At 39.7% G+C, this 93,434-nt stretch carries 88 protein-coding genes and 5 tRNA genes (1 of these 93 cut by a window edge); 29 read left to right on the top strand and 64 right to left on the bottom strand.

Annotation, left to right across the window (positions count from 1 at the left end):
- Positions 1-486 precede the first annotated feature (486 nt).
- The 5 genes from rplS to ffh form a co-directional block, all read right to left on the bottom strand.
- Complete coding sequence (rplS, locus tag ACHB7C_RS13305) at positions 487-840, bottom strand: 50S ribosomal protein L19 (RefSeq protein ID WP_042848679.1); 354 nt, start codon at positions 838-840, stop codon at positions 487-489.
- 41 nt (positions 841-881) lie between these two features.
- The gene (gene trmD, locus ACHB7C_RS13300) at positions 882-1,646 is read right to left on the bottom strand and encodes a tRNA (guanosine(37)-N1)-methyltransferase TrmD (protein ID WP_042848680.1); all 765 of its coding nucleotides are present in this window, start codon (positions 1,644-1,646) and stop codon (positions 882-884) included.
- 38 nt (positions 1,647-1,684) lie between these two features.
- On the bottom strand, positions 1,685-2,230 hold the full coding sequence (gene rimM, locus ACHB7C_RS13295) for a ribosome maturation factor RimM (RefSeq protein WP_042848681.1): 546 nt from the start codon (positions 2,228-2,230) through the stop codon (positions 1,685-1,687).
- Between the two features lie 18 nt (positions 2,231-2,248).
- Positions 2,249-2,497 carry a 30S ribosomal protein S16 gene (rpsP, locus tag ACHB7C_RS13290; protein ID WP_042848682.1) on the bottom strand — a complete coding sequence of 83 codons (249 nt, stop codon included), beginning with the start codon at positions 2,495-2,497 and terminating at the stop codon, positions 2,249-2,251.
- A 136-nt stretch (positions 2,498-2,633) separates the two neighbouring features.
- Positions 2,634-3,995, bottom strand: coding sequence for a signal recognition particle protein (gene ffh / locus ACHB7C_RS13285; RefSeq protein WP_042848683.1), 1,362 nt, complete (start codon positions 3,993-3,995; stop codon positions 2,634-2,636).
- A gap of 388 nt (positions 3,996-4,383) precedes the next feature.
- On the opposite strand from ffh, the gene ACHB7C_RS13280 reads away from it, so the two are divergent.
- Together ACHB7C_RS13280 and ACHB7C_RS13275 are read left to right on the top strand one after the other, a co-directional pair.
- Positions 4,384-5,175 (top strand): inner membrane protein YpjD, encoded by a 792-nt coding sequence (locus tag ACHB7C_RS13280; protein ID WP_042848684.1) that lies wholly within the window; start codon positions 4,384-4,386, stop codon positions 5,173-5,175.
- A 39-nt stretch (positions 5,176-5,214) separates the two neighbouring features.
- On the top strand, positions 5,215-6,501 hold the full coding sequence (locus ACHB7C_RS13275) for a CNNM domain-containing protein (RefSeq protein ID WP_042848685.1): 1,287 nt from the start codon (positions 5,215-5,217) through the stop codon (positions 6,499-6,501).
- An 88-nt stretch (positions 6,502-6,589) separates the two neighbouring features.
- Here the strand turns inward: ACHB7C_RS13275 and luxS are convergent, their stop codons facing one another.
- The 18 genes from luxS to gpt all read right to left on the bottom strand — a co-directional run bounded on the left by luxS (position 6,590) and on the right by gpt (position 24,034).
- Entirely contained in the window at positions 6,590-7,105 is a 516-nt protein-coding gene (gene luxS, locus ACHB7C_RS13270; RefSeq protein WP_042848686.1) for an S-ribosylhomocysteine lyase, read from the bottom strand.
- 154 nt (positions 7,106-7,259) lie between these two features.
- Complete coding sequence (gshA, locus tag ACHB7C_RS13265) at positions 7,260-8,819, bottom strand: glutamate--cysteine ligase (protein ID WP_042848687.1); 1,560 nt, start codon at positions 8,817-8,819, stop codon at positions 7,260-7,262.
- Positions 8,820-9,002: 183 nt separating this feature from the next.
- Positions 9,003-9,079: transfer RNA gene (locus ACHB7C_RS13260), tRNA-Arg, on the bottom strand.
- A gap of 93 nt (positions 9,080-9,172) precedes the next feature.
- A tRNA-Arg gene (locus tag ACHB7C_RS13255) sits at positions 9,173-9,249 on the bottom strand.
- A gap of 139 nt (positions 9,250-9,388) precedes the next feature.
- Positions 9,389-9,465: transfer RNA gene (locus tag ACHB7C_RS13250), tRNA-Arg, on the bottom strand.
- Positions 9,466-9,475: 10 nt separating this feature from the next.
- Positions 9,476-9,568 (bottom strand) — tRNA-Ser (locus ACHB7C_RS13245).
- A gap of 436 nt (positions 9,569-10,004) precedes the next feature.
- Positions 10,005-10,190 carry a carbon storage regulator CsrA gene (gene csrA, locus ACHB7C_RS13240; RefSeq protein WP_004264815.1) on the bottom strand — a complete coding sequence of 62 codons (186 nt, stop codon included), beginning with the start codon at positions 10,188-10,190 and terminating at the stop codon, positions 10,005-10,007.
- 228 nt (positions 10,191-10,418) lie between these two features.
- The gene (gene alaS, locus ACHB7C_RS13235) at positions 10,419-13,046 is read right to left on the bottom strand and encodes an alanine--tRNA ligase (RefSeq protein ID WP_042848688.1); all 2,628 of its coding nucleotides are present in this window, start codon (positions 13,044-13,046) and stop codon (positions 10,419-10,421) included.
- Between the two features lie 325 nt (positions 13,047-13,371).
- Positions 13,372-14,439 (bottom strand): recombinase RecA, encoded by a 1,068-nt coding sequence (recA, locus tag ACHB7C_RS13230; protein ID WP_048608224.1) that lies wholly within the window; start codon positions 14,437-14,439, stop codon positions 13,372-13,374.
- 92 nt (positions 14,440-14,531) lie between these two features.
- Positions 14,532-15,047 (bottom strand): nicotinamide-nucleotide amidase, encoded by a 516-nt coding sequence (gene pncC, locus ACHB7C_RS13225; protein ID WP_048608226.1) that lies wholly within the window; start codon positions 15,045-15,047, stop codon positions 14,532-14,534.
- Positions 15,048-15,061: 14 nt separating this feature from the next.
- Positions 15,062-16,264 carry a lysophospholipid transporter LplT gene (gene lplT, locus ACHB7C_RS13220; RefSeq protein ID WP_042848691.1) on the bottom strand — a complete coding sequence of 401 codons (1,203 nt, stop codon included), beginning with the start codon at positions 16,262-16,264 and terminating at the stop codon, positions 15,062-15,064.
- Between the two features lies 1 nt (position 16,265).
- Positions 16,266-18,413 (bottom strand): bifunctional acyl-ACP--phospholipid O-acyltransferase/long-chain-fatty-acid--ACP ligase, encoded by a 2,148-nt coding sequence (aas, locus tag ACHB7C_RS13215; RefSeq protein WP_042848693.1) that lies wholly within the window; start codon positions 18,411-18,413, stop codon positions 16,266-16,268.
- Between the two features lie 137 nt (positions 18,414-18,550).
- Complete coding sequence (gene aroL / locus ACHB7C_RS13210; protein WP_042848746.1) at positions 18,551-19,048, bottom strand: shikimate kinase AroL; 498 nt, start codon at positions 19,046-19,048, stop codon at positions 18,551-18,553.
- 128 nt (positions 19,049-19,176) lie between these two features.
- Positions 19,177-20,430, bottom strand: coding sequence for a glutamate-5-semialdehyde dehydrogenase (gene proA / locus ACHB7C_RS13205; protein ID WP_042848694.1), 1,254 nt, complete (start codon positions 20,428-20,430; stop codon positions 19,177-19,179).
- A 2-nt stretch (positions 20,431-20,432) separates the two neighbouring features.
- Positions 20,433-21,536 (bottom strand): glutamate 5-kinase, encoded by a 1,104-nt coding sequence (gene proB, locus ACHB7C_RS13200; RefSeq protein WP_042848747.1) that lies wholly within the window; start codon positions 21,534-21,536, stop codon positions 20,433-20,435.
- Positions 21,537-21,653: 117 nt separating this feature from the next.
- Positions 21,654-22,055 (bottom strand): sigma factor-binding protein Crl, encoded by a 402-nt coding sequence (crl, locus tag ACHB7C_RS13195; protein WP_042848695.1) that lies wholly within the window; start codon positions 22,053-22,055, stop codon positions 21,654-21,656.
- A gap of 71 nt (positions 22,056-22,126) precedes the next feature.
- Positions 22,127-23,377, bottom strand: coding sequence for an esterase FrsA (frsA, locus tag ACHB7C_RS13190; RefSeq protein ID WP_071547818.1), 1,251 nt, complete (start codon positions 23,375-23,377; stop codon positions 22,127-22,129).
- 192 nt (positions 23,378-23,569) lie between these two features.
- Positions 23,570-24,034, bottom strand: a complete 465-nt coding sequence (gene gpt / locus ACHB7C_RS13185) for a xanthine phosphoribosyltransferase (RefSeq protein WP_042848748.1) — start codon at positions 24,032-24,034, stop codon at positions 23,570-23,572.
- Positions 24,035-24,473: 439 nt separating this feature from the next.
- Here gpt and pepD point away from each other — a divergent pair, with 439 nt between their 5' ends.
- A complete protein-coding gene (gene pepD, locus ACHB7C_RS13180; protein WP_042848697.1) occupies positions 24,474-25,934 on the top strand; it encodes a beta-Ala-His dipeptidase in 1,461 nt (486 codons plus the stop codon).
- A 50-nt stretch (positions 25,935-25,984) separates the two neighbouring features.
- Here the strand turns inward: pepD and dinB are convergent, their stop codons facing one another.
- Positions 25,985-27,040 carry a DNA polymerase IV gene (gene dinB, locus ACHB7C_RS13175; RefSeq protein ID WP_264403533.1) on the bottom strand — a complete coding sequence of 352 codons (1,056 nt, stop codon included), beginning with the start codon at positions 27,038-27,040 and terminating at the stop codon, positions 25,985-25,987.
- A gap of 290 nt (positions 27,041-27,330) precedes the next feature.
- Here dinB and ACHB7C_RS13170 point away from each other — a divergent pair, with 290 nt between their 5' ends.
- The gene (locus ACHB7C_RS13170) at positions 27,331-28,227 is read left to right on the top strand and encodes a glycerophosphodiester phosphodiesterase family protein (protein WP_272579426.1); all 897 of its coding nucleotides are present in this window, start codon (positions 27,331-27,333) and stop codon (positions 28,225-28,227) included.
- A 316-nt stretch (positions 28,228-28,543) separates the two neighbouring features.
- Entirely contained in the window at positions 28,544-28,918 is a 375-nt protein-coding gene (locus tag ACHB7C_RS13165) for a hypothetical protein (RefSeq protein ID WP_166687060.1), read from the top strand.
- Positions 28,919-29,145: 227 nt separating this feature from the next.
- Here the strand turns inward: ACHB7C_RS13165 and nqrM are convergent, their stop codons facing one another.
- From nqrM to ACHB7C_RS13125, 8 genes are all read right to left on the bottom strand, one after another.
- On the bottom strand, positions 29,146-29,373 hold the full coding sequence (gene nqrM, locus ACHB7C_RS13160) for a (Na+)-NQR maturation NqrM (RefSeq protein ID WP_042848701.1): 228 nt from the start codon (positions 29,371-29,373) through the stop codon (positions 29,146-29,148).
- 18 nt (positions 29,374-29,391) lie between these two features.
- Positions 29,392-30,423: an FAD:protein FMN transferase gene (locus tag ACHB7C_RS13155; RefSeq protein WP_166685468.1), complete on the bottom strand. Its 1,032-nt coding sequence runs from the start codon at positions 30,421-30,423 to the stop codon at positions 29,392-29,394.
- A 234-nt stretch (positions 30,424-30,657) separates the two neighbouring features.
- Entirely contained in the window at positions 30,658-31,884 is a 1,227-nt protein-coding gene (gene nqrF, locus ACHB7C_RS13150) for an NADH:ubiquinone reductase (Na(+)-transporting) subunit F (protein ID WP_042848703.1), read from the bottom strand.
- Between the two features lie 15 nt (positions 31,885-31,899).
- Positions 31,900-32,496: an NADH:ubiquinone reductase (Na(+)-transporting) subunit E gene (gene nqrE, locus ACHB7C_RS13145; protein ID WP_042848704.1), complete on the bottom strand. Its 597-nt coding sequence runs from the start codon at positions 32,494-32,496 to the stop codon at positions 31,900-31,902.
- Positions 32,497-32,500: 4 nt separating this feature from the next.
- A complete protein-coding gene (locus ACHB7C_RS13140) occupies positions 32,501-33,130 on the bottom strand; it encodes an NADH:ubiquinone reductase (Na(+)-transporting) subunit D (protein WP_042848705.1) in 630 nt (209 codons plus the stop codon).
- Positions 33,123-33,917, bottom strand: coding sequence for a Na(+)-translocating NADH-quinone reductase subunit C (locus ACHB7C_RS13135; protein ID WP_048608237.1), 795 nt, complete (start codon positions 33,915-33,917; stop codon positions 33,123-33,125). The genes ACHB7C_RS13140 and ACHB7C_RS13135 overlap by 8 nt, the downstream gene beginning before the upstream one ends.
- The gene (locus tag ACHB7C_RS13130; protein ID WP_042848707.1) at positions 33,910-35,148 is read right to left on the bottom strand and encodes an NADH:ubiquinone reductase (Na(+)-transporting) subunit B; all 1,239 of its coding nucleotides are present in this window, start codon (positions 35,146-35,148) and stop codon (positions 33,910-33,912) included. The genes ACHB7C_RS13135 and ACHB7C_RS13130 overlap by 8 nt, the downstream gene beginning before the upstream one ends.
- A 4-nt stretch (positions 35,149-35,152) precedes the next feature.
- Positions 35,153-36,496: a Na(+)-translocating NADH-quinone reductase subunit A gene (locus tag ACHB7C_RS13125; protein WP_042848708.1), complete on the bottom strand. Its 1,344-nt coding sequence runs from the start codon at positions 36,494-36,496 to the stop codon at positions 35,153-35,155.
- 414 nt (positions 36,497-36,910) lie between these two features.
- Between ACHB7C_RS13125 and ACHB7C_RS13120 the strand changes: the two genes are divergently transcribed.
- Positions 36,911-37,648 (top strand): murein L,D-transpeptidase family protein, encoded by a 738-nt coding sequence (locus tag ACHB7C_RS13120; protein ID WP_042848709.1) that lies wholly within the window; start codon positions 36,911-36,913, stop codon positions 37,646-37,648.
- Here the strand turns inward: ACHB7C_RS13120 and ACHB7C_RS13115 are convergent.
- Both ACHB7C_RS13115 and lpcA read right to left on the bottom strand, forming a co-directional pair.
- The gene (locus tag ACHB7C_RS13115; RefSeq protein ID WP_042848710.1) at positions 37,619-38,386 is read right to left on the bottom strand and encodes a class II glutamine amidotransferase; all 768 of its coding nucleotides are present in this window, start codon (positions 38,384-38,386) and stop codon (positions 37,619-37,621) included. The genes ACHB7C_RS13120 and ACHB7C_RS13115 overlap by 30 nt on opposite strands.
- A 27-nt stretch (positions 38,387-38,413) precedes the next feature.
- Positions 38,414-38,992: a D-sedoheptulose 7-phosphate isomerase gene (lpcA, locus tag ACHB7C_RS13110; RefSeq protein WP_042848711.1), complete on the bottom strand. Its 579-nt coding sequence runs from the start codon at positions 38,990-38,992 to the stop codon at positions 38,414-38,416.
- A 387-nt stretch (positions 38,993-39,379) separates the two neighbouring features.
- Here lpcA and fadE point away from each other — a divergent pair, with 387 nt between their 5' ends.
- Positions 39,380-41,845 carry an acyl-CoA dehydrogenase FadE gene (gene fadE / locus ACHB7C_RS13105; protein ID WP_395347541.1) on the top strand — a complete coding sequence of 822 codons (2,466 nt, stop codon included), beginning with the start codon at positions 39,380-39,382 and terminating at the stop codon, positions 41,843-41,845.
- A gap of 111 nt (positions 41,846-41,956) precedes the next feature.
- Here the strand turns inward: fadE and lysA are convergent, their stop codons facing one another.
- The gene (gene lysA / locus ACHB7C_RS13100; protein ID WP_395347540.1) at positions 41,957-43,222 is read right to left on the bottom strand and encodes a diaminopimelate decarboxylase; all 1,266 of its coding nucleotides are present in this window, start codon (positions 43,220-43,222) and stop codon (positions 41,957-41,959) included.
- A gap of 141 nt (positions 43,223-43,363) precedes the next feature.
- Between lysA and ACHB7C_RS13095 the strand changes: the two genes are divergently transcribed.
- Positions 43,364-44,302: a LysR family transcriptional regulator gene (locus ACHB7C_RS13095; protein WP_166687059.1), complete on the top strand. Its 939-nt coding sequence runs from the start codon at positions 43,364-43,366 to the stop codon at positions 44,300-44,302.
- On the opposite strand, the gene ACHB7C_RS13090 is transcribed toward ACHB7C_RS13095, so the two are convergent.
- Positions 44,273-45,193, bottom strand: a complete 921-nt coding sequence (locus tag ACHB7C_RS13090; RefSeq protein WP_166685465.1) for a LysR family transcriptional regulator — start codon at positions 45,191-45,193, stop codon at positions 44,273-44,275. The genes ACHB7C_RS13095 and ACHB7C_RS13090 overlap by 30 nt on opposite strands.
- 136 nt (positions 45,194-45,329) lie before the next feature.
- On the opposite strand from ACHB7C_RS13090, the gene ACHB7C_RS13085 reads away from it, so the two are divergent.
- On the top strand, positions 45,330-46,202 hold the full coding sequence (locus tag ACHB7C_RS13085) for an MBL fold metallo-hydrolase (protein ID WP_042848716.1): 873 nt from the start codon (positions 45,330-45,332) through the stop codon (positions 46,200-46,202).
- A 163-nt stretch (positions 46,203-46,365) separates the two neighbouring features.
- The gene (locus ACHB7C_RS13080; protein WP_042848717.1) at positions 46,366-47,010 is read left to right on the top strand and encodes a DsbA family protein; all 645 of its coding nucleotides are present in this window, start codon (positions 46,366-46,368) and stop codon (positions 47,008-47,010) included.
- Between the two features lie 19 nt (positions 47,011-47,029).
- On the opposite strand, the gene ACHB7C_RS13075 is transcribed toward ACHB7C_RS13080, so the two are convergent.
- Positions 47,030-47,848: an A24 family peptidase gene (locus ACHB7C_RS13075; protein ID WP_226619186.1), complete on the bottom strand. Its 819-nt coding sequence runs from the start codon at positions 47,846-47,848 to the stop codon at positions 47,030-47,032.
- Between the two features lie 274 nt (positions 47,849-48,122).
- On the opposite strand from ACHB7C_RS13075, the gene rsmE reads away from it, so the two are divergent.
- The 4 genes from rsmE to ruvX all read left to right on the top strand — a co-directional run bounded on the left by rsmE (position 48,123) and on the right by ruvX (position 50,873).
- A complete protein-coding gene (gene rsmE, locus ACHB7C_RS13070; protein WP_042848719.1) occupies positions 48,123-48,854 on the top strand; it encodes a 16S rRNA (uracil(1498)-N(3))-methyltransferase in 732 nt (243 codons plus the stop codon).
- Positions 48,855-48,863: 9 nt separating this feature from the next.
- Positions 48,864-49,811, top strand: coding sequence for a glutathione synthase (gene gshB / locus ACHB7C_RS13065; protein WP_166685463.1), 948 nt, complete (start codon positions 48,864-48,866; stop codon positions 49,809-49,811).
- Positions 49,812-49,893: 82 nt separating this feature from the next.
- Positions 49,894-50,457 (top strand): YqgE/AlgH family protein, encoded by a 564-nt coding sequence (locus tag ACHB7C_RS13060; RefSeq protein WP_042848721.1) that lies wholly within the window; start codon positions 49,894-49,896, stop codon positions 50,455-50,457.
- Positions 50,457-50,873 (top strand): Holliday junction resolvase RuvX, encoded by a 417-nt coding sequence (gene ruvX / locus ACHB7C_RS13055; RefSeq protein ID WP_042848722.1) that lies wholly within the window; start codon positions 50,457-50,459, stop codon positions 50,871-50,873. The genes ACHB7C_RS13060 and ruvX overlap by 1 nt, the downstream gene beginning before the upstream one ends.
- A 68-nt stretch (positions 50,874-50,941) precedes the next feature.
- Here the strand turns inward: ruvX and ACHB7C_RS13050 are convergent, their stop codons facing one another.
- From ACHB7C_RS13050 to ACHB7C_RS13040, 3 genes are all read right to left on the bottom strand, one after another.
- Entirely contained in the window at positions 50,942-52,819 is a 1,878-nt protein-coding gene (locus ACHB7C_RS13050; protein ID WP_395347535.1) for a metallophosphoesterase, read from the bottom strand.
- Positions 52,820-53,008: 189 nt separating this feature from the next.
- Positions 53,009-54,217, bottom strand: coding sequence for an adenosylhomocysteinase (locus ACHB7C_RS13045; protein ID WP_395347532.1), 1,209 nt, complete (start codon positions 54,215-54,217; stop codon positions 53,009-53,011).
- Between the two features lie 27 nt (positions 54,218-54,244).
- A complete protein-coding gene (locus tag ACHB7C_RS13040; RefSeq protein WP_071547811.1) occupies positions 54,245-55,489 on the bottom strand; it encodes an MFS transporter in 1,245 nt (414 codons plus the stop codon).
- 351 nt (positions 55,490-55,840) lie between these two features.
- Here ACHB7C_RS13040 and ACHB7C_RS13035 point away from each other — a divergent pair, with 351 nt between their 5' ends.
- From ACHB7C_RS13035 to hemW, 6 genes are all read left to right on the top strand, one after another.
- Positions 55,841-56,830, top strand: a complete 990-nt coding sequence (locus tag ACHB7C_RS13035) for a LacI family DNA-binding transcriptional regulator (RefSeq protein ID WP_395347528.1) — start codon at positions 55,841-55,843, stop codon at positions 56,828-56,830.
- Positions 56,831-57,135: 305 nt separating this feature from the next.
- On the top strand, positions 57,136-57,828 hold the full coding sequence (locus ACHB7C_RS13030; RefSeq protein WP_048608256.1) for a YggS family pyridoxal phosphate-dependent enzyme: 693 nt from the start codon (positions 57,136-57,138) through the stop codon (positions 57,826-57,828).
- Positions 57,829-57,842: 14 nt separating this feature from the next.
- Positions 57,843-58,664 carry a pyrroline-5-carboxylate reductase gene (gene proC, locus ACHB7C_RS13025; RefSeq protein WP_042848729.1) on the top strand — a complete coding sequence of 274 codons (822 nt, stop codon included), beginning with the start codon at positions 57,843-57,845 and terminating at the stop codon, positions 58,662-58,664.
- Between the two features lie 19 nt (positions 58,665-58,683).
- Positions 58,684-59,268, top strand: a complete 585-nt coding sequence (locus tag ACHB7C_RS13020; RefSeq protein WP_042848730.1) for a YggT family protein — start codon at positions 58,684-58,686, stop codon at positions 59,266-59,268.
- A gap of 16 nt (positions 59,269-59,284) precedes the next feature.
- Positions 59,285-59,878, top strand: coding sequence for an RdgB/HAM1 family non-canonical purine NTP pyrophosphatase (rdgB, locus tag ACHB7C_RS13015; protein WP_042848750.1), 594 nt, complete (start codon positions 59,285-59,287; stop codon positions 59,876-59,878).
- Positions 59,871-61,010: a radical SAM family heme chaperone HemW gene (hemW, locus tag ACHB7C_RS13010; protein WP_395347523.1), complete on the top strand. Its 1,140-nt coding sequence runs from the start codon at positions 59,871-59,873 to the stop codon at positions 61,008-61,010. Before rdgB ends, hemW begins: the two co-directional genes overlap by 8 nt.
- A gap of 170 nt (positions 61,011-61,180) precedes the next feature.
- On the opposite strand, the gene ACHB7C_RS13005 is transcribed toward hemW, so the two are convergent.
- From ACHB7C_RS13005 to trmB, 5 genes are all read right to left on the bottom strand, one after another.
- Positions 61,181-62,131: a siderophore ABC transporter substrate-binding protein gene (locus ACHB7C_RS13005; RefSeq protein WP_042848732.1), complete on the bottom strand. Its 951-nt coding sequence runs from the start codon at positions 62,129-62,131 to the stop codon at positions 61,181-61,183.
- 201 nt (positions 62,132-62,332) lie between these two features.
- Positions 62,333-63,064: a DUF2884 family protein gene (locus tag ACHB7C_RS13000; protein WP_042848733.1), complete on the bottom strand. Its 732-nt coding sequence runs from the start codon at positions 63,062-63,064 to the stop codon at positions 62,333-62,335.
- A gap of 53 nt (positions 63,065-63,117) precedes the next feature.
- On the bottom strand, positions 63,118-64,044 hold the full coding sequence (glsB, locus tag ACHB7C_RS12995; RefSeq protein ID WP_210855880.1) for a glutaminase B: 927 nt from the start codon (positions 64,042-64,044) through the stop codon (positions 63,118-63,120).
- 109 nt (positions 64,045-64,153) lie between these two features.
- Positions 64,154-64,483 (bottom strand): YggL family protein, encoded by a 330-nt coding sequence (locus ACHB7C_RS12990; protein ID WP_042848735.1) that lies wholly within the window; start codon positions 64,481-64,483, stop codon positions 64,154-64,156.
- Positions 64,483-65,202: a tRNA (guanosine(46)-N7)-methyltransferase TrmB gene (gene trmB, locus ACHB7C_RS12985; RefSeq protein WP_042848736.1), complete on the bottom strand. Its 720-nt coding sequence runs from the start codon at positions 65,200-65,202 to the stop codon at positions 64,483-64,485. Before trmB ends, ACHB7C_RS12990 begins: the two co-directional genes overlap by 1 nt.
- Before the next feature lie 289 nt (positions 65,203-65,491).
- Between trmB and mutY the strand changes: the two genes are divergently transcribed.
- From mutY to ACHB7C_RS12960, 5 genes are all read left to right on the top strand, one after another.
- Positions 65,492-66,544 carry an A/G-specific adenine glycosylase gene (gene mutY, locus ACHB7C_RS12980; RefSeq protein ID WP_048608261.1) on the top strand — a complete coding sequence of 351 codons (1,053 nt, stop codon included), beginning with the start codon at positions 65,492-65,494 and terminating at the stop codon, positions 66,542-66,544.
- 11 nt (positions 66,545-66,555) lie between these two features.
- Positions 66,556-66,825 carry an oxidative damage protection protein gene (locus ACHB7C_RS12975; RefSeq protein WP_042848738.1) on the top strand — a complete coding sequence of 90 codons (270 nt, stop codon included), beginning with the start codon at positions 66,556-66,558 and terminating at the stop codon, positions 66,823-66,825.
- Positions 66,826-66,879: 54 nt separating this feature from the next.
- On the top strand, positions 66,880-67,953 hold the full coding sequence (gene mltC / locus ACHB7C_RS12970; protein ID WP_166685458.1) for a membrane-bound lytic murein transglycosylase MltC: 1,074 nt from the start codon (positions 66,880-66,882) through the stop codon (positions 67,951-67,953).
- A gap of 187 nt (positions 67,954-68,140) precedes the next feature.
- Positions 68,141-68,216: transfer RNA gene (locus ACHB7C_RS12965), tRNA-Phe, on the top strand.
- A gap of 502 nt (positions 68,217-68,718) precedes the next feature.
- Complete coding sequence (locus tag ACHB7C_RS12960) at positions 68,719-69,729, top strand: FUSC family protein (protein ID WP_042848760.1); 1,011 nt, start codon at positions 68,719-68,721, stop codon at positions 69,727-69,729.
- A gap of 408 nt (positions 69,730-70,137) precedes the next feature.
- Here the strand turns inward: ACHB7C_RS12960 and ACHB7C_RS12955 are convergent, their stop codons facing one another.
- The 19 genes from ACHB7C_RS12955 to hypT all read right to left on the bottom strand — a co-directional run bounded on the left by ACHB7C_RS12955 (position 70,138) and on the right by hypT (position 88,495).
- On the bottom strand, positions 70,138-70,515 hold the full coding sequence (locus ACHB7C_RS12955; RefSeq protein WP_042848762.1) for a CrcB family protein: 378 nt from the start codon (positions 70,513-70,515) through the stop codon (positions 70,138-70,140).
- Between the two features lie 12 nt (positions 70,516-70,527).
- The gene (gene crcB / locus ACHB7C_RS12950; protein WP_042848763.1) at positions 70,528-70,908 is read right to left on the bottom strand and encodes a fluoride efflux transporter CrcB; all 381 of its coding nucleotides are present in this window, start codon (positions 70,906-70,908) and stop codon (positions 70,528-70,530) included.
- Between the two features lie 150 nt (positions 70,909-71,058).
- Positions 71,059-71,658, bottom strand: a complete 600-nt coding sequence (locus ACHB7C_RS12945) for an ATP-binding cassette domain-containing protein (RefSeq protein ID WP_071547770.1) — start codon at positions 71,656-71,658, stop codon at positions 71,059-71,061.
- Positions 71,659-71,677: 19 nt separating this feature from the next.
- Positions 71,678-72,913 (bottom strand): SLC13 family permease, encoded by a 1,236-nt coding sequence (locus ACHB7C_RS12940; RefSeq protein WP_042848765.1) that lies wholly within the window; start codon positions 72,911-72,913, stop codon positions 71,678-71,680.
- A gap of 101 nt (positions 72,914-73,014) precedes the next feature.
- A complete protein-coding gene (locus ACHB7C_RS12935; RefSeq protein WP_042848766.1) occupies positions 73,015-74,190 on the bottom strand; it encodes an ion channel in 1,176 nt (391 codons plus the stop codon).
- A 30-nt stretch (positions 74,191-74,220) separates the two neighbouring features.
- A complete protein-coding gene (gene yut / locus ACHB7C_RS12930) occupies positions 74,221-75,210 on the bottom strand; it encodes an urea transporter (RefSeq protein ID WP_042848767.1) in 990 nt (329 codons plus the stop codon).
- A 141-nt stretch (positions 75,211-75,351) separates the two neighbouring features.
- Positions 75,352-76,317, bottom strand: a complete 966-nt coding sequence (locus ACHB7C_RS12925; protein ID WP_042848768.1) for an urease accessory protein UreD — start codon at positions 76,315-76,317, stop codon at positions 75,352-75,354.
- Positions 76,318-76,319: 2 nt separating this feature from the next.
- Positions 76,320-76,952 carry an urease accessory protein UreG gene (ureG, locus tag ACHB7C_RS12920; protein WP_042848769.1) on the bottom strand — a complete coding sequence of 211 codons (633 nt, stop codon included), beginning with the start codon at positions 76,950-76,952 and terminating at the stop codon, positions 76,320-76,322.
- A 29-nt stretch (positions 76,953-76,981) separates the two neighbouring features.
- Positions 76,982-77,668: an urease accessory protein UreF gene (locus ACHB7C_RS12915; RefSeq protein WP_042848770.1), complete on the bottom strand. Its 687-nt coding sequence runs from the start codon at positions 77,666-77,668 to the stop codon at positions 76,982-76,984.
- 29 nt (positions 77,669-77,697) lie between these two features.
- Complete coding sequence (gene ureE / locus ACHB7C_RS12910; protein WP_042848771.1) at positions 77,698-78,354, bottom strand: urease accessory protein UreE; 657 nt, start codon at positions 78,352-78,354, stop codon at positions 77,698-77,700.
- 63 nt (positions 78,355-78,417) lie between these two features.
- Positions 78,418-80,136 (bottom strand): urease subunit alpha, encoded by a 1,719-nt coding sequence (locus ACHB7C_RS12905; protein ID WP_042848772.1) that lies wholly within the window; start codon positions 80,134-80,136, stop codon positions 78,418-78,420.
- Positions 80,137-80,198: 62 nt separating this feature from the next.
- Positions 80,199-80,624 carry an urease subunit beta gene (locus ACHB7C_RS12900; RefSeq protein WP_042848773.1) on the bottom strand — a complete coding sequence of 142 codons (426 nt, stop codon included), beginning with the start codon at positions 80,622-80,624 and terminating at the stop codon, positions 80,199-80,201.
- A 19-nt stretch (positions 80,625-80,643) separates the two neighbouring features.
- Positions 80,644-80,946: an urease subunit gamma gene (locus tag ACHB7C_RS12895; RefSeq protein ID WP_042848774.1), complete on the bottom strand. Its 303-nt coding sequence runs from the start codon at positions 80,944-80,946 to the stop codon at positions 80,644-80,646.
- 221 nt (positions 80,947-81,167) lie between these two features.
- Positions 81,168-81,947, bottom strand: coding sequence for an ATP-binding cassette domain-containing protein (locus ACHB7C_RS12890; protein WP_042848775.1), 780 nt, complete (start codon positions 81,945-81,947; stop codon positions 81,168-81,170).
- Positions 81,947-82,753, bottom strand: coding sequence for an ABC transporter permease (locus ACHB7C_RS12885; protein WP_042848776.1), 807 nt, complete (start codon positions 82,751-82,753; stop codon positions 81,947-81,949). Before ACHB7C_RS12885 ends, ACHB7C_RS12890 begins: the two co-directional genes overlap by 1 nt.
- On the bottom strand, positions 82,750-83,733 hold the full coding sequence (locus tag ACHB7C_RS12880) for an ABC transporter permease (protein WP_370661901.1): 984 nt from the start codon (positions 83,731-83,733) through the stop codon (positions 82,750-82,752). Before ACHB7C_RS12880 ends, ACHB7C_RS12885 begins: the two co-directional genes overlap by 4 nt.
- Positions 83,718-85,307, bottom strand: coding sequence for an ABC transporter substrate-binding protein (locus tag ACHB7C_RS12875; protein ID WP_071547765.1), 1,590 nt, complete (start codon positions 85,305-85,307; stop codon positions 83,718-83,720). The genes ACHB7C_RS12880 and ACHB7C_RS12875 overlap by 16 nt, the downstream gene beginning before the upstream one ends.
- 103 nt (positions 85,308-85,410) lie before the next feature.
- Positions 85,411-86,655, bottom strand: coding sequence for an ammonium transporter (locus tag ACHB7C_RS12870; protein ID WP_042848779.1), 1,245 nt, complete (start codon positions 86,653-86,655; stop codon positions 85,411-85,413).
- A 931-nt stretch (positions 86,656-87,586) separates the two neighbouring features.
- Positions 87,587-88,495: a hypochlorite stress DNA-binding transcriptional regulator HypT gene (gene hypT / locus ACHB7C_RS12865; protein WP_042848780.1), complete on the bottom strand. Its 909-nt coding sequence runs from the start codon at positions 88,493-88,495 to the stop codon at positions 87,587-87,589.
- A gap of 460 nt (positions 88,496-88,955) precedes the next feature.
- On the opposite strand from hypT, the gene ACHB7C_RS12860 reads away from it, so the two are divergent.
- The 4 genes from ACHB7C_RS12860 to ACHB7C_RS12845 all read left to right on the top strand — a co-directional run.
- On the top strand, positions 88,956-89,684 hold the full coding sequence (locus tag ACHB7C_RS12860) for an aspartate/glutamate racemase family protein (RefSeq protein ID WP_166685456.1): 729 nt from the start codon (positions 88,956-88,958) through the stop codon (positions 89,682-89,684).
- 80 nt (positions 89,685-89,764) lie between these two features.
- Positions 89,765-91,066 (top strand): anaerobic C4-dicarboxylate transporter, encoded by a 1,302-nt coding sequence (locus ACHB7C_RS12855; protein WP_042848782.1) that lies wholly within the window; start codon positions 89,765-89,767, stop codon positions 91,064-91,066.
- Positions 91,067-91,799: 733 nt separating this feature from the next.
- On the top strand, positions 91,800-92,873 hold the full coding sequence (locus tag ACHB7C_RS12850) for a zinc-binding dehydrogenase (RefSeq protein WP_042848783.1): 1,074 nt from the start codon (positions 91,800-91,802) through the stop codon (positions 92,871-92,873).
- 149 nt (positions 92,874-93,022) lie between these two features.
- Positions 93,023-93,434: the 5' end (the start) of an ABC transporter substrate-binding protein gene (locus ACHB7C_RS12845; protein WP_370661211.1), read on the top strand. 449 nt of this gene lie beyond the right edge of the window; the window shows 412 of its 861 coding nt (coding positions 1-412); the start codon lies at positions 93,023-93,025; its stop codon lies beyond the right edge, outside the window.

Below are 93,434 nucleotides of genomic sequence, written 5' to 3'. Positions count from 1 at the left end.
ACAGCTAGGACTTAAGATAAACTCTCTCAGCTATATTCTAAATAGTTCGAGGTGTAGCAAGGCGGCAAAGGAATGAGGCGCTAGGAGCATACACAAGTATGTGACTAGTGCGAATGAGTGCTGCCAATACAACTACAACTTGAGATAAACTCTCTCAGCTATATTCTAAATAGTTCGAGGTGTAGCAAGGCAGCAAAGGAATGAGACGCTAGGAGCATACACAAGTATGTGACTAGTGCGAATGAGTGCTGCCAACACAGCTAGGACTTAAGATAAACTCTCTCAGCTATATTCTAAATAGTTCGAGGTGTAGCAAGGCGGCAAAGGAATGAGGCGCTAGGAGCATACACAAGTATGTGACTAGTGCGAATGAGTGCTGCCAACACAGCTACGACTTGAAATATGACGAATATAGTGACAAATATAAAAAGGCCCGCATCTGCGGGCCTCTCTCATAACATAACTTTCGGATGTAGCGAAAGCGTATTACTTGGCGTTCAGACGCTCTTTGATACGAGCTGCCTTACCAGAACGCTCACGCAGGTAGTACAGTTTAGATCTGCGAACAGCACCACGACGTTTAACAGCAATGCTATCTACGACTGGAGAGTGAGTTTGGAATACACGCTCAACACCTTCGCCGTTAGAAATTTTACGAACAGTGAATGCAGAGTGCAGACCGCGGTTACGAATAGCGATAACCACGCCCTCGAATGCCTGCAGACGTTTTTTAGAGCCTTCAACGACCCATACCTTAACTTCCACGGTGTCACCCTGACGGAACGAAGGTACGTCCTGCTTCATTTGCTCGTCTTCAAGTTGTTTAATAATATTGCTCATAATAACTCTCTTACCCTAGGTAAACTGATATGTTTAGACAATTAATTGTCTGGATTCATTTGTTGCTCGGACTGATATTCATTTTGGAATTCAGTCAGCAACATCCTCTGCTCGTCAGTCAGAGCTAGGCTTTCCAGAAGCTCAGGTCTTCTAAGCCAGGTACGACCAAGTGATTGTTTCATGCGCCAACTATCTATTTTGGCATGATTCCCTGAAAGCAGTACCTCAGGAACTTGCATGCCATCTAACACTTCAGGGCGGGTATAATGTGGACAATCTAACAAGCCATCAGCAAAAGAATCTTCTTGTGCAGAAGCTTGATGACCAAGTACCCCCGGAATAAACCGCGAGACTGAGTCTATCAACACCATAGCAGGGAGTTCCCCACCACTGAGAACGTAATCACCAATTGACCATTCTTCGTCAACTTCGGTTTGAATAATACGCTCATCAATACCTTCATAGCGACCACAAACAAGAATTAGCTTCTCATTGGTTGCTAGTTCGCAAACGCCGTCTTGACTTAATTTGCGCCCTTGAGGTGAAAGATAAATAACCTTTGCACCAACACCGGCCTCAGTTCTTGCTGTGTTGATTGCATCCTTTAAAGGTTGAACCATCATCAGCATACCTGGACCACCTCCATAGGGGCGATCATCGACTGTTTTATGCCTATCATGGGTAAAATCCCTAGGATTCCAGCACTCAACAGTCAGCAGGCCATTTTTCACTGCCCGACCAGTTACCCCGTACTCGGTTATTGCGCGGAACATTTCGGGAAACAGGCTAATTACACCAATCCACATAATTTCGTCCCACTTATCAAAACCGTTCAACCGGAGATTTAAAAACCAGGATCCCAATCCACTTCAATAAGTTTGGCATCGAGATCGACTTTCTTGATAACCTGCCCATCAAGAAACGGAACTAACCGCTCCTTGATGCCAAATGCATCTTTTAAATTCGCCTTAATAACTAGTACATCATTTGAACCAGTTTCCATCATGTCAGTAACAATACCAAGGCCATACCCTTGTAACGTAACAACTTGGCAACCCATAAGGTCTTTCCAGTAGTATTCGTTTTCTAACTCAGGAAGTTGGGTTGAATTCACCGCAATTTCAAAGTTAGTCAAGAGTGCTGCTGCGTCTCGGTCATCGACCCCACCCAGCTTAACAATGATATCCTTGTTATGATGTTTCCAATCTTCAATTTCAATGTGTTGCCATTGACCTGAACGTTGGATAAACCAAGGCTGATAATCAAAAATACTTTCAGCATGTTCGGTGGACGAAAAAACTTTGAGCCAACCGCGAATACCGTATGCTGCACCTAATTTGCCCAATACAATTGGGTTTTCAGGTGGCAGTAACTTAGTTTGCTTGCTCATTGTTACCACCGTGACAGATTAAGCTACTTTCTTAGCTTGTTTGACCAGTTGTGCAACACGGTCAGAAATAGTTGCGCCTAAGCCAACCCAATGCTCAACACGGTCCAGATCTAAACGCAGTTCTTCTGCTTGACCTGCTGCGATCGGGTTGAAGAAACCGATACGCTCAATGAAACGACCGTCACGCGCATTGCGGCTATCGGTTACAACGATTTGGTAGAACGGACGTTTTTTAGCGCCGCCACGAGATAAACGAATTGTTACCATAACATCCTCATTAGTTAACAAAACAACCAGACTCCATCGAGGGATAGAGTCCGGCTGTCATATAAAAAGCCCGAAAAGTTTACTCACTTTGACGCAAAAATCAATCAAAAGTACGTTTTGTTTGAGGCTTTATTGTTTAACGCCCCGGAAAACCCGGAGGCATCATACCCTTCATACCGCGCATCATCTTGGCTAAGCCGCCTTTTTTCATTTTCTTCATCATGCGCTGCATATCATCAAATTGTTTTAAGAGGCGGTTCACCTCTTGTACTGTTGTACCAGAACCTGCTGCGATACGACGTTTACGTGAACCTTTAATAATTTCCGGTTTCTCACGCTCTTTACGCGTCATAGAATTAATCATCGCTTCCATTCGAACAGTGATTTTATCATCCATTTGCGATTTGACGGCATCAGGTAATTGGGACATCCCCGGCATTTTACTCATCATACTCGCCATGCCGCCCATATTACGCATTTGCTTTAATTGGCTCAGGAAGTCATTTAAATCAAAGCTATCACCCGTTTTTAGCTTTTTCGCTAATTTTTCAGCTTCATCACGGTCAACTTTATGTTCGATCTCTTCAATCAGAGAAATCACATCCCCCATACCAAGGATACGGGAAGCGACACGCTCAGGGTGAAAAGGCTCTAAGGCATCAGTTTTTTCACCAACCCCTAAGAATTTAATTGGCTTGCCTGTGATAGCACGGATTGACAGTGCCGCACCGCCTCGAGCATCCCCATCAACTTTGGTTAATACAACCCCTGTCAGTGGTAATGCTTCATTAAACGCTTTTGCAGTATTTGCCGCATCTTGACCTGTCATTGCATCAACGACAAATAAGGTTTCAACGGGTTTGATAATGCGGTGAACTTCTTGGATTTCCTCCATCATCGCTTCATCAACGTGTAAACGACCGGCGGTATCCACTAACAACACATCATAGAATTGTAACTGTGCATGTTTTAATGCTTTTTGTACGATGGCTGCGGGTTTTTCCTGTGCATCGGAAGGGAAAAAATCAACCCCAACAGATTGAGCTAATGTTTCTAGCTGTTTGATCGCCGCAGGGCGATAAACGTCAGCTGAGACCACCAGTACCTTTTTCTTTTGTTTTTCTTTTAAATGCTTACCAAGCTTGGCAACACTGGTCGTTTTACCCGCACCTTGCAAGCCGGCCATTAAGACTACCGCAGGCGGTTGCGCAGATAAATTAAGCTGATGGTTTTCATCCCCCATCGACCTAGTCAGTTCATTTTGAACAATTTTAATAAATTCTTGGCCAGGTGTTAGGCTTTTATTAACATCTTGACCAACAGCACTTTCTTTGACTTTTTGAATAAATTCACGGACAACTGGCAAAGCAACGTCTGCTTCCAGTAAGGCCATGCGAACTTCGCGTAATGTGTCTTTAATATTGTCATCAGTAAGGCGTCCCCGCCCACTGATATTGCGCAACGTGCGCGATAGTCTGTCAGTTAAATTATCAAACATATGTCTTAGCTCAATTCTGTTGATGGGCCGATGCTCAGCCTGATCTGGTTGCTAATACAGCTAATTTCAAGTGTATTGGTTATAACGACTTGAATTATAAGTATCAATCCTTTCATAATCATGAAAGAAAAACCAACGCTAAAATAATTCGGGCAAAATAATTATGCTATTGTAACATGCCCATTGTTTTTTCGCTGCCCCCTGTTTGAAACTGATGATACAGGTTATTATGGTTCTAATTTATGGTGATAAATCAAATCAGTTGGCGCATGAAGTGCTATCAACAACGAATATGCTGTGATTAGCCCGTCCAATGGTTGGAGCCTACACCCGTACAAGTTATACTATGTAATAACTTTCCACTAACCAAGAACAACGACACTATACTATGCCCGTATTTGCAGTCATAGCAGTTTGTACATACATGGTCAGTCTGCTACTGATCGTCCCCGGTCAAGTGCGTAAGCAGCCATTCTATCGTCGCCTAGCGATTTTGCTTGCTGTTATTGCGTTAGTGACTCATGCAATAACACTGAAATTACTTATTTTCAGTGAGGCCGAGGGGCAAAATCTCACACTGTTGAATCTAGGTTCTGCGGTTAGCTTGCTTATGTGTGTGATTATGACCGTTGTGGCTTATTGGGGAAAAGCCTGGTACTTAACTCCGATTGTATATAGTTTTGCTATCATTAATTTAATGTTATCCACCATCATGCCCGGTGAGTTTATTACTCATCTAGAAGCGAGCGTCCCTCTATTCGTTCATATCGGCTTAGCTTTATTGAGCTATGCAACGTTGCTCATTGCAGCGTTATATGCTCTCCAAGTGGCGTTGATTGACCACCAATTAAAAAATAAAACCTTAAAATTTAGCCCAGATATGCCACCCATGATGGTTGTAGAACGCAAGATGTTTCATATCACTCAGGTTGGTGTGATTTTGCTTACATTAACCTTATGCACAGGCTTTATTTATATGGATAATATTTTTGGTAAAGAAAATATCCATAAATCAGTATTATCTGTTATTGCTTGGTTTGTTTATATTACTTTGCTTTGGGGGCATTTCCATGGTGGATGGCGGGGTAAACGCGTGTTGTTTTTCCACGTTGGGGGCTCCATTATCTTAACAATGGCTTTTTTTGGTAACCGCCTTATACAGGAATTTATAATATTTTGACAACTAAACCACCATTAGCCTCATATAAGGAACCTTGTTTTGGATGATGTGTCTACCAGTACGCTAATCATCATATTGATTGTTTTAATTTTTATGTCGGCCTATTTCTCTGCTTCCGAAACAGCGATGATGACATTAAACCGCTATCGTTTAAAACATTTAGCAAAACATGGCAATAGCTCTGCGATCCGCGTCGAAAAATTACTCAAGCACCCCGATAAACTCTTAAGTTTAGTGCTTATTGGCAATAATTTGATCAATATTGTCGCCTCTGCATTAGCGACGATTATCGGCATGCGTTTATACGGCAATGCCGGTGTAGCAATGGCGACGGGGATTCTAACATTTGTGATCCTTATATTTGCCGAGGTTATGCCTAAAACACTCGCTGCGCTGTATCCAGAAAAAATTGCGTTTCCTAGCAGCTACCTTTTAAAGCCACTACAAGTCATTATGATGCCGATTGTGTTGGCATTTAATACCATTTCAGCCTTGTTGTTACGTTGTATAGGTATACGGTCGCTAACTGCCCGTACGGATGCCGTCAACAAGGAAGAATTGCGGACCATTGTTAACGAATCAAAGCATAAAATTAGCCGTCGCAACCAAGACATGCTGATTTCAATATTGGATTTAGACAAAGTCACCGTTGGCGATATTATGTTGCCAAGAAATGAAATTGTGGGCATTGACGTAAATGATGACTGGAAATCAATTATTCGACAGCTAACGCATTCACCTCATGGACGTATAGTGCTTTATCGTGATTCCCTTGATGATTCCATTGGTATTTTGCGTGTTCGAGAAGCCTATCGTTTGATGATGGAGAAACGCGAGTTCAACAAGCAAAATCTGATTAAAGCAGCTGATAATATCTATTTCATCCCGAATAGTACGCCACTTAATATTCAACTTGTTAATTTTCAGCATAACAAAGAAAAGCTGGGCATCATTGTTGACGAATATGGTGAAATTCAAGGTCTTATTACTGTCGAAGATATCTTAGAAGAAATTGTAGGGGACTTTACAACATCTATGTCTCCATCACTAGCTGAAGAGGTTTTGCCACAAAGCGACGGTAGCGTACTTGTAGACGGTTCTGCCAATATCCGTGAGCTAAATAAGGCATTCGATTGGAATCTCCCTATTGATGGCCCTAGGACGGTTAATGGCATGGTATTAGAGGTGATAGGTGATATCCCTCAACCTGAAGAGCAAATCGTGGTAGGCCATTACCTTATCGAGGTATTAGTCATGAGCGAAAATATTGTTAAGCAAGTCAGGATAACCCCTCTGGCATTTAGCTCCCAAATCCCAGACCTTTAATTTAAACTGCCACTCTTAGCTCACAACCTAAAAAGAGCCAGATATTGGCTCTTTTGTTTTATATATAGATCAACTAAAAAATAGATAACTAGACGTGCAGTTGCTCTAGTTTGTCTGCTGGTAACGCTAATTCATCATTTTTATTGATACCAATCTCGGAAGCGAGAACATTACGTGCAATTTGTTGCGCTTCTTCTAATGAATGCATTTTATATGTACCACACTGATATACATTCAATTCAGGAATTTTGTTTTGATCTTCAACCTTCAAAACATCTTCCATTGCCGCTTTCCACGCATTAGCAACACGCTGCTCCTCTGGTTGGCCGATTAAGCTCATATAAAAACCTGTACGGCAGCCCATTGGAGAGATATCAATAATTTCTACACCATCACTGTTGAGATGATCACGCATAAAGCCTGCAAATAAGTGCTCTAAAGTATGCGTTCCTTTCTCTGTCATGGCTTCTTCATTTGGCACGGTAAAACGTAAATCAAACACTGTGATAGTATCATCATTCGGTGTTTTCATGGTTTTTGCCACACGTACAGCAGGCGCTGACATGCGAGTATGATCGACAGTAAAGCTATCTAATAATGGCATTTTGTGACCTCCTCAAAAATATAAAAATTATTTCTAAAAATAAATGAAACTATTTTGAAAATGCAGAGTCTGAAATATTGAAAGACGCGCAATTTGTTATCATCCCTAATTCTCTAAGAGATTTTTATTTGGCCACCTAGTGTGGCCATTTCTTTTAGCGTCCTGCATGGATGCGCAGATAGTCTTCAAAGCTTTCAGTTTCACTTTGCTCCATCTTTGCTTGCTTCTCAATTGAAGCTAACCGTGCTTGTTCAAATTGCTCTTCAGTAATCACTTCATAAGGTTCATTAACTAACTGTTCAAAATACTTCTCAGCTAATTCTAGCCCATAACCACCAATGCCTTTTTCCAACATCTCATCCATAACGAGCGCTGAGTATGTCAGTGTTGGATCTTCAAACATGGCAACAAACTGGTGGCAAGCTTCTTGATACCTTTCATCACAGCAAGTATCAAGCACTTCAGCAACCCGAATTAAATCATTAAATAATTGCTGACCAACCTCAACTAATGGTTTGACTTCACTACCACAACCAAAACCAATCACTTGTCCAGGTTTACGCCCTTCAAGGATCACCCTGTTCCAATTTTGGCGACAGCAATCAAGCTCTTGAGCATTCATTTCAGGTGCATCTGCAAGCACACACCATATTAAGAATAGATCAACAAACCGAGCTTGTGTTTCATTTACCCCAATTGCACTGAACGGGTTGATATCCAGTGAACGAACTTCAATATACTCAATACCACCACGCATTAGAGCATCTGAAGGTGATTCATTACCTTTAGGTACACGTTTCGGCCGTATAGGGGCATACAGCTCATTCTCTATCTGTAATACATTCGTATTTAACTGAACATATTCGCCATCTTTTTTTACTCCTAGCTTTTCAAACTCAGCCGAAGGTTTATGAATGGCTTTTTTCAAGTTTTCTATATATTCATCCAGTTTATTGAACGTAATATTTAGATCACTTTGCGACTTATTTGTATAGCCTAGGTCACTCATGCGCAGTGATGTCGCATAAGGTAAGTAATAAGTGCCACAATCTGTTTTATCAAATGATAACGCTGTGTCTCTATCCTTTAAGAAAGAGCCACAAATGGCTGGAGATGCGCCGAATAGATACGGAATAACCCAACCGAAGCGGTAATAATTTCTGATCAGACGTAAATAGCCCTCTGAAATTTTTTCCTTACCGCTTTCTTCATCTTTTACACCAGCCCAAGCCTGCCAAAATTCAATTGGCAAAGAAAAGTTATAATGCACCCCTGCTATCGTTTGCATTAGCGCACCATAACGATTTTTTAAGCCCTCTCGATACAGGGTTTTAAAACGCCCGACATTAGAAGAACCATATTGAGCAAGAGTGATTCTATCTTCACTTTCAATAAAGCACGGCATACTGAGCGGCCACATTCTTTCATTTTTAAGTTGGCGCGCAGTATAACGATGTAAGTCCCGAAGAAAGGCCAAATTATGGCTGATGCTTTTATCTACAGGAGTAATAAATTCGAGTAAGGACTCCGCAAAATCTGTCGTGATCCATTTATGTGTTAAAGCTTTTCCCAGCCCTTCTGGATGCAATGTTTCAGCTATCGCACCTGTTGGGGACACACGCAATGTTTCGCGCTCAATACCACGTTGAATTCCATTTAGTGCTTCTGGGTGCGCCTCTAACCATGAGAGCGCTTTTGATACGTCCGGGATCAAATCGACCTCCCGCCTGTGATGTTAATTTATTTTATTGAGGCAATTACTTTAGCTTAAATCACATAAATTGTCGCTGTCTAGATGTGTGGTTTATCGAGGATTACATACAAAGATATTAGGTGAATGGCATTTTTTCTAATTTTAGGCAAAAAAAAACTCCTCAAAGTGAGGAGTTTTTAATGATGGTGCATCCGGGAGGATTCGAACCTCCGACCGCTCGGTTCGTAGCCGAGTACTCTATCCAGCTGAGCTACGGATGCAAAATTCTTTCGATTATAAATCGATGTTCCAATAACTTTTTATGAATTAGATTAAAATGTATTATTGATATGCTAAATTTAGCAACTAAGAGATGGTGCATCCGGGAGGATTCGAACCTCCGACCGCTCGGTTCGTAGCCGAGTACTCTATCCAGCTGAGCTACGGATGCATGTTTAGTGCAAGACTGATTTTTATCTCAAAATTTTTATCAACTACTAAAAACTAACTTCTAAGTTACTGCATGTTTTGGTTTTCAATATTCTAGAACCAAAACAAAACCCCATCAGATACTCTTATAGGGTTAAAGATGGTGCATCCGGGAGGATTCGAACCTCCGACCGCTCGGTTCGTAGCCGAGTACTCTATCCAGCTGAGCTACGGATGCATATCTAAAATGGCGGTGAGGGAGGGATTCGAACCCTCGATGCAGCTTTTGACCGCATACTCCCTTAGCAGGGGAGCGCCTTCAGCCTCTCGGCCACCTCACCATATTTTAGTTACACACGATTTGTTTTTTCAAACATCTCGTTGCTGTGTGGCGCACATATTACTTTCCTAGACTTAGAAGTCAAACAATTTTTCCAAACTTTTTGCATTCCGTAGTCTGTTTGCACATTTCACAAGCAAGATGATTAGTTTAGCACCGAAAAAGATCTTTTTCAGCCCTTATCTCACTAAGTTTATAAACAAAAAGCAGGAAAAAAAATGATGATAGCACTCAACAAAAAGTATATTTTTTAGCCAAGTGAAAAATAGACATGCAATAAAAAAATGAATCGAGCACGATGAAAATTAATGCTCAGCAAAATACAGTCGCTAAACACCAAAAAAACTGCATATTAGATTAACAAAAGGGAATAATAGAATAGGAAAGACAAGCGTCCATTCTTGCTGTGTGGTCAATCATTGGACGCTTCTTTTTTATTATTGATTATCTGGTTGAGTTTTTTCAGCCTGGATCCGTTGATAAATTTCTTCACGGTGAACAGAAACTTCTTTTGGGGCGTTAACACCAATACGAACTTGGTTGCCTTTGACACCCAATACAGTAACTGTTACCTCATCGCCTATCATGAGTGTTTCACCAACTCGACGAGTCAGAATAAGCATTCTTTGCTCCTTGAAATATTAAAAGAGTCGGGTCTTTAGGTATCCCCCGCTATTGTCCATCACACACCGTGAAAACGTAAAGCAATGATATTCACCTAAAGCATTGATGCCATCAATGCAAGCATTCTAATTATTTACAAGCAAAATATAACACTACAAGCGATACATTAACAATGCCGCAACAGCTTAAAGTTGCCTCATATTTTAATGAGGCAACTTTGTCGACGCTTATAGCCGTGATTCAACCCATTCTTCGACACTTGCCATCGCAGCAGGTAATGCATTCACGTCAGTACCCCCTGCCTGTGCCATGTCTGGTCGCCCACCACCTTTACCGCCAACCTGCCCTGCAATAAAGGAAATCAAGTCACCTGCTTTAACTTTAGCAGTTAAATCATTAGTCACCCCAACGATCATACTGACTTTATCACCACTTGTTGTTGAAAGCACGATAATCGCAGATTTCAGCTGGTTCTTGAGATCATCTACCATAGTTCTCAGTAGCTTAGGATCAGTATTGCTCAATTGAGTCACTAACAACTTGATGCCTTTCACATCTTTCGCTTTACTACCTATTGAAGCACTTTCTTGCGATGCTTGCTGATCTTTTAGTTGCAAAATTTCTTTCTCGAGCTGACGAGATTTGTCTAATGCAGCTTTAACTTTTTCCACAAGACTATTGGAGTCACCTTTTAATAGGTGAGCAATTGCTGAAAGTTGCTCGGATTGATTGTGAATATTTTCAATCGCCATCGCCCCCGTTGTTGCTTCGATACGACGAACGCCAGCAGCAGTGCCTGATTCGCTAAGAATACGGAATAAACCAATATCCCCAGTTCGACTAGCATGTGTACCACCGCATAATTCAATAGAAAAATCACCCATACTCAAAACGCGTACACGTTCTTCATATTTTTCACCGAATAATGCCATAGCGCCTTTCGCTTTAGCTCCCTCTAAATCCATCAACTCAGTTTCAATTTCTGAGTTTTTTCGGATTTGAGCATTCACAATATCTTCTACCTGACGTAGCTCTTCCTGTGTCATCGCTTCAAAATGGGAGAAATCAAAACGGAGATATTTATCGTTAACCAATGAGCCTTTTTGTGACACATGCTCACCCAATACCTGACGTAATGCAGCATGAAGTAAATGTGTCGCTGAGTGATTTAAGCGGATAGCATCACGCCTCGCGCTATTAATCAAAGCAGTAATACGATGGTTAACAACTAATGTACCTGACTCTACTTTACCTATGTGACCAATCGCTTGGCCGTATTTTTGAGTGTCTGTTACATTAAAGCTTGCACTGTCACTATTTAAATAACCAGTGTCACCCACTTGCCCACCGGACTCTGCATAGAATGCAGTTTTATCTAGGATAACCAACCCTTCTTCACCCTCTTTAAGGGTATCAACAGGTTGACCATCTTTATACAAAGCCGTGATTGTTGCTTGTTGCTCATCGTATTGATAACCAGAGAATTCGCTACGCTTATCAACTTTGATTAATGAGTTATAATCTGCGCCAAAACCGCTCGATTCTCTAGCACGACGACGTTGGTCTTCCATCGCATGCTCAAAACCTTGCTCATCGACTTTAATATTGCGTTCACGGCAAACGTCCGCCGTTAAATCGATAGGGAAGCCATAGGTATCATATAAACGGAATGCAGCCTCACCATCAAGCGTATCGCCTTTTAGGGAAGCAAGTTCTTCGTCTAATAATTGCAAGCCGCGTTCTAAAGTACGAGCAAATTGTTCTTCTTCAGTTTTAAGAACTTTTTCTACCATTGCTTGCTGACGTGCAAGCTCATCCGCAGCAGAGCCCATCACGTTAATTAGTGGAGCAACTAATTTGTAGAAGAAGGTATCCTTTGCACCAAGCATGTAACCGTGACGCACTGCTCGGCGAATAATACGCCGTAAAACATAGCCACGCCCTTCATTTGATGGAATGACACCATCACTAACAAGGAATGCACAAGAACGAATGTGGTCAGCAATAACACGCAATGATTTATTTTCCAAATCAGTTGCCCCTGTTGCTTTCGCAGCAGCAGCAATGAGTTCGCGGAAAATATCAATCTCATAGTTAGAATTTACGTGTTGAAGTACCGCAGAAATGCGTTCTAAACCCATCCCTGTGTCGACTGAAGGTTTTGGCAGTGGCTCCATAGTACCGTCTGATTGACGGTTAAATTGCATGAAGACAAGGTTCCAGATTTCAATATAACGGTCACCATCTTCTTCAGGGCTCCCCGGAGGACCACCCCAAATATGCTCACCATGGTCATAGAAAATCTCTGTACATGGACCACAAGGGCCTGTATCACCCATTTGCCAGAAGTTATCTGACGCATATGGTGCACCTTTATTGTCACCAATACGAATAATACGCTCAGCTGGAACACCAATTTCTTTGTTCCAGATATCATACGCTTCATCATCTGTCGCGTAGACAGTTACCCACAGCCTTTCTTTTGGTAAATTAAACCACTCTTCGCTAGTTAATAGTTCCCAAGCAAAGCGGATAGCATCATGCTTAAAGTAATCACCGAAGCTGAAGTTACCTAGCATTTCAAAAAATGTATGGTGGCGAGCGGTATAACCCACATTTTCTAAGTCGTTATGTTTACCACCTGCTCGAACGCAACGTTGCGCAGTTGTCGCTCGGGAATATGCTCTCTTATCCAGGCCAAGAAATACATCTTTGAACTGGTTCATCCCTGCGTTTGTGAACAGTAGTGTAGGGTCATTATTTGGCACTAGCGAACTGCTGGTGACCACTTGATGACCTTTCGTATGAAAAAAGTCGAGAAACGCTTGACGGATCTCAGCGGTGCTTTTACTCATATTTATCCCGATATCAAGCTGGAAACAGAATTACGAATTGTTGAGATGGTATGTAACATCACCTCTAATCAACTCTCCGATTAAAAAGTGACTGATAAGATAAAGTCTCTTTATGCAGAAGTAAAATATAGATACATCCATTAGCAGCTTTCATTGTAAAGCGTCTAGATATTTTCTGAAAGCATGTTTATACCCCGCGCTGGGGTATTTTTCCACAGAAAAACTGTTCGATAAACTATTAATGTAATAGGCCAAAATAAAAATGGCGCCCCCTTATGAAAGGTGCGCCACTAATTTAGATGATAATCAAATAGTTACACTTGAATTAAATTTCTTCTGGTGTTTCTTCTTCATCAGAACCACTGACGAAATCTTCCGCAGCGCTACTAAATTCACCAGTATGATTTAATAACATTTCGCGTAGTTTCGTATCAATTTCCTGTGCTATTTCAGGATGCTCTTTTAAATAAGTTGTTGAGTTAGCTTTACCTTGACCGATTTTGTCCCCGTTATAGCTATACCAAGCACCCGCTTTTTCAATTAATTTATGTTTTACACCTAAGTCAATAAGCTCACCGAAGGTGTTAATCCCTTCACCATAAAGAATTTGGAATTCAGCTTGTTTAAATGGTGCTGCGACTTTATTTTTCACAACTTTAACACGGGTTTCGCTACCTACAATTTCTTCACCGTTTTTCACCGCACCGATACGGCGAATATCTAAACGGACAGATGCGTAGAATTTCAATGCGTTACCACCTGTAGTGGTTTCCGGATTACCAAACATAACACCAATCTTCATACGAATTTGGTTGATAAAGATCAGTAAGGTATTTGACGTTTTTAAATTCCCCGCCAATTTACGCATTGCTTGGCTCATCATACGGGCTGCTAGACCCATATGAGAATCACCAATCTCGCCTTCAATTTCAGCTTTAGGTGTTAACGCAGCAACAGAGTCAACGATAATGACATCAACCGCCCCTGAGCGTGTTAATGCATCACAAATTTCAAGAGCTTGTTCACCTGTATCGGGTTGTGAACATAATAAGTTATCAATATCTACGCCTAATTTTTTCGCATAGATAGGGTCTAAGGCGTGCTCTGCATCGATAAATGCGCAAGTTTTACCACTGCGTTGTGCCGCAGCAATAACCTGTAAAGTTAATGTTGTTTTACCCGAAGCTTCAGGACCGTAGATTTCAACAATACGACCTAATGGCAAGCCACCAGCGCCTAATGCAACATCAAGGGATAAGGAGCCTGTTGAAATCGTTTCAACATCCATAGAGCGGTCTTCACCAAGACGCATAATGGAGCCTTTACCAAATTGTTTTTCAATTTGGCCTAATGCTGCTGCAAGTGCTTTTTGTTTGTTTTCATCAATAGCCATGATTACTCCCTAAGTGCAATGGCTTGACCACTGCGAATAAAACGATTGAATTGGGTTTGTTAAAATTAATTATACTGTATAATCATACAGTATCAAGAAAATTTTTCATTTAACAACTTTAAAAGTGTTTCTAGGACATAACCCGTTGATTGTAAACGAACTTGGTTTCTATCCCCTTGGAATACACAGTGCTGTGTTGTTACGGTTATGGTTTTATCAGCCTGTTTTTTAGCAAAACCAAACCAGACTGTCCCAACAGGCTTTTCTATACTACCGCCGTCGGGGCCGGCAATTCCACTGATTGAAACAGCAAAATCGGCCCTCGCTTCCCGCAATGCCCCTAAAGCCATTTCTGCGACAACTTGTTGGCTTACTGCGCCATATTGTTGTAAAGACTCCTCTTTAACACCAATCATTTGGTGTTTGGCTTCATTGCTATAAGTGACGAAGCCACGCTGGAAGTAAGCTGAGCTCCCTGCGATATCGGTCAATACCTTAGCAACCCAGCCACCAGTACAAGATTCAGCAGCGGTGACTGTTTTACCTTGTTCTGTTAATTTCTGACCAATTTGAATACTCAATATTTCGAGTTGCTTCTCATCTATCATGATGCTACCTACCTTTACTTCATTTTTTTACGAGCGCGATCCCAAACCCACAAACCCGCAATAGCTATCGCAAATACAGCACCAAAACCAATCCCTGCATTCACTACTGACAAACCAGCTTTAATTGCCAAAGAGTACAAGCCTAACATAATTAGCATTGCACTGTTTTCGCCTAAGTTTTGCACAGCAATGGCATTCCCTGCTCCAACAGTCTCTTTCCCCTTTTCTTGAAGTAATGCATTAAGTGGAACCACAAATAAGCCACCAAATACCCCAAGTATTATCAGAATAAAATATGCTGGAATAATATTAGTTTGCAATGAGAGTAAAACCACCATGATACCGATGATAACCCCAGCAGGAATACAACGATAAACCGTTTTTAAGGTAATAAATTTAGCAGCAAGCCCCGCTCCAACGACAATCCCTATAGCAACCATCGCATTGAGGATTGTTGGGGTTGTGTTGTCTTGTAAGCCTAAAGCGACAGGTACCCATGCCACTAATAAAAAACGTAAGGTGACACCCGCCCCCCAAAATAAACTGGTCCCCACAAGTGAGAAGCGACTTTCTTGGTTAGACCATAGAATACGGCAAGCACCGAAAAAATCAGTCACTAATAGTTTAATATTCCAGCCTTTGCCTGGCCGTGCAGCCACTAGCGGTGGGATAAAGAAATTGGCAATAACAGCTAATGCATACAATACAGCACAAGTTCCGAGCGCTAATATAAGGTTAATATCGGAAAGCACCCCACCGACCACTGAGCCCACTAGAATAGCCGCGATTGTCGATGCTTCCATAACTCCATTTGCTTTAACAAGGTTATCTCCCCCTGTTAATTCCCCTAAAATACCGTATTTAGCAGGGGAATAAGATGCAGCGCCTACCCCCACTAGACCATAGCAAAGGAAAGGGTTTAACCCCAAACAAATACCAAGAGCCCCAATAAATTTAAAAATGTTAGAAAACAACATTACGCGCCCTTTTGAGAACCTATCGGCGATTTGCCCTACAAAAGGTGCCAGTACAATATAAGTAAATACAAACACCATTTGCAGAATAGGATGGCTCCACTCAGGGTAAAACTCTGCTTTAAGCTGTGCAAGTATTGCAAATAATAATGCATTATCAGCAAATGCAGAGAGGAATTGAGACGCCAATACGGCTTTCATTCCTCGGCTCATTAATGGCGCATTTTGCATGCTTTCTTGCATATTATTCATCCTTTAACGCCATCTGTTTTAGTGTAACAAAGTCCGTTTTACCACTTCCCAAAACTGGCAGTTCTTTTACTAAACGAATGTCACGCGGGACAGCTAATTCAGTTAAGCCTTTGCTTTTCGCTGCCGCAGACAATGCGCTGCGGTCTAATTCTTTATCTGTCGTGAATAAAACAAGCGCCTCACCCTTACTACTATCAGGCTTAGTGACAACGCCATGATTCTCATTTGGTGAAATACCCGCGACCATTTGTTCAATACTTTCAAGAGAAACCATTTCCCCTGCAAGTTTTGCAAAACGCTTAACACGACCTTTAATAGTACAGAAGTTTTGATTGTCTAAAGTAACGATATCACCCGTGTCATACCAGCCATCTTCTAATTCACCTTGCTCATTTTCCGCTTTAGGCGTTTCTAAGACACCAGGGGCTTCAACACGTAAATACCCCTTCATGATATTTGGCCCTTTTAGCTGTAATTTCCCCCCCTGTTCAATACCTGGGATAGGGATAATCCTCGCCTCCATTTCGGGTAAAATTTGACCTACTGAACCTTCTTTAGCGGCCATTGGTACGTTAATTGAAACGATAGGAGCACATTCAGTCACCCCATACCCTTCAAGGATACGAATACCAAATTTATCAAACCAGATTTTTTTAGTTTTATCAGAGAGCTTTTCAGCGCCAGCAACGACATAGCGCAAACGTGCAAAATCATACTGATGCGCAAAACGCGCATAATTACCTAAAAATGTCGAAGTCCCAAAAAGCACTGTACAATTTTTGTCATAGACCAATTCCGGAATGACTCGATAGTGCAAAGGGCTTGGATAAAGAAACACTCGGCTTCCTGAAAATAGAGGAATGAACAAACCAACAGTTAGACCAAATGCATGGAATAATGGTAATGATGACATAAAACGGTCACGAGGAGTGAAGTCAGCAATGGTCTTAATTTGCTCAACATTCGCCATTAAGCTCCCGTGGCTATGAACCACCCCTTTCGGTGTTCCCTCTGACCCTGAAGTGAATAGCACGATCGCTTCATCTGTCGTTTTGCGCGGGATAACGGCTTTACGTGGATTAAATAAATGCTTAACAATCCAAAGTTTATCTTGCCATGTCACTGTATCTTTTAAATCTTCAAGGTAAATCCAGTTAGCTTCAGTAACTTGCTCGGGAATATGCGTTAAATGACCTTTTTCTAAAAATTGGCGAGAGGTAAATACGACAGTGGCTGCAGATGCTTTTAATGCATTACTGATCCCATGGCTTCCCGCAGTATAATTCAGCATCGCAGGGACTCGTCCCCTCATTAGGGCCCCAAAAATAGCTGCAGCCGTAACTGTTGTATTTGGCAATAATAAGCCTACACGCTCATTTTCATGGGTATAACGTTCTATAATACGCCCGACTCCCAGAGCTTTTTTCAATAAGCTTTGGTAGGAGTCTTCTTTAAAAGCGATATCTTCAATACAGGGCGTATATCGACCAAACTTATGAACACTTTGAATAAACTCTTCGACCAATGTGACTTGGGGCAAACAAGCCATACGCGCAGATTTCATAATTTGGTACAAATGCTCTCCAGCTAAGGCTCGGCGCTCAACAGCTCGAGGGGCTTGAGGCATAGGAATGCTTTGTGCAGGCAAAATATGTAATGTGATTTTTGGGAACCATTTTAATGGAATAATGCCTTTTAACCGACCAAAGTGACTGCGCTCCGCACCTTCAATACGAATAGGAACAACTTTTGCCTCCGACTTTGCAGCAACAAATGCAGCCCCTTCATAGATTTTCATTAAAGAACCATGCACAGTAATACGCCCTTCTGGAAAAATGACGATTGGGCGCCCTTTTTCCACCTCTTTAACAAGGTGACGTATCCCTAAAGGGTTAGCAGGGTCAAGAGGAACAATATCCGCATAAGGTTTAAGACGCTTCACCATTTTTGGTGTCGCAAATGATGAATACACAGCAAATACAGGTTTTACAGGTAAAAAAAGTGCAATCAAAACACCATCAAGGAAAGAAACATGATTGGGTGTAATCAAGCATTTATCTTGATTAAATTCTTTTGCATCACCGGTAACTTGGACGCGAAATAAAAATTTAAGTATTGCCTTGATGATGTTTGCCAACATAATGAATCCCTATATTATGATTATGTTTTATATGCAAATAAGTGAAGTATTTCCGTTATCATACCTATCTTACTTAGCTCTGCTCTTTCTACTAAGCGGTATATTCCGAAAACGTACTTTACTGATACCTAATTAGTTTAAGTCAAATCATTAAGTTGCGCGATAATATCATCAATGGATTGTGTGGCATCAATAACATGGTGTGCCGTCGCACGGTAGATAGGTTCTCTTTGCTGCATAACTTCTTCAATTTCTTCAACTAATGATTTGCCTGTTAAGCTTGGCCGCTGGTCAGCTTGTGGCTCTGCGGCTAGGCGTTTAGCTAAAACGTCAGGCTTAGCATTTAAATAAATCACTGTCCCGTTATCACGCATGATCTTCTGGTTTTCCTCAGCAAGAACCAGCCCGCCCCCTGTTGAAACAATCGTTTTATCTTGAAGAATTGATTTTAACGTTTCCGTTTCTAATTGACGAAAATATTCCCATCCGTACTGTTCAACAATTTCTGCTATCGTTTTACCTGCTCTTTCGAGTATCAATTTATCTGTATCAACAAACTGGTAGCCTTTAGATTCGGCCAATTTTTTACCAATTGTCGTTTTACCCGAACCTCTTGGACCGATAATGTAAAACATTAATTTCCACCCCATCATCATGAATACTAAGCAAAACTGGTTATGTATCTGCTTATGAAAGTTGCCTAATGCGGCAAATAATAAAAAATAAAGCCACACAAGTGTGGCCTATTAATCTATTTTAGTCTTTATGGGCGATTTAAAAAATCGCCATAACCAACCCATTTATAGGTTGTTAAGGCATCTAGCCCCATAGGGCCTCGAGAATGTAATTTCTGAGTGCTAACCGCAACCTCTGCCCCTAAACCAAATTGCCCACCATCTGTGAAGCGAGTACTCGCATTCACATAAACAGCCGCCGAATCGACACACTGTACAAAATAATCTGCTTGGCGGATAGACTCGGTCAAAATAGCATCAGAATGCGCAGTACCATATTGGCGAATATGGTTAATAGCGGCGTCAATGTCATCAACAATCTCTACGTTGAGGTCTAAGGATAACCATTCATCAACCAAATTTTCAGGTTTTACATCAACAACTGTTGCTGGGCCTTGTTCCAATAATGGCATTGCTTTTTCACTAGCGTGCAGTGTGACTTGCTGTTCAGCCATTTTCTCACTTAAAAATGGTAAGAAATTACCCGCAATATCTTTATGAACTAGCAAAGTTTCCAGTGAGTTACAAGCACTTGGGCGCTGTACTTTTGCATTGATGATTACGTTAATCGCTTTATTAAAATCAACTGACTCATCGACAAAGGTGTGGCAAACACCTATACCGCCGGTGATCACAGGGATCGTTGATTGCTCACGACATAATTTATGTAACCCCGCACCACCACGAGGGATCAGCATATCAATATAACGATCTAATTTTAATAATTGAGAAACTAATTCACGATCAGGGTTATTGATAGCTTGTACAGATTCTTCTGGCAACCCACTATTTTTGAGTGCTTTTTGGATAACACTCACCACTGCAAGGTTCGTATTATGGGTTTCTTTACCACCACGTAGAATGACTGCGTTACCGGTTTTTAAACATAACGAAGCCACATCGACAGTGACGTTTGGACGCGCTTCGTAAATCACCCCGACAACACCTAGAGGTACGCGTCGGCGCTGTAAGTTTAAACCGCTATCAAGCTGGCTACCATCAATGATTTGCCCAACAGGGTCAGCAAGCTGACAAACCTTTCTGACATCATCAGCAATGCTTTTCAAGCGTTCTGGAGTCAGCAATAGACGGTCTTGTAAGGCTTCTGCCATACCACTGGCTTTTGCTTGTTCCATATCCTGCTGGTTAGCAGATAATATCACTGCGCTTTCTTTTTCTAGTAATTCAGCAATTTGCAATAGTGCCGAGTTTTTTTGTTTGGTGCTTAGCTGAGCTAATTGCCATGACGCTGCTCGTGCAGCCTTACCCATTGTTTCTAACATAATTAACTCACTATCATATCGTCACGATGAACAGCGACTGAGCCGTGTTCATAGCCAAGTATTCTGCCAATTTCTTGTGAATGATGACCTGCTATCATCCTTAGTGCATCACTATTATAGTGACTAACACCGTGTGCAAGGTCTTTCCCCGCCATATTTAGAATGCGGATCACGGCGCCTCGGGAAAAATCACCTTCAATCTTTTTAATTCCTTTTGGTAACAATGAGCTACCTTTTTCTATAATTGCTAATTGTGCACCATCATCAATATACACATCACCCGCAGCTGGCGCCCCGAAAATCCAACGTTTACGATTTTCCATGGGGTTTTTCTGCCCATAAAAACGAGTCCCCACTGGAATATTTTCAATCACAGCGCTAATGACATCAGGTTTATTACCTGCTGCGATAATAACATCTATCCCTGCGCGGCCAGCAACATCAGCCGCTTGTAGCTTAGTTGCCATGCCCCCCGTACCTAAACCGCTGACACTTCCCCCTGCCATTTGACGAAGCTCGTCGTTGACACCATAGACTTCAGGAATTAATTTCGCATTTGGGTTGCTACGGGGGTCTGCATCATATAGACCTTCTATATCAGTCAGTAGCAACAGTTTATCAGCATCACCAAGAATAGCGGCTAATGCGGATAAATTATCGTTATCACCGACTTTTATTTCTGCTGTCGCAACGGCATCGTTCTCATTAATAACGGGAATAATGCCATTATTCAGTAATGCTTGTAAGGTGTCTCGAGCATTTAGAAAACGCTCACGGTCTTCTAAATCTGCACGTGTTAACAGCATTTGCCCTATGTGGATCCCGTAAATGGAGAACAACCTTTCCCACAACTGAATAAGACGACTTTGGCCGACTGCCGCAAGCAACTGTTTAGATGCAATGGTAGCCGGCAATTCGGGGTAATTTAAGTGTTCGCGACCCGCGGCAATTGCCCCTGATGTCACAATGATAATACGGTGCCCTTTTTCATATTGCTGCGCACACTGCCTGACTAACTCAACAATATGAGCTTGATTCAAACGGCGCGAGCCCCCTGTTAGCACACTGGTTCCTAGCTTAACAACCAGCGTCTGGCTATTTTTCATCATTTTTCTGCCATTAGGATTAAGAAAACAAAAAAGTAGATACCATTTTTATCAGGAGAAGCGCGTTATGCCAACAGGCATAACGCAAAATTCAACAAAAGTTGGTTTAAAACAAATTTATGCGCTTAATTCCAGTTTTAATTCTGCCATTAGTGGCGAAGGGAAGAGGCTTAACTCAAGCTCAAGTAATTGCTTAGTAAGTGCTTGATGAAATGATACTAAATTTTTTTCAACGGCTTCAGTGGTAGCCGCATCTTTGAATGCTTTGACTTGCCAACTACCATGGCTATTATAAATACCAAAATGATAAGTGAACTCAAAGCCTTTTTCAGTTGCAACTAATTTTAACCACCACCCCCAAAATTCACGTTTCTCAGGCGCAATACTCGCATTAATACAAACAACAAGGCTATCGAATATATAACAGCCATTGATACATTGTTTTTCGCGTAAATAAGGCCCCATTGCAGCAAATTTCTTTAAATACTTTCCATTTGAATAATCAGTCGGTAAAGCCATGTTAAGGATCTCCTTCTTGGGTAGACCCCTTTTTAACAAATGGGAAAAAATAAGCAAGATATTAAATATAATTAAAGTATTTTTGCTTTCAGCCAATTAGTAGTTTCACTTAGCGCCTTTTCAAAATTAGCAAAAACAGGCTGACTTGGTAGTATTATTGTATCTGCATCCATTGATGAACGCCGAATTAGATCCGATTCTGCTTTCGGACTATAGATATCATCTTTTAAGCTTACCGATAACATCGGAACTTTGCTTCTTTTTCCTAAAAGGCCCTGATTTTTAAGTGAATAACAACTCAATTCATGACGTAAAGCGGCACCATCAACCTGATAAATTCCCAAACGACTCGCGAACACATCCAAAACTACCCGAGGAATATCTTGTTGATATTTCTCTTCGTGCAATAAACTATGCACAATTGGACCTATGACAGCGACTGCTTTAATTTTTTCTGGGCACATATAAGCTAATCTTAAGGCTATATTGGCACCAAAGCGCATCCCGACGATACCGAAGCGGGTATGGTCAATCCATGCAATATCCTCAAGCTGGCGAACAATTTGCTCATGCAGTGTTGTTGTTTCTTGTGTCAATTTATGTTTTATCGAATAACCAATAGAAGGCATATCGAGCGTTAGCATCGCAATACCTAGTGGTTCGAGATAATCGCGAAAATAGCGACAAAAATCGATTTGTAAGCTGTCTAACATGCCGCAAATCATGACGGTAGGATAAGGCCCCTGACCGTGGGATGGAATATGTAAAAAGCCACAAACTTCTTTCCCATCATCCACTTTGAATGCAATTTTCTTTAACCGATATTCTGAAAATTTGGCTGCATTATCATAGGCTTTACACGCTAATAAAATAGCTTGGTCTGCTAGTTCATCCCCTTTAATAAAAGGGTATGCTGCAATACTGTATAAATTTGCGGCTCGCAACCATGCATTACCCGCGTCCGGCCCTTGCTCGAATTCCAAAGCTTTCTGTTGCCAACGCATAGCCTGCTGTGACCATTCGAAGCACCAATTCCCACGCCTATTACCAATGACGGTATCCAACTGGGTTTCATTACTGCGTGGCGCATCGGAAACTGCTATTCGGCTAAGTACCTCTTCAATTTCTAGTGCATCAATACCACGCCAAATCCAAATTAGCCGGTTGATCATACGATACCAGCCAACATGATGAGAACCACTTAGAACGCTATGAGCTTTTATCAGAGGAGTCGTTTCTGACGAGTAGGATACAAGTGTCGACGTTTCAACTTGTCTGACTCTAGGTTTGAAAAGTTTTTCTGAAAGGTTTTGCTGAGTCATCCCTATTTCCTTGTCTACCTGAGCTGAATTGTGCCAAAAAACCAAAAATAAGGGGAATGCAAAAATGCACTCCCCCGAGATTATATCGCGTTTGACTCAAAAATTTTAGGTATTTATGTGTTATGCCTATGAGGAAAAACCCCAAAGGCTGTTAATGACAATCTATTACCAGAAAATAAGTTTAACTTCGATTTATTTGTCTTGTTCACACAATGGCTTTATAAAAGCAACGCCCATATCCCAAGGCTGCTCTATCCATGTGTCTTGCGGGATATCAACCACATAGTCATCAACTAATGGACGACCAGCTGGCTTAGCGAAGATAGTAACAAAGTGTGCTTTTGGATACATATCACGAATAGCTTGCGCTGTACCACCGGTATCGACCAAATCGTCAATGACGATATAGCCTTCGCCATCACCTTCAGCGCGCTTTATAATTTTTAATTCGCGTTGATTATCATGGTCATAGCTAGATATACATACGGTATCAACGTTACGAATGCCCAGTTCACGTGCAAGAAGCGCGCCTGGAACAAGACCACCACGGCTAACCGCGATAATACCGGTCCATTGTTCTACTGGTAATAAACGTTGTGCGAGTTTACGGGCATGTATTTGCAACATATCCCACGTTACGACATATTTTTCGCTCATAAAATTCGGGTCCCGACTGCTGAGTAAATCTGAAATGTGTCTTGCGGAAAAAAGGTTGCGCGAGATTATAGTGATTTGGCGCGTTAAAAACCAGTAAAAAGCATCATTCGCCATTAATTATTATCATTTACACTATCCATTCTTCAAAAGAAAGTGTTATCCTGAGATTATAAAAGATGCAGCCTTTAATTCGAAACTTCAGGCTGTTAGGTCATAATTACAGCAATATTCCTTTTAAAAATTGAAGCTGAAATTAACGTTGGTTGCCAATCAGTTCCTACATGGGTTATTCAGGATATTATTCCTAAATAGTTCAATTTGTAGCTAGGCGGCAAATGAGTAAATCCTTTGAGTATACATAAGTATATGCTTGGAGTTTACGAGTGAAGCCAACAATGCTACAGATTGAAATATAAAGGGAAAATAAAAGGAGAGAAACGTGTCTGAGCTAGCTACATTATCCCCCCAACCGCTATGGGACATCTTCGCTACCATCTGCTCTATTCCGCACCCTTCATATCATGAAGAAGCTTTAGCTGCGCATATTATCGACTGGTCAAAACAAAAAGGTTTTCATGTAGAACGCGACGAAGTTGGTAATATTTTGATCCGTAAACCTGCAACAACGGGTTACGAAAACCGCAAAGCAGTAGTCTTGCAAGCACACCTAGACATGGTGCCACAAAAAAATAATGACACCGTGCATGACTTTAAAACAGACCCAATCCGCCCATATGTTAATGGTGAATGGGTGACCGCTGAAGGTACAACTTTAGGCGCAGATAACGGTATTGGTTTAGCTTCTGCATTGGCGGTTCTGGCTGATGACAGTGTCGAGCATGGGCCTATGGAAGTTTTACTCACCATGACTGAAGAAGCTGGCATGGAAGGTGCGTTTGGTCTAAAAGCAGGTTGGCTACAGGCGGATATTCTGATTAACACCGACTCTGAAGAAGAAGGTGAGATCTATATGGGTTGTGCTGGAGGGGTTGATTTCACAACAACATTTGATCTACTGCGTGAACCTTTACCACAAGGTTATCAGACGTTTACTTTAACCCTAAAAGGGTTAAAAGGTGGTCACTCCGGTGGTGATGTTCACTTAGGCTTAGGTAATGCGAATAAATTACTCGCACGCTTCCTTGCTGGACATGCAGAAGACTTAAGCCTGAAATTGTTAGAATTTAGAGGCGGCACCGTACGTAATGCTATCCCACGTGAAGCGCATGCAATTATCTCTGTTCCGACAGAAAAAGTTGCTGAACTGACAGCATTAAGAGAACGCTACGAAGGTATTTTAAAGAATGAGTTAGCCGTTATAGAACCTAACCTTGTTCTACTCTTAGATGAAACACAAAGTGACTTGAAAGCACTGTCTGATGATTGCCAAAAACGTTTTACGTTCTTCTTAAATGCTGCACCTAATGGCGTAATTCGCATGAGTGATGTCGCTGTAGGTGTCGTAGAAACATCGCTTAATGAGGGCGTTGTTCGCATGACAGAAGACCAAGCGGAGGTTATCTTCCTTGTTCGCTCACTGATTGATAGTGGCAAAAACTATGTTGTTAACATGCTCACTTCTATTAGTAAATTAGCACAAGCACAGTACCGCGCTGAGGGGAGCTACCCAGGTTGGCAACCAGATGCCGATTCAGCCGTAATGCACTTAGTGAGTGAAACTTATAACAAGCTATTTGGTAAAATCCCAAATGTGATGGTGATCCACGCAGGCCTTGAGTGTGGCTTATTCAAAAAGCCTTACCCAGATATGGATATGGTTTCAATTGGGCCAACCATTCGTGGTGCTCACTCTCCTGATGAAAGAGTGCATATTGCAAGTGTTGGTGAATATTGGAAACTGTTGACCGCTGTTTTAAAAGCAATCCCGGTTAAAGGTTAAAACCTGATCATAACTGAAACATCTGCCATTCATTATGGTAGATGTTTTATTTATAGTTCTAATAACAATTGCCTTTCCAATTGAGGGCTTTGTAACATAACATGCAACCCAACTAATCGTACCCCTCGCTGTTCACGTCGATTAACCCAAACTTGTTTTGCCAACTGGACTAAATCTTGCTTATTAAGCATTGGGTAAACATGCTCTTGTGTTGTTTGTTGAAAATCATCAAATTTAAACTTTACGCCTTGGCGCGCAATGCGTAAATCAGGCTTCACTTTAGCTAAACGCGATTGCAGTTCATCATAAAGTTTATCTAATAATAAAAGGCAATCATTCCATTCATGAATATCTTCAGCAAGAGTCCGCTCAACACCAACGGATTTCCTTAGTCTATCTGGGTTTACAGGCCGTTCATCGATACCGTGACAACGCTCCCATAGTACCTGCCCAAACTTCCCCATGCTTTTAATCAGTGTAACAACGTCATAGTTTTGCACATCAGCACAAGTCGTTAGCCCCATATCTGCTAGCTTTTGTGCGGTGACTTTTCCCACTCCCGGAATTTTTCTTAGTGGTAAAGTCAGAATGAATTGATCAATATTTTGCGGGGTGATCACAAATTGCCCATTTGGTTTATTCATATCAGAGGCGATTTTAGCAAGGAACTTGATAGGAGCTATCCCCGCTGAGGCTGTCAATTGTAATTCATCAAAAATTTGCTGACGAATAGCCTCTGCGATTAACGTAGCTGAACCATGTAATTGTGAGCAGTCAGTCACATCAAGATAAGCTTCATCGAGGGAAAGCGGCTCGATTAAATCTGTATATCGCGCAAAAATCTTACGTATATGAATGGACGTTTCTTTATATAACGCCATTCTCCCTGAAACGACTTTAAGTTGAGGGCAAAGCCTTAGAGCAATAGCGGTAGACATGGCACTATGTACGCCATAACGACGAGCTTCATAGTTTGCGGTGCTGATCACACCACGGCGATCGGCACTTCCTCCTACCGCAATAGGAATACTACGCAAGCTTGGGTCATCACGCATTTCGATGGCTGCATAAAAGCAATCCATATCAATATGTATAATTTTACGCACAAGTTAGCCCACACAATCAATCAACTGATTAAATATACAGTATTATTATTAGCCGTGCAATCTGGGCCTATTCGCTGACATCAATTCTAAAATAGCAGATAACCTAATGATAATAAAAATAATTAATATTATTGAAATAATAGTCTGCCACACTATATAACAGCATTTGTTATTTAAAGTTTGTCTTAAAAACAATCGTAAATACTTACTTTACCGTGAAAATGTAATAAAACAGATGCGTCCTTTTCACTCATTATACTTTATAAAAAATTCTTTTATGGATGATACCTATGGCAATTCTATCAACATCAAAATATGTTAAAACTATGGCGTCAGTTATTCTACTTCTTGCAAGTCAAACTGCTTTAGCATTATCACCACAAATTGTTGCACACAGAGCCGGTACTGCTGATGCACCGGAAAATACAATTTATGCAATTGATTTAGCAAAAGAAAATAAAGCCGATGCTATTTGGCTAACAGTACAATTAAGTAAAGATAATCAATTAGTTTTATATCGCCCAAGTGATTTAGACTCGTTAACAGAAAAAAAAGGGCCAGTATCTGCTTATACCGCAGAGCAATTAAGTCATATCAATGCTGCCTATAAGTTTAGTAAAAAACATAACCAACAATTCCCTTTGCAAAAAACAACAATTAATACATTAGAAACTGTTCTACAGAAATACCCTAATACCACTTTCTATATTGACTTAAAATCCCCTGATGCCGACCCTGCTCAGCAAGCACAAGCTATCCTTACATTATTAAATAAGACTAAGGCATTTAAACAAGTCCGTTTTTATTCAACTAATGATGCCTTTCTAACGGCATTAAAGTCTCTTTCACCTCAATTCCAATTATTTGAAAGCCGTGATGAAACAAGAACAATGCTAGCGAATAGTGTTATGAGTCGCCAATGCCCTATAGAAAATGATAAAGATAATACTCGCTGGTATGGTTTCGAGCTTCATCGTAAAGTTGAAGTTGTTGAAAAGTATACTTTAGGTGAAGCTCGTTCACCTGCAACCTTATCATGGGATAAAAACGCTATCGATTGTTTTAGAAAAAATGGTAAAGCGTATATTATTGTATTTGGTGTCAATAACGAAAAAGACTATCAACTCGCAAAAGAAATTGGTGTTGATGCCGTAATGGTTGATTCCCCAAAAAACTTCAAAAAATAATCTAATAATTAAGCTATTTTATTTTGAATTATGTTTAATCAAATAAATTAGCTTAATTTCCTCACCTAAACTACCTCCTATTTTATTTTTATAACACTTTAATGTTAATCATTATTTACATCTAATTTAAATAAAACCAATATTAAAAAGTGCAATATTTTCTTGACTTCTATTTTTAGAAAAAATTAAAAATACCAGTTTATAATAATACTATTTTTTATTTAAACTACTAATTTAATTTCAATAATTACCTTTAAAAACTAACTAAGCCTATTCTTACAAAATGACCTTTCATTATAAATATCAAGAGGATAAAATGTCAAAATCAAAAGGAACAATCTCTATTGAAAATAAATGGGATGAAGACTTTAAAAAAGTCGAAATTATTTATCAAAGCAGTGAAGATGATGTAGATAAGGCTTTCATTACCTATAATATAAGGGCTCAACAAACGCATAATGATGTATTTGATATCGAATACTCATCCACGGGGAAAAGTTCATGGATAGGGACAGTTACCACTTCTAGCGGCCAAAAATGGAGTAGTGGAAGTCCCCTAAAATGTAATGCAAACAAAGCCGAGAACTGCAAAATTATCATTAAATTTGATGAATACCGTAAAGAAATGGGTGTCATATATACCCCACAAAATTCATGCCATAAGAAAATGAGTCAACTAAAATCTATATAATAAAATAGAAGAATAATGCTATTTAAATATTATACGAATAGTATATTCGGCTATTATTGCTGTCATTGACACTAGAAATAAAACCGCATTGAAATACCTTAACTCCCTTCCGTTATAGCTAGTTATACGACAAAAATGCGGATACCGTTTTAACTGGCTAATGCTATAAAAAAACCTTAGCCATATACTTTATATGGCTAAGGTTTAGAAAACAGATAGATTAAATACTAAAGTATGCGGTTTTTTTCCAGCATCTTTTGGCGAGCTTCTTCACGTGCCATGCGTTTTTTGCGGGCGTCACAAGGCTCAGGGCAATCGCATACTTTATCAACCCCGATACTACTTAAGCCGCCACAACTACCTTGAATACTTTTACGCTTGAAAATATACCCAAGAGACATTCCTAAAAACGCCAGCAAGAACAGTGCAAAGGCGGCAATAAAAATATTTAGCATTCCTTTATCCTCCCCGAATTACTGCTTCTTGGTTAAAAATGGTTCGAATGCTTTAGTATAACGCTCTTCAAAACCTTTATCTGTCTTAACAATCATAAAAACAGGAATATTCATTTTCTCAGCTAAGGCAAAGCCAGCTTCAGGCCCTAGCACATTTAGCCCTGTTGATAGCCCATCGGCACTCATACAGTTATCTGCAATAACCGTAATAGAAACTAGATTATGGGTAATTGGTCGCCCTGATTTTGGGTCAATAGTATGAGAAAAACGAACTCCATCCTGTTCAAAATAGTTACGGTAATCCCCAGAGGTTGCAATTGAGCTATCTCCAGGCTCGATAACTTCTTGCGCTGTTTGGCTTGCACCATCTGCCGCAGGTTTTTCAATGGCAATACGCCAAGGCGCCTCTTTACCATTGGTACCTTTAGTACGCACTTCACCACCAATATCAACCATGTAGTTGTTGATACCCACTGACTCTAAGTATTCAGCAACAACGTCTACACCATAGCCTTTCGCAATTGATGAAAGATCTACATATAGTTCAGGAATGGTTTTGACTAGGTTATTGTCTTGAACGGATAATTTGTCAATCCCTACCCATGCTCTGCGCTTGGCCAATTCTTCATCTGAAGGGGCTTTAGTGACTCTCCCTTCTGGGCCAAACCCCCATAAATTAACTAAAGGCCCAACAGTTACATCTAAAGAGCCATCTGTGATTTTATTAATCTCAATAGCTTTTTTAACAACTGTTGCAGTTGCTGCGGAGACAGGGAATGGTGTATTTATGTCTTTAGACTGGTTAAAACGACTTAACTCAGAGTCAGGTCGGTAAGTTGACATCTGGTCATTAACTTCTTCTAAGCGCTTATCTATCTCAGCTTGAATCGCTTCAGGTTTTGCCCCTGAAGAATCCGTAACATATTTAACCGAGTAATAAGTGCCCATTGTTTGTCCCTGAAGATTTTGTTGCTCTGGCCCACCACAAGCAGCAAGAAACAGGGTCGCGACAAACAGAAGTATTGGGGTATAAATTCTTTTACTTAGCATCGTTTTCTCCGCGTCAATCATGAGCGAGTCTGTAGAAGTCGCTCAGACTATTAACACACTTTACATCGTCACCCATGCAGAGAATGTTTCAGTCAAAATAATTATTAACTTACTAATTACCAATTAGATAATTAGTAATTAGCCATCATTGTTAAATTACAAAGAGGGAAGTAGCTTCCCTCTTTAAAGTGTTATCACTGTACTAACCTTGTTAAGTACAATAAACCTAATAACTTAACCACCAAAGTCATCTAGTAAGATGTTTTCATCTTCAACACCAAGGTCTTTAAGCATCTTAATTACAGCAGCATTCATCATTGGAGGCCCACACATATAGAACTCACAATCTTCTGGTGCTGGGTGATCTTTTAAGTAATTGTCATACAGAACATTATGGATAAAGCCGGTATAACCATCCCAGTTATCCTCTGGTAAAGGATCTGAAAGTGCAATATTCCATGTAAAGTTTTCGTGTTCCGCGGCAAGTTGGTCAAAATCTTCTGTATAGAACATTTCGCGAACTGAACGAGCCCCATACCAGAAACTAATTTTACGCTTAGAATTTAAACGGCGCAATTGGTCAAATATGTGGGAACGCATTGGCGCCATACCCGCACCACCACCGATAAACACCATTTCAGCTTCAGTTTCTTTTGCAAAGAACTCACCAAATGGACCGGAAATTGTCACTTTATCCCCTGGTTTTAATGACCAAATATAAGAGGACATAATTCCTGGTGGAACATCTGGGTTACGTGGCGGAGGCGTTGCTATCCGCACGTTTAACATAATAATGCCGTATTCTTCAGGGTAGTTGGCCATTGAATAGGCACGTACAGTAGGCTCTTTAACCTCTGAAACATAACGGAATAGGTTAAATTTATCCCAGTCTTCACGATACTCTTCAGGTACATCGAAATCTTCATATTTAACAATATGTTCAGGGCATTCAATTTGAATAAAACCACCGGCACGGAAAGGAACAACCTCCCCTTCTGGTATCTTCAATCTCAGCTCTTTAATGAAAGTGGCTTTATTGTCATTAGAAATAACTTCGCACTCCCACTTTTTCACACCAAAGATTTCTTCTGGAAGCTCAATTTTTAAATCTTGCTTAACGTTAACCTGACAAGCTAAACGACAACCTTCTTTTGCTTCTCGCTTATTAATGTGGGAAAGTTCTGTCGGCAGAATATCACCACCACCCTCTTTGATTGTCACACGGCACTGGCCGCATGAACCACCACCACCACAAGCAGATGAAACAAAAATACCTTGGTTAGATAGCATACCTAACAGCTTATCGCCAGCTGGAGCCTCAAAGCTTTTGTCAGGGTCGCCATTTACTTCAACTTTGATGTTCCCTGTATTGACTAACTTGGATTTTGCAAACAGGATTAAGCCTGTAAGCACCAAGACAATCAGGGTAAACATCACTACACCTAAAATAATAATTTCCATGAATTCTTCTCGCCTTTATAGCTGCACACCGGAGAAGGACATAAAGCCCAATGCCATCAAGCCGGTTGTCACAAAGGTGATACCTAACCCTTTTAGACCCGCTGGAATATCTGAGTACTTCATTTTCTCACGGATAGCTGCCAACAAGACAATGGCAAGCATCCAACCGATCCCCGAGCCAAACCCATACACTATCGATTCGCTAAAGTTATAATCGCGTTGAGCCATGAAAGAAACACCACCGAAAATTGCACAGTTAACAGTAATCAATGGCAAGAAGATACCAAGTGCGTTATACAGTGATGGGAAGTAACGATCCAAAATCATCTCAAGGATCTGAACCAATGCAGCAATAACACCGATAAAGGTGATGAAGTTCAAAAAGGATAAATCAATACCCTCTGCTATTGCCCCATCACGCAACACTAAGTTATACACCAAGTTATTAGCTGGAACAGAGATACCAAGAACGACAGTTACTGCGATCCCCAGTCCAAAGGCTGTTTTAACATTCTTTGAAACAGCGAGAAAAGTACACATACCTAAAAAGAATGCTAACGCCATATTTTCAATAAAAATGGATTTAACAAATAGGCTAATATAGTGTTCCATGTGATTAGTCCTTCTCTACCTGAGCTGGTTTCAGGATACGTAGTCCCCAAATCAGCATACCGATGATAAAGAATGCACTTGGCGCGAGGAGGAACAAGCCATTAGGCATGTACCAGCCACCGTTTTGCAGTGATTCAAAGACAGTGATACCAAACAGTTTGCCGGAGCCAAATAATTCCCTAAAGAAACCGACTAATACAAGGATCACACCATAGCCAAGACCATTACCGATACCATCCATAAAGCTTTCTATTGGTGGCGCTTTCATTGCATAAGCTTCAGCACGCCCCATTACGATACAGTTAGTAATAATCAAACCAACGAATACTGAAAGTTGCTTTGATATTTCATAGGCATACGCACGTAAAATTTGGTCAACCACGATGACGAGAGAAGCGATGATTGCCATCTGTACAATAATACGCACACTGCTTGGAATATAATTTCTAATCAGTGAAATAAAGAAGTTAGAAAATGCCGTAACTAATGTTACCGCAATGGTCATAACCAATGCTGTTTCTAACTTAGTTGTTACTGCTAATGCAGAACAGACCCCCAGTATTTGCAAAGCAATTGGGTTGTTATCTAATAGTGGTCCAAGTAGGACGCGTTTTATTTCTTTTGAATCAGCCATTATTCAGCGCTCCTTCACGTACTTTTTTCAGGAACGGACCAAAGCCGTTATCCCCTAACCAAAAATCAAACATATGTTGAATTCCGTTTGACGTTAGGGTTGCACCTGAAAGGCCATCGATACCGTATGGGCTATCTGTGGCACCACCACGTACGATTTTAATTGCCGGAATACCCTGTTCATTGAACAGTTTTTTACCCGGCCATTGGGCTTTCCATTGTGGGTTATCGACTTCGCCACCTAAACCTGGTGTTTCACCATGCGAGTAGTAAGTGATACCGCGTGAGGTTACCCCATCAACATCGATTGCCACAAACGCATACATTACAGACCACAAACCTGAACCATAAACAGGTAAAATAATTTGTGATACTTTGCCGGCATCATCTTTCACTAAATAGATTTCAGCACTATTGGCGCGACGGCGAATTTTTGCGATATCCTCTGCTGGAGAAAGGGCAATACTGGTTTCATCGCTACGTAGCTCAGCATTTAGATCATAACGGCTAGTGCTATCAGATAGTTCATTCGTTTTGAAATTCAAAAGCTTAGGTTCGATGCGCTCCCCATAAACTTTTTGGATTTCTTCTGCGGTCATTTTAGGCTGCATTAAACCTGCCACGCTTAAAATATTACGCTGAGTATCTAACTGAATTTGTTCTTGCTGCTTCGGCTTCAAACCAACTGCAGCACCTGCGACAACAACAGAACAAACTAGACAAAGGATAAAAATGACTAGAAATGTTCTACCGACGCTATCTTTATTAATTGGTTTATCATTAGCCACGAGCTTTTCTCCGCTTAATATTTGCTTGAACGACCAGATAGTCAAACAAAGGAGCAAACAGGTTGGCGAACAGAATAGCCAGCATCATCCCTTCAGGATAAGCCGGATTTACTACCCTGATAAGTACACACATTACGCCGATCAGAATGCCATATGCCCATTTACCTTTATCAGTGAATGAAGCGGATACTGGGTCTGTCGCCATAAAAATCATACCAAATGCAAAGCCACCCAGAACCATATGCCACCACCAAGGCATGGCAAATAACGGATTGGTGTCTGAACCAATAGCATTAAATAGGTAAGACATGGCAATCATACCAACCATGACACCCGCCACAATACGCCATGATGCAATGCGGAAGAACATGATGAGTGCGCCACCAATAAACAACATCAGCGTCGAAACTTCACCGATCGAGCCTGGCATATTACCTAAGAACGCTTGCATCCAAGTGATAGGCTCACTTGTTACTGTGTTCATTAGCGCGTGTTCGCCACCTGAAGCCCACTGTGATAATGGAGTTGCTCCCGAGAAACCATCCGCTGCAGTCCAAACCAAGTCACCGGAGATTTGAGCAGGGTAAGCAAAGAATAAAAATGCACGACCCGCTAACGCAGGGTTTAAGAAGTTACGCCCTGTACCACCGAAAATTTCCTTAGCAATCACGACACCGAAGGTAATACCAAGAGCCGCTTGCCATAAAGGAATTGTTGGAGGCACAATCAAAGCAAACAAGATAGAGGTTATAAAGAAGCCTTCGTTGATTTCATGACCACGGATCATGGCAAACAACACTTCCCAGAACCCACCGACAAGGAAAACAACGGCATAAATAGGAAGAAAATAAACTGCACCAAGCAGCATTTTACTTCCCCAACCAGCATCCATTGACAGCGAGGCACCTAAAAATTGTGCCAAACTATAATGCCAGTCACTCGCGAGCACTTGCTGTAGCTCTGCTCCACTATACAGTTGATGAAGTGCAGGGATAGCTTGGTTGCCTACGTTGTACATCCCCCAGAACATTGCAGGGAAAACAGCAAGCCAGACTAAAATCATCATGCGCTTCAGGTCAATAGTGTCCCTGACATGAGAACGACCTTTCGTCACCGTTCCCGGTGTATAGAACACTGTAGAAACTGCTTCATACAATGCATAGTATTTAGCGAGTTTTCCACCGGGCTCAAAATGGTGTTCATACTTTTCAAATAAATTTTTCAGACCCATGGAATCACCCTTCTAGCTCAATCTTGGTCAGAACATCACGTAATACAGGACCATACTCGTACTTCGCTGGGCAAACATAGGTACATAAACCTAAATCTTCTTCGTCCAACTCTAAACAGCCCAATTCTTGTGATGTATCGGTATCTCCAGCGAGGAGATCGCGCAACAAATGAGTGATCATGATGTCAAGAGGCATAACACGCTCATAGTTACCAATTGGTACCATTGAACGCTCACCGCCGTTCATTGTTGTCGTAAAATTAAAGCGCTTATTTTTCAGGAAATGCCCGATCGTAGTACGAGTGATCGTAAATTTATTAACACCAGGCATAATCCAGCCAAATAGTTCTTTATCGCGACCTTCGGCTAATACAGAGACTTGATTGTGAAAACGACCAAGATAATGATGGGTATCATCACAAGTTACGCCCCAAAGGACAGAGCCTGAAATAATACGGTTTTCGCCCGCTTTAAGCTGGCCTTGAGTTAATTCATATAAATCAGCGCCAAGGCAAGTGCGTAATAAACGCGGCTTTTCAACCTGTGGCCCTGCCAATGAAACGATACGGTCAGTATAAAGCTGCCCAGTGACAAACAGCTTACCAATCGCAATAACGTCTTGGTAATTAAGGCTCCATACCTTTTTCTTGATGCTTACTGGCTCCAAGAAATGGATATGAGTCCCCGCTAACCCAGCAGGATGAGGACCCGCAAACTGGGTGTATGAAATCTGGCTATGAGCCTCAACTTTTGGTAAATCCCCCTCTCCATGACATACATGGATTTTACCTTCTGTTAAATGGCTAAGGACTAATAACCCATCGTTAAATGCCTGTTCTTGTTCACGAATAACCAAAACGGCATCAGCAGCAAGAGGGTTTGTGTCCATTGCAGTAACAAAAATAGCGCTAGGTGAAGAACCTGGTTGTGGCGAACGACTAAATGGACGCGTTCTTAAAGAGGTCCACAAACCTGATTTAATCAGATTATCTTCGACTTGTTCTCTGGTTAATGCAGATAACTCAGTACGAGTATAAGCTGCAAAGTTTTCCTGTTCATCACCGTCAATTTCAATGACAACAGATTGAAGCACACGACGCTCACCACGATGAATAGCAACAATTTTACCACAGGCTGGACTTGTAAAAACAACCCCCGGATTCTTTTTATCTTCAAAAAGAACCTGCCCTTTTATGACACGTTCACCTTCTTTAACCAGCATCGAAGGACGCATTCCGACATATTCTTCACCTAGCACAGCTACGTGTTGAATTTTCGGGCCGTCTTCTATCACTTGGGCTGGCTCACCTGCGATGGGAAGGTTAAGGCCTTTTTTAATTTTAATCATAAGATCTGCACAAGTTTATCAGTTAAACCCTAAGCTAACGATTCAGCAATGAATGATAGCGACTCAGTAATAAAAACAGCTCAAGCCACTTTCGCCACTTAAGCAGGTATTTTCACATAATTGTTACTAAATTTTTTCTTCTGCCGGACGTAATTTTATCAGTTCCCACTCACTATGTCCGTCTATAGAAGTGACATAGTTCAAGCAAATTGCATTAATATTTAAATTTTTCTGTTAACAATTCGAAATTGCCGAACTGTAACATCACCTTTATCGATTGCTGATTACTATTTAACCGATAAAGATTCATCTAAAAACTATTAACAAGCTATATTAATTTTCTATTTACTCGTCTAAAATGCATAAATTCTGTATTCTTTTTAATCAGTGAAAACTTCTACATTTGGCCTTAGTATGAAATTAAGTAAATTTTTTAGTGCAATTTTTCCATTTGTACTCATATATCCACCTGTAATTCAGGCGAGCAACTCTTCATTTATACTTAAGAATAATGCTTTGGATAATCAAAATTCATCTATTTTTATTCAAATATTTAAGCAAGAGGGTTTACTCGAACTCTATCAAAAAACCCCTTCTGGAAAATATAAGCTGACCAAAACTTACCCAATTTGTAAGTTTTCTGGGGGCCTTGGCCCGAAAAAAATAGAAGGAGACCTCAAAAGCCCTGAGGGATTTTATCAAATTACCGCAGAACAGCTCAACCCAAATAGTCGGTATTACCGATCTATCAATATTGGATTCCCTAATGAATACGATAAAGCACAAGGTTACAGCGGTAGTTACCTAATGATCCATGGCAGTTGCGTTTCTGTAGGATGCTATGCCATGACAGATAAATATATGGGTGAAATTTATCAAACCGTCGAAACTGCCTTATTAAATGGCCAGCCAACCATCAATGTCAGCATCTACCCATTTAAGATGACAAATGAAAATATGACGCGCTACAGAAACTCAAGTCACTATTCATTTTGGAAACAGCTACAGCCTGCTTACGAATACTTTAACCAAACAGGAAGACCCGCAGAAATTTCAGTGACATTAGGTAAATACGCGGTAGTTAGCTTACCAGATACCCCAACGAAATTATTAGGATCTAAATCACAATATGCGCTCACCAAGATGGAATAATACAAAGTTACCTGGCTCGATCCGCTGCCAATTTTCATTTCCCGTTAAAGGTTGAGTTGCAATAACAGAAACAATATCAGTGGGTGTGGTGCATTGCTCGAAATCAATTTCAATATCTTGATCTAATAATTTCGCTTTACCAAAGGGTGCTCTACGCGTCAGCCAATGTAAATTCGTTGAACTAAACGCCATCAAATATTGCCCATCAGAGAGCAACATATTAAACACCCCTTTATGACGTAGCTGATCCGCCAATGTCGCGACAAAACGAAACACGCTTTTCCAATTGGAGGGTTTTCGTGGGTACTTTTCACTTAACTGATGTAAAATCCAGCAAAATATCCATTCGCTATCAGTTTCACCGATAGGCCAATAACGCCCTGTTTTCAATGAACGATAGCCCTTTAATTGGCCATTATGAGCATAAGTCCAATTGCGCCCCCACAATTCACGCGTAAAGGGATGTGTATTGACTAATGATACATCACCTTGATTTGCTTGCCGAATATGCGCAACAATCGTTTCTGATTTGATAGGATATTCCTGCACAAAGCGGGCAACGGGTGATAAAAAACTTGGTTGAGGATCTTTAAATGTGCGACATCCCAAGCCTTCATAGAACGTAATTCCCCAGCCATCTTTGTGTGGACCGGTATGCCCACCTCGAGAAATTAACCCACTAAGACTAAACGTAATATCAGTTGGAACATTGGCACTCATGCCAAGTAACTCACACATTTAAAGGCTCCTAAACCGGTTAAAACTTTACTTCACCATCTCTTTTTCAATCAACTGAATTAAGATATGGATAACTTTAATATGAATTTCTTGAATGCGATCAGCATAACCAAAGTGTGGGACACGGATTTCAATATCTGCGGTACCTGCCATTTTCCCGCCATCTTTACCTGTTAGCGTGATTACTTTCATCCCTTTCTCACGAGCAGCGCTAATCGCTTTGATAATATTCCCTGAATTACCAGATGTTGAGATGCCCAGTAAAACATCACCTTTCATCCCTACTGCTTCAATAAAACGTGAAAAAACATATTCATAACCGAAGTCATTACTGACACAAGACAGATGACTAACATCTGAAATTGCAATCGCTGGATAACCGGGACGATTTTCACGATAGCGCCCTGTTAACTCTTCAGCAAAATGCATCGCATCGCAGTGTGAACCACCATTACCACAAGACAATACTTTGCCACCAGCTTTAAAAGAATCGGCTAACAATACGGCTGCTTTTTGAATAGCTTCAATATTTGCGTCATCGCTAAGGAAATTTGATAGCGTGTCGGCAGCTTCTGTTAGCTCGCCACGGATCAGGTCTTGATACATGAGGTTTCCTCTTAATTAAGAACATGTTACAGAGAGTATGATTAATTTATATTTAAAATAGCCTAAATAAAAATGCCATCTAATGGCAAAGAGCAGATAGGTATCCACAATTAACCTTTAATACTCAGATTGTTGCACAGGGATTGTTTTGTTTCTACTTTTGATTGTGCTGTCTTAGCTTCGTAGAAAAAGACCTCCTTTTTCCTTACTAGTAACCATAATTTTTTAATGGCCTTAATGTAAATTACCTTAACCATTTTCATAATTTGGTGTTTTTGTGAGCCAAGTTGTAATTAGGATGTAAATACATTGCTAATTCTTTATTAATGGGTATAGATTAAGATAACAAACAGGTCAGACCTCTTACAAGTGGACAGGAGCTTAACTATGATCCTTCTCAGCATTGTGTTATTCCTAGCCTTAATTGGCGTACTTTGTTATCACAAAACATCGTTAGTTTTTAGCGCAATATTATTATTGGCTTATACTGCTGTTATGGGTGTGATAAATATTTGGAGCTACTGGATGTTATTGCCAGTCGCCTTAGTATTATTTCCATTTGTTTTCAGCCCAATACGCCAATCATTATTTTCCGCCCGCGCTATGAAAATGTTTCAAAAAGTCATGCCACCAATGTCAAGAACAGAAAAAGAAGCCATTGATGCAGGGACAACTTGGTGGGAAGGCGACCTTTTCCGGGGAGCCCCTAATTGGAATAAGCTTCATGACTACCCAAAACCACAATTGACTGCCGAAGAACAAGCATTTATTGATGGTCCCGTTGAAACAGTTTGTGGCATGGTCAATGATTTTGAAGTGAGTCATGAGCTCGCAGACCTCCCTCCTGAAGTGTGGCAATATTTACGCGATCACCGTTTCTTTGCCATGATCATCAAAAAAGAATACGGAGGTCTTGAATTTTCTGCCTATGCTCAATCACAAGTATTACAAAAACTTGCCGGAGTTTCGGGCATACTGGCAATAACTGTCGGTGTTCCTAACTCTTTAGGTCCTGGTGAACTCCTACAACATTATGGTACCGATGAGCAAAAACAGCGTTATTTGCCGGGTTTAGCTACTGGTGAAGAAATTCCATGTTTTGCTTTAACAAGCCCTGAAGCAGGGTCTGATGCAGGTGCGATCCCAGATACTGGCATAGTTTGCATGGGTGAATGGCAAGGTGAACAAGTCCTTGGTATGCGTTTAACATGGAATAAACGCTACATTACCTTAGCACCAATCGCGACCGTGTTAGGGCTAGCCTTTAAATTATCTGACCCAGATAAACTATTAGGCGGAGAAAAAAACCTTGGTATCACTTGTGCTTTAATTCCAACCAATACACCGGGGGTCGAAATTGGCCATCGCCATTTCCCTCTTAATGTGCCATTTATGAATGGCCCGACTCGCGGTCAAGATATCTTTGTTCCTATTGATTACATCATTGGTGGGCCAAAGATGGCGGGGCAAGGTTGGAGAATGCTTGTCGAGTGTCTCTCTGTCGGACGCGGTATTACATTACCATCTAACTCAACAGGAAGTCTGAAGAGCATCGCTATTGCAACAGGGGCTTATTCCTATATTCGTCGCCAGTTCAAATTATCAATTGGTAAAATGGAAGGGATTGAAGAACCATTAGCACGCATTGCTGGTAACACTTATTTGATGGATGCAGCAGCAACTTTGATTACGTCGGGGATTATGTTAGGCGAAAAACCCGCGGTTCTCTCTGCTATCGTAAAATACCATTGTACTCATAGAGGTCAACGCTCCATTATTGATGCAATGGATATCACTGGTGGTAAAGGAATTTGCCTTGGCGATTCAAACTTTGTCGCCAGAGCCTACCAAGGTGCGCCAATCGCTATTACGGTTGAAGGGGCCAATATTCTCACTCGTAGTATGATCATCTTCGGCCAAGGTGCTATTCGTTGCCATCCATTTGTATTAGACGAAATGGCTGCTGCAAAAGATAATAATTTGCATAAATTTGATAAAGCTGTATTCGGGCATATCGGTCATGTGATTAGTAACCAGTTCCGGAGTTTCTGGTTAGGCTTGACTAACGGTCGTGGCAGTAGCGCGCCAACAAAAGACGAAACACGCCGTTATTATCAAATGTTAAATCGTCAAAGTGCTAACTTAGCTTTATTGTCTGACGTGGCAATGGGGGTGTTAGGCGGAAGCTTAAAACGCCGTGAGCGTATTTCGGCACGCTTAGGGGATATTTTAAGTAACCTGTACCTTGCCTCTGCAACCCTAAAACGCTATGAGGATGAAGGTCGCCAAAAAGCAGATTTACCGCTAGTAAAATGGGCTGTTGAAGATTGTCTCTATCAGTCAGAAAAAGCCATGGATGATTTATTGAAAAACTTCCCTAATAAAATGGTAGCGGCGATAATGCGAGTGACACTCTTCCCTGTTGGCCGTTCTATGTCGATGCCATCTGACCGACTTGACCACAAACTGGCGCAGCTACTGATGGAACCTTCTGAAACACGGGATAGATTAGGTCGTGGTCAGTACTTAACGCCAACAGAAAACAACCCGCATGGCTTAGTAAACCAAGCACTACTCGATATTATTGCTGCTGAGCCAATCTTCGACCGTATCTGCCGTTTAAAAGAGCGTAAACTCAGCTTTACTCGCTTAGATGAACTAGCAGACCAATTACTCCCTGAAAATGTAATTACGCAAGAAGAAGCTGATATTTTACGTAAAGCGGAAGCTAGCCGGTTACGGACTATTAATGTGGATGAGTTTGAGTTTGATGACTTAGGGGTACTTCCGTCAAAAAAGTCTCCTGACGAACCTTCAAGTGAAGATACAAGTAAGAAAAAGAAAGCAGCTTAATTTATAAAGTAAATTATAAAAGGTTATCTTCTTAGAAGTGAGTTTAAGGGTAACAACAAAAAGCCAGCTAGTTATTATAGCTGGCTTTTTGTATGTAAATATATTTAAAACTTATAATTCCAATTCTAATGCTAATAATTCTTCAATCGTTTGGCGGCGACGGATCAGCGTTGGCTTGCCATCTACAAACATCACTTCCGGTAATAATGGACGACTATTATAATTCGAAGACATAGATGCACCATAAGCGCCAGTATCATGGAAAACTAAATAATCCCCTACTTTGACCTCAGGTAATGCGCGTGTAACAACTAAACCACCCTCTAATTGAGTAAATACATCCCCTGACTCACATAGAGGGCCTGCAATAATAGTATCGATGAGTTGAGAGCTATCAGCACAACTGCCATCCGCAGTTAGAACAGATACATGATGATAGCTGCCGTACATCGCAGGGCGCATTAAATCATTAAAACCGCTATCCACTAACACATAATGGCGGCTCCCCATATCTTTAACCGCACGGACTTCCGCCAGCAAAACACCGGATTCAGCCATTAAATAACGCCCCGGTTCTATCTCAAGTTCGACTGAGTGCCCTAAATGCTGCTCTATACGCTGACGGGCGTTATTCCATAAACTATAATAATGTTGTACATCTATTAATTCATCGCTTTCACGGTAAGGGGTTGATAACCCTCCCCCAGCCGAAATCGCATGTAGGTCAACCCCAGCGGTGGTGACCAATGCCACCATTGAATCACACACATCAGCAAGATGTTGGTAATCAACACCAGAACCAATATGCATATGAATGCCCACTAACGATAAATTATAGTGACGAATTTTTTCTAACGCGGCTGGTAAATCTTCATGCCAAATACCGTGCTTGCTATTCTCACCACCCGTATTAGTCTTTTGGCTATGGCCATGACCAAACCCCGGGTTAATCCGCAACCAAACTGGGTGACCAGATTTTTTCTGACCAATCTGGTCTAACATGTCAATCGACCCTGCATTTACCGGAATATCCAGAGCCGTCACTTTTTCTAATGTTGCTCTGTCCAATACATCTGCGGTAAAAACAATTTCTGAGTTTTCACGCCCTGCTTGGAAGCCAGCGACCAGCGCACGCTCTATTTCACCTAAAGAAACAGAGTCTACTTTGACCCCTTGCCCTTTCATTAAACGGAGGATATGAATGTTAGAGCTTGCTTTTTGTGCAAACCTAACAGTATCAAAGGCTTGTAATTGCTTAATACGCTCAATGATTACAGCGCTATCATAAACCCAAACAGGGGTTCCATACTGGGCTGGTAATCCACGCAAATGTTCAGGTGTTAAATACTGGCTTGTCGTAGTTGCGAATGAAGTCATTGTCTTTCTCGTTTGCAAATTTTTATGGTCTTAATAATTTATTGTATTGAAATCTATTATTCAGAGAAAAAACGGGAAAAAAAATATCCATTTTGCTAAAGTCTATTCATATTTGATATAGCATTTATTTAGAGGCTAAACATGCAAGCTATCTCTTGGCGTCATATTGAAATATTCCGTGCCGTCATGACTACCCCAAACTTAACGGAAGCTGCTACATTACTGAGTACATCACAGCCCACCATCAGCCGTGAACTTGCTCGCCTTGAATATCTATTACAATTTAAATTATTTGATAGGGTAAAAGGCCGATTACAACCAACTGCGCAAGGCTTACGTTTTTTAGAAGAAGTCGAGCGTTCTTATTATGGATTAGAGCGGATCAAAAATTCGGCTAAAACTATTCGGCGTTTTGAACACGCACAAATATCCATTACTTGTTTACCGGCTTTTGCCCAGTCTTTATTACCTCAGGTTTGTCAGTCATTTATGGAAAGTTACCCTGATGTAAATATCACGGTGATCCCACAAGAATCCCCAGTTCTGGAAGAATGGCTTTCTGCTCAGCGTTATGACTTTGGCTTAACAGAACACCTTCAACTACCACCCGGCACTGAACAGCAAACGTTAGGCTGTTTAAATGAGGTGTGTGTGTTACCTGCAGGGCACCCCCTTGAACTAAAACAGGTTTTAACGCCTACTGACTTTCAACATCAACGATTTATCAGTTTGTCATTAACAGACAGTTACCGCCAGTTAATTGATTCAACCTTTACAGAACACCATATTGAACGAAAAATGGTGATGGAGACACACTCTGCATCATCCATATGCGCTATGGCATTAAAGGGGATCGGGATATCCATTGTAAACCCATTAACAGCGTTAGACTTTCATCAGCAATCTGCAGGGAAATTGGTGATCCGTCCCCTCAGTTTTTCCATTCCATTTACAGTGAGTTTAATTCGCCCCATTCACCGCCCATCTTCTCAACTGACAGATATTTTCACCCAATCACTAAAAAATACCTTCAGCCAAATAGAAGAGAGCTTAGCGTCGGCCTTGTTGCATCAACGCTAACCAATATGGTGACGTTTTGAACCAGTCTGTAAGGAAATCAATCACAGCACGTAATGGTGTAGGCATTTTTTGTCGACTGGTGTATACCCCGTAAATACCTAATGGCATTGGTTGGTAATCAGATAATAATTGAATTAACTCACCACTTGCTAAATACTCTGCGACGGAATAATAAGGTTGCATGGTAACCCCTGCACCATTTAAAGCGCCTTGGGCAAGAAATACGGACTCATTGGCGCTCAACCGCCCGCCAACTAATACCGTATGCTGTTCCCCTTGTTTTTCAAAACGCCAAATGCTGCGCCCAAAAAAGCTATATGTAAGACATTCAAGTAACACTAAGTCTTCAGGTTTAGTGGGCATTTTTTTCCCCGTTAAAAACTTTGGGGAAGCACAAATTACAGAGTGGCAGGTCGATAAAGGCTTAGCAATTAAGTTAGGTTCTAGCTGGTTAGTAATACGGATCGCTAAATCGATACGTTCTTCGATAAGATTAATCGATTTATTAGATATTTGCATATCTATCGTCATATTTGGGTATTGCTGCAAAAATTCTGCCATAGCAACGGATAATGCACTTTGGGCTATCGATTGTGAACAGCTAATACGTACCAAGCCAGATAGCTCTTTTGCATCATGATGTTGTTGTACAGGTACTAATTGTGAAATCGCATTGAGCTGTAATGATTGCTGATACACCCCCTCACCAGCGGAGGTTAAACTTAAACGCCTTGTTGTTCGATTAAGTAACCGTACTCCAGCCCATTGTTCCATTTCAGATAAATAACGTGTCACCATCGCACGCGACATATCTAACTTTTCAGCAGCACCAACTAAACTGCCTTGTTCCACTATCGTGATAAACACTTGTGCTGCCTTTAACCTATCCATTTACGCCCCATTCGTCCGGTTTATGCAACAAACTTCGCCTAATTATGGTGTTTTTCCGTTAATCATTGCAACTTAATATACATACCAAGCAAAAACGCCTAGTTCATTCTCAGACAATTCAATTTTAGGACTCAAAATGAAATTAACTTTTTTAGCAGCAACAGTATTCATCGCAACATCATTTCAAGTAGCACAAGCCGAGAAATTAACACTCGATATCTATAACCCAGGTAACAACAGTGTATTCCCTGTATCATCTGAAATTATTAGTGGCCCTAATGAAGTCGTATTAATCGATGCTCAGTTTCAAAATAATGATGCTCAACAACTGGTCGATAAAATTAAAAAACTCAATAAAAAATTAACCACTATTTATATTAGCCACTCAGACCCTGATTATTATTTCGGCTTAGAGACAATTACAAAAGCCTTTCCTGAAGCTAAAGTAATTGCAACATCTGAAACCGTTGCCGCTATTAAAGCGACTAAAGATGGCAAGCTCGCTTATTGGGGAAATGAGTTAAAGGGTGAAGCTCCGACCCATGTGATAGTCCCCGAAATCATCAAAGGGAATAGCTTTACTGTTGATGGCGAGAAACTAGAGATAAAAGGCCTTGACGGTGCTTCGCCAGATAGAACTTATGTGTGGGTTCCATCGCTAAAAGCCGTTGTCGGTGGTGTGATTGTTTCAGACAATATACACGTTTGGGTGGCTGATACACAGACTAAGGCATCACGCCAAAATTGGCAGCAAACGTTAGAAAGTATCAAAGCACTGAACCCGACGATTGTCGTCCCTGGTCATTTCACGGGAGCATCTAAATTGGATATTGGTACGGTGACATTTACTCAGCAATACTTACAAGATTTTGAAACCGCCGCGCAATCGAGTAAAAACTCGAATGAATTAGTACAGCAGGTTGCAGCTAAATACCCGCAACTGGATGATAAATCAAGTTTAGAGCTAAGCGCTAAGGTTATTAAAGGCGAAATGCAGTGGCCTCAATAAATTAGTATCACTCCCTTATAACAACCATTTTGTATATTTAACATACTGAATAATATGCCTAGAAATACAACCGCGAGTATAAGGGAGATTGTTGTATATAACTGTTGATAATAATGATACAACTTAACTCAAATTAACCCCAAATTATTACTGAGGAACAATAATGAAAAATATAACCCTACACTATATTTATGACCCTTACTGCGGCTGGTGTTATGCAGCAGCCCCTTTAGTGGAAATTGCAACCAAACACCCCAGTACCAATGTTGAGATGCATGGTGGTGGCATGTTAGCCGGTGATGCGCGTTTGCATCTTGATGATGATTTTCGCCAATATATTATGCAATCAGATAAACGTATTGCAGCGATGACAGGGCAAGTTTTTGGTGATGACTATATAAAAATGCTCCATGAACCTAATTTAGTCATGGACTCCCTACCACCACAAACCGCTATTTTAGCTGCAACCAAGCAAGGTAAAGGCTTTGAGATGCTTAAAACCATTCAAAAAGCCCATTATATTTCTGGGCGTCATATTAATGATACGGCAGTGCTTGCTGAATTAGCCCAAAAGCTTAGCTTGAATGCTGAGCAGTACACCAGTGATTACACGCAATGTGAACAAAATGAAACTGCAAAACACATACAGAATAGTAAAGCATTGCTCGCCCAGTCTGGTGCGTCAGGTTTCCCTACGCTGTTAATTCAGCAACAAGGGAAATGGTTACGGGTTCCTTTACAAAATTACCTTGGGTCACCAGACAAATGGCAGCAATTTTTAGACTCGTTGGTCGCTGCTGCGTCTTAACCCTTACATTTAGTTGTCGCTAACCAATACGCAGTATAGATAAATACAGCAAGATACTTGCACTAATGATAATTGTAGGCCCGAATGGTATGGTTTGGGCTATTTCATTTACTAACGGCTTAGCACTTACACAACTTGGAGAATGACCCCCTTGGCTTATTTTCGGCAATACCCAATGAGCGAATGCATAATGTAACAGCCCTAAACAAGCCGCAAGCCCTATAAAATAAGGTAATAACCATACCCCTAACCATGCAGCACACGCTGCAATTAATTTTAAGTCCCCTCGCCCCATCTGTGGTTGTTTTTTAATTTTTTCCACGAGTGTAACGGTAATTAGCATCATAAAATAACTCAATATAACTGCATAGATAGCCGAAATGACATTGCCTTGAGGTAAGTTAATTTGATATAGCAAACCAGACCACAATAAAGGATAGGTTAGTACATCCGGTAAATAACCCATTTTATAATCAATAATAAATAACGGTGTTATTAAATTAATAAAAACCACTAAAAACAACATTACCCATAAACTATTAAATGACCCAATAATAATACAACCGAACACCCCATATAGAATAAGTAAAGTATGAAGTTTAATTGTTATTTTGTTTTTCCCAAAACACCAAACAGGGAGATAAATAAGTAACTTTTGAGTCATTAAAACGGATAAAAATAACACAACAAGAAATATAACGTCTTGTTTACATAGATGAAATCCAATTGACTCAATAAAAAAAAGCCTTTCATCCCCCTGCCAGGAAGATATCATATTTGTCATATTATCAATAAATGATTTAATATATGATAATAAAAAATAAAATAATTCCTTCATTTTATACTTCCTTCCATTACGGAGCCAAAATAAATATACTCGCTATTCTGGCTTATCCCAACACTTTAATTCCGTGTTATTTCGTCGGTTTATTCGACATTTTCAGGTTTTATTTTTTTGAGTAATTATTGATAAAATTGCCACCGCACAGACGTACTACAATTAGCATTTTTTTCGTTATAAACTAAGCGCTAGTGCTTGTGTTTAGAGATTCAATCCCCATATTCATCAAAGCTATCTTATTTATTAACCTAGTCTGTACTAAGGAAAAGCTATGCGCATCCCACGCATTTATCACCCAGAGCCTCTTAAAACGAATATGACAATTTCTCTTGGTGATGACGCCACAAACCATGTAGGGCGAGTACTACGCATGACTGCGGGGCAAAAACTCGAACTTTTTGATGGTAGCAATCAAACGTTTGATGCTGAAATTACTGAAGCGACTAAAAAGAATGTATATGTTCGCATTGTAGATAGCCGTATTGATGATAGAGAGTCCCCTCTCGATTTGCATTTAGGGCAAGTGATGTCCCGTGGAGAAAAGATGGAATTTACCATCCAAAAATCCGTAGAGTTAGGGGTAAATATCATTACACCACTGTTATCAGAGCGTTGCGGCGTTCGCTTAGAAGGTGAGAGGTTAGCGAAGAAATTACAACAATGGCAAAAAATTGCTATTGCGGCCTGTGAACAATGTGGGCGCAACCGTATCCCAGAAGTCCGCCCCGTACAAACACTTGAAGATTGGTGTGCAGAAGATGATGGCGCATTTAAAGTTAATCTTCATCCTAGGGCAACAGAAAGCATCAATACACTGCCAACTGAATTGAAAAAAGTCAGGTTGTTAATTGGCCCTGAAGGGGGGTTATCAGCCGATGAAATCGCAATGACAGCAAATTATCAATTTACCGATATACTGTTAGGGCCTAGAGTATTACGAACAGAAACGACTGCGCTAACCGCTATCACTGCACTGCAAGTGCGCTTAGGTGATCTGGGTTAAGGAGAAAAAATGATCAAGCTCGGTATAGTGATGGACCCAATTTCATCCATCAAAATCAAGAAAGACACCAGTTTTGCGATGATGTTGGAAGCTCAGCGTCGTGGTTACGAAATCCATTATATGGAAATGAATGACCTGTATTTACACCAAGGTGAGGCTAGAGCACAAACTAAAATAGTCACTGTCGAAGAAAACCCTGACAAATGGTATGAGTTTCATGGTGAGCAAGACATCGCACTTGGTTCACTTGATGCTATTTTAATGCGTAAAGATCCGCCTTTTGATACCGAATTTATTTACGCTACCTATATTTTAGAGAGAGCAGAACAAGCGGGCTCTTTAATTGTCAATAAACCGCAAAGTCTGCGTGACTGTAATGAAAAATTATTTACCGCTTGGTTCCCTGAGCTGACACCAGATACGTTAGTCACTCGTAGCCCACAAAAACTGAGAGAATTCCACCAGCAACATGGGGATGTTATTTTCAAACCTTTAGATGGCATGGGTGGCGCTTCCATTTTCCGTCTAAAACAAGATGACCCAAATGTTGGTGTCATTATTGAAACGCTAACCGAACATAGTTCCCGTTACTGTATGGCTCAGAACTTTTTACCATCAATTAAAGACGGTGATAAACGTGTATTAGTTGTCGATGGCGAACCTGTTCCATATTGCTTGGCACGTATCCCTGCACAAGGTGAGACTCGTGGTAACCTTGCCGCTGGTGGCCGAGGTGAAGCTCGTCCTCTTAGTGAAAGTGATTGGGCCATCGCACGGGCTGTCGCGCCAACGCTGAAAGAAAAAGGCTTAATTTTTGTTGGTCTTGATATTATTGGTGACCGTCTGACTGAGATTAACGTTACTAGCCCAACCTGTGCGCGTGAAATCGAAGCAGCATTCGATATTTCTATCACGGGTATGTTGATGGATGCGATTGAACGTCGTCTAAAAAAATAAGCCATAAATGGTTAAAAAGGCCTGTTTAGGTCTTTTTAACTGGTTGTTTTAAAGTTGTTATTAAATTCAATGGAGCCTTAGTTTGAATCTGCAAAACCATTTTCTTATCGCCATGCCATCCCTAACAGACCCTTATTTTGAACAGTCTGTTGTTTATGTGTGTGAGCACAATGAAAAAGGGGCGATGGGGATAGTAATTAATAAGCCTATTGATGATTTTTCCGTCGATACAATGCTCAAAAAACTTGAAATTACGATATCTGATAAAGTTAATAACCGTAACTTAGAAAGACCTGTAATTGCTGGTGGCCCTGTGGCAGAAGAACATGGGTTTATCTTACACACACCAATAACTGGTTTCTTATCTAGCCTACACTTAAATGAAGATGTCATGGTCACCACCTCCAAAGATATTTTAGAAACGCTTGGTGGTGAGGATTCCCCCGAGAACTCCCTCGTAGCACTCGGCTATTCAAGCTGGGAACCGGGTCAACTTGAACGAGAAATTATGGAAAATAGCTGGTTAACGGTGGAAGCTTCCCCTAAGCTCATTTTTGATACCCCTATTAATGAACGCTGGGCTGCTGCTGCAAAATTAATCGGTGTTAATATTCATACTATTTCAATGCAAGCGGGGCACGCTTAATGTCTGGAAGAACTTTGCTCGCCTTTGATTTTGGAACTAAAAGTATCGGTGTTGCTATTGGGCAAGAAATTACGGGCACTGCTCGACCGTTGGCTTCTTTAAAAGCCAACGATGGTCGCCCTGATTGGCAACAAATCGAAAAATTACTTAAAGAGTGGCTTCCTCAATTGGTCATTGTCGGCCTGCCACTTAATATGGATGGAACCGAGCAACTCGTCACAAGCCAAGCTCGTAATTTTGCCAACCGCATTCATGGTCGCTTTGGTGTCAAAGTCGAATTGCATGATGAACGGCTATCCACTGTAGAAGCAAAAGCTGGTCTTTTTGAGCAAGGTGGTTACCGTGCATTAAGCAAAGGAAAAGTAGACTCGGCGTCTGCTGTTGTTATCCTTGAAAGCTGGTTTGAGCAAAACTAAGTGGGGCTCCCTTACTGAGAGCCCACTAAAAGTAGAGGACTAACTGCCCCCTAAGATAGTCTTTAATATCACTGGGCTATTTTTATTTGGTAAGTTACTGATTTTGTATCTTGGCTTTTTACTTGCAAAGGATACTCAGTTCCCCATAAAAATGTTGCTGATTTATCTGTATTATGGGGTAATATCAAATTCATTTCTAATGGTATATCCGACACTATACGGTAATTATTTTTCGGCTGTGGGTATTCATGGTGCGCCGAAATATACCCCGTAAATATATCAATATTTCTTTCATTACCAATATCTAAGTAAGGAGCATCTTTGTGCTTTTGAAAGTACGGTGCGTACTTACTCGCAACAATAATAAATGAGTCTGTATCGACCACTTCTTTATTGTTATAGCGAATATTCGAAATTCTCCCTACCGTAGCCCCTTCATTTTTCTTACCGTATAAATCATATAACGGTAATTTGCTAATATTTACATCATAGGTTAGCCCCAAAATTGGGTAAAATAAAAAGCTATGGGCATTAGTATTAATTAATGGTGTAGACTCATCTATTGGCATATTATAAATATTTGAGCTCATTTCCAACCATTCGATTAATTGTTGCTTGTTTACCTTTAATGCAGATAAAGAAGCGGGATAAAAAATCTTGTTTAAATCCCTATTGGTTATTTTCCTGTCTTGTATGTCAACAAAAAAACTTGCATCATTTAATGAATAAGATGGTGAAATAGAAATTAACACCTTATCGCTTTCACTCGTAAAATTTCGCATATAATAACGAAGGGAGTCCGCAAGTACAGTTGTTAGGCTTTCATTTCCAATCAGATTAAAATTATTATTGATTTTAAATTTGTCTTGGCTTACTTCTTTGTCTAAGTCACTTTTTAAGTCTTGTTCTGTATCATTTATGCACAACGATATTTTCTCAATAGTACTCTCTTTAGCAACAGAATTTTTTCTATCAACTTGATATCCTTTACTACTTTTTATATCCCACTTATCATTATTCTTTTCTAGAACAAATTTAATAGCGGATAGTGACTCCCCCCACTTACCCGGTTGAGCCGCTGGCTTGCCAAACATTTTCCCATCCTTAACATTAATATTTTCATTAGCTGTTATTTTTTCAGAAGGAAAAACTTCATGAGTATGACCAAATAAAATACCGTCTATATTCGGATTTTTGGCAAGATAAAATGCGACATTTTCCATACCATGTTCAACTTGTGATACATCAATACCTGAATGAGATAAGGCAATAACCAAGTCAGCCCCATCTTTTTTCGCCTGAATAGCAGTACTATTTGCAGCATCTAGCATATCAGTAAATGTAATCTCACTTTCAAGTTTGCTTTTATTAAAAAGCATTGTTTGCATAGGAACTAACCCTAAATATGCGATTTTCAGTAAATGCTTATTACCCGCGTCATCTAAAACCTCTTTTTCCTGAATAATATACTCAGGATAAAGGCTTTTTTGTGACGTATTATCAATAACATTACTTAAAACTACTGGAAAGTTCGCTCCAGAATAAGACCATTTCAAAAACTCAGCACCATTATCAAAATCATGATTACCAGGGGTTGCTACATCATAATTAAGTGCATTTAAACTACAGATAACAGGAGATATACGATAATAGCTTTCATTTTGGTTATAGCGTTTAATAATATGATTCCCTAATGGGTTGCCAGATAATAAATCACCAACATCAACTAAATAGGTATTTTTATTATCATGCCTAAATTTTTCAATCGCACCAACTAGCGATTTCAAACCATATTTTTCACTTTTTAGATTATTAAAATAATCCTCATCACTTATGAAAGAGTGAATATCAGACGTACCAAGGATATTAATTTCCACTAGGTTATCAGCATAAGACAATGGGATGATAATACTTAAAAGTAATGCAACAGAAAATTTATTCTTCATATTAGTCACTCAAAGTTAATTCCTACAAAAAGCGCTAATCACACCAGCTTCTTATAAGACAATATACTCTTAATAATTCAATATACATGTAGGCAATAAGCAAAGTTAGACCTGGAGCTTAGATAAGCTAAACGACTCAGCAAACTCAGTATAATCAACACAATGTAACTTGAAGTATGTACAAGTGGCTTAATGCGTTATCCAGTTATCACACGCAAGTTGTGCTACTTTCATTTCTATATCAAAAGGAACAGGTTGCGGAATATTTTTTAATGCTTTGCTATCTAAAGCAATTTTTTCTAAACTTAATGTTTGTAAAGCGAGGCCTAAATCCATAACTTCAATAGGATTACCATTTCCTACAGACAAATTAACAAGGTTTGCATCCGACATTAGGAATATATTTTTACCCGTTTTCAATTGGTATTTATTAATTTTAGGTATGACCTCTTCACTATTATTACTTAAATTCTTCAATGCATTCACATCAATTTCACGTTGGAAATGCCCCGCATTAGCCACAAGCACATTATTTTTCATTGCAGAAAAATGTTCTGTAGTAAGTATATTATCTCGCCCAACGACACTCACAACAAAGTCGGCATCCTGTAACGTACTGATTAATTCAGCAGTTTGAAAACCTTCTAAATGAGCTTCTAATCGAGTAAGCGAATTTGTATCTACTACCGTAACATGTGCCCCCATTCCCCTAAAACGCTGTGCCACACCAGAGCCACAATAACCATATCCAATCACCACTACTTTTTTACCGTGTATCATTACATTAGTTGCATGAGCAATACTTTCCACAACAGATGAGCCAACACCATATCGATTCTCTATAATTCTTTTAGACTGAGTATCATTAATAATTAATGTTGGCCAAAGCTGAGATGTGAAATCTTCCCTTAACCTATTTGCTCCTGTGGTTGTTTCTTCCGTCGCACCAATAATTACTTTTTGTAATGCCTTAAATTTAGGATCGGTAAGAACCAGCTCATGTAAATCTGCACCATTATCGGCGATGATATCCGGCTTCATTTCCAAGACATTTTTGCAATAGGCTATATGGTCTTCAAAAGATTCATCTCTCCTCGAAAAAACACTCACATTCATATATTTTACTAATGCTGCCGCTGTTTCATCTTGTGTAGAACCAGGAGAACCTGTAATAGCAATTTTTGCGCCACCTTTTGTCAAGGCTTCAAGCCATACCCCTGTTTTTGCTTCAACATGTAAACAAATACCAATTGTCAGACCTTTAAATGGTTGTTCTTTTTCAAGTCTTTCAATTAAACTTTGCATAATAGGCATATGTGCTTTGGCCCAATTAATACGTTTTATTCCTTTATCTGCTAAATTAATATCAGCAATAGAGTATTGATGAGTATCTAACATAATATATACCTCAATATTTTTACATTTTTATGAATAAGCATGCTGTTTTTTTCTATTTGAAAAAAACATGTACAGTACATAAATAAATGTGAATGTAATCGTATAGCTAGTGAATACAATCCAAAACATTTTCCAATCTACAACCCCATTTATCGTATTAAGATCTAATACCCAGCCACTCAATATGGCACCTAAGAAAGTACCAAATCCATTAACTAAAGTAGTAAATACGCCTTGTGCTGTAGAACGAAATTCAGGTGCTATTTCTTTTTCCAAGAATAAAGAACCCGAAATATTAAAGAAATCAAAAGCGCAACCATATACTAACATTGAAAGGAATAATGCTATTGTTCCTATATAGGTAAAATCACCATATGCAAATAACCCGAAGCGTAAAATCCAAGCTATCATGCTCAACAATAAAACTTTTTCTATCTTGATATACTTTAATAAAAAAGGAAGTAGCAATATAAAAATCACTTCTGAGAATTGCGATATTGATAAAAAAATTGTCGGGTAGGTTGAAAAAATAGAGTTTTGAGCCTCTGGTGCGGCAGCCAGATCCTGCAAAAAGGGTACACCGAGAGTATTCGTGATTTGTAAAACAGACCCTAGCAGCATAGAAAAAAACAAGAAAACAACGACTTGAGATTTCCTAAATAAGACAGCCAAATCACTAAATTTAAATGAATGAGGATCACATTCCAAATTATGGTTATCTTTATTTACCGATATAAAAATAACAGAATAAAGGCTTAAAGCCACGGAAGCTATTGCTGCTATATACAATTGATAATAACTCATTTCTAACTTTAATAAGCTAATAATCCACATTGCAGCTATAAAACCAACAGTTCCATACACCCTGATTTTTGGGAAATAATTTTCTGATTTTAATTTTTCCCTATCCAGTATTTCAAAAATTATACTATTACAGATTGACATTGTTGGCATATAAAAAATCAGATGAACTAATGTCATGGCGAAAAGCAAACTAACCGAAGTACTATGTGCCATTGCAATCAAAAAAAACGCCGATATTAAATGAATGGTAACATAGACGAATTTTCTATTATTAATTCTATCTGCAATTAGCCCCATTAAAATAGGTGAGCATAGTGATGCAATGCCTAAAGAACTAAAGACTAACCCAACATCTCCACCTGTAAAGTGGAGTGTATTAAACATATATGAAGCAAATGTAACTAGCCAAGAGCCCCATATAAAAAACTGCATAAACGAGACTATTTTTAATCGAGTAATTGTGCTCATAATAATTTATTTACCTCACTCAATATTACGTAAACACGTTTATATACAATGTACATTCGGTATGGCTAATAAAAACATTGATTCTACTACTGAGCATTTTCCTCTAAGGCATTTCTTGGTTTTAATTAATGTACTGGGTATTAAACAAGAATAAAGTGATATACTTCACAGCAAGTAATACGTATGACTTGACATGGATCACATAAAAACATAAAGCTTGCAAATTAATAAGCCCAAACAAAATTTATCATTTAGTATGAGCGTATTAGATCATTTTTAATTCGTTTAGAATAACGCATCCATCTGTTTATAAAGTATTTTTTATGTTTTCACTCTTGATATGGAGAAAAAATGTCTACTGTTAACAGTAAAGATGTCGCCCGTTTAGCTAACGTCTCACAGTCGGCTGTATCTCTTGTATTTAGTGGTCGTTACCAAGGCCGAGTATCTGAAAAAACCCGTGAAAAAATCCTCTGTGTGGCAAAAGAGCTAGGCTATCAGCCTAATATCAATGCACAAATTTTACGTAGTGGAAATTCACGTACCGTTGCATTTATTGTCCCCGATATTCAACAACCCTATTTCGGAAAAGTCGTTCATGCTGCAGAGCTTTCAGCAACCAAATCCGGGTATTCTTTAATTCTTTTAGATAGTTATGCCAACAAACAATGGTCTGAACATTTATTTTCATTATTTCAAAGTAAACTAATTAGTGGCTGCATTATTTATTCATGTGAAAAAAAACATATCGAATTATTAGAAAATTACCGAGATAAGCTGATATTCATAGAGTCTGATGATGAAAAAAATAATGACATTCTTTTAGATATTGATAAAACGATCAAATCTGCGTTCTCTATTACGCATAAAATGAAACGGTTTAAGGTTGGTTTTTTTAGATCTGATATCCCAAGGCAACATTTTCTAAATCGCCATAAATTATTTAACAATGAATTCGAGTCATTAAACTATGTAGAAAAATCTAAATGTGTCGTTTACTCATCCTTTAACCTTGCTGAAGCAACCCAAAATGCAGCATCTTTACTTCAGCAAAAACCCAATATTGTATTTTGCGATGATGACTTATTAGCTGGTGCGCTTTATCGAGCAGCAAAGCAGCTTAACATCACGATTCCTAAAGATGTTGCCGTGATCGGATTCAATGATACTGACCTTTGCAATTATTTAAACCCCGAACTGTCTACGGTTAAAATACCCACTCAGTATATAGGCGAATTAGCGATAAAAATGCTTTTAGATAAAATCTCCGACCGGAAAGAGCCAATAAAACAAGAAGTTATTAAATTGGAAATCATTACAAGGGGTTCAACACAGTTTTGATTATCGAGTTCGGGTTGCCGTTATCTTTTTACTGCTGTCACTAGTGTGCCTATTTTGTCAGCATCACCGTCTGTTATGAATCAATCGGCCTTTTGCTATTATCTGGGAAAGCAGATTTAAGGACACTGTTAGAAAATGCTTTTTTATCAAGCTTAATCAGTATTTTTTTGAATTCCCCCTATGCAAAGGTGCCGTTCTGACGCGATTTGCTTTACACTATGGTCAATAACCGCAATTCATCTACTTGGTAAATAGACCTGTATGTGAATACACCAATATTGAATTAAACTATATTGAATAAAACAATGACCATTCAAAATAATATCTCTGATGTCACAGCACGTATTGATCTTGCCGCCGCAGAGTGCCAACGCTCACCACAAGACATTACGCTGCTTGCTGTAAGTAAAACCAAACCTTGTGAAGCTATTTCAGAAGCCATTGAGGCTGGTCTTTTCCAATTTGGTGAAAATTATGTTCAAGAAGGTGTTGAAAAAATTCAATATTTTTCAAATAGGAATGACCTTGTTTGGCATTTTATCGGCCCATTACAATCCAATAAAAGCCGCCTAGTTGCCGAACACTTTGATTGGTTTCACACCCTTGACAGGGCAAAAATCGCTCAACGATTGAACGACCAACGTCCTAGCGATAAAGCCCCTTTAAATGTTCTCATCCAAATCAATATTAGTGATGAGAATAGTAAATCGGGGATCACCTTAGCGGAATTAAACGAACTAGCCGCCCAAGTCGCCACTATGCCTAATCTGGTATTACGTGGTTTGATGACAATCCCTGCCCCCGAAACAGATTACGAACGCCAGTGTGCCACATTTCGCAAGATGGATGCTGCATTTAAGCAATTACAAACAAATTACGCTACCGTCGATACACTTTCTATGGGTATGACTGATGACATGCGCGCAGCAATTCATTGCGGCTCTACTTTGGTACGTATAGGAACCGCTATTTTTGGCGCTCGCCAGTATCACCAATAAATAAGGAGAACAGAATGCAACATCGTAAAATTGCCTTCATCGGTGCCGGAAATATGGCTCAAGCCATTATTACAGGTTTGGTTAACCACGGTTACCCTGCATCCATGATCACGGTTTGTTCTCCAACCCCTGTACGCCGTGACAAACTCGCCGAACAGTACGGTATAATCAGTCGCCATGACAACCTAGCCGCAGTGCAAGCCGCCGATGTGATTATGCTCGCAGTCAAACCACAAATGATGAAAGAGGTCTGTGAGCCACTGCAACAAGTTACCAATTTTGACCAAAAATTAGTCCTCACCATTGCTGCGGGCATCCCTGCTGAACGCTATAACGAATACCTCGCACACCCGCTTAATTTAGTGCGCATTATGCCAAATACGCCATCATTAGTGGGTAAAGGCGTTAGTGGGTTGTTTGCTCAAGGGCAAGTATCAGAGCAAGACAAAAAATTCGCACAAGAACTCATGCAAAGCGTTGGGACAACAATTTGGTGCCAAAAAGAGCAAGAGATCAATAATATTATTGCGATTACAGGCAGTTCCCCTGCTTATTTCTTCTTATTTATGGAAGCAATGCAGCAAAAAGCGCAACAACTCGGTTATGATAGTGTGCAAGCCCGTGAATTAGTCCTCAATGCCATAGAAGGCTCTGTGGAACTAGCTAAATCACAAAGTGATACAGCCTTTTCAACATTACGTGAACAGGTCACCTCTAAAGGCGGTACTACCGCGATGGCTTTAGAACAATTTTATAATGGAAATCTTCCGCAAACTGTTGCCAATGCAATGCAAAGTGCAATTGACAGAGCCGAAGAGATGGAAAAACTTTTTTAATTTAATCGCGGAATTTGCCATGAAGACTATCGTTTTTGTTGTCACTACTCTGATCCAGCTGTACATTTTTGTTTTACTACTGCGTGTTTGGATGCAATGTGTACGTGCCGATTTTTATAACCCATTTTCAAAATTTGTCGTTAAGGCAACTCAACCCATTGTTGGGCCATTACGTCGAGTGATCCCCGCTATTGGCTCAGTCGATACCGCTTCAGTTGTTGTCGCTTTTGTGCTGGCATTAGCTGCAATTATTTTCGGTATGTGGGCAACTAATTTACTGCCAATTTTAGGTGTTACGATCCTACCTATGGGGGTTATTTTATTATTAACCTACGCAGGTAAATTGATTTTCTGGATGATTTTAATCCGCGCTATTTTAAGCTGGGTCAGCCAAGGCCGTAACCCTGTTGACTATTTATTGTACCAATTAACAGAACCATTAATGGCACCAATCCGTCGTATTATTCCAGCAATGGGCGGGTTAGACTTCTCAGCCATGATTGTGATGTTTATCTTGATTGCGCTTAACTATTTGCGTGTAGATATTTCCTTATGGATTGACCCATCACTCACAGCAATGATGTATTCCATTGGTATTATGTAAAAATGAGTTCTAAATGATGCAAAAAGTTGTTTTAGCCACCGGCAATCCGGGAAAAGTGAATGAGTTAGCCGACTTACTCCGTGATTTTGGTATGGATATTGTCGCGCAAACTTCATTAGGTGTTGAATCTGCTGAAGAAACAGGTTTAACCTTCATTGAAAATGCTATCCTGAAAGCCCGACATGCTGCGGCGCAAACGGGCTTACCCGCAATTGCCGATGATTCAGGGATCTCTGTTGATGCACTGGGAGGAGCTCCGGGTATCTACTCCGCACGTTATGCGGGGGAAGAGGCGAATGATGAGCAAAACCTTATAAAATTACTTAATGCAATGGAACATGTGCCTGATGGCCAACGTCAGGCACAATTTAACTGTGTTTTAGTGTATTTACGCCATGCAGAAGACCCGACCCCCTTAGTATTCCACGGTCGTTGGCAAGGCATTATTACTCGTGAACGTAAAGGCCAAGGGGGTTTTGGTTATGACCCTATTTTCTATATTCCTGAATTGGGTTGTACTTCAGCGGAGTTAACTAAAGCAGAAAAACAAGCCATTTCACATCGTGGTAAAGCCCTAACAATGATGTTGGAAGCATTAAAAAATGCTTAAACAACCACCATTGAGTTTATATGTTCATATTCCTTGGTGTGTGCAAAAGTGCCCATATTGTGATTTCAATTCACACACCCTCAAAGGGGAAATTCCCCAAATGGAATATGTTGAGCACCTATTGGCAGACCTTGATATTGATGCGCAATTAATTGGTGAACGCCCTGTCAAAACTATTTTTATTGGTGGGGGAACCCCAAGTCTGTTAACAGCCAAGTCCATGCAAGCCTTGATGGATGGTATTCGCCAACGTATCCAGTTAGATGTACAAGCTGAGGTTACCATGGAAGCTAACCCCGGAACGGTAGAGGCAGACCGTTTCGCTGGCTATCAAGCTGCGGGGATCAACCGAATTTCCATTGGTGTGCAAAGCTTTGGTAATGATAAATTAATAACATTAGGCCGCATTCATGGCGCTGATGAAGCAAAGCGTGCCGCTCAATTAGCGACAAATTTAAATTTGAGAAGCTTTAACCTCGATTTAATGCACGGCCTCCCATCTCAAACTCGCAATGAAGGTTTATCTGATTTACGTCAAGCTATTGAGCTTGCCCCACCGCATTTGTCTTGGTATCAGTTGACCATTGAACCTAACACTCAATTTGGGTCACGCCCTCCCACGTTACCTGACGACGATACTCTGTGGGATATCTATACAGAAGGTCATAAATTATTGAGTGCAGCTGGTTATCAGCAATACGAAACGTCAGCTTATGCCAAACCGGGTTATCAATGCGAGCACAATCTTAATTATTGGCGATTCGGTGATTACCTTGGTATTGGCTGTGGAGCACACGGTAAAATCACGTTTGAAGATGGAAGAATTTTACGTACAGTAAAAACCAAGCACCCTCGTGGCTATATGGAAGGTCGTTACATTCATCAATCCTATGATGTTGACACCAAAGATAGGCCATTTGAATATTTTATGAACCGTCTCCGCTTACTTGAAGCAATGCCTCGTGATGAATTTACCCAATATACTGGGTTACCCGAATCAACAGTTAGACCAGCTATTGATGAAGCATTAACAAAGGGTTATATCACTGAGACGGATAACGAATGGCAAATTACAGAACATGGAAAACTGTTTCTCAACTCGTTGTTAGAATTGTTTTTAGATGAGGAATGATTTTTAAGCAAAAAATCGTTTGTTAAGCGAAGGTATATTTTCTCGTTCATTGAAAGCCCGCATCAACACCTGATGCGGGCTTTTTATTTAGAGATAAAAAAGAAATAAACGACAATAACAATGAGGATAGTAAATATTGCCGTAGCCAATAAGACAACGGCAGATATTAATTACAGGGCATTAACGACAGCATTCACTTGTTCAGTTAAGCTGACTAAGCCACCACCTGACAAGTACCACAAGTCAGATTGTAAATAGGTAATCTTGCCATCTTTATAAGCTTTCGTTTCTTGAATGTTTGTATCTTCAAAAACGGTTTTATCTAATTTGCCTGCGCCAATCGCTTCACTACGGTCAATAATCAGGATCACATCAGGATTGGCTTGTGCGATGGCTTTGCTATCGACCACACGGCGTTTAGACTTATCGGCATTTTCATCAATAGGTAATTCAGCACGCTGAGCTTTCACTACGTTATAGACAACAGCTTGATTATTTGGGATCAGCTTGCCATCATTATGCATTAACACTAATACTTTTTTATTTGAATCAGCGGCTTTTTTCTGAGCATCTGCAATGGTTTTATCTAATTCGACCAGTTGTTCATCAACTGATTTTTGATTGCCATACAATTCACCAATTACCCCAAGATTTGCCTTTACTGATTCCATATAATGTTTACTATCGGAACCTAGGTTGATCGTTGGTGCAATATTTGATAGCGCCTCATAAGATTTGCCTTGGCGGCCCGTGATCACAATAAGATCAGGTTTTAACAGTGCAATTTTTGCTAAATCGGGCTGTTTCATCCCACCTGCATTTTCCATTGACGCTGGAATATTGCCTTTAACATAAGCAGGTGCATTTGCTGTTGGTAACGCAACGACTTTATCACCTAGGCCTAGTTTTTGCATTGAGTCATAAACACCGAAATCAAATAAAACCACCTTTTGTGGTTTTTTGGCCACCTCAGTTTCACCTGAAAGATGTTTAATCGTGACTTTTTCAGCACCTTGCGCTGTCACCACATTGGGTGTGAAAGCAGCCGGTTCTGCGCTAAAAGCCAAAGGAGCAGAGAATGACAATACAGAAACAAGTACTGCAGGAATGAACTTTTTCATTTAAACGATCCCAATTTAGTCATTAAGCCAAACCCGCATTGTAAAGAGAGTGACTTAGATGTCAACTAAATAAGAATCAATTTCATTTTCATTACCATTAATGATGCGAATATCACATTTATAATGAGAAGTTACAGAGAATGAAATAATAAAACAGTAAGATGATTTTATATCTTACTGTTTTTATACGGGATTAACTAATTAGTTAGCTTTGAGCGAGTTAAGTAGTGAAACGCGTTGTTGTTCCATTGAAGTCACTTTAGCACAGACTTGCTGCCCAAACTGTTGGAAGCTTTTTTCTTGTGTTTTCCATTCGGACTCAAGCTCTTGCTGCAACCCACCTAGATTACCCAACATCCCTTGCAAGGCCTTGCTTGCATCGCCCCCAGATAACAATTGTTTGCGCCCCATTTCATTGATGCTATCTTGCAAAATACCACCTAAGCTTTCATTAACCAGCTGACGCCCTTTTGTTTCTACTGTTTTCATCGCTTCATGATGGAATACATAACCGTTAGGGCGAGTCTCAATGATTTGATCAATTTGCCCATTCAGTTCTTTTTCTAGTTTAGTCAACCGGTTACGAATATTGCTATCCCCCCCAATGACTTTAACAACCACTTTATCAATGGTTTCCCTTGAAGTAGATAATTTTTTTTCTGATTCTTGTTTTATCCAAGGTAAATCACTACGGATCATCGATTGATAACGGATAGCTTGCTGTTTTTGCGTTTCTGTCGCGGCAATATTGTTACCATTGAGTGTGATATCGCCGTCTGGGGTAATTTTTAAATCACCGCTACGGCCAATGACCTGTACGCTTTCTGGCGTCATAAAGATGTCATCTTTCGGAGTGACAGAGCAATTATAATCTGCAGCTTGGCTTGTCGCGCAGGCAAGGAGTGAAAATGCAATTAATGTACGACGTAACATAAAATCTCCTAGTAAAACGTTATATCAACGACTAATGGCTTCAACCAGTGGCGTTAAAAAACAGAACGTCCAATTCGCTTTGATAATAACTCTAAGGCAGCACAACCAGCCAGAGAGTTCCCCGCCGCATCGAGTTCGGGGGACCAAACTGCTACAGTGAATTGGTTTGGTACCACACAAACGATACCACCGCCAACACCAGACTTGCCGGGCATTCCTATCCGAAATGCAAATTCGCCAGAGCCATCATACATACCACATGTCATCATCAACGCATTGATTTGCCTTGATTGTAGTGGAGTGATGATTGGGTCAATGGAACAAGATGACATTCCTTGTGATGTTAAATAGGAAAAACATTTCGCTAATTCAACACAGTTCATACTTAGAGAGCAATAATGAAAATAAGTTTCGAGAACGGTTAAAACATCGTTCTCAAAATTACCAAAGGATTTCATTAAATAAGCAATTGCGGCATTACGGCTTGCATGTTCCAGTTCTGAGCGGGCAACCACTGTGTCATAGCTTATATCAGGTTCACAAGACAATTTTCGAACAAACTCTAGCATCCGTTGCTTAGGCGCACTTAAACGAGATTGCAACATATCGGCGATCACTATCGCTCCCGCATTGATAAATGGGTTTCGCGGGATGCCTTTTTCCATTTCAATTTGAATAAGGGAGTTAAATGGTAACCCAGAAGGTTCTTTACCAACGCGACTCCAAATTTCATTTTCTTCATAGCGTGTCATCGCCAAGGTGAGGCTCAACACTTTAGAAATGGACTGTATTGAAAAGCGCTGATATGCCTCGCCCGCAGTAAAAATATCACCATCTATAGTGGAAACAGCAATACCTAATTGATGAGGCGACACACAGCCCAAAGCAGGGATATAGTTTGCAACGCAGCCTTTTCCAATAAGTGGGCGTACTTGGTCTAGGATATCGTTGAGTAGCTGGTTAGAAAACATGGCGCTCAAAACGTTGACTCCAGATAATGTTTACTACAGAAAATAAAGGCACCCAATTTTGGATGCCTCTTCAAACTAGTGAAAATTGAGTTTATTCATTGAGATAAACCCAATAAAATCATTCCCACCAAACATCAAACAACTCAGAAACAACGACGTCGTTCATGCCTTTTGATTTTAGCCAGTTTTCAACAATTTGACGGTGCTCTTCGGTACACTTACCAATTTTTTGTAAGCAAACGATCCCTTCCCAACTCATGTAGCCACTTGCTTCAAACGCTAAACCATTCGGCTCAATCGCTTCTGCAATCAGTTGGTCAACGGTGCTGTCAACTTCCTCAATCGGCGTACCTTCTTTAAAGCTCCATTTAACAGTGAAGCCTAACTCTTGGAATTCATCCAAGCGCATTTTTTTACGTAAACGACGACTACGTGGTTGTTTAGCCATTATTTGATCCTCTCAAACATTAAATCCCATACACCGTGCCCTAACCGCTGGCCTCGCTTTTCAAACTTTGTTTCTGGCCTTGTTGCAGGACGAGGAACGTAATCACCTGATGATGATAAATTATTATAGCCTTCGACACTCGTCATGACTTCAAGCATATGCTCAGCATATGGCTGCCAATCAGTCGCCATATGGAAAACACCGCCAATTGTTAATTTACTGCGAATTTTTTCCGCAAAAGGGACTTGAACAATACGACGTTTGTTGTGCTTGGCTTTATGCCATGGGTCAGGGAAAAACAACTGAACCATTGCCAAGCTACCATCAGGGATCATGTAATCCAATACTTCGATAGCATCATGGCACATCACGCGTAAATTAGTGACATTCTCTTCTTTTGCTGATGCTAAACATGCCCCAACCCCCGGCGCATGAACTTCAATACCTAAAAAGTTTTTATCTGCATTTTGTGATGCCATGGCCACCAATGAAGCGCCCATGCCAAACCCAATTTCCAATGTCACTGGATTTGAGTTCTTGAATACTTTGGCAAAATCAAAAGGCTGATTGATAAAATCAATGCCTTTCTCTGCCCATTCTTTTTCTAATGCGTCTTCCTGACGTTTTGTCAGACGCCCTTGACGGCGGACAAAACTACGGACTCGGCGCATAACCCGCCCTTCTTCATTATATTCGGGGGAGATTACATTATTGATCATAATAAAGGTTCTAAAAAATAGTTGCCCAATTAAGTTAATGTGCCAACAATCAAGTGATATTAAGGTGATTCATTATCAAACCTATCAATTCCTACCCTAAATACCCCAAATGGGAGCCTTTAGCCCCTTTGAGACACAAAGGATATCGGAGTTTAGCAAAACTTCTGCAAGGTTGCAGTTGATAATTAGCTAACTTTACACTAAACCACACAATAGCGGTTTACAGCCCCCGTAGTCTATGTTGCAATTCCTACCATGACTGGCAATATCAATAAAAATAAAATTATCAATGGAAGCTCAACAATTTTCATCTGCAGTGCTCGGCTGGTATCACAAATACGGCCGTAAAACCTTGCCTTGGCAACAGGAAAAATCATCCTATCATGTGTGGTTGTCAGAGGTTATGCTGCAACAAACCCAAGTAAGTACTGTCATTCCGTATTTTGAGAAGTTTATTGCTCGTTTTGAGGATGTCACAGCCCTTGCCAATGCGCCGCTTGATGAAGTATTACACCTGTGGACAGGTCTTGGCTACTACGCACGGGCTCGTAACCTACATAAAGCCGCACAAATGGTCGCCACTCAATATAATGGCCAATTTCCCCGTACATTCGATGAAATACTTGCTCTACCCGGTGTTGGGCGTTCAACAGCAGGGGCGATTTTGTCATTATCACAACAGCAGCACTACCCTATTTTAGATGGTAATGTTAAACGCGTGTTAGCTCGTGCCTATGCGGTTGATGGCTGGCCGGGGAAAAAGGAAGTGGAAAACCGCCTGTGGGATATTAGCACTGACGTCACGCCAAAAGTTGGGGTCGAGTTTTTTAACCAAGCCATGATGGATTTAGGGGCTATGGTCTGCACCCGTAGTAAACCTAAATGTGAAATTTGCCCTGTTAATTTTGGCTGTATTGCTTATGCGAATCACTCATGGTCGAACTACCCCGGAAAAAAACCGAAACAAAAGATCCCTGAAAAAAGTGCTTGGTTCTTAATTATGCAACACGAAGATAATGTATGGTTAGAACAACGACCGCCATCAGGCATCTGGGGTGGGCTATTTGCCTTCCCTCAATTTGAGTCTTTAGAGCAACTTAATCAATGGTTAAAAGATTCTGGCCTTGAATATAACTCGCCAGAGCAATTAATTTCCTTCCGTCACACATTTAGCCATTTTCATTTAGATATTATCCCTGTAAAAGTTAATATTCAGGCATTTAATTCTGCCATGGATGAAGGCAAAGGACTCTGGTATAACTTACACTTAGGTGCAACTATCGGTCTTGCTGCCCCAGTTGAAAATTTATTAAAGCAGCTTGCCTTACTACCTGAAATTTGAGGAAAAAGTTAATGAGTAGAACCATTTTTTGTACATTCTTACAACGTGATGCTGATGGGCAAGATTTTCAGCTTTACCCAGGTGAGTTAGGAAAACGTATTTTTAACGAGATATCGAAAGAAGCATGGAGTCAATGGATGGCTAAACAAACCATGCTCATTAATGAAAAGAAACTCAATACCATGAACCCCGATGACCGTAAAATGTTAGAACAAGAAATGATCAAGTTCTTGTTTGAAGGTCATGATATTCATATTGATGGTTATACGCCTGAAAAATAATCTGTTTGTCTACCTACTCAGTAGGTAGACTCTTGCACCAAGACTGTGAATCGTATGAAAAAACTATTTGCGCTGAGCTTATTGATCCCTCTAATTGTTTCATGTTCTAGTAATCAAAAGCCTGACTTTAACCCTAATCATGTCAAAGACACCAATGGGTTCGATATTTTAATGGGGCAATTTGCCCATAATATTGAAAATATTTGGGGCATTAAAGAAGTGCTGATTGCAGGTCCAAAAGACTATGTGAAATACACAGATGAATACCGTACCCGCAGCCATATTAACTTTGATGCAGGGACTATCACCGTCGAAACTATTTCAGCAATAGAGCCGTCTGAACACTTAAAAAAAGCAATTGTCACCACATTATTGATGGGTGATGACCCCAACTCTATCGACCTTTACTCTGATATTAATGATATTCCCCACAGTAAAGAGCCATTTTTATTTGGCCAAGTACTCGATAACACTGGGGAAGCTATTCGTTGGGAATGGCGTGCAACAAAGTTTGCTGATTATCTAGTCGAAAATAAAATGCAGCGCCGGCAGTCTGGTATGAATGTTGTTTGGTCAGTGACCATGCAATTAGTCCCAAATCATTTAGACAAACGAGCTCATAAATATTTGCCATATATTAAAAAATCAGCCGCAAAATACGGTGTTGATGAATCATTAATTCTGGCGATTATGCAAATTGAATCAAGTTTCAACCCTTATGCTGTAAGCCGTTCGGATGCTATGGGGTTAATGCAAATAATGCCAAATACTGCGGGTAAGGATGTTTTCCGCTCACAAGGTAAATCCGGTGTTCCTAGCCGTAGTTATTTATTTGACCCTGAAAAAAATATCGATACTGGTACAGCCTATTTGGCGATATTACAAAACAGTTATTTAGGCGATATCCGTAACCAAACATCACGCCGATATGCCGTTATAACGGCCTATAACGGCGGTGCTGGCAGCGTATTGCGTGTCTTTCACAGTGATAAAAAACAAGCAGCACAACGTATTAATAATTTAGAGCCAGGTGAGGTATATGAAACATTGTCCACTAAACACCCTGCCGCTGAGTCACGTAATTATCTAATTAAAGTGAATAAAGCTCAGAAAAATTACTTACGCTAAAAGCCGATAAACATCAACGCCAGCCAACCCTAAAGCCATTTCAGGCTGGCGTTGACTAATAACCTTAGTCTTTTTATGTATTTTCGGTTAAAAACTAGCTAACATGTTGAAAAAAAGCGCATACAGTCAAAAGTTTATTGAAAGCGCCTTGACTCAACCAATGAAATCAGGTTTAATACGCTCCGTTGCCCGGATAGCTCAGTCGGTAGAGCAGGGGATTGAAAATCCCCGTGTCCTTGGTTCGATTCCGAGTCCGGGCACCACCTCATTATTAACAGACGTCAATCGACGTCTGTTTTCGTTTGTAAAGCCCGCTAATTTCAACACTCTCCTAAATTCCAATTCAACTCGACTCTATCTATTATCAACATTATCAACTTCATTGTCCGAGTGTTGTTTAAGAGTACTCGATATTGTACTCACATCCCCCTCAGGAAGCTCACTATAACTGTGACTGATATATGTGATATTGCCAGCGTAATGTCATTAGGTAAAAATTGACGCTTACCTATGTGAGGCCCATACCGATGCTCTCTAGTTTATCGTGGGCTGCAACAATTTTTATCTGTTAAAAAACCTACTCAGTTTTAGGAACCAACAGAATAACCACCAATTAAGTTTACCAATTAGTTAAAATTTACATAAAAATTAGCTTAATATTATTTAAATAATCACCTCTGCATATAAAAACAATACATTTTCCGACTATATAACTTCACTCCAAAATATGATACAAATAACTTAAAAATGAAATGAGTGAGCAATATGAAAGATATTAATAAAAAATTAAAATATATTAACTTTAGAAATAACGGAACATTTTTGATTGCCGCAATAGTAAACTCAACTATCTGCTTTTCTTTATTTGGCACCATTGGTGGAGTATTTGGAGTTATAACAACATTATTCTCCAATATCGTCTATGATGCAAAACCTGATAGCAGTAATATTTTTTACATCTTTTTTCTATTATGTTTGGTTATCGTTGGTGGGGGCATTGGTTTTCTACTAAAGCTAACCATTTATTTTTATATCTATTTATTTATCCTATCATATTGTTATTACCTTTTTTACAAAAAAGATGATTATTTAGATCGCACATTTCCATTTTTAATTATTTTTTCCTGTATGGGAACAACGTTAGACTCTATTAGCATTGACTTGCCAATGGCATATCTCTCGGGGGTTGCCGTTAGTTTAGTCATTTTTAGCCTACTGAAACATAAAAACAATGAAATTCATGCGTTTAAAAATGGGTTATTTTCAAAAGCAATTTATCATAGTGACGAAAAAATATATATAAGAGCCTTCTTTTTCAGCTTTTTTCTATTCTTAAGCCTTTCAATACCCGACTATCTAAATCTATACAAACCTTATTGGGCTCCTCTAACATTCATTATGTTACTCCACCCAAAAGAAATGAATATAATAAAAGTTACGTTACTTAGGTTTTTAGGAAGTCTATTAGCAGCAGCTTTTGTCATCACTATGTTTAGTATAACAAAATCAAAAGAAACTTATATTTACTTATCTGTATTAGCTTTAACCATATTTTTTATCCCTACATTTTTCCGTTTAAATTACATGCTAAAGACCTTCTCTATTACTGTATTTGTTTTACTTCTTCTTGAGGAAACGCTATTTTTACATAACCCAACTTATTTACTTCCCATATCAAGGGTATATGAGACATTTATAGGCGGGGTTGTAGCAATCCTTGCTAGCTTGGTTTTAAACATTATAAGGATTATAAAGAAAAGGAAAATCACAAGTTAATAGTAAGGAAAAACAGGGAAGCTTCTTCTTTATAAGCCATGAAGCTTCCTCTCTTTTTAGACCACAACAGACGCTAGTTATGACAAAAAAGCAAATGTAGCTTTATCAAATTTTTGTATATCTATGCACTTATTTTTCACGTCTATTACAATACCAATGGCTAAACCAACGTGTAATGTAAATATAAATCAGAATAACTAATGTAACAATAAAAACATCCATATCTAGAGTTTTAGTATCAAAGCCAATTATACTTATGAAGATCACAGGTGATAATATTAAAAGTATTATATCAAAAAATAATTGTAATCTATAAGGCTTTGAAGTGATCCCATGCCATATTGATTTACCTATTTTCATTTCAAAACCTCTTATTCTCTTATAAATTTAAAAATATTAGTATGATAATTAACTATATTGCTTATTACCTACTGAGTATCCGATATAAATCGCAACAAACCCGATAACGATACTTAAAACCAAATAGCTTATTGCAACTAAGAAGAACTGTGGGTACTTCATTATTTCCACTGCTCCATACACAAAGCTGGAAAATGTCGATAACCCTCCCATGATCCCTGTAGCTAAAAAAGCATTCATCCCTTGGCTTATTTTATTTCTCATAAGTAAGCCTGCAACAATACCCAACAATAATGATGCGACGATATTTGCTATAAATATGTCAAGAGGGAAATGGTCATTCATGGTTGGAACAGATATCATCAATAACTCGCGACAAATTGCACCAATTGCACCACCAATAAAAACTAAGATCATGATATTCATTTTTAGCCCCTGTTAGTTTGCTAACCAAGCACCAGTAAATGCCGCAGCTAACCCAACTAAAACCGAAAGTAATAAATAAAATAAGGCGAGCAATTTTTGTCTAGTTTGAGTTAACTTCAAGGCATCAAGCTGCATACTACTGAACGTTGTATACCCCCCCAGTAATCCAGTTAAAATTGCTGATTGTAGAAATGCACCATAACGGTCATCCCAATCGATCGCAAAATAACGGCTTAAAAAACCAATAACAAATGCTCCTGAAATATTAATAATGAATGTTGATAATGGGAATTTCCCATGATAACGCTCCCCCACTAAGCGACCAATCCACCACCGCAGTAATGAACCAATACCGCCGCCAAAACCGACTAATAAAATATCAACAGCTACCATTGCAACGCCCTCTATTTAATATCATAGATATAAAGACATCGTTTTTAGAATTTAAATTAAAGCACACACATTAATTGAACATCGTTAATAAATAATCGTTAAATGACGATATTAAATAGCCAGTAATCTTATTTAGCTTTATAAGATAATTCATTCTGATATTGCCATATTCCAAACCAATGTACACACCTTTTCCAATAGGAACTTATTATGACTAAAAACAATCATCGATAATGGTCTTTCTTCCGAAAGTTGAATTAAAAACTGCCATATATCTTTCTGTAAATGCGCATCTAACTGTGCGGTAATTTCATCCGCAATTAATATTTTTGTTCTTGGGTCTAAGGCTCTTAATAAGGCAATTCGAGCAAGTTCACCACCAGAAAGCTCACTTGGCCTTCTAACCAACCACTCTGATTTAATGAACAACCTTTCAAGGTAGTATGGGTCAGGCTCCCAAGCATCCCTAACACTTTCCCCTACTGTCCGGTACGGGTTAAAACATTTTTCAGGGTGCTGAGGAACTAACTGAATAGGACAATATTCTTTTTGAGATAAACTTTTACCATTAAATAATACATTTCCTTGGGTCGGTATTTGCCATTGTGCTAATACACGGCCCAAGGTTGTTTTACCAAAACCACTCGGTGCTGAAATCCCTAATCGCTCATTTTTATCCAGTGAAAAAGAAAGCGAATCCCATAAGGTTCGGTTATCTTGCTTTATACATAAGTTTTTAACTTCTAACATATTTTCAGCTCTCTATAAGCTAATAGATGGATAACCAAACAACAGCAATAAAAATACAAATGATGGAAATAATACCGCCAGATCTAGTGAACTCTAAAAACGATATTTTAATGCCGTGGGCTGAAGATTGTTCAACGGCAATAATTCCAGCAATACTACCGAATATAAATATATTACCTGCAAAACAAGCACCTAAAATTAACGCTGCACCGAGTAGATCAACATTGCCATGAGGGTAAACAAACTGGATCAATAAAATAACCGTTGGTGTGGTTCCGACAAAAATACTCATCACGATAGTGACTAAAAATAACGTAATCGGGCTATTTAGGTCGATACCTTTACCCAATAAGTAATGTAGTATCTCTTGAGGAATACCCGTATTTGAAAATGCGGCATTAATAATAAATAGCCCCATCATTAGCAGAATTAAGTCACCATCAACATGCTTTAACATGTCACTGGACGCTATTTTTCTGTTTAACAATAAAAAGCATGCTGCCGATAATGCAACAAGCTCACGCGGCAAATCACTGAATAAAAAAGCCAAAATAACAGCAAATAAAACTGTAGCGGCCTTTATTGTTTCCCACCAATTAAATTCAATAACTGAAGGCTCACCACTAGACATTAATGATTTTTTATCTTCAGATAAATACCAGCGGTTACGATAAAGTAAGGAGATCACACACCATACAATTGGAATTGAAAATAATACTGGAATAGCCGTAATATTGAGTATTCCAATAAAAGATAAGTCCAATCCTTGTGCAACAACCATATTTTTAGGGCTACCAATTAAAGAACCGGCGGCACCATTATTGGCAGCAAAGCAAAAGCCAAGTAAAAAAGGAATAGGGTTAAGGCCTCGAGATAACGTGATAGACACCAATAAAGGCGTCATTGCAACGACAACAATATCGTTTGTAAGTACTGAAGCAAGAAGTGCCCCAACAATAATGAAAACCGCCATTAATTTGGGTGGGCTAATATTTAAGCTAGCGACTTTTTGAGCCGCTTGGTGATAAAAACCTGATACCGTAAATGATGCGGATACCACCATTAAACCAAATAATAGCCCAATTGCACTGTAATCAATGGCATCCCAAGATAATTTTGGCGAGATAATCCCAAACCCTATCATGGCCAATGCACCCGCTACAGATGCGCCAGTACGGTCAATTTTAATCCCAGGGAAAGTCCCAAAAGCCATTGCGACGTACACTAAAATAAAAATAATAACGGTTAGATCCATAATAAATTCTCTATCTCTTATCTATATTTTTATTTCTTCGTATAAATGATAAAGCTGTAGATATTCCATAACAGCAATTATACAATTGAGACCCTTGCATACTATGAATCTAAGATGTTGTTTGAAAAGATAATATTTTCCATCACTTGGTTATTAATATTTTCTCCAAAAATCATTTTAATCAACACTTCACTCCCTAAAGATGAGAGAGAAATAAGCAAGTCTGCATGCAATAACTGCATGTTTTCGTAATTTTTATCATCATTGACAGCAATAACACTTTTAATGTTTCCGCCAACAATTTCTTTCGCCGCTAACATAGAAATAGTATTTTCAGAATCAGAGCTACCTAGAATAAATAATGCTTTAGCCTGGCCTAAATTAGCGCTATTTAATGTATGTTTATTAATTTTCTCCGTGGCAATAACTTGCGCATTATCTGGATAGTTCTTTTTCTGTTCTTCATGGCAAAGTACCATGACGTCTAAGTCGCGTTTTCTTAATCCGTGGTAGGTGTTTAAAGCTAAAGGGCTTGCGCCAACAATAATGTAATGGTTTTTCATACGAAATAATCTCTTCTTAACAATTTCTTGTGTGCTCTTTGCAAATACCCCTAGGAAATAGACAATAGAGGTTGTAAAAATTGTAATACCTAAAATAACAATCGAAATTGTAAATAACCTAGCTTCAACACTAATCGGAATAATATCGCCAAACCCGACTGTCGTCATACAAACTAAAGCGAAATAGAATGCGGATGAGATATCAGTAACATGAGGTTGAAATTGTTCGCCTAAATACAAAGTCCCAAATACAGAATAGCCCAGTAGGACACTTAAGCTCATAAAAGCAACAAAGCCAGCGCCAGATAAGCTATGGCGATTAAATGCTTTCCAATTTGCAATGGCAATAATCAACACTATTAGTGAAAAGGTTCCAGTCAGCGCATTTTCTCTCGCTAATACCAAGTTAATTAACATAATAATGAACAGCATAAAGCAGCTAAATAACCAACCTATACGCAGTCCTAAATAAACAGGAATAGCAAGAATAATGAGCACTACACCAATAGCAAACCTTGGAATATCTAATAATTTAACTAAACCTAAAGATTGTAGCCAATCAACAAAACCTAGATGCTGCGAGTATAAATGGAAATCATAAGTTGAAATGATGGGGGAAATAATCAAGCCCCCATCAGCAAGTATTAATAATGAGAGCACTATGCGTAGCATTCTCATATTTTGAATATATTTATATATTGCATTTTTTTTCATAATTGAATACCAAAAAGTTTTATTGCAATATTATTGCCGATGCTTAGGCATAATATCTTGGTTCGGTACTAAAAATAGCCATGATGCTAGAACAAATGGCATCGTTAAAGTCGGGATACCAAATGGTTCAAGAATAATGTCGAGTGCGCCTTGAACAAATACGGTGAATATCACACCAACGATGGCATAAACCACCACCCGATAGCTCGGTTTATTAAACGTAGAACCTAGAGCAATCGCGGTTAATACAGCGCTAAATGAATATAAACCAGTGTGAATACTCGCAAAATCACCTTTTAAAAAGGTCGCAACGATAAAAGCAAGAAGAGAACCAAATACGGCAAATATCGCCGCCCACATAGAACTCACCGCTAGACCAATTACAAAAATGATACCGACAACCATGCTGCTAAGTAAAAATACTTCAGAAACACCACGAAAAATATCAGCGATTAGGTCACTGTGAGGAATTGACCCAATAGGTTCAATAAGTTGTTTTGGCAGAGCAGGAGTTGGTAGCGCAACGCCTTCAATACCTAAGAAGTTATAACTCGCGAGCAGAATAATCCATGATACTAAAACAAAAGGAGCAGTTAATGCTGCGACTTTCCAATTTTTTAGAAAATCCATTAAAGAGATAGTGGCTATAACGGAAACAATGCTCCCTAATACGATAGTTAACCAAACAAATGGGGTATTCTCTAAAAAAGTCGGTAGTGCAACTCCAACTAAGCAGCCATTATAACCATAAAGCCCTGAACGCAACGATTCAGTATCTAACTTACTAATATAAGCTGTAAGTGTAGCGACAACGGTGCCTAACAAACAACCTAGAGCGACTTGCGGCATCCCTTCTAAAAAAGCACCGATGAAAATCGCAATAAAAAATAGAAGTCCGGTTAGTGCGTTATTTTGAAACATAACTTGAGCACAGCCACGCAAAACGATATCAATAAATTGTATCGCTATATTTTCGCTGGCCAACTTATTCCAAGCGTTCTGGTTTATTGTTTTTTCCATCGTGAAATTCCTTAATAGGAATATCAGTAGAGAAATTATAAAAATCACTCTACTGATAATATATTAATAAATTACCTTGATAACCCAAAAGGTTATTTCAGTCACTTTATGACTACTGTGTATCTCATTGCTAAAAAATATTTAACGCCATAAAAAAGGTTCTTGTAGCGAAATACCTAATATTTCTTCTCTCGCTATTTGCCAAAAATACCTGACGGCATCCTTCACTTTTGGACTATCAACCCCCAATGCTTTAAATATTAACCCACACTCATTCGGTAATTGAGTTGCCCCAAAAGCAATTTCATTTTTCGGGTCATATATCGCATCTAACCGTTCTAAAATGCGTTCATGATGAATTTTAGGTGTCAGTAAAATCACATTGCCAAAAGTATCGAAGCTATCCATAACCGCAGTAATGTTTAGCGGTGCCTTTTTGGGCTCTAAAATATATTTTTCAACAAACAACTCTTTATTTAACGATGACTCTGCTCGAATATGTGATGAAAAAACATCAAACCCAAACTGCTCATCTGGGTGATGATATTTTCGACCTGACATCAGTATTTCTGAGTAAATCATCGTTGCACTTGGATGAATATTAATCCGCGTGTCAGTAATAAACCGAGAATTACGGTGAGGAATGATTGGGTCTGGTAAATATTCTAAATACCCATCTTCCTCAACGACAATATTCTGGTACTGTGTGGCGTAGTTCGCTTCCATCATATGAACTTTGGTCGCAGACTGCGTTGTCACATGAGCACAAGCCCCCTTTTCAACAATAATATCAAGGGCTTGTCGGTCACCTTGTAATAGGCTACCTGAAGTTGAAATCATCGTGACACAAGGCAGTTGGGGCATCAGTTCATCCCAATAAAGTGCTTTTTGCACTAATGAGGGAACACGACGCTCCATTTCCACCAGCTCACTACGATATTCACCTTGAGCAAACCTTAATTTTAAGTAACCACTTTTACCAACAGCACCACTTTGCATTTGTTTCGGTTCATCTTGATATGCGGCGAGTTCAGGTGCATTGCTGCCTAAAATATGAGCTTTAACACGCGTTGGAGTATTTGCTATATCTGCCCTGAAATTCGTCATCTTTACCCCCTTGGAACTTGGTGCGTAAAGAGGAATTTATCCATGATCATATCAACCAACTCAATAACCCCTTCCCCTGTTTTACAGTTGGTTAGTACATAGGGACGGTCGCCACGAACGATTTTCGTGTCGTGTTCCATCACTTCAAGGCTAGCACCAACATAAGGCGCTAAGTCAATCTTATTAATAACTAAAATATCAGCTTGTACTAAACCTGGGCCATTTTTACGTGGAATTTTTTCACCTTCAGCTACATCAATGACATAGATGTAGAAGTCTGCTAGTGCAGGACTAAAAGTTAAAGTAAGGTTATCGCCACCACTTTCAATCATGATCACGTCGCTATCAGGGAAACGTTCTTCCATATCTTCAACTGCAGCAATGTTCATGCTTGGGTCTTCACGTACCGCAGTGTGAGGACATGCCCCCGTTTCAACACCTAAAATTTTCTCTTCATCAAGAATACCTTTCAAGGTACGTTTTACTTGTTTCGCATCTTCGGTCGTCACAATATCGTTTGTGATGATTAGCGGCTTAATGCCTCTTTCAATAAGGATCGGGGTGATCACTTCAATAATTGCAGTTTTTCCTGAGCCAACAGGCCCACCAATTCCGATCCGAGTCATTTTTTTCATCGTTTTTCCCCAAAATTTTTAGTTGTTCGTTAGTTCATAAACAAACGGACAAATGATTTAGTGTGTACCGCAGCTAAGACATCAATAACAGGAACATATGAGGACATTTGTTCTATGTCACCACAGGCTGCGATGTCACAAAAAACCTTAATTTCTTCATTTAATTCAAAAAGAATATGCTGAGTTTCATAGTGTGTGATACGCATTAATCGCATCGCCGCACTTAAAATTGTCATGGCAATACCATATTGGTGCATCACGACAACATCTCTTTCTGTTATTCCTTGTACTGCCATAACCATGGCTTGTATCACCGGCTGGGTTCCCGGAACCTCATTCGCTTTGATTTTTGCAAGCCATCCACTCACTAGTGGATCTTCAAAAATATGAACTGAGATTTCAGCGAGTTTTTTCCCCATTCGGGTTGTCATTATTCGTGCTTCTTCATTCAGCTTGCGGTTATTTACAGCCCAATCAATTTTCGCCAATGTGTCGCTATCTTGAGCAAGAGTGGCGCGATGTGCAGCCACAATAGCAATGCAATCTGAATGTGCAGCAACCTTCAAAGACGTGTGAACAAAGGATTTCAGCGTTTCTTTGTCGTGGACAACACCTTTTTGAATGGCGGATTCAACCCCATTTGAAAATGTAAATGCACCAATTGGCAATGCTGAATCACCAAACTGCATAATTCTAATTAGGTCAGATGCTTCCATATCACTTTCCTTACTCATTAACACGAACGTTATTTGTGTGTATGAGAGTGCCCATGGTCATGATGATGATCATGGTTGTGATCGTGGCTGTGCCCATGACTATGGCTGTGTCCGTGGATCTGCCCTAATTCCACATGAACATGCGTATCCGTTTCTTCTGCCCCACCAAATAATAAACGCGCTTCAGAGTGGCTCAATTCAGGTAAAATAGTTTCGCCCTTCACGAAGGTAAAGGTGTCTTCACCAAAACCATGCGTTCGCATGACCGACCCCATTACCTTTTCACTTACCGTTAGCGGTACGTAAACAAGGTCTCCCTTTAAAACGGCTTTCCAGTGTTGGTTACCTAATGCATGCCCTAATTCGAAGCTAATACGAATATGTTCTTCTGTACTTAGATTTTTTAGGTGGGATAAGTTGACCATCATGACGTCACGTAAGGAGATCTGAACTATCGTCATTGCGTTGGTAGCTTCATCAAATAGCAAAACGTCGCCATCAGATAACAAGACATTCCTGTCCAGCGCGATACCTAAATCTTGGCCTTTTTCGGTATTTTTACGGCAGCGGCTTTTCTGAGCTTCTCGTTGATCGAGGATCAAAATATCAACATCAGCATTTTTCTGACGTGCTTGCCACACTGGGTCTTTTTTAACATTGCCAAGAATATGTTCAATAATGATCATAATATTACCTTTTATGTTAATTCTGCCCACCACCGGCGGGCAGATAATCCAAACATGTACTGATTAGCTAAAGAAATAACGTTGGTTCATTGCAGCTTCGCTAATCGGCTGGCAAGTTGCGTGTTCACCATTCACTTTTACAGCAAAAGTTTCAGGATCAACTTCGATATTTGGTGTTTCACCGTTACGCACTAAATCACGTTTCCCGATAGCTCGGCAGTTATTGACTGCAACCACTTGGCGCTCAAGATCGGCTTTTTCTTTAATGCCATCATCTAATGCTGCTTGTGAAACGAAAGTCACACAGGTGTCATTGACAGTTTTACCCATCGCACCAAACATTGGACGATAGAAAACAGGCTGAGGTGTTGGCAAGGATGCATTTGGATCACCCATTGCAGCCCAGTTGATCATGCCACCTTTAATGACCAGTTTTGGTTTAGCCCCAAACATACGTGGGTCCCATAATACGAGATCGGCCATTTTGCCAACTTCAATCGAGCCTAAGATATGGCTGATGCCTTGAGCAATTGCAGGGTTGATAGTGATTTTTGCCACGTAACGCAGAACACGGAAGTTATCATTACCCGGAGCATCTTCAGGTAGCTTGCCACGGGAAGCTTTCATGGCGTTCGCAGTCTGGACAATACGTAGCCAGTTTTCCCCCACACGCCCCATCGCTTGTGAGTCACTTGAGAACATCGAAATAGCGCCCATATCATGCAGCACGTTTTCTGCTGCAATGGTTTCAGGGCGAACACGGCTTTCCGCAAATGACACATCCGAAGGGATATTTGGGTTCAGGTTATGACATACCATGATCATGTCAAATAGCTCTGACTGGCTATTCACGCCAAACGGTAACGTTGGGTTGGTTGAACTTGGTAATACGTTAGGTTGGCTAACAACTTTAATGATATCTGGAGCATGTCCACCACCCGCACCTTCTGTATGGTAGGTGTGAATAGTTCTACCTTCAAAGGCCTCGATGGTGTCTTCAACATAACCACCTTCATTTAAGCTGTCTGTATGCACTGAGATTTGTACATCAAATTCATCAGCAATACGTAACGCATGACGAATAGCGTTCCCTGTTGCGCCCCAGTCTTCGTGAACTTTCAGCCCCGCAGCACCTGCAACTAATTGTTCGATAAGTGGCTCACGTGTATACGAGTTACCTTTCCCTAAAATACCCACGTTAATAGGTAAACCTTCGATAGCACGTAACATAGAGCGCATGTTCCAAGGGCCTGCCGTCACTGTTGTACCGTTAGTTCCATCAGTTGGGCCAATACCGCCACCAAAGAAAGTTGTCACACCATTTGATAACGCGGCATAGGCTTGTTGCGGAGAAATCAAGTGGATATGGGTATCAATACCGGCAGCCGTTAGGATTAAATGTTCACCAGAGATAGCATCCGTAGATACCCCGACAACCATGCCTGGTGTGATGTTATCTTGAATATTTGGGTTACCACTTTTCCCTACACCAACAATTTTACCCGCTTTAATCCCCACATCGGCTTTAATGACACCTAAACGTGCATCCACGATGGTGACGTTAGTGATAACTAAATCTAAAACGCCATTGTCGCTGGTAAAAGTGTTATTTGCTCCCATACCATCACGTAAAGATTTACCTCCACCATAGACAGACTCTTCGCCATATCCACGTAAATCTTTTTCGATTTCAATATATAAGTCGGTATCGCCTAAACGAATTTTATCGCCTACTGTTGGCCCGAATAAACCGTTGTATTCTTGTCTAGAAATTTTTGGCATGTTATTTACCTTTAATGTTAAGAAGGTGCATTGTTATTCATCATTACTGACATCTAACGCGCTTACTGTTCCTTATGCTTAAAACCACGAGCAATTGCTTTATTTAAGGCGATTGCTTTAGCAGGACGTTCAGTAGCGGCAACGTTGTCACCCGCCCAACCATCAACAAGGTTATTAAACCCATAGACACTTTGTTTTCCGCCATAAGGGATCAGTGAAACTTCTACTTCATCACCTGGCTCAAAACGAATTGCCGTTGTAGAGGCAATATTTAAACGCTTACCGTAAGCCGCTGCACGGTCGAACTCTAATGCATGGTTAACTTCAAAAAAATGAAAGTGGGAACCAATTTGCACAGGCCTGTCACCGGTATTACGGACTTTAATTTTTGTTTCAGGTTTGCCAACGTTGAACTCAATAGGCTCATCTGCAAAAATAACACCACCTAAAGGAGTCGGGGCTTTAATGTTTGTTTTTGAATTACTCATATTTCACCTCATCCTTCATTTATTTAATCGGATTATGGACGGTCACTAAACGAGTACCATCAGTAAAAATAGCTTCTACTTGAACATTTGGAATTAAGTCTTCCACGCCATCCATAACGTCTTTTTTTGTTAAAACAGTCGCTGCTTCTTTCATCACATCCTCAACGGTTTTACCATCACGGGCACCTTCAAGTGCAGTAACCGTGATAATGGCAACGGCTTCGGGATAATTTAATTTCACGCCACGTGCGCGGCGTTTTTCAGCCACATCAGCAAGTGTGTAAACCATCAATTTTTCAATTTCTCTTGGGGTTAACTGCATAACGCCTCCTCAATTGATAAAGCTTAGTGTTAATACTGATAAGTAATCATTTTATGAGCGAATAACTCATTTTATTTTTAAATATAAATTGAGTTAAATATCTAATAACGACGAGTTAAATAAATAAAATTCACACCAATAAACATTCAAATTAAGACAGTCGAAATAAGAGTTTTTATTTATTAGTGACTTCCTACATTTAATTTTTAAATAATATTTATTCACTGAGTCCAATTCATAAACTGTTGTTCAGGCAAAGAATTCCATAGAGATTGAAACCACTTCCCTCCTCCGCCTTGCTTTAATATTTCACTGCTGAGTACTTCTTCTAAAACACCATTACGCAATAACGCAATGCGATCAGCAAAACGCACCGCCATTGCAAGGTCGTGAGTAACCCATAAAACACCTTTACCAGCAAAGCAAAGAGATTTGATATGTTGTAGAAGTTGTATCGCATGTTCATCATCTAGCCATGATGAAATTTCATCCGCAAGAATATATTCAGCTTGGGAGAGCGTCGCACTACAAGCGAGAACGCGTTTTGCCATTCCCCCTGAAAGCTTATTGGGATAACTATGAATTAAATCTGCTTGTAAATTGTATTGCTGTAAATGCAATGCAACGTCATGCATTTTAATATGCTGCCCACTTAATACCGCAGCACGTTCAAGTTGAGGGCCTATCTTAATGAGTGGATTTAATGCACTAACCCCTTGTGGGATATAGCACAGTGAATTACCGCGATATTGTTGTTTTGACTTTTCTGTCAACTGGCACCCATTTAATACAATATCACCGCGACAACGCATATTTTCAGGTAATAAACCTAAACTACTTTGTAGAAGTAAACTTTTCCCTTCTCCACTTCCTCCTACCAATGCAACCATTTCACCTGGCGCAATATCCAATGAGATATCTTGTAAAAGTGGAGACCAACGCTTTTTGCCTAGCCAGCGAAATTTCGCAACATCAATCGTTAGGTTATCAAAACTTAGCATCAATCGCTCCTCAACCATAATTGTTGTACCGCTTTAGCAAACTGATCAAATAACAGCACTAACCCAACTAATGCGACGCCCGGAAACATGGCTAACCACCACGCACCAGTACTTAAGTAACGCAATGCATCGGAAAGTAAAATACCTAACGATGCTTCATGTGGAGACAAACCAAAACCCAAAAAACTCAATGCCGCACTGTGTAATATCGCATGTGGGAACATCAATAACGTCCCTACTAACCATTGTGAAAGGATCATCGGTAAATAGTCATATCGGCATCGGTAAAGCGCACTATTTCCAATCCGTTTCGATAACATGATGTAATCTGTTTGTTGCACTCGAAGCAACTCGGAACGTAAGACCAACGTTAGCTTTGGCCAGTGAGTCAAAGCAACAGCCCAAATTACGCCCACTTTTCCACCACCTAACGTAAAGCAAATCAATATCAATAATAGCAAGTGAGGCAAGGCTAACAGGGAGTCAATACAGCCACGAATAACATAATCCATCGTCCTACTGAACGAAGATAAACTTGCCATCACAAGCGCTATCACTCCACTCGATAATGCAGCGGTGGTGCCAATTTGTAAGCTGGTCGCTATTCCTTGAAATACTCTGTCCCACAAGTCTCTACCTAAATTATCCGTACCGAATAAATGTGCCCATGAAGGTGCTTGTCGACGGTCGAGTAAATTCACATCCACATCAGTTTGAGAAAGCCATGCGGCATAAGCCCCTAAAACCAATAAACATAACAATGAAATAACTAACTTAATTAAGGCTTTATTTGGGTTATAAGTCATGGCTCTCGGAGTACCCCTTTATTCACTCTCTTAAGCATCATGTCAGAGATACTATTACTAAAGAAAATCACTACCGCACATAGCATCACGATCCCCATTAACAAAGGGATGTCACCACGTAAGCCAGCATCAATGGTTGCTTGGCCTAATCCAGGATAAGCAAACACTTTTTCTGCTAGTAATGCTCCGCTGAGCAACTCACCAATAGAGGCGAACTGTAAACATATTGCGGGTGTAATCGCATGTTTTACCACATGAAAGCTTATCATCGACCACCCTTTATCCCCTTGAGCTTTCGCGTAGTGGATAAACTCACTGTTCATCACCTCAGCAACTTTCGAACGAGTATGCAGAGCTATATTACCAATGCCTAACATCCCTAGAGCCACTACAGGTAACACAAGATGGTGCACTTTTTGTGACAGTGTGGATGATTGTTCATCTAAGCCAATCGGCCAAGCGCAACAAATCGGTGCCCACTGTAGTGAAACAGCAAAAAGTGACAATAACAGTAAACCAACCCAAAAAACGGGGATCGACGCCAATAAATAAGATAGCGTTGAAATAATTTTATCTGGCCATCTATTTAGGTAGCGCCCTGCTATCAGCCCCAAACCAAAACCAATCACCCCAGAAAACAGCCACGCCGATAATAACAAAGCTAACGATGGCGCTAACCTATCGGTAATCACCTGTGATACAGGGATGTTATAGAGCATGGAATACCCCATATCACCTTGTAACAACTGAGAAAACCAACGCCAAAACTGCATCCACAATGGTTGGTCAAGCCCCCAGCGAGCCGCAATCAACGGATACTGGTCTGGGGGAACATGCATTAAATCATTACCAATATAGGCTTTAATTGGGTCTATAGGTGAATAGCTAAGGAGAATAAAAACCCCAAATGCAGTCACCACTAATAAACAGATAAACCTGAACAAAAGCCCTATGGTTGTCCGCATTACTTGCAGGTCCAAGCCCAGTCATCAACATTATTCAACACTGACCATGAACCGTGGATTTCAGGTGCCCCTTTACCTAGCTCAACACAGTTATTCAATAAATAAAGGTGTTGTACGTTCATTAACCAAGCCCAAGCGGCGTCACCTTGAATACCAGTTCCTGTTTGTCCATCCCAATCCACTTTTTGCCAAAATGGAATAGCGGCATCTTGATCTGGTTGGCGAAGTGCTTCTTCTATCACCTTATCAACTGCGGGATTTTTATAGTAACCTGCGTTATAAAACCCGACACCCGCCGCTTTGCTGCTGTAGTTATGCACCAGTTCCATTGGGTCAAGGCTCCCCCACCCAAATAATGTTGGGTTGGCATGCATGTACTTTTCCACGGTTTCCCAACTGCCTGATTTTAAATCCATCTCAATACCAATCGGCTTTAAGCTAGCCCTTACGGCTTGAGCTAAATCACGACGAGTGCTATCACCACTGGCATACCACAGTGTCAATTTCGCAACCTTACCGTCTTTTTCTCTTAAGCCGTCTTTATTAATTTTCCAGCCAGCGTCTTCCAGTATAGATTTCGCTTTTTCAATATCTCCATCTTTAAACGAAGATTGAGGGTTATTCCAAGGCAAGCCTTCAACGCCCGTATAAGCAGGAATAGCAAAACCTTCTAAAACAGCATCTGCTAATAGTTTGCGGTCAATGGCGTAATTGATCGCTTTGCGAATAGCAACATCAGAAGTAATGTCGTTACCAATTGGGTCGCCTGAGGCATTTTTCTCGCCCGCTGGCGGAATTGGGAATGAGATCCCTCGGTTTTCAACACTATGACGTTCAATTAGTTTCATACTTTTAACATCTTTAGCATTACTCGCGACCGCTGCGGGAATGCGTACAATATCTAGTTCACCACTTTGAGCGGCAGCAAAAGCGCCATCTTCATTGAGAAAGACAAAAACCATTTTATCGAAATCGTTTTTAGGCCCCGCATAGAAAGGGTTTCTTTCTACGATTAATTGCTGGCCCGGCTGGAAATTCACTAAACGGTAGGGGCCTGCTCCGATAGGGTTATGTGCATATTTTTTTGCATCATATTTATCTGCTGAAACAATGCCTAATGAGCCCAAAACGTTAATAAAGGTACTTTGGGGTGAGGATAATGTGATTTTAACGGTTGATGGGTCAATCTCCTGCGCTTTAGCAAAGTTCCCCATATCCACTTTTCCACCACTTGCTGCGGCATTGTTATAGGTAAAAACGACATCTTTTGCCGTTAAAGGGGAGCCATCGGAGAATTTAAGTCCATCCTTTAATTTTAATGTCCACTCTTTACCATCATCTGAATGTTCATATTTCTCAAGCATGTAACTATGCCATGACAAATCCGCTTTTTGCTTGAGTAATGGGCTATGTAAAAGTAAATAGCTGCCGTGGCTCCAACCTAACATTGGGTCAAAACCCTCGGTTGGTTCAGAGCCAATCGCTAGACGCAAAGTTTGTGGTTGCTGTGTATCGGTCGCAGCATTTGCACCCATCGATAGCCCCATAAAACAAATAGCCTGAATAGCTATTGCTATTTTCTTTTTCATATACCCATCCTAAATTACCAGCTGTATTTAGCAGCTACCCCAACCGGTGGTTCAAATAAACCCACCAATTAGGATAAACTGCAAGAAACAATATATTTGCTAACTAATCTGCTTTTTCTCGGTACGCGTCTTCGTCAAATCCAACAATATCTAAATTGTCACCAACCGCATTTTGGTCGACTCTAACTGGCGTAAATTTATTGATTATCCAAAGAATTAAGATTGTAAAGACAAAGGACCAAATACTGGTAAAGACAACAGCTACAGTTTGCTTCACAATTTGCATGCCGTTACCTTCAATTAACCCCGCGGGACCTTTCGCATTCCAAACCGTTGATGCAAATACACCGACTAAAATTGAGCCTGTAATACCACCGACACCGTGCACACCGAAAACATCTAATGCATCATCTAAATGGCGTCGGACTAAGAAAACACAGGTATAGCAGACGATACTGGCAATAACCCCAATAATTGCTGCAGAACCTATTGAAACATACCCCGAAGCCGGTGTGATAGTAGCTAACCCTGCTACAGCCCCTGTTAAAAAACCGACAAGTTTAGGTTTTCCTGTATGGAAGCGTTCAATAATAAACCAAGTAATTGCTGCAAATGCGGCGGCGATATCTGTAGTAATAAACGCTGAAACAGTTACAGTATTGACTTGCAATTCAGAGCCCGCGTTAAAACCATACCAACCGAACCACAATAAAGCCGCGCCAAGTGCAATATACGGAATATTGTGAGTACCATCCGATTTAACGGCTCTTTTACCGACATATAACGCTGAAGCAATTGCAGCGAAACCTGCTGTTGCGTGAACGACAATACCACCCGCAAAATCAACAACCCCCCATTTAGCGAAAATACCATCTGGGCTCCAAACCATATGAACGAACGGTGCATAGACAAATAATGTCCATAGGGTTAAGAATACGAGATAAGCAGGGAAATTAACTCTATTTGCGAAAGCTCCGGTAATTAAGGCTGGAGTAATAATCGCAAACATCATTTGATATCCAAAATGAACCAGTATTGGTAAGCCGCCATCATTACCGGTATACATCGTTTGAGGGCTTATGTTATTCAAGAATGCATAATAAAATGGGTCACCGACAATCCCATTAATCGAGGGACCGAACGATAATGAATAACCAACAACAAACCAAATAATTGCCACCCAGCCCATAGAAAAGAAACTCTGGGACATAATGGTAATAACGCTTTTACGAGAGACTAATCCACCATAGAAAAAAGCAAGTCCAGGAGTCATTAGCATAACAAGGCTCGTACAAAGCAGCATAAATGCAGTATTTGGGACATCCAAAATTGACAATATATTCTCCATGGATACTCCTAAATTAACATAACAATATTTAAATATTAGAAATGATTTATAATTGAAACTATACTCATAATAGAGTGATCAGTAAGATTATCAATAAAAAAATCGAAACTAAATTCAATAAAAACAATTAGTTCATTTTTCAATTGTCAATAAATGATATTCCTCTGTTTTTTAATATCCAAATAAAAAGCACCTACTATATTTTTAAATTTTTCGTTAGCATAAGCAAATAACTACTCGACTTATCCGGCAAGCTTTTTCATCCCAAGCCTGCTACTTCACAACACACCGATAAAAACAAACCCTTTAATTACAGATGGTTATATAAAAACCAAAGCTTACCCTAATATATGAGCAGCCCCTAAGGGAAAAAGCTATAGCAAAAATTACCTATAACAGTAGGCTGATTTTGCCATATCACAGATATGTAAAAGCTTAGTATTTAATACAGTTCCGATAATCAATTTTTAAGTAAAGTCAAAACTTATTGACACTCATTCTCATTTTTAGCTAACGCTGAAGAGAATACATTAATAATATTTTGTCTATTAAAGTACTTTTTTTCTTTTAACCACAAATAACCAATCCAAATAAGACAATCTAAAAGAGAGTAAATTAAAGTTTTCTTTAAAGAAACCTAAACATGTTTTCCAAATAGGTGTTGGTCACACACCCAAAAATACTCTCTCAGCAACGATAAGCTTAAACATTCACTAAAAACTAAAGCTATTTTTCAGGGTAAGACCCCAAGCGCTGATAATCATTGACGGAATACAAGCTAAAATTAAGGCTACATAATTAATCTGGCTACCTAAATAGAGGTCTTTTATACACCTTATGACTTAATTACCAGCTAAGACCCCATCAATATCATCGTAGGATAACGCTCAATATATCCAGATGTTATGTATCATAAATTATTCCTTTTCCATTACAAATGCCGTAAATCTTCTGGAATATTTTTCTTTAAAATACGCCAAAAATCCTCTGCTGTTTTATTCAAGCGAGTATCCATGCGGTAAATGTAAGCTTGAATAGGTATCGTTAATTCTGGGGTGTTGAGACAGACTAGTTTTTTTTCTTTTAACTCATTAACTACCGAGTAAATCGGTAACCATGCAATTCCATGACCATCCAATGCCATATTTTTTAGCAATTCGCTCATTGATGACATAAAGAGTGTTTTAGAGTTAATCGCACCAAACTCACTTAATCGACGATTAACTAACCTTCCCATATAAGAAGCACTGGTGTAGTTCAATAACGGTACTTGAGGTTGGTAGATATCAAATAACGGTTTGCCAAACTCATCCGCTGCACAAATTGGGTACAACTCGGACTCAAACACATTTAAACAAGAAAATGGCGACTGCATTAAATCCTCATCATAAAATGAAATGATAAAATCGCTCTTCCCTTCTCGCAACGTATTTACCACTTGAACCACATCAATGGCTTCAACATGATAGACAAATTCTTCCCCATAACCTGATAATGCATGAACTAACTTAGGCAATAAGCTTAATGACAGCGAATGCGCCGCAGCAATTTTAATATTGGGCAGACTCAGCACATTGTGCCCAGATAATTCATTTAAGTTACATTCTAATTGCTGCAATAAGCTACGAGCTTGGGAATGGAATATTTTGCCTTCTTCAGAAAGCTGTAAAGGGGATGTGGTTCTATCAAACAATTCAACACCTATTGCTTCTTCTAATGCCTTGATTCGGCGACTAAAAGCAGGTTGAGAAATATTTCGTTGTTCTGCTGCATGAGAAAAATGCCGACATGACTCCAGTGTTAAAAAATCATATAGCCACTTTGTTTCTATATTTTTCATGTTATTAAGCCTTAAGTGGACTTGCTGTTAAAATATAAAACATTAAAAGTTTTTTTATTGATATCTTAAGTTAATTGTTAGTTAAAATATTAAGCTGATATTGTAGATTCATTATTTGTATTATGCATAAGCCTACCATTTAAAACATTAACAAAAATCAAAAACCAATTTTATTTATTTCATATCTTTTCCACAAAGCCAATGCTACTCAGCCTTTCAGCTTACATTATTAAAATAATTTAATTTTAGGATTAATTTTTAATGCGTATCTTGCATCAAACCATACTTACTTGCATTTCTCTTCCTAGATAAACATTGATAAATATTAACCACAGATTAATCAGGGATAAATAAGTTAATAGCTAATTAAATATTAACTTATATGTTAAATAATTTAAGTAATATAACATCTCACTACCCTTATTTTATAAATTAAGGTGTATGAGGCAGGAGTATTAAAATGAAAGGTTTAATTGGAGTGTTAGGAGGAATGGGGCCTGCTGCCACCGTCGATTTATTTAATAAATTTGTGAACTATACTGTCGCAAATAAAGACCAAGAGCATATCCCTTTAATAATATCATCCATTCCTGATATTCCAGACCGTACTGAAGCGTTATTAAACCATGGCGTATCCCCCTTACCCTTAATGACTGATTATTTAAAAAAACTCGAAACTGCTGGTGCTGAATGTATTGTTATCCCTTGTAATACTGCACATTTTTGGTTTGACGAGCTAAAGCAGGCCTGTCACGTCGATATGCTAAGTATTGTTGAAACGACAATGATGGAAGTACTAGCCACTAAGAAAAAACATATCGGTTTATTAGCAACCAATGCCACTATGCTTATGGGGTTATATCAAAAAAATATAGAGAATGAAAAATTAAAGTGTATTACTCCAGATATTAAAAGCCAAGAGATGGTAATGAAAAGCATTTATTTATTAAAGTCGGGAAATAAAAAAATGGCGGAATCCATCATGAAAGAACAAGCCGAATTATTATTTTCTCGAGGTGCTGAAATTATTGTCTTAGGTTGTACTGAAGTTCCCGTCATTCTAGAAAATGAAACAAATAAATACCCTGAAAAATACATTGACTCAACCAGCTCATTAGTCAGAGCCAGTATTCATTGGTATGAAAATAGAGTTGGACGACAAAATCTAATGATAAATAGAAACGCATAAAAACATTTATAACTCATATTAATTATCAAAAATTAATTTTTATATTACTAATGACAATATATTGTCTATTGGAGACGATTATGGTTTGGCTAGAAATCATTGTGGTATTAGGCGCAATTTTCTTCGGTATACGTATGGGAGGAATAGGTATAGGGCTATGCGGTGGATTAGGTTTAGCCGTCTTAACGATTGGATTTGGTTTACCTATAGGCTCTCCCCCTGTCGATGTTATTTTAATTATTATGACCGTCGTAGTTGCAGCGTCCGCATTACAAGCTGCTGGAGGTATGGATTACTTGGTACGCCTTGCCAGCAAATTTATGCGTAAAAACCCTAAGTATTTGAATATTATAGCACCAATTACAACTTGGGTAATGACTATCATGGCAGGAACCGGCTTTATTGTGTTCTCCATGCTCCCCGTGATTGCTGAAATTGCGAAAGATTCGGGTATCCGCCCATCCAGAACCTTAGCAGGCTCAGTTGTTGCATCCCAAATCGCCATTTCTGGTTCGCCAATCAGTGCGGCGATGGCTGCCATGTTAACCATTATGGAAGGGAATGGTGTTACCTTTATTGTGGTTATGTCTGTTTGTCTACCAGCCTCTTTCGTCGCAGCAATGGTCGCAGCATTTATCGCATCACGCCAAGGCTGTGAACTAGAAGATGATGAGGTTTATTTAGAACGCCTACAAAAAGGGTTAGTTCATAAATACGAAGAGAAAAAAGGCGAGAGCACTACGAGAGAAAAATTCTCTGTCGTCCTATTTATTATTGCGACGTTTGCTATCGTTATACTAGCTGCATTCCCTCAATTGCGCCCTGGTTTTGATATTGGTAAACCCATGGGAACTCGAGATATCATCATTATCTGTATGCTCAGTGCTGCGTGTTTAATGGTTGTTTTTTGTAAAACATCGCCAAATTCAATTGTTTTAGCGCCAACTTTCCGTTCAGGAATGAGCTCCCTCGCGGTCATATTAGGTATCGTGACTTTAGGAACTACATTTGTCGATGCGCATATGGACCAAATTAAAGCCATCGCTGGAGATGTATTATCCGCCTACCCTATTTTGTTAGCTTTAGTGCTATTTTTTACCTGCGCATTACTCTACTCACAAGGTGCCACCACACCATTAATTATTCCTTTAGCCATTGCCTTAGATGTTCCAACATGGGCTATATTGGCATCTTTTGTCGCCGTCACTGGGGTTTTTGTTCTGCCTACCTATCCAACGTCTTTAGCCGCAATAGAGTTTGACTCAACCGGTTCTACACGCGTCGGAAAATACATTTTAAATCACCCATTTATGTTACCAGGGCTAGGCGGAATAATTGCAGGTGTCGCCTTCGGTTTTATCATTGCACCGATGGTCGTTTAACCTTCTGCTTTCGGTGCGAGAGAATCCCCCTCGCACCACTTTATTTAATAGTAGTTCGACAGTTTCCTTAACAAAATGAAGTTAAATATTGGCTCTAATTGGCTTTATGCTTTGCTTGATAAATTACAACAAAGTATAAAGCTCTTTTTTTGTAAAAGTCATTCTTAAGAAAAATAGTAGCAATAACCAATCAAAATTATCTATTACTCTGTTTAGTCTTTTTAAATAAAATTTTATTTCTTAAAATAATGGCTATTTCACCAATATAGATCACTTTATTTGATAATCATTAAAATTATTTTCATTGAAAAATGTGAGCTGAAATGTTTTTGCATACATTCCCCTCTTCTGAAAATAGTTAAAATAATTATACTCGGCGTTACATTCATTTCTTAAAAAGAAGTAAATCGAGAAATGAGAATTTTTTTATGTTTAATTTCATTGCATTACAAACATCCATAGCGTTCCCATTTACTAATGAAAACACTTAGAGAGACGACTAAAATTAGGATTTAAATCACAAATTTTAGTTTTTTAAATACCTAGTTTCAAAAATGACGACGTCGTCATATTAAAAAAAATTTATTTTATCTATAACATTAAATAACCATTTTTCTTACATTCGTACCGTTATTGATAGTTAAGCGTTAAAAAATCAAGTCATGAGTTATAAAAAAAACGCTTAATGTTGACGTCAACATTAGGGCTAACAACTAGAAAGAGGTTTTAGAACATGAGTAAGCTACCTGAAAAAATGAAAGCCGTTGTTTGTCATGGTCCCCATGATTACCGATTTGAAAATATAAAAAGACCAATACCAGGATATAGAGAAGTTGTTATCAAAGTCGATGGGTGCGGGATCTGTGCTGGTGACTGTAAAGCGAATGATGGTGCTCAAATGTTCTGGGGAGATGACCCGTGGATCAAAGCACCTGTAGTGCCAGGCCATGAATTTTATGGTCGTGTCGCTGAATTAGGTGAAGGCTCTGCCGAAAAATTTAAATTAAAGGTAGGTGACCGCATACTAGCAGAACAAATCGTTCCTTGTTGGGAATGCCGTTTCTGTAAATCTGGTAAATACTGGATGTGTGAAACCCATGATATCTATGGCTTCCAAAAAGAAGTTGCCGATGGTGGTATGGCTGAATATATGCGGTTTTCTGAACGTGCAATTATTCACAAAATCCCTGATGAACTTTCGGATAAAGATGCCGCTTTAATTGAGCCAATGGCTTGTGCTATTCACACGGTACGCCGTGGTGATATTGACTTAAATGACGTCGTCGTCATTGCCGGTGCTGGGCCTCTTGGATTATGCATGATCCAAGTTGCTAAACTGAAAACTCCGAAAAAACTGGTCGTTATCGATGCTATTGATGAACGCCTTGAGCTAGCAAAAAAATTTGGGGCTGACGTGGTGATCAACCCGCTTAAAGAAGACGCCATCAAACTAGTTAAAGAGATGACCGAAGGCTACGGTTGCGATGTTTATATCGAAGCGACAGGCGCACCTATTGGCGTTACTCAAGGCCTAGAAATGATCCGTAAATTGGGGCGTTTCGTTGAGTTTAGCGTCTTTGGTAAAGAAACAACCGTTGACTGGTCGATTATTGGTGACCGTAAAGAATTAGATATCCGCGGAGCTCACTTAGGCCCATACAGCTATGAAGTCGCTATCGACCTATTTAGCCGTGGTTTAGTCAGTGCCGATGATATCGTTACCCACTTCTACTCCATCGATGATTGGGAAGAAGCCTTTGTTATGGCCAAATCGGCAGACTCAATTAAAGTCGTCATTAAACCATAAATATATTAACCGTTTGTCGCAATTGATAATTCAAATAAACATTAAACAAAGTAATACCCTACATATAATTAAACGCTCGTTTAGGAGAACATCTTATGTTGAGTAAATTCAAAAAGTTAGCTGTAGCTGCAAGTGTACTAACCTTAGGTATGGCGTTTAACGCTACGGCTAAACCAGTTTCCGTTGGCATGTCGTTTCAAGAGCTAAATAACGAGTATTTTGTCACCATGAAAGAAGCCTTAGAGAGCGCAACAGGCGATATGGGTGCACAATTATATATTTCTGACGCCGCTCATGATGTCTCAAAACAAACCAGCGATATCGAAGATATGTTACAGAAAAAAATCGATATTTTGCTAATCAACCCAGCCGATAGTGTCGGTGCTGAAACTGCAGTACTTGCAGCGAAGAAAGCCGGCGTCGTTGTCATCGCTATTGATGCGCAAGCAAATGGGCCAATAGACTCTTTTGTAGGTTCTAAAAACTACGATGCGGGCTTAATGGCAGGTAAACGCCTAGGTGAAGCACTTGGTGGTAAAGGTGAAGTCGCTATTTTAGATG

It is taken from the genome of Providencia sp. 2024EL-00732 (genome assembly GCF_044006275.1).
Classification (GTDB): domain Bacteria; phylum Pseudomonadota; class Gammaproteobacteria; order Enterobacterales; family Enterobacteriaceae; genus Providencia; species Providencia huashanensis.
This window is presented reverse-complemented; position numbering and strand designations above follow the sequence as displayed.

Bases quoted from the DNA above. Each gene is read 5' to 3' on its own strand.
- ACHB7C_RS13120 (WP_042848709.1), top strand. From the start codon at position 36,911: ATGAAATTAAGTAAATTTTTTAGTGCAATTTTTCCATTTGTACTCATA.
- ACHB7C_RS13050 (WP_395347535.1), bottom strand. From the start codon at position 52,819: ATGAAGAATAAATTTTCTGTTGCATTACTTTTAAGTATTATCATCCCA.
- rimM (WP_042848681.1), bottom strand. From the start codon at position 2,230: ATGAGCAAGCAAACTAAGTTACTGCCACCTGAAAACCCAATTGTATTG.
- proC (WP_042848729.1), top strand. From the start codon at position 57,843: ATGCAACATCGTAAAATTGCCTTCATCGGTGCCGGAAATATGGCTCAA.
- proB (WP_042848747.1), bottom strand. From the start codon at position 21,536: ATGAAAAATAGCCAGACGCTGGTTGTTAAGCTAGGAACCAGTGTGCTA.
- luxS (WP_042848686.1), bottom strand. From the start codon at position 7,105: ATGCCATTATTAGATAGCTTTACTGTCGATCATACTCGCATGTCAGCG.
- ACHB7C_RS12890 (WP_042848775.1), bottom strand. From the start codon at position 81,947: ATGCTAAGTTTTGATAACCTAACGATTGATGTTGCGAAATTTCGCTGG.
- pncC (WP_048608226.1), bottom strand. From the start codon at position 15,047: ATGATAGATGAGAAGCAACTCGAAATATTGAGTATTCAAATTGGTCAG.
- ACHB7C_RS12905 (WP_042848772.1), bottom strand. From the start codon at position 80,136: ATGCCAAAAATTTCTAGACAAGAATACAACGGTTTATTCGGGCCAACA.
- ACHB7C_RS13005 (WP_042848732.1), bottom strand. From the start codon at position 62,131: ATGAAAAAGTTCATTCCTGCAGTACTTGTTTCTGTATTGTCATTCTCT.
- rdgB (WP_042848750.1), top strand. From the start codon at position 59,285: ATGCAAAAAGTTGTTTTAGCCACCGGCAATCCGGGAAAAGTGAATGAG.
- hypT (WP_042848780.1), bottom strand. From the start codon at position 88,495: ATGAAAAATATAGAAACAAAGTGGCTATATGATTTTTTAACACTGGAG.
- ACHB7C_RS13125 (WP_042848708.1), bottom strand. From the start codon at position 36,496: ATGATTAAAATTAAAAAAGGCCTTAACCTTCCCATCGCAGGTGAGCCA.
- trmD (WP_042848680.1), bottom strand. From the start codon at position 1,646: ATGTGGATTGGTGTAATTAGCCTGTTTCCCGAAATGTTCCGCGCAATA.
- mutY (WP_048608261.1), top strand. From the start codon at position 65,492: ATGGAAGCTCAACAATTTTCATCTGCAGTGCTCGGCTGGTATCACAAA.
- ACHB7C_RS13165 (WP_166687060.1), top strand. From the start codon at position 28,544: ATGTCAAAATCAAAAGGAACAATCTCTATTGAAAATAAATGGGATGAA.
- ACHB7C_RS12925 (WP_042848768.1), bottom strand. From the start codon at position 76,317: ATGACGAATTTCAGGGCAGATATAGCAAATACTCCAACGCGTGTTAAA.
- yut (WP_042848767.1), bottom strand. From the start codon at position 75,210: ATGGAAAAAACAATAAACCAGAACGCTTGGAATAAGTTGGCCAGCGAA.
- ACHB7C_RS12850 (WP_042848783.1), top strand. From the start codon at position 91,800: ATGAGTAAGCTACCTGAAAAAATGAAAGCCGTTGTTTGTCATGGTCCC.
- alaS (WP_042848688.1), bottom strand. From the start codon at position 13,046: ATGAGTAAAAGCACCGCTGAGATCCGTCAAGCGTTTCTCGACTTTTTT.
- ACHB7C_RS12885 (WP_042848776.1), bottom strand. From the start codon at position 82,753: ATGACTTATAACCCAAATAAAGCCTTAATTAAGTTAGTTATTTCATTG.
- aroL (WP_042848746.1), bottom strand. From the start codon at position 19,048: ATGTTTTACATTATCGGTCCAAGAGGTTCGGGTAAAACGACAATTGGT.
- mltC (WP_166685458.1), top strand. From the start codon at position 66,880: ATGAAAAAACTATTTGCGCTGAGCTTATTGATCCCTCTAATTGTTTCA.
- nqrF (WP_042848703.1), bottom strand. From the start codon at position 31,884: ATGGAAATTATTATTTTAGGTGTAGTGATGTTTACCCTGATTGTCTTG.
- fadE (WP_395347541.1), top strand. From the start codon at position 39,380: ATGATCCTTCTCAGCATTGTGTTATTCCTAGCCTTAATTGGCGTACTT.
- ACHB7C_RS12990 (WP_042848735.1), bottom strand. From the start codon at position 64,483: ATGGCTAAACAACCACGTAGTCGTCGTTTACGTAAAAAAATGCGCTTG.
- crl (WP_042848695.1), bottom strand. From the start codon at position 22,055: ATGGCTTTACCGACTGATTATTCAAATGGAAAGTATTTAAAGAAATTT.
- ACHB7C_RS12945 (WP_071547770.1), bottom strand. From the start codon at position 71,658: ATGTTAGAAGTTAAAAACTTATGTATAAAGCAAGATAACCGAACCTTA.
- ACHB7C_RS13170 (WP_272579426.1), top strand. From the start codon at position 27,331: ATGGCAATTCTATCAACATCAAAATATGTTAAAACTATGGCGTCAGTT.
- crcB (WP_042848763.1), bottom strand. From the start codon at position 70,908: ATGGTAGCTGTTGATATTTTATTAGTCGGTTTTGGCGGCGGTATTGGT.
- ACHB7C_RS13140 (WP_042848705.1), bottom strand. From the start codon at position 33,130: ATGGCTGATTCAAAAGAAATAAAACGCGTCCTACTTGGACCACTATTA.
- ACHB7C_RS12975 (WP_042848738.1), top strand. From the start codon at position 66,556: ATGAGTAGAACCATTTTTTGTACATTCTTACAACGTGATGCTGATGGG.
- nqrM (WP_042848701.1), bottom strand. From the start codon at position 29,373: ATGCTAAATATTTTTATTGCCGCCTTTGCACTGTTCTTGCTGGCGTTT.
- hemW (WP_395347523.1), top strand. From the start codon at position 59,871: ATGCTTAAACAACCACCATTGAGTTTATATGTTCATATTCCTTGGTGT.
- ACHB7C_RS13030 (WP_048608256.1), top strand. From the start codon at position 57,136: ATGACCATTCAAAATAATATCTCTGATGTCACAGCACGTATTGATCTT.
- ACHB7C_RS12960 (WP_042848760.1), top strand. From the start codon at position 68,719: ATGAAAGATATTAATAAAAAATTAAAATATATTAACTTTAGAAATAAC.
- ACHB7C_RS13115 (WP_042848710.1), bottom strand. From the start codon at position 38,386: ATGTGTGAGTTACTTGGCATGAGTGCCAATGTTCCAACTGATATTACG.
- nqrE (WP_042848704.1), bottom strand. From the start codon at position 32,496: ATGGAACACTATATTAGCCTATTTGTTAAATCCATTTTTATTGAAAAT.
- ACHB7C_RS12860 (WP_166685456.1), top strand. From the start codon at position 88,956: ATGAAAGGTTTAATTGGAGTGTTAGGAGGAATGGGGCCTGCTGCCACC.
- ffh (WP_042848683.1), bottom strand. From the start codon at position 3,995: ATGTTTGATAATTTAACTGACAGACTATCGCGCACGTTGCGCAATATC.
- ACHB7C_RS13085 (WP_042848716.1), top strand. From the start codon at position 45,330: ATGAAATTAACTTTTTTAGCAGCAACAGTATTCATCGCAACATCATTT.
- ACHB7C_RS13075 (WP_226619186.1), bottom strand. From the start codon at position 47,848: ATGAAGGAATTATTTTATTTTTTATTATCATATATTAAATCATTTATT.
- gpt (WP_042848748.1), bottom strand. From the start codon at position 24,034: ATGAGCGAAAAATATGTCGTAACGTGGGATATGTTGCAAATACATGCC.
- ACHB7C_RS13020 (WP_042848730.1), top strand. From the start codon at position 58,684: ATGAAGACTATCGTTTTTGTTGTCACTACTCTGATCCAGCTGTACATT.
- ACHB7C_RS12935 (WP_042848766.1), bottom strand. From the start codon at position 74,190: ATGAAAAAAAATGCAATATATAAATATATTCAAAATATGAGAATGCTA.
- ruvX (WP_042848722.1), top strand. From the start codon at position 50,457: ATGTCTGGAAGAACTTTGCTCGCCTTTGATTTTGGAACTAAAAGTATC.
- ACHB7C_RS13130 (WP_042848707.1), bottom strand. From the start codon at position 35,148: ATGGGTCTGAAAAATTTATTTGAAAAGTATGAACACCATTTTGAGCCC.
- ACHB7C_RS12900 (WP_042848773.1), bottom strand. From the start codon at position 80,624: ATGAGTAATTCAAAAACAAACATTAAAGCCCCGACTCCTTTAGGTGGT.
- ureE (WP_042848771.1), bottom strand. From the start codon at position 78,354: ATGATCATTATTGAACATATTCTTGGCAATGTTAAAAAAGACCCAGTG.
- ACHB7C_RS13095 (WP_166687059.1), top strand. From the start codon at position 43,364: ATGCAAGCTATCTCTTGGCGTCATATTGAAATATTCCGTGCCGTCATG.
- proA (WP_042848694.1), bottom strand. From the start codon at position 20,430: ATGTTAGAAACAATGGGTAAGGCTGCACGAGCAGCGTCATGGCAATTA.
- gshB (WP_166685463.1), top strand. From the start codon at position 48,864: ATGATCAAGCTCGGTATAGTGATGGACCCAATTTCATCCATCAAAATC.
- rpsP (WP_042848682.1), bottom strand. From the start codon at position 2,497: ATGGTAACAATTCGTTTATCTCGTGGCGGCGCTAAAAAACGTCCGTTC.
- ACHB7C_RS12895 (WP_042848774.1), bottom strand. From the start codon at position 80,946: ATGCAGTTAACCCCAAGAGAAATTGAAAAATTGATGGTTTACACACTT.
- ureG (WP_042848769.1), bottom strand. From the start codon at position 76,952: ATGAAAAAAATGACTCGGATCGGAATTGGTGGGCCTGTTGGCTCAGGA.
- ACHB7C_RS13090 (WP_166685465.1), bottom strand. From the start codon at position 45,193: ATGGATAGGTTAAAGGCAGCACAAGTGTTTATCACGATAGTGGAACAA.
- ACHB7C_RS12870 (WP_042848779.1), bottom strand. From the start codon at position 86,655: ATGGAGAATATATTGTCAATTTTGGATGTCCCAAATACTGCATTTATG.
- ACHB7C_RS13155 (WP_166685468.1), bottom strand. From the start codon at position 30,423: ATGCTAAGTAAAAGAATTTATACCCCAATACTTCTGTTTGTCGCGACC.
- rsmE (WP_042848719.1), top strand. From the start codon at position 48,123: ATGCGCATCCCACGCATTTATCACCCAGAGCCTCTTAAAACGAATATG.
- ACHB7C_RS13045 (WP_395347532.1), bottom strand. From the start codon at position 54,217: ATGTTAGATACTCATCAATACTCTATTGCTGATATTAATTTAGCAGAT.
- ACHB7C_RS13035 (WP_395347528.1), top strand. From the start codon at position 55,841: ATGTCTACTGTTAACAGTAAAGATGTCGCCCGTTTAGCTAACGTCTCA.
- ACHB7C_RS12875 (WP_071547765.1), bottom strand. From the start codon at position 85,307: ATGAAAAAGAAAATAGCAATAGCTATTCAGGCTATTTGTTTTATGGGG.
- csrA (WP_004264815.1), bottom strand. From the start codon at position 10,190: ATGCTTATTCTGACTCGTCGAGTTGGTGAAACACTCATGATAGGCGAT.
- trmB (WP_042848736.1), bottom strand. From the start codon at position 65,202: ATGATCAATAATGTAATCTCCCCCGAATATAATGAAGAAGGGCGGGTT.
- lysA (WP_395347540.1), bottom strand. From the start codon at position 43,222: ATGACTTCATTCGCAACTACGACAAGCCAGTATTTAACACCTGAACAT.
- ACHB7C_RS12915 (WP_042848770.1), bottom strand. From the start codon at position 77,668: ATGGAAGCATCTGACCTAATTAGAATTATGCAGTTTGGTGATTCAGCA.
- ACHB7C_RS12940 (WP_042848765.1), bottom strand. From the start codon at position 72,913: ATGGATCTAACCGTTATTATTTTTATTTTAGTGTACGTCGCAATGGCT.
- rplS (WP_042848679.1), bottom strand. From the start codon at position 840: ATGAGCAATATTATTAAACAACTTGAAGACGAGCAAATGAAGCAGGAC.
- frsA (WP_071547818.1), bottom strand. From the start codon at position 23,377: ATGACTCAGCAAAACCTTTCAGAAAAACTTTTCAAACCTAGAGTCAGA.
- ACHB7C_RS13280 (WP_042848684.1), top strand. From the start codon at position 4,384: ATGCCCGTATTTGCAGTCATAGCAGTTTGTACATACATGGTCAGTCTG.
- ACHB7C_RS12955 (WP_042848762.1), bottom strand. From the start codon at position 70,515: ATGAATATCATGATCTTAGTTTTTATTGGTGGTGCAATTGGTGCAATT.
- ACHB7C_RS13000 (WP_042848733.1), bottom strand. From the start codon at position 63,064: ATGTTACGTCGTACATTAATTGCATTTTCACTCCTTGCCTGCGCGACA.
- lpcA (WP_042848711.1), bottom strand. From the start codon at position 38,992: ATGTATCAAGACCTGATCCGTGGCGAGCTAACAGAAGCTGCCGACACG.
- aas (WP_042848693.1), bottom strand. From the start codon at position 18,413: ATGTTGGCAAACATCATCAAGGCAATACTTAAATTTTTATTTCGCGTC.
- ACHB7C_RS13040 (WP_071547811.1), bottom strand. From the start codon at position 55,489: ATGAGCACAATTACTCGATTAAAAATAGTCTCGTTTATGCAGTTTTTT.
- recA (WP_048608224.1), bottom strand. From the start codon at position 14,439: ATGGCTATTGATGAAAACAAACAAAAAGCACTTGCAGCAGCATTAGGC.
- lplT (WP_042848691.1), bottom strand. From the start codon at position 16,264: ATGCAAGAAAGCATGCAAAATGCGCCATTAATGAGCCGAGGAATGAAA.
- ACHB7C_RS13080 (WP_042848717.1), top strand. From the start codon at position 46,366: ATGAAAAATATAACCCTACACTATATTTATGACCCTTACTGCGGCTGG.
- ACHB7C_RS12855 (WP_042848782.1), top strand. From the start codon at position 89,765: ATGGTTTGGCTAGAAATCATTGTGGTATTAGGCGCAATTTTCTTCGGT.